This is a genomic window from Streptomyces flavusporus, assembly GCF_046267975.1.
GTDB classification, from domain to species: Bacteria; Actinomycetota; Actinomycetes; order Streptomycetales; family Streptomycetaceae; genus Streptomyces; species Streptomyces flavusporus.
In genome coordinates this window covers 9,546,410-9,658,685 of sequence record NZ_CP176503.1, presented here as the reverse complement: position 1 = coordinate 9,658,685, position 112,276 = coordinate 9,546,410, and the positions used below count along the sequence as shown (strand labels likewise).

100 protein-coding genes and 13 pseudogenes (2 of these 113 cut by a window edge) are annotated in these 112,276 nt (G+C 69.7%); 50 read left to right on the top strand and 63 right to left on the bottom strand.

Annotated features, from left to right (window positions below; translation table 11 throughout):
• The 3 genes and pseudogenes from ACKTSN_RS45580 to ACKTSN_RS45570 form a co-directional block, all read right to left on the bottom strand.
• Positions 1–150: the start of an IS607 family transposase gene (locus ACKTSN_RS45580; RefSeq protein ID WP_409474437.1), read on the bottom strand. 369 nt of this gene lie to the left of the window's left edge; only the first 150 of its 519 coding nucleotides appear in the window; its start codon is at positions 148–150; the stop codon falls past the left edge of the window.
• Between the two features lie 131 nt (positions 151–281).
• Positions 282–2,174 (bottom strand): Na+/H+ antiporter NhaA, encoded by a 1,893-nt coding sequence (nhaA, locus tag ACKTSN_RS45575; protein ID WP_409474436.1) that lies wholly within the window; start codon positions 2,172–2,174, stop codon positions 282–284.
• A gap of 113 nt (positions 2,175–2,287) precedes the next feature.
• A pseudogene (locus ACKTSN_RS45570) lies at positions 2,288–2,814 on the bottom strand (NADPH-dependent FMN reductase); the annotation flags it as partial.
• 36 nt (positions 2,815–2,850) lie between these two features.
• Between ACKTSN_RS45570 and ACKTSN_RS45565 the strand changes: the two are divergent.
• Positions 2,851–3,123, top strand: a pseudogene (locus ACKTSN_RS45565) (helix-turn-helix domain-containing protein); the annotation flags it as partial.
• Between the two features lie 679 nt (positions 3,124–3,802).
• On the opposite strand, the gene ACKTSN_RS45560 reads toward ACKTSN_RS45565, so the two are convergent.
• From ACKTSN_RS45560 to ACKTSN_RS45550, 3 genes are all read right to left on the bottom strand, one after another.
• Positions 3,803–4,210 (bottom strand): hypothetical protein, encoded by a 408-nt coding sequence (locus ACKTSN_RS45560; protein ID WP_409474435.1) that lies wholly within the window; start codon positions 4,208–4,210, stop codon positions 3,803–3,805.
• 273 nt (positions 4,211–4,483) lie between these two features.
• Positions 4,484–4,954: a MarR family winged helix-turn-helix transcriptional regulator gene (locus ACKTSN_RS45555; protein ID WP_409475088.1), complete on the bottom strand. Its 471-nt coding sequence runs from the start codon at positions 4,952–4,954 to the stop codon at positions 4,484–4,486.
• Between the two features lie 591 nt (positions 4,955–5,545).
• The gene (locus ACKTSN_RS45550; RefSeq protein ID WP_409474434.1) at positions 5,546–6,079 is read right to left on the bottom strand and encodes a MarR family winged helix-turn-helix transcriptional regulator; all 534 of its coding nucleotides are present in this window, start codon (positions 6,077–6,079) and stop codon (positions 5,546–5,548) included.
• 336 nt (positions 6,080–6,415) lie between these two features.
• Here ACKTSN_RS45550 and ACKTSN_RS45545 point away from each other — a divergent pair, with 336 nt between their 5' ends.
• The 3 genes from ACKTSN_RS45545 (at position 6,416) to ACKTSN_RS45535 (ending at position 8,805) form a co-directional block, all read left to right on the top strand.
• Positions 6,416–6,985 carry a hypothetical protein gene (locus ACKTSN_RS45545; protein WP_409474433.1) on the top strand — a complete coding sequence of 190 codons (570 nt, stop codon included), beginning with the start codon at positions 6,416–6,418 and terminating at the stop codon, positions 6,983–6,985.
• Positions 6,986–7,118: 133 nt separating this feature from the next.
• Positions 7,119–7,535, top strand: coding sequence for an SsgA family sporulation/cell division regulator (locus ACKTSN_RS45540; RefSeq protein WP_409474432.1), 417 nt, complete (start codon positions 7,119–7,121; stop codon positions 7,533–7,535).
• A gap of 349 nt (positions 7,536–7,884) precedes the next feature.
• Entirely contained in the window at positions 7,885–8,805 is a 921-nt protein-coding gene (locus ACKTSN_RS45535; RefSeq protein ID WP_409474431.1) for an NADP-dependent oxidoreductase, read from the top strand.
• A gap of 43 nt (positions 8,806–8,848) precedes the next feature.
• Here ACKTSN_RS45535 and ACKTSN_RS45530 read toward each other — a convergent pair whose 3' ends face one another.
• The 9 genes from ACKTSN_RS45530 to ACKTSN_RS45490 all read right to left on the bottom strand — a co-directional run bounded on the left by ACKTSN_RS45530 (position 8,849) and on the right by ACKTSN_RS45490 (position 15,924).
• Positions 8,849–9,325, bottom strand: coding sequence for a tetratricopeptide repeat protein (locus tag ACKTSN_RS45530; protein ID WP_409474430.1), 477 nt, complete (start codon positions 9,323–9,325; stop codon positions 8,849–8,851).
• Positions 9,326–9,349: 24 nt separating this feature from the next.
• Positions 9,350–10,456, bottom strand: coding sequence for an LLM class flavin-dependent oxidoreductase (locus tag ACKTSN_RS45525; RefSeq protein WP_409474429.1), 1,107 nt, complete (start codon positions 10,454–10,456; stop codon positions 9,350–9,352).
• Between the two features lie 117 nt (positions 10,457–10,573).
• Entirely contained in the window at positions 10,574–11,038 is a 465-nt protein-coding gene (locus ACKTSN_RS45520) for a MarR family winged helix-turn-helix transcriptional regulator (RefSeq protein WP_409474428.1), read from the bottom strand.
• Positions 11,039–11,127: 89 nt separating this feature from the next.
• Positions 11,128–12,117, bottom strand: coding sequence for a pirin family protein (locus tag ACKTSN_RS45515; protein ID WP_409474427.1), 990 nt, complete (start codon positions 12,115–12,117; stop codon positions 11,128–11,130).
• A gap of 158 nt (positions 12,118–12,275) precedes the next feature.
• Positions 12,276–13,271 (bottom strand): 3,4-dihydroxyphenylacetate 2,3-dioxygenase, encoded by a 996-nt coding sequence (gene hpaD / locus ACKTSN_RS45510; RefSeq protein ID WP_409474426.1) that lies wholly within the window; start codon positions 13,269–13,271, stop codon positions 12,276–12,278.
• The gene (gene hpaE / locus ACKTSN_RS45505; RefSeq protein WP_409474425.1) at positions 13,268–14,752 is read right to left on the bottom strand and encodes a 5-carboxymethyl-2-hydroxymuconate semialdehyde dehydrogenase; all 1,485 of its coding nucleotides are present in this window, start codon (positions 14,750–14,752) and stop codon (positions 13,268–13,270) included. The genes hpaD and hpaE overlap by 4 nt, the downstream gene beginning before the upstream one ends.
• The gene (locus ACKTSN_RS45500; protein ID WP_409474424.1) at positions 14,749–15,105 is read right to left on the bottom strand and encodes a dihydrodipicolinate synthase family protein; all 357 of its coding nucleotides are present in this window, start codon (positions 15,103–15,105) and stop codon (positions 14,749–14,751) included. The genes hpaE and ACKTSN_RS45500 overlap by 4 nt, the downstream gene beginning before the upstream one ends.
• A gap of 133 nt (positions 15,106–15,238) precedes the next feature.
• Positions 15,239–15,427, bottom strand: a complete 189-nt coding sequence (locus ACKTSN_RS45495; protein WP_409474423.1) for a dihydrodipicolinate synthase family protein — start codon at positions 15,425–15,427, stop codon at positions 15,239–15,241.
• On the bottom strand, positions 15,424–15,924 hold the full coding sequence (locus ACKTSN_RS45490) for a hypothetical protein (protein WP_409474422.1): 501 nt from the start codon (positions 15,922–15,924) through the stop codon (positions 15,424–15,426). Before ACKTSN_RS45490 ends, ACKTSN_RS45495 begins: the two co-directional genes overlap by 4 nt.
• A 5-nt stretch (positions 15,925–15,929) precedes the next feature.
• Between ACKTSN_RS45490 and ACKTSN_RS45485 the strand changes: the two genes are divergently transcribed.
• The 4 genes and pseudogenes from ACKTSN_RS45485 to ACKTSN_RS45470 all read left to right on the top strand — a co-directional run.
• The gene (locus ACKTSN_RS45485) at positions 15,930–16,211 is read left to right on the top strand and encodes an MFS transporter (protein WP_409474421.1); all 282 of its coding nucleotides are present in this window, start codon (positions 15,930–15,932) and stop codon (positions 16,209–16,211) included.
• On the top strand, positions 16,208–16,372 hold the full coding sequence (locus ACKTSN_RS45480) for a hypothetical protein (protein WP_409474420.1): 165 nt from the start codon (positions 16,208–16,210) through the stop codon (positions 16,370–16,372). Before ACKTSN_RS45485 ends, ACKTSN_RS45480 begins: the two co-directional genes overlap by 4 nt.
• 90 nt (positions 16,373–16,462) lie before the next feature.
• Positions 16,463–17,491 (top strand): MBL fold metallo-hydrolase, encoded by a 1,029-nt coding sequence (locus ACKTSN_RS45475; protein WP_409474419.1) that lies wholly within the window; start codon positions 16,463–16,465, stop codon positions 17,489–17,491.
• 226 nt (positions 17,492–17,717) lie between these two features.
• Positions 17,718–18,191, top strand: a pseudogene (locus ACKTSN_RS45470) (class I SAM-dependent methyltransferase); the annotation flags it as partial.
• 169 nt (positions 18,192–18,360) lie between these two features.
• Here ACKTSN_RS45470 and ACKTSN_RS45465 read toward each other — a convergent pair.
• The 4 genes and pseudogenes from ACKTSN_RS45465 to ACKTSN_RS45450 form a co-directional block, all read right to left on the bottom strand.
• Entirely contained in the window at positions 18,361–18,903 is a 543-nt protein-coding gene (locus tag ACKTSN_RS45465; protein WP_409474418.1) for a GNAT family N-acetyltransferase, read from the bottom strand.
• A 206-nt stretch (positions 18,904–19,109) separates the two neighbouring features.
• Positions 19,110–19,781: a 4-hydroxyphenylacetate 3-hydroxylase C-terminal domain-containing protein gene (locus ACKTSN_RS45460; protein WP_409475087.1), complete on the bottom strand. Its 672-nt coding sequence runs from the start codon at positions 19,779–19,781 to the stop codon at positions 19,110–19,112.
• Positions 19,782–19,934: pseudogene (locus ACKTSN_RS45455) on the bottom strand (hypothetical protein); the annotation flags it as partial.
• A 53-nt stretch (positions 19,935–19,987) separates the two neighbouring features.
• Positions 19,988–20,209: pseudogene (locus tag ACKTSN_RS45450) on the bottom strand (flavin reductase family protein); the annotation flags it as partial.
• Between the two features lie 237 nt (positions 20,210–20,446).
• On the opposite strand from ACKTSN_RS45450, the gene ACKTSN_RS45445 reads away from it, so the two are divergent.
• The 3 genes and pseudogenes from ACKTSN_RS45445 to ACKTSN_RS45435 all read left to right on the top strand — a co-directional run bounded on the left by ACKTSN_RS45445 (position 20,447) and on the right by ACKTSN_RS45435 (position 21,542).
• Positions 20,447–20,719, top strand: coding sequence for a hypothetical protein (locus ACKTSN_RS45445; protein WP_409474417.1), 273 nt, complete (start codon positions 20,447–20,449; stop codon positions 20,717–20,719).
• The gene (locus ACKTSN_RS45440; RefSeq protein WP_409474416.1) at positions 20,638–20,985 is read left to right on the top strand and encodes a MarR family winged helix-turn-helix transcriptional regulator; all 348 of its coding nucleotides are present in this window, start codon (positions 20,638–20,640) and stop codon (positions 20,983–20,985) included. Before ACKTSN_RS45445 ends, ACKTSN_RS45440 begins: the two co-directional genes overlap by 82 nt.
• A 186-nt stretch (positions 20,986–21,171) precedes the next feature.
• Positions 21,172–21,542: pseudogene (locus ACKTSN_RS45435) on the top strand (DoxX family protein).
• A gap of 52 nt (positions 21,543–21,594) precedes the next feature.
• Here ACKTSN_RS45435 and ACKTSN_RS45430 read toward each other — a convergent pair.
• The 3 genes from ACKTSN_RS45430 to ACKTSN_RS45420 form a co-directional block, all read right to left on the bottom strand.
• On the bottom strand, positions 21,595–22,062 hold the full coding sequence (locus tag ACKTSN_RS45430) for a MarR family winged helix-turn-helix transcriptional regulator (protein ID WP_385513873.1): 468 nt from the start codon (positions 22,060–22,062) through the stop codon (positions 21,595–21,597).
• A 219-nt stretch (positions 22,063–22,281) separates the two neighbouring features.
• Positions 22,282–23,232 (bottom strand): NmrA/HSCARG family protein, encoded by a 951-nt coding sequence (locus ACKTSN_RS45425; protein WP_409474415.1) that lies wholly within the window; start codon positions 23,230–23,232, stop codon positions 22,282–22,284.
• Positions 23,233–23,321: 89 nt separating this feature from the next.
• Positions 23,322–23,885, bottom strand: a complete 564-nt coding sequence (locus ACKTSN_RS45420) for a MarR family winged helix-turn-helix transcriptional regulator (protein WP_409474414.1) — start codon at positions 23,883–23,885, stop codon at positions 23,322–23,324.
• 106 nt (positions 23,886–23,991) lie between these two features.
• On the opposite strand from ACKTSN_RS45420, the gene ACKTSN_RS45415 reads away from it, so the two are divergent.
• From ACKTSN_RS45415 to ACKTSN_RS45385, 7 genes are all read left to right on the top strand, one after another.
• Complete coding sequence (locus ACKTSN_RS45415; RefSeq protein WP_409474413.1) at positions 23,992–25,041, top strand: LLM class flavin-dependent oxidoreductase; 1,050 nt, start codon at positions 23,992–23,994, stop codon at positions 25,039–25,041.
• Positions 25,034–26,065, top strand: coding sequence for an LLM class flavin-dependent oxidoreductase (locus ACKTSN_RS45410; protein WP_409474412.1), 1,032 nt, complete (start codon positions 25,034–25,036; stop codon positions 26,063–26,065). The genes ACKTSN_RS45415 and ACKTSN_RS45410 overlap by 8 nt, the downstream gene beginning before the upstream one ends.
• A gap of 4 nt (positions 26,066–26,069) precedes the next feature.
• Positions 26,070–26,840, top strand: coding sequence for an NADPH-dependent F420 reductase (locus ACKTSN_RS45405; protein ID WP_409474411.1), 771 nt, complete (start codon positions 26,070–26,072; stop codon positions 26,838–26,840).
• A 96-nt stretch (positions 26,841–26,936) separates the two neighbouring features.
• A complete protein-coding gene (locus ACKTSN_RS45400) occupies positions 26,937–27,314 on the top strand; it encodes a DoxX family protein (RefSeq protein ID WP_409474410.1) in 378 nt (125 codons plus the stop codon).
• A 203-nt stretch (positions 27,315–27,517) separates the two neighbouring features.
• On the top strand, positions 27,518–27,676 hold the full coding sequence (locus ACKTSN_RS45395) for a hypothetical protein (protein WP_409474409.1): 159 nt from the start codon (positions 27,518–27,520) through the stop codon (positions 27,674–27,676).
• On the top strand, positions 27,673–28,401 hold the full coding sequence (locus tag ACKTSN_RS45390; protein WP_409474408.1) for a CE1759 family FMN reductase: 729 nt from the start codon (positions 27,673–27,675) through the stop codon (positions 28,399–28,401). The genes ACKTSN_RS45395 and ACKTSN_RS45390 overlap by 4 nt, the downstream gene beginning before the upstream one ends.
• A 61-nt stretch (positions 28,402–28,462) precedes the next feature.
• Complete coding sequence (locus ACKTSN_RS45385; protein ID WP_409474407.1) at positions 28,463–29,578, top strand: flavin-containing monooxygenase; 1,116 nt, start codon at positions 28,463–28,465, stop codon at positions 29,576–29,578.
• Positions 29,579–29,614: 36 nt separating this feature from the next.
• Here ACKTSN_RS45385 and ACKTSN_RS45380 read toward each other — a convergent pair.
• Positions 29,615–30,151 (bottom strand): annotated as a pseudogene (locus ACKTSN_RS45380) (isocitrate/isopropylmalate family dehydrogenase); the annotation flags it as partial.
• Between ACKTSN_RS45380 and ACKTSN_RS45375 the strand changes: the two are divergent.
• On the top strand, positions 30,092–30,289 hold the full coding sequence (locus tag ACKTSN_RS45375; RefSeq protein WP_409475139.1) for a hypothetical protein: 198 nt from the start codon (positions 30,092–30,094) through the stop codon (positions 30,287–30,289). The pseudogene ACKTSN_RS45380 and the gene ACKTSN_RS45375 overlap by 60 nt on opposite strands.
• 22 nt (positions 30,290–30,311) lie before the next feature.
• Here the strand turns inward: ACKTSN_RS45375 and ACKTSN_RS45370 are convergent, their stop codons facing one another.
• Entirely contained in the window at positions 30,312–31,166 is an 855-nt protein-coding gene (locus ACKTSN_RS45370; protein ID WP_409474406.1) for an LLM class flavin-dependent oxidoreductase, read from the bottom strand.
• Between the two features lie 774 nt (positions 31,167–31,940).
• On the opposite strand from ACKTSN_RS45370, the gene ACKTSN_RS45365 reads away from it, so the two are divergent.
• Positions 31,941–34,385 (top strand): SpoIIE family protein phosphatase, encoded by a 2,445-nt coding sequence (locus tag ACKTSN_RS45365; protein WP_409474405.1) that lies wholly within the window; start codon positions 31,941–31,943, stop codon positions 34,383–34,385.
• Positions 34,386–34,541: 156 nt separating this feature from the next.
• On the opposite strand, the gene ACKTSN_RS45360 is transcribed toward ACKTSN_RS45365, so the two are convergent.
• Positions 34,542–35,615: an alkene reductase gene (locus ACKTSN_RS45360; protein WP_409474404.1), complete on the bottom strand. Its 1,074-nt coding sequence runs from the start codon at positions 35,613–35,615 to the stop codon at positions 34,542–34,544.
• 245 nt (positions 35,616–35,860) lie between these two features.
• On the opposite strand from ACKTSN_RS45360, the gene ACKTSN_RS45355 reads away from it, so the two are divergent.
• Positions 35,861–36,394 (top strand): MarR family winged helix-turn-helix transcriptional regulator, encoded by a 534-nt coding sequence (locus ACKTSN_RS45355; RefSeq protein ID WP_409474403.1) that lies wholly within the window; start codon positions 35,861–35,863, stop codon positions 36,392–36,394.
• Between the two features lie 117 nt (positions 36,395–36,511).
• Positions 36,512–37,513: a helix-turn-helix domain-containing protein gene (locus ACKTSN_RS45350; protein WP_409474402.1), complete on the top strand. Its 1,002-nt coding sequence runs from the start codon at positions 36,512–36,514 to the stop codon at positions 37,511–37,513.
• A 73-nt stretch (positions 37,514–37,586) separates the two neighbouring features.
• On the opposite strand, the gene ACKTSN_RS45345 is transcribed toward ACKTSN_RS45350, so the two are convergent.
• Complete coding sequence (locus ACKTSN_RS45345) at positions 37,587–41,357, bottom strand: S8 family serine peptidase (RefSeq protein WP_409474401.1); 3,771 nt, start codon at positions 41,355–41,357, stop codon at positions 37,587–37,589.
• A gap of 271 nt (positions 41,358–41,628) precedes the next feature.
• The gene (locus tag ACKTSN_RS45340) at positions 41,629–42,366 is read right to left on the bottom strand and encodes a flavodoxin family protein (protein WP_409474400.1); all 738 of its coding nucleotides are present in this window, start codon (positions 42,364–42,366) and stop codon (positions 41,629–41,631) included.
• Between the two features lie 321 nt (positions 42,367–42,687).
• Between ACKTSN_RS45340 and ACKTSN_RS45335 the strand changes: the two genes are divergently transcribed.
• Positions 42,688–44,022 carry a PP2C family protein-serine/threonine phosphatase gene (locus ACKTSN_RS45335; protein ID WP_409475086.1) on the top strand — a complete coding sequence of 445 codons (1,335 nt, stop codon included), beginning with the start codon at positions 42,688–42,690 and terminating at the stop codon, positions 44,020–44,022.
• Between the two features lie 92 nt (positions 44,023–44,114).
• Positions 44,115–45,143 (top strand): MASE1 domain-containing protein, encoded by a 1,029-nt coding sequence (locus ACKTSN_RS45330; protein WP_409474399.1) that lies wholly within the window; start codon positions 44,115–44,117, stop codon positions 45,141–45,143.
• Positions 45,144–45,163: 20 nt separating this feature from the next.
• Here the strand turns inward: ACKTSN_RS45330 and ACKTSN_RS45325 are convergent, their stop codons facing one another.
• The gene (locus tag ACKTSN_RS45325) at positions 45,164–46,246 is read right to left on the bottom strand and encodes a sugar ABC transporter substrate-binding protein (protein ID WP_409474398.1); all 1,083 of its coding nucleotides are present in this window, start codon (positions 46,244–46,246) and stop codon (positions 45,164–45,166) included.
• A complete protein-coding gene (locus tag ACKTSN_RS45320) occupies positions 46,243–48,675 on the bottom strand; it encodes a SpoIIE family protein phosphatase (protein WP_409474397.1) in 2,433 nt (810 codons plus the stop codon). The genes ACKTSN_RS45325 and ACKTSN_RS45320 overlap by 4 nt, the downstream gene beginning before the upstream one ends.
• 663 nt (positions 48,676–49,338) lie before the next feature.
• On the opposite strand from ACKTSN_RS45320, the gene ACKTSN_RS45315 reads away from it, so the two are divergent.
• The 3 genes from ACKTSN_RS45315 to ACKTSN_RS45305 are packed head-to-tail and all read left to right on the top strand — an operon-like array spanning position 49,339 to position 52,518.
• Positions 49,339–50,421 (top strand): substrate-binding domain-containing protein, encoded by a 1,083-nt coding sequence (locus ACKTSN_RS45315; protein WP_409474396.1) that lies wholly within the window; start codon positions 49,339–49,341, stop codon positions 50,419–50,421.
• 37 nt (positions 50,422–50,458) lie between these two features.
• Positions 50,459–51,241 (top strand): ATP-binding cassette domain-containing protein, encoded by a 783-nt coding sequence (locus ACKTSN_RS45310; protein ID WP_409474395.1) that lies wholly within the window; start codon positions 50,459–50,461, stop codon positions 51,239–51,241.
• A gap of 14 nt (positions 51,242–51,255) precedes the next feature.
• Positions 51,256–52,518, top strand: coding sequence for a sugar ABC transporter permease (locus ACKTSN_RS45305; protein WP_409474394.1), 1,263 nt, complete (start codon positions 51,256–51,258; stop codon positions 52,516–52,518).
• Between the two features lie 356 nt (positions 52,519–52,874).
• Here ACKTSN_RS45305 and ACKTSN_RS45300 read toward each other — a convergent pair whose 3' ends face one another.
• From ACKTSN_RS45300 to ACKTSN_RS45275, 6 genes are all read right to left on the bottom strand, one after another.
• Positions 52,875–53,525, bottom strand: a complete 651-nt coding sequence (locus ACKTSN_RS45300; RefSeq protein ID WP_409474393.1) for a DUF4360 domain-containing protein — start codon at positions 53,523–53,525, stop codon at positions 52,875–52,877.
• A gap of 277 nt (positions 53,526–53,802) precedes the next feature.
• Positions 53,803–55,059: a vanadium-dependent haloperoxidase gene (locus tag ACKTSN_RS45295; protein ID WP_409474392.1), complete on the bottom strand. Its 1,257-nt coding sequence runs from the start codon at positions 55,057–55,059 to the stop codon at positions 53,803–53,805.
• Positions 55,056–56,393, bottom strand: coding sequence for an LLM class flavin-dependent oxidoreductase (locus ACKTSN_RS45290; RefSeq protein WP_409474391.1), 1,338 nt, complete (start codon positions 56,391–56,393; stop codon positions 55,056–55,058). The genes ACKTSN_RS45295 and ACKTSN_RS45290 overlap by 4 nt, the downstream gene beginning before the upstream one ends.
• The gene (locus ACKTSN_RS45285) at positions 56,390–57,148 is read right to left on the bottom strand and encodes an ABC transporter ATP-binding protein (protein WP_409474390.1); all 759 of its coding nucleotides are present in this window, start codon (positions 57,146–57,148) and stop codon (positions 56,390–56,392) included. The genes ACKTSN_RS45290 and ACKTSN_RS45285 overlap by 4 nt, the downstream gene beginning before the upstream one ends.
• Complete coding sequence (locus ACKTSN_RS45280) at positions 57,124–57,981, bottom strand: ABC transporter permease (RefSeq protein WP_409474389.1); 858 nt, start codon at positions 57,979–57,981, stop codon at positions 57,124–57,126. The genes ACKTSN_RS45285 and ACKTSN_RS45280 overlap by 25 nt, the downstream gene beginning before the upstream one ends.
• Positions 57,978–59,054 (bottom strand): ABC transporter substrate-binding protein, encoded by a 1,077-nt coding sequence (locus tag ACKTSN_RS45275; RefSeq protein ID WP_409474388.1) that lies wholly within the window; start codon positions 59,052–59,054, stop codon positions 57,978–57,980. Before ACKTSN_RS45275 ends, ACKTSN_RS45280 begins: the two co-directional genes overlap by 4 nt.
• A gap of 448 nt (positions 59,055–59,502) precedes the next feature.
• On the opposite strand from ACKTSN_RS45275, the gene ACKTSN_RS45270 reads away from it, so the two are divergent.
• Entirely contained in the window at positions 59,503–59,907 is a 405-nt protein-coding gene (locus tag ACKTSN_RS45270) for a hypothetical protein (protein WP_409475085.1), read from the top strand.
• Between the two features lie 135 nt (positions 59,908–60,042).
• Positions 60,043–60,753, top strand: coding sequence for a class I SAM-dependent methyltransferase (locus tag ACKTSN_RS45265; protein ID WP_409474387.1), 711 nt, complete (start codon positions 60,043–60,045; stop codon positions 60,751–60,753).
• A 49-nt stretch (positions 60,754–60,802) separates the two neighbouring features.
• Here ACKTSN_RS45265 and ACKTSN_RS45260 read toward each other — a convergent pair whose 3' ends face one another.
• From ACKTSN_RS45260 to wecB, 4 genes are read right to left on the bottom strand one after another with little or no spacing between them, the layout of a single operon-like run.
• The gene (locus tag ACKTSN_RS45260; RefSeq protein ID WP_409474386.1) at positions 60,803–62,986 is read right to left on the bottom strand and encodes a glycosyltransferase; all 2,184 of its coding nucleotides are present in this window, start codon (positions 62,984–62,986) and stop codon (positions 60,803–60,805) included.
• Positions 62,983–64,785 (bottom strand): hypothetical protein, encoded by a 1,803-nt coding sequence (locus ACKTSN_RS45255; RefSeq protein ID WP_409474385.1) that lies wholly within the window; start codon positions 64,783–64,785, stop codon positions 62,983–62,985. The genes ACKTSN_RS45260 and ACKTSN_RS45255 overlap by 4 nt, the downstream gene beginning before the upstream one ends.
• The gene (locus ACKTSN_RS45250; RefSeq protein ID WP_409474384.1) at positions 64,785–65,414 is read right to left on the bottom strand and encodes a class I SAM-dependent methyltransferase; all 630 of its coding nucleotides are present in this window, start codon (positions 65,412–65,414) and stop codon (positions 64,785–64,787) included. Before ACKTSN_RS45250 ends, ACKTSN_RS45255 begins: the two co-directional genes overlap by 1 nt.
• Positions 65,407–66,495: a non-hydrolyzing UDP-N-acetylglucosamine 2-epimerase gene (wecB, locus tag ACKTSN_RS45245; protein ID WP_409474383.1), complete on the bottom strand. Its 1,089-nt coding sequence runs from the start codon at positions 66,493–66,495 to the stop codon at positions 65,407–65,409. Before wecB ends, ACKTSN_RS45250 begins: the two co-directional genes overlap by 8 nt.
• Before the next feature lie 38 nt (positions 66,496–66,533).
• On the opposite strand from wecB, the gene ACKTSN_RS45240 reads away from it, so the two are divergent.
• The 3 genes from ACKTSN_RS45240 to ACKTSN_RS45230 all read left to right on the top strand — a co-directional run bounded on the left by ACKTSN_RS45240 (position 66,534) and on the right by ACKTSN_RS45230 (position 70,584).
• Complete coding sequence (locus ACKTSN_RS45240; RefSeq protein WP_409474382.1) at positions 66,534–67,985, top strand: glycosyltransferase; 1,452 nt, start codon at positions 66,534–66,536, stop codon at positions 67,983–67,985.
• A 63-nt stretch (positions 67,986–68,048) separates the two neighbouring features.
• Positions 68,049–69,377: a nucleotide sugar dehydrogenase gene (locus ACKTSN_RS45235; protein ID WP_409474381.1), complete on the top strand. Its 1,329-nt coding sequence runs from the start codon at positions 68,049–68,051 to the stop codon at positions 69,375–69,377.
• Between the two features lie 40 nt (positions 69,378–69,417).
• Entirely contained in the window at positions 69,418–70,584 is a 1,167-nt protein-coding gene (locus ACKTSN_RS45230; RefSeq protein WP_409474380.1) for a glycosyltransferase family 4 protein, read from the top strand.
• Positions 70,585–70,591: 7 nt separating this feature from the next.
• Here the strand turns inward: ACKTSN_RS45230 and ACKTSN_RS45225 are convergent, their stop codons facing one another.
• The 9 genes from ACKTSN_RS45225 to ACKTSN_RS45185 form a co-directional block, all read right to left on the bottom strand.
• Positions 70,592–70,966 (bottom strand): transglycosylase family protein, encoded by a 375-nt coding sequence (locus tag ACKTSN_RS45225; protein WP_409474379.1) that lies wholly within the window; start codon positions 70,964–70,966, stop codon positions 70,592–70,594.
• A 607-nt stretch (positions 70,967–71,573) separates the two neighbouring features.
• Positions 71,574–72,356: an SDR family oxidoreductase gene (locus ACKTSN_RS45220; RefSeq protein WP_409474378.1), complete on the bottom strand. Its 783-nt coding sequence runs from the start codon at positions 72,354–72,356 to the stop codon at positions 71,574–71,576.
• A 1-nt stretch (position 72,357) separates the two neighbouring features.
• A complete protein-coding gene (locus ACKTSN_RS45215) occupies positions 72,358–73,587 on the bottom strand; it encodes an acyl-CoA dehydrogenase family protein (RefSeq protein ID WP_409474377.1) in 1,230 nt (409 codons plus the stop codon).
• Positions 73,574–74,386 carry an enoyl-CoA hydratase-related protein gene (locus ACKTSN_RS45210; protein ID WP_409474376.1) on the bottom strand — a complete coding sequence of 271 codons (813 nt, stop codon included), beginning with the start codon at positions 74,384–74,386 and terminating at the stop codon, positions 73,574–73,576. The genes ACKTSN_RS45215 and ACKTSN_RS45210 overlap by 14 nt, the downstream gene beginning before the upstream one ends.
• Positions 74,383–75,201 (bottom strand): SDR family oxidoreductase, encoded by an 819-nt coding sequence (locus ACKTSN_RS45205; RefSeq protein WP_409474375.1) that lies wholly within the window; start codon positions 75,199–75,201, stop codon positions 74,383–74,385. Before ACKTSN_RS45205 ends, ACKTSN_RS45210 begins: the two co-directional genes overlap by 4 nt.
• Before the next feature lie 196 nt (positions 75,202–75,397).
• Entirely contained in the window at positions 75,398–76,084 is a 687-nt protein-coding gene (locus ACKTSN_RS45200) for a TetR/AcrR family transcriptional regulator (protein ID WP_409474374.1), read from the bottom strand.
• Between the two features lie 79 nt (positions 76,085–76,163).
• Positions 76,164–76,529: an AMP-binding protein gene (locus tag ACKTSN_RS45195; RefSeq protein WP_409474373.1), complete on the bottom strand. Its 366-nt coding sequence runs from the start codon at positions 76,527–76,529 to the stop codon at positions 76,164–76,166.
• Between the two features lie 79 nt (positions 76,530–76,608).
• Positions 76,609–77,247: an HAD family hydrolase gene (locus ACKTSN_RS45190; protein WP_409474372.1), complete on the bottom strand. Its 639-nt coding sequence runs from the start codon at positions 77,245–77,247 to the stop codon at positions 76,609–76,611.
• Position 77,248: 1 nt separating this feature from the next.
• Positions 77,249–78,502 carry an acetyl-CoA C-acyltransferase gene (locus ACKTSN_RS45185; protein ID WP_409474371.1) on the bottom strand — a complete coding sequence of 418 codons (1,254 nt, stop codon included), beginning with the start codon at positions 78,500–78,502 and terminating at the stop codon, positions 77,249–77,251.
• 47 nt (positions 78,503–78,549) lie between these two features.
• On the opposite strand from ACKTSN_RS45185, the gene ACKTSN_RS45180 reads away from it, so the two are divergent.
• The 5 genes and pseudogenes from ACKTSN_RS45180 to ACKTSN_RS45160 all read left to right on the top strand — a co-directional run.
• Positions 78,550–79,440 (top strand): alpha/beta fold hydrolase, encoded by an 891-nt coding sequence (locus ACKTSN_RS45180; protein ID WP_409474370.1) that lies wholly within the window; start codon positions 78,550–78,552, stop codon positions 79,438–79,440.
• Positions 79,441–79,444: 4 nt separating this feature from the next.
• Positions 79,445–80,266 carry an SCO6745 family protein gene (locus tag ACKTSN_RS45175; protein ID WP_409474369.1) on the top strand — a complete coding sequence of 274 codons (822 nt, stop codon included), beginning with the start codon at positions 79,445–79,447 and terminating at the stop codon, positions 80,264–80,266.
• Between the two features lie 408 nt (positions 80,267–80,674).
• Positions 80,675–81,589, top strand: a complete 915-nt coding sequence (locus ACKTSN_RS45170) for a hypothetical protein (RefSeq protein ID WP_409474368.1) — start codon at positions 80,675–80,677, stop codon at positions 81,587–81,589.
• Positions 81,586–82,122, top strand: a complete 537-nt coding sequence (locus ACKTSN_RS45165; RefSeq protein WP_409474367.1) for a WD40 repeat domain-containing protein — start codon at positions 81,586–81,588, stop codon at positions 82,120–82,122. The genes ACKTSN_RS45170 and ACKTSN_RS45165 overlap by 4 nt, the downstream gene beginning before the upstream one ends.
• A gap of 649 nt (positions 82,123–82,771) precedes the next feature.
• Positions 82,772–83,266 (top strand): annotated as a pseudogene (locus ACKTSN_RS45160) (SulP family inorganic anion transporter); the annotation flags it as partial.
• Here ACKTSN_RS45160 and ACKTSN_RS45155 read toward each other — a convergent pair.
• A pseudogene (locus ACKTSN_RS45155) lies at positions 83,266–83,802 on the bottom strand (transposase); the annotation flags it as partial. The pseudogenes ACKTSN_RS45160 and ACKTSN_RS45155 sit on opposite strands and share 1 nt — an antisense overlap.
• A 367-nt stretch (positions 83,803–84,169) precedes the next feature.
• Between ACKTSN_RS45155 and ACKTSN_RS45150 the strand changes: the two are divergent.
• From ACKTSN_RS45150 to ACKTSN_RS45140, 3 genes and pseudogenes are all read left to right on the top strand, one after another.
• Entirely contained in the window at positions 84,170–84,616 is a 447-nt protein-coding gene (locus ACKTSN_RS45150; protein ID WP_409474366.1) for a DUF5994 family protein, read from the top strand.
• Between the two features lie 385 nt (positions 84,617–85,001).
• Positions 85,002–85,348 (top strand): annotated as a pseudogene (locus ACKTSN_RS45145) (hypothetical protein).
• Between the two features lie 39 nt (positions 85,349–85,387).
• Positions 85,388–85,605: pseudogene (locus ACKTSN_RS45140) on the top strand (DUF5994 family protein); the annotation flags it as partial.
• A 112-nt stretch (positions 85,606–85,717) separates the two neighbouring features.
• On the opposite strand, the pseudogene ACKTSN_RS45135 reads toward ACKTSN_RS45140, so the two are convergent.
• Positions 85,718–87,298: pseudogene (locus ACKTSN_RS45135) on the bottom strand (IS200/IS605 family accessory protein TnpB-related protein); the annotation flags it as partial.
• Positions 87,299–87,571: 273 nt separating this feature from the next.
• Between ACKTSN_RS45135 and ACKTSN_RS45130 the strand changes: the two are divergent.
• The 3 genes from ACKTSN_RS45130 (at position 87,572) to ACKTSN_RS45120 (ending at position 90,426) form a co-directional block, all read left to right on the top strand.
• Complete coding sequence (locus tag ACKTSN_RS45130) at positions 87,572–87,871, top strand: hypothetical protein (RefSeq protein ID WP_409474365.1); 300 nt, start codon at positions 87,572–87,574, stop codon at positions 87,869–87,871.
• 140 nt (positions 87,872–88,011) lie between these two features.
• The gene (locus ACKTSN_RS45125; RefSeq protein WP_409474364.1) at positions 88,012–88,998 is read left to right on the top strand and encodes a sigma-70 family RNA polymerase sigma factor; all 987 of its coding nucleotides are present in this window, start codon (positions 88,012–88,014) and stop codon (positions 88,996–88,998) included.
• 27 nt (positions 88,999–89,025) lie between these two features.
• Positions 89,026–90,426 (top strand): erythromycin esterase family protein, encoded by a 1,401-nt coding sequence (locus ACKTSN_RS45120; protein WP_409474363.1) that lies wholly within the window; start codon positions 89,026–89,028, stop codon positions 90,424–90,426.
• Here ACKTSN_RS45120 and ACKTSN_RS45115 read toward each other — a convergent pair.
• From ACKTSN_RS45115 to ACKTSN_RS45105, 3 genes are all read right to left on the bottom strand, one after another.
• Positions 90,347–91,018 (bottom strand): hypothetical protein, encoded by a 672-nt coding sequence (locus ACKTSN_RS45115; protein ID WP_409474362.1) that lies wholly within the window; start codon positions 91,016–91,018, stop codon positions 90,347–90,349. The two genes, ACKTSN_RS45120 and ACKTSN_RS45115, sit on opposite strands and share 80 nt — an antisense overlap.
• A gap of 120 nt (positions 91,019–91,138) precedes the next feature.
• Positions 91,139–92,653, bottom strand: a complete 1,515-nt coding sequence (gene glpK, locus ACKTSN_RS45110; RefSeq protein WP_409474361.1) for a glycerol kinase GlpK — start codon at positions 92,651–92,653, stop codon at positions 91,139–91,141.
• Positions 92,654–92,691: 38 nt separating this feature from the next.
• On the bottom strand, positions 92,692–93,459 hold the full coding sequence (locus ACKTSN_RS45105) for an IclR family transcriptional regulator (protein WP_409474360.1): 768 nt from the start codon (positions 93,457–93,459) through the stop codon (positions 92,692–92,694).
• 199 nt (positions 93,460–93,658) lie between these two features.
• Here ACKTSN_RS45105 and ACKTSN_RS45100 point away from each other — a divergent pair, with 199 nt between their 5' ends.
• A complete protein-coding gene (locus ACKTSN_RS45100; RefSeq protein WP_409474359.1) occupies positions 93,659–94,084 on the top strand; it encodes an ATP-binding protein in 426 nt (141 codons plus the stop codon).
• Here the strand turns inward: ACKTSN_RS45100 and ACKTSN_RS45095 are convergent.
• From ACKTSN_RS45095 to ACKTSN_RS45085, 3 genes are all read right to left on the bottom strand, one after another.
• Positions 94,053–95,303, bottom strand: a complete 1,251-nt coding sequence (locus tag ACKTSN_RS45095; protein WP_409474358.1) for a PP2C family protein-serine/threonine phosphatase — start codon at positions 95,301–95,303, stop codon at positions 94,053–94,055. The genes ACKTSN_RS45100 and ACKTSN_RS45095 overlap by 32 nt on opposite strands.
• A 109-nt stretch (positions 95,304–95,412) precedes the next feature.
• Positions 95,413–96,171 carry an IclR family transcriptional regulator gene (locus ACKTSN_RS45090; RefSeq protein WP_409474357.1) on the bottom strand — a complete coding sequence of 253 codons (759 nt, stop codon included), beginning with the start codon at positions 96,169–96,171 and terminating at the stop codon, positions 95,413–95,415.
• 81 nt (positions 96,172–96,252) lie between these two features.
• A complete protein-coding gene (locus ACKTSN_RS45085; protein WP_409474356.1) occupies positions 96,253–96,924 on the bottom strand; it encodes a dienelactone hydrolase family protein in 672 nt (223 codons plus the stop codon).
• 166 nt (positions 96,925–97,090) lie between these two features.
• On the opposite strand from ACKTSN_RS45085, the gene ACKTSN_RS45080 reads away from it, so the two are divergent.
• The 5 genes from ACKTSN_RS45080 (at position 97,091) to ACKTSN_RS45060 (ending at position 100,682) form a co-directional block, all read left to right on the top strand.
• Positions 97,091–98,200 (top strand): CapA family protein, encoded by a 1,110-nt coding sequence (locus tag ACKTSN_RS45080; RefSeq protein WP_409474355.1) that lies wholly within the window; start codon positions 97,091–97,093, stop codon positions 98,198–98,200.
• Positions 98,197–98,814 (top strand): hypothetical protein, encoded by a 618-nt coding sequence (locus tag ACKTSN_RS45075; protein ID WP_409474354.1) that lies wholly within the window; start codon positions 98,197–98,199, stop codon positions 98,812–98,814. Before ACKTSN_RS45080 ends, ACKTSN_RS45075 begins: the two co-directional genes overlap by 4 nt.
• Before the next feature lie 49 nt (positions 98,815–98,863).
• Positions 98,864–99,316, top strand: a complete 453-nt coding sequence (locus ACKTSN_RS45070; RefSeq protein WP_409474353.1) for a YbhB/YbcL family Raf kinase inhibitor-like protein — start codon at positions 98,864–98,866, stop codon at positions 99,314–99,316.
• Positions 99,317–99,372: 56 nt separating this feature from the next.
• A complete protein-coding gene (locus tag ACKTSN_RS45065; protein ID WP_409474352.1) occupies positions 99,373–99,702 on the top strand; it encodes an antibiotic biosynthesis monooxygenase family protein in 330 nt (109 codons plus the stop codon).
• A gap of 134 nt (positions 99,703–99,836) precedes the next feature.
• Positions 99,837–100,682, top strand: a complete 846-nt coding sequence (locus ACKTSN_RS45060; RefSeq protein WP_409474351.1) for a GNAT family N-acetyltransferase — start codon at positions 99,837–99,839, stop codon at positions 100,680–100,682.
• Positions 100,683–100,741: 59 nt separating this feature from the next.
• Here ACKTSN_RS45060 and ACKTSN_RS45055 read toward each other — a convergent pair whose 3' ends face one another.
• Both ACKTSN_RS45055 and ACKTSN_RS45050 read right to left on the bottom strand, forming a co-directional pair.
• Entirely contained in the window at positions 100,742–101,491 is a 750-nt protein-coding gene (locus tag ACKTSN_RS45055; protein ID WP_409474350.1) for a class E sortase, read from the bottom strand.
• 139 nt (positions 101,492–101,630) lie between these two features.
• Positions 101,631–104,093: a SpoIIE family protein phosphatase gene (locus ACKTSN_RS45050; protein WP_409474349.1), complete on the bottom strand. Its 2,463-nt coding sequence runs from the start codon at positions 104,091–104,093 to the stop codon at positions 101,631–101,633.
• Between the two features lie 208 nt (positions 104,094–104,301).
• On the opposite strand from ACKTSN_RS45050, the gene ACKTSN_RS45045 reads away from it, so the two are divergent.
• Entirely contained in the window at positions 104,302–106,368 is a 2,067-nt protein-coding gene (locus tag ACKTSN_RS45045) for a SpoIIE family protein phosphatase (protein WP_409474348.1), read from the top strand.
• Here the strand turns inward: ACKTSN_RS45045 and ACKTSN_RS45040 are convergent.
• The 5 genes and pseudogenes from ACKTSN_RS45040 to ACKTSN_RS45020 all read right to left on the bottom strand — a co-directional run.
• Positions 106,365–107,033 carry a class I SAM-dependent methyltransferase gene (locus tag ACKTSN_RS45040; protein WP_409474347.1) on the bottom strand — a complete coding sequence of 223 codons (669 nt, stop codon included), beginning with the start codon at positions 107,031–107,033 and terminating at the stop codon, positions 106,365–106,367. The two genes, ACKTSN_RS45045 and ACKTSN_RS45040, sit on opposite strands and share 4 nt — an antisense overlap.
• A gap of 47 nt (positions 107,034–107,080) precedes the next feature.
• A complete protein-coding gene (locus tag ACKTSN_RS45035; RefSeq protein WP_409474346.1) occupies positions 107,081–110,455 on the bottom strand; it encodes a pyruvate carboxylase in 3,375 nt (1,124 codons plus the stop codon).
• 151 nt (positions 110,456–110,606) lie between these two features.
• Positions 110,607–110,981: a hypothetical protein gene (locus tag ACKTSN_RS45030; protein WP_409474345.1), complete on the bottom strand. Its 375-nt coding sequence runs from the start codon at positions 110,979–110,981 to the stop codon at positions 110,607–110,609.
• A gap of 95 nt (positions 110,982–111,076) precedes the next feature.
• A pseudogene (locus ACKTSN_RS45025) lies at positions 111,077–111,867 on the bottom strand (SAM-dependent methyltransferase).
• A 37-nt stretch (positions 111,868–111,904) separates the two neighbouring features.
• Positions 111,905–112,276: the 3' portion of a hypothetical protein gene (locus tag ACKTSN_RS45020; RefSeq protein ID WP_409474344.1), read on the bottom strand. 324 nt of this gene lie beyond the right edge of the window; only the last 372 of its 696 coding nucleotides appear in the window; its start codon lies beyond the right edge, outside the window; it ends in the stop codon at positions 111,905–111,907.

Sequence of the window (112,276 nt, the reverse complement as noted above, 5' to 3'; positions counted from 1 at the left end):
CACCTGCCGGTCGAGATCCGGCTTCTGGTCAGCGGACGACACCCGGCAGTACGCGACCACCTGGCCCTCCGCCGCAGCAGGCGCGTCGTCAACGAGCCAGGTACCGGACGGAGCCTGGCGGACAGGGACCGGCATCGTGCCGTTCCTCACCCACCGCCAGGCCGTCTGGTAGCTGACGCGCCCACTCGGAAAGCTTCACAGTCCGAACATAAATGACTACAGAAGGCTACGAATGACTATGCTCCACGGAACAGATGAAACCCCCCTGGTCCCCAGGCAGATCACCGCGTCCTCTCTGCGACAACGACAGCGTGTGCACGTGCCGCCCGTACGGCCGCGGACAGGCCGGCGATGTCGTAGGCGCCGTGGTGCCTGCGTCCGTTGATGAAGAAGGTGGGAGTTCCCGCGACGCTGCTGAGTTCCGCCGATTCCGCGTCCTCAGCGACCCGCGACGCACCCGCGCGGGACCGTATGTCCCGCTCGAAGCGCACGATGTCCAGTCCGCTGTCGGCCGCGTATCCTCGCAGGTCGTCGAACCGGAGCGCGCCCTGGTGGCTGATCAGCAGGTCGTGCATGTCCCAGAACCGGCCTTGCAGATCGGCCGCTTCGGCGGCCTCGGCGGCGAGCTGGGCGTGTACGTGGACATCGGTGAGCGGCAGGTGCCGCCACACGTAGCGGACGTCCCCGAAGTCGCCGAGCAGCTCGCGAATGACCGGTTCCGCCTGCCCGCAGTGGGGACACTCGTAGTCGCCGTACTCCACCAGAGTCACCGGGGCGTGGCGAGGCCCTCGCATGTGGTCCCGGTCGGGGTCCACGGGCACGGCGAGATCGACGATCGTGTCCGCCTTTCCCACCAGCGCCCGTAGTTGCGTCCCTCGTGGCAGCGAGCCGATGGCGCCCGTGACGAGCCTGCTGAGTACGAAGGAACAGAGCACGGCACTCAGAATGCCGATCTTGGCGTCGTCCAGCCGGGTGCCGTCGAAGGCGAGGGTCGCGATGAGCAGGGAGACCGTGAACCCGACTCCGGCCAGGGTTCCGCCCGCGACCAGGGCTCCCCAGCCGACCGGAAGCCGGATCCTTCCCCGGCCCAGCAGAGTCGTCAGTCCTGCCGCGCCCACGATGCCGATCGGTTTGCCCAGGACGTATCCGAGCAGGATGCCGAGAGTGACGGGTGAGGTGAAGGCCCGCGCGAGCTGGTCGCCGCTGATCGGGATGCCGGCGTTGGCCAGGGCGAAGAGCGGTACGACGACGTAGCTCGTCCAGGGGTGGAACATGCGTTGCAGCCGGTCGTTCGGCGAGATGGCCGAGGCGATGCCCTCACGTACCAATCGCTCCAGTTCGGGGGTGGGCTGCTCGCGGAAGAGCCGGAACAGTCCGGTCGCGTGTTCCAGGTCGGAGCGCGACGCGGGGTAGGCGTACGTCAGCAGCCCCATGGCGAGTCCGATGACCACCGGGTCCACACCGGATTCGAGCAGCGCGCCCCACGCGACGAGCGCCAGCAGCGCGTACACGATGCCTCGGCGCAGTCGGAACCGCCGGAGCGCCAGGATCACGGCGAAGACGCCGACCGCGAGCAGAAGCGGTGGCACAACGATGCGATCGCTGTAGGCGACGGCGATCACGCCCAGGGCCAGGAAGTCGTCGACCACCGTGAGGGTGAGGATGAAGATCCGCAGTCCCTGCGGCATACGGCGTCCGACCACGGCCAGCATCCCCAGGGCGAAGGCCGTGTCGGTGGACATGGCGGCGCCCCAGCCCTGCATCGTGCCGTGGTCCGCGTTGATCGCGAGGTAGAGGGCGATCGGTACGAGCATGCCGCTGACTCCCGCCGCCACCGGCAGCGCGAGCCGCTTGCGGTCGCGCAGTTCGCCCATGTCGAACTCGCGGCGCGCCTCCAGACCGACGACGAAGAAGAACAGCGCCATCAGCCCGCTGTTCACCCATTCCCGCAGTTCGAGGGAGATCCCGTACGCGCCGAGCTCCACGGACAGATGGGTCTGCCAGAACGACTCGTACCCCGCAGGCGCCACATTGGCCCAGACCAGCGCGGCACATGCTGCCGCCACCAGCACGGCGGCGCTTCCCGTCTCGGTCCGCAGGAAGTCGCGCAGTGGTGAGGGCGAGCCACTGCTGCACGCGGACTGCCCCCGGTAGTCGTCGGCGGGCAAGGACATACTCGGACGCTCATTCGACGAGGGATACGGAGGCTCGTGGGACTGGGACGAACACAAGCCTCCCTCATCCACGGTGTCACATCCGGGAGGCGACTACTCCATCGTCGCCGCGCTCACGCCGGGTAGGGAGCGGCGTTGCGGGCCGAGCGGAGCGCGGCCGCCCACCAGTGCAACTGGTCGAGCATCGTCTTGGCGTAGCCGGGGACCTCAGGGTCGAGGGGGCGGCCGTCCCGCGAGGCCGTGAAGTAGTTCGGGAAGGCGAGATGATCGCGAATGGTCACCGCGTGCAACTCGGTCAGCACGTTCTCCAGGTGCAGCACCGCGTGCCGGCCGCCTGCTGCACCGCCGTAGCTGACGAAGGCGACGGGCTTGGCGGTCCACTGGGTGAAGTGCCAGTCGATGGCCGCCTTCAACGACGCGGGATAGCTGTGGTTGTACTCCGGCGTGACCACGATGAACGCATCAGCGCCCTCGAGCGCCGACGTCAGTGCCGCCATCCCGGCCGGACGGGGTAACCGTCGCCTGCGTACTTCGGCGATGCCGCAGGCAGCGCCAACGGGATGTCGATCTCGGCCAGATCGACGACGTCCACATCGAAACCACCGTGCATGCGGGCCTGTTCGGCGACCCACGAGGCCACGGCGCTCGGATCTCGCCGCGCGGGCCGGCATCAGCATCGGTCGAGAACTCCGAGTGGTTCACCTCGGAACTCGCCCCCGTCGCCGGCCCCGACTTCACGAGCCGCCTGAACCGTCACGAGGTTCCGCGACGTAGAGCTCTCCGCCTCAACCACCCCTCCGGCTGCGAACCCCAACTGCTCCGCGAGACGCTCGAACTCTCCTCGGACGCCCAACAGCTGGTCGTCTTCCTCCCCGCAGACGACAGGACGGCCCAGGCAGTCGACCAACTCCGCGGTCGGCCCCAAGGCCGTCTCCGGGCCATCTCGTAACACGCTCTGGGGAGGCCGGACAGGTCGTTGTTCGGCGCGGCGCACCTCGAGTCCGGTCAACCGGAAGAGCCGGCCGAGGCGGCCCGTCGCCGATGGGGGGCGGCATCCGTCTGTGTATCGCTCGGTCACCCACATGACCGATGGATGCCGCCCCACGGCGGGACGCGAGTTGCCTCCCCAGGCGCCTCACGTCCGCTGGTTCGCCGCCAGTGCCGTCCCTTGCCCGGCGGCGTCCTGCAACCTGGCCGCTCATGCTCAGGTCGCAGGCGTTTGCGGGTGCAGCGACTCCCGGCCCAGAGGGCTCACAGGAGCCGCCGCCCAGAACCTGGGCCGCAGGTCAGTGCCCGCCACGGCCGGCCGTGACCCGAACGGGCCAGTCATTGTCTCGTCAGTACTGCACTGGCCTCGGTGCGGCGATGGCGGCCTGACCCGGGCAGGTCCAGGGCGGGGCCATGCTCGACTGCGGGCTGTCCACGGTGTCGGCCGGAACCAAGTCCGCTGGTCGGCCAGAGGCGCCGAAACACAGTGATGAGCGGGGCGGTTTGCTGCATGGTGCTCTCCGGGTGGGGCGTTGGCACGGAGTGCCGGATGGTGCGGTCACGAGGGTGAAGCGTCTGAGCCGATGTGAGTCCGGCGCGATCGAGCCTCGGGCCCAGTCGGATGGGCCCGGCCGGCTCGCTCAGATGCCGGAACGGCTCGAGGCGGCGTAGCTGTACCAGAGCTGGTCGAAGTACCAGCGGTCGAAGCCGTATGCGCGCTCGCGCGCCGGGGTGAGGACGATCCACCGTCCGTCCACCCGCTGGTAGACGTGGCGGCCGTCGTAGCGCAGTTGGCGTCCGTCGTCACTGGAGCGCCAGTACAGGTAATCCCGGTGATCCCGCTCGCTGCGCCAGTCAGGACGCCCGTCCGTGCGCGGCCGATCGCGGTCACTGTGGTCGGTCGCGACGCGGGCGACGGCGCCGGTGTGGCTGTGCCGGTCGGCGGGGAGGGTGGATGCCGCGGCGGGGTTCCCGACGGCTATGAGTGCGCTGCCGGCGACCGCGAGAGTGGCGGCTGCGGTCGCGAGTCGGTGCGTGAACTGCTTCATGGTGGTGCCTCCTTGCGTGGCCCGCTGATCGAACGGACGCGAATAGTTCGACGCGATGCGCCGTGCGACGGTGGCCGCTGTACGACTGATCACCGTCATGCGTTGACACTAGCAAATCATTGAAGGTCGTCAACGATTGTGGAGGTGTGACCGTCGACTCATTCGCATGATGGGAGTGGGGTGGGTGCGCCAAGCACAAACACCCCAGGAACCGCACTGGTTCCTGGGGTGTGTGATCGGCGCCGACCCTGCCGTCTCGTGGCGGCCGGTGGATCAGCGCTCGGTGCAGGCGATGTCGCCCTTGGAGGTCCTGACCCGGCTCAGCAGGTCCCGCAGTGTTGCGAGCTCCTCGGCGGTGAGATCCGCGAACAGCTCCCGCTCCACCTTCTCAATGGCTTCCTGGGCCTTGGCCAGGACGCGGCCGCCTTCCTCGGTGATCGCGACGATGTGACGGCGCCGGTCGGCCGGGTCGCGACGGCGTTCGACGAACTGCGTGGACTCCAGGTCGTTGAGGATGCCGCACAGAACACTCGGGTCCACCTCAAGAGCCCCTGCGACGCCCTGCTGGCTCATGTTGCCCGACCTGCCGAGCAGGATCAGCGTCGCACCTTGGCGCAGCGTCAGTCCGCACAGCGCAAAAGCGTGCTCCATCCGGCTGCTGACGATGGCGCCGTGCCGGGCCAGCAAGAAGCCGAGCCGGTCGAGGGGGTCGGTTTCCAGGGTGTCGGCCAGTTCCGCGTTCATGATCACACAACCATCGTATCAAAGCGGCAACGGTCACACACAGTGAAGGATTTAAGAGTCTCAATGATTGGGCGCCATCGATGGAATCCAGTGGTCGACCTTCCGTACGACCTCGGCGGAGAGTCCGTCGTTGCCGCTGAAGTGGTGCGACAGCAGTTCGTTCGCCACTCCGCGGAACGGGCGATCTCCTCGATGGTGACTTCGGCAAGGGGCTGGGGAGGGGACATGCTGGAGTCGGTGGGGCTGTCGGTCGCCGAGACGGATGTGTACCGCGCGCTTGTCGTCGCCGTCACGGCGTCGGCGGGCGAGGTGTCCACGGCGACGGGACTCGACGCCCGGACCGCCGAGCGGTGGCTTGGACGGACCCGGGCAGCACGCGATGCCCCGTGGGCCAGTCGGCCGATTTGGCCGTCGGCCCGCTCCTGGCCCCGGAGCCGGGACGGCGTTGTGCGCACCGCTGGTGAGCACCGAACCCCATCCGGAAACGGATGCTCCTTGGCGGTCTCCCCCGGGGACAGACCGCCAATGCACCCTGGTTTCGCAGGGTCCCATCTTGATTGGCTCAGGCGGACAGAGGGGCCTGGCAGCTGCTCACTTGGCCCTGCGCGGAATTTCCGTGGGGCAGGGGATGTCCGGGTCGAGGCGGCGCAGGATCCGATGGCCGATGCCCGTCAGATGACGGAGCTGCGGAGCGGTGAGGGCGTCGATGACGAGTTGCCGTACCACTTCGACATGACCGGGAGCGGTGGCCACCGTCTTGGCCCAGCCGGCCTCAGTGAGGATGGCGTTGGTGGAACGTCCGTCCTCGGGGCAGGGTTCGCGGCGCACCCAACCGCGCCGTTCAAGCCGTTTGACCACATGGGACAGCCGAGACAGGGAGGCGTTGGTGAGGACGGCGAGGTCACTCATCCGCCGCGTGCGATCGGGCGCTTCGGAGAGCCCGGCGAGGACGAGGTACTCGAAGAAGGTGATGTCGGCGTCGCGCTGCAATTGCGTGTCCAGGGCTGCCGGCAGTTTGACCACTACGGCAGCAAGCGACAGCCAGGCGTCCTGTTCCTCGCTCGTCAGCCAGCGGGGTTGCTGAGGACTCGCCTCCGTCCGATGGAGCCTCGTGTCGTTGTCCATGCAGTTCATACTAGCCGAGATAGTTGATACATCAAGTGACAGGACCCACATCGGGCCCCATTCGCTTGACCCTCCACGGAAGCGTACCTAGGTTCCTAGTTGAGGCATCAAGTATTGACGAGCTCGTCGAGATGCTCTCGCCGTGACCCCCGATCACATTTGCCAACCGGAGGGCTGTCCGGTACGTTCTCACGACAACGGACAGCTGTCCGCTTAGGCCTCACATTACCGGCCGGACGCGGGAGCACACCAGTGTCACGAGCACCGGGGTCAATCCACGCCCATTAAACGGAGCCTTCCATTCCAGGGCTCCGGAACAGACCAAGGAGAATGATCATGAGTCACGCCCTCAGGCAGCGGGCCGCCACCACGGCCGTCACGCTCTCCGTCGCGGTGGGCACCCTCCTCGCAGCGGGCGGCACCGCCTCGGCGTCGTCGGGCCAGGGCGCTGAGCGCACGGCGGTTACCGTCTCCCAGTCCTCGAGTTCGTCTCACTCCTCGAGCAGTTCGCACTCGTCGAGCACCTCCCACTCCTCGAGCAGTTCGCACTACGGCGACCGCCGCGATGACAACCGCAGTGACCGCAACCGCCACGACCGCAACAACCACCGTTACGACCGCAACGACCACAAGCTGTACGACCGGTACGACCGCGACCGCCACAACCGCTACGCCGGTTGGAAGGACCGCCACGACTACGACCGCAACGACTACAACCGCTACGACCGCCGGGACAGCCGCTGGGACGGCCACCGCACGTGGCACCGCAGCGGCAAGAACTGGTACTGCAGTGAGCAGGGCCAGCGCTACCGCTACGACGGTCACCGCTTCTACAAGTGGAACCACGGGACATGGGTCATCGTGATCGGCGATGCCCACGACTTCGACCGCCGCATCTTCCGCTGACCATCGGGGGCCCGGGCCGGGCGTGCTGCGCACCGACCCGGCCCGGGCCCCGTTCCCCCGACCGTTGGCTGCACTGCTGCCGTGGCGCAGTGGTGCAGCCGGCGCCCCAGGCTCCCGAGGAGCAAAGTGAGCCATGGCCGACTACGTAGATCAGATGCTGTACATGGGGCTCGCGCTCGCGCCTGACGAGCGGATCGCGGTGCCAACCCGCCTGTCGTACGAAGCGCACGACCCGTTTGCCGTGCACATCGTCTTCCACCCCGGCACCGACCGCTCAGTCATATGGATCTTGGCCCGCGACCTTCTGGTCGAGGGTCTCTTCCGGCCGAGCGGGCAAGGGGACGTACGCGTCCGGCCGAAGGGATCCGGGTCCGACGCCGAACTGCACCTTGCCCTGTCCTCCCCCCATGGGGCCGCACGGCTGACCGCTCCACTCCCCGAGGTGGCGCAGTGGCTCGAGCGCACATTCTGCGTGGTACCGGCCGGCCATGAAGCCGACGGCTTGGACTGGGACGCCGAACTGTCGCGACTCCTGCCCGGCACGGCCTGAGGGCACTGAGCTTCAGACGAGTGCGCCCCCAACAGCCCCGCGCTCGGCCGTACTTCCATTCCGCTGAGGCACTCATGAACATCCTTCAACGTCGGCGAACTGCACGCCTCCGGGCCTACGCCCAGCTCAAACGACGACATCCGGAACTGTTCACCCACCCGTTGGCCCCCGCCCATCTGGATCCTGCGCACCACGCTGAACGCCTGGGACGACGAGACCTGCCACCGGGCGGTCCGACTGTCGAGCTGGGCCTCGACTGGGCGCTCCCAGTTGTTGATGCATCAACTTGTTGTTAGCCTCGTCGGGGCACACCCTTTTCACCATTCCCGACGAAGATGGAGTCCGGCAGATGTCCCTCGCAGTGCAGTTCTCGGAGTACAGCACCAGCGACGCGCTGCGTGTCGTGGACGTACCACCGCCGACTCCGGGACCGGGGCAGGTACGGCTGGCCGTCCGCGCGGCCGGTGTCAACCCCGTCGACTGGAAGATCCTCCAGGGCTGGATGCGCGAGCAGTTTCCTCTCGAGCTGCCCGCGGGCCTCGGTTCCGACGTGGCCGGCGTGGTGGTCGCGGTCGGGGAAGGGGTGACCGAGTTCGGCGTCGGCGACGAGGTGCTCGGGATGTCGCTCACTCCGTCCTACGCCCAATTCACCCTTGCCGACACCAGCGCGCTGGTCGCCAAGCCTGCCCGGGTGCCGTGGCACGTGGCCGGCGGTATCCCCAGCGCGGGCGGCACCGCCTGGGCTGCCCTCGACCGGCTCAAGGTGAGCGAGGGCGAGACGGTGCTGGTCCATGCCGCCGCCGGGGGCGTGGGCACCTTCGCGGTGCAGTTGGCCGTGGCCCGCGGCGCGCGGGTGATCGGCACTGCCGGCGAGCGCAACCACGGTCAACTGCGCGACTTCGGCGCCGTACCGGTCACCTACGGCGAAGGGCTGGTCGAACGCGTGCGGGCCGTCGCCCCGAACGGCGTCGACGCGGTGATCGATGCCTCCGGCCGCGGCGAGATCCCGGACTCGATCGAGCTCGCCGGAGGCCCTGACCGGGTCCTGACCCTCGTCGCTTTCGACGCCGCCGGGACGGGGATCCAGATTCACACGGGCGGCGCGGGTGGGAACGGCAGGCTGGCCCTCCGCGAGATCCTGGACCTCATGGAGGAGGGACGCCTGCACGTTCCGATCTCGCGCACCTATGGCCTCACGGAGGCAGCCGACGCGCTCGACGCGAGCCGTGCCGGCCACGTGCGCGGCAAGATCGTAATCCTTCCCCAATAGGGCGCGAGAGAGCAGATCACGAGCCGTGGGAGGCGGGCATCGGTCAACCGGCGCCCGCCTCCCACGCATTCACTGCCTGCGCCGCCCAGTCGTCGTCGGCCGGGAGGTCGCCCTTGAAGGCGGCGGCCATACGCAGCCAGGGTGCCGCCTCGTCGTGGCGGCCCTGGCGTTCCAGGGCGCGGCCCAGCAACAGGTGGGCGTAGTGCTTCACCGGATCGCGCTCGATCACTTTGCGCAACTGTTCCTCTGCGCGCCGCAGTTGTGCGGAGTGGTAATAGGCGCGAGCCAGCAGGAGCCGGGGTCCGGTCTGCTCAGGGACCTCCTCGACGACGACGGCGAGCAGCTTGGCGGCCCCGATGTAGTCCTTGGCCTCGAAGAGCAGTTGAGCCCTCTCCCAGCGCTCGAGAGTGGTCTCCTCGTGCGGCACCCCGACGCCGTTGTCGAACAGGTGCAGGGCGCTTGCCCAACGGTCGGGTGCGACTCCGTCGTTCGCCGGGTAGTCGTTGAAGTTGTCGGTCATCGGTTCTCACCCTTTCGTGCGGTCTCAGGCCACCGGATCGGCGGACTGCACACGCTCGGCGTCGCGGGCGGCGAGCAGCGAGTCGTGGGTAGGGGCGTCGGGGACGTCGGCCGGCCGGTTCTTGGCGAACTCCTTGCGCAGCACCGGCACGACCTCCTCGCCGAGCATGTCGATCTGCTCGAGTACGGCCTTCTGCGGCACTCCCCCGCCGTCCACGATGAACAGCTGGCGCTGGTAGTCGCCGAAGTGCTCGCGGAAGGTGAGCGTCTTCTCGATGACCTGCTCGGGGGCGCCGACGGTCAGCGGGGTCTGCTCCATGTACTCCTCCATGGAAACCCCGCCGCCCATCTGCGGTGAGTGATCGAAGAACGGGCGGAACTCGCGGATGGCGTCCTGGGAGTTGTGGCGCATGTAGACATGGCCGCCCAGACCGACGATGGCCTGCTCGGGACTGCCGTGGCCGTAGTGCGCGTACCGTTCCCGGTACAGGTCGATCATCCGCTGGGTGTGTTCCTTGGGCCAGAAGATGTTGTTGTGGAAGAAGCCGTCGCCGTAGTACGCGGCCTGCTCGGCGATCTCCGGGGAGCGGATGGAGCCGTGCCAGACGAACGGCGGTACGTCGTCCAGCGGGCGGGGTGTGGAGGTGAAGCCCTGCAGCGGGGTGCGGAAGCGCCCCTCCCAGTCGACGATGTCCTCGCGCCACAGCCGGTGCAGCAGGGCGTAGTTCTCGATGGCGAGGTTGATGCCCTGCCGGATGTCCTTGCCGAACCACGGATAGACCGGGCCGGTGTTGCCGCGGCCCATCATCAGGTCGACCCGTCCGTCGGCCAGGTACTGGAGCATCGCGTAGTCCTCGGCGATCTTCACCGGGTCGTTGGTGGTGATCAGCGTGGTGGCCGTGGACAGGATGATCCGCTCGGTGCGCGCCGCGATCCAGCCCAGCATCGTGGTCGGCGACGACGGCACGAACGGCCGGTTGTGGTGCTCGCCGGTCGTGAAGACGTCGAGCCCGACTTCCTCGGCCTTCTGCGCGATGGCGACCATCGCCTTGATCCGCTCGTGCTCCGTCGGCGTACGGCCCGTGGTCGGGTCGGTGGCGACGTCACCGACGGTGAAGATGCCGAACTGCATCGTGCTCAGACCTTTCCATATTGTTGATGTATCAACTATAGCGGTGCAACACGCCCGGCGCACTTCTATTCCGGCCGCGCGTCAGCCGCTCCGGGCCGTGGGAAGTGGGCCCGACGATCAGGACTGCTTCTCCATATGCTCGACAATGCGGTCCGCCGGACAGGCGAGCGTGCCGAGCTCCCCCGGAGTCAGGGGGTCGATGAACAGGCGGCGAACGGCGTTCGCGTGACGGGGTGCGGCCTCCGCGATCACTTCCCGCCCCGCCTCGGTGATGACCACGAACGCGCCGCGCCCATCCTCAGGGCACTCCTCCCGGACCACGAGCCCGCGTTTTGCCATCCGGGAGATCTGGTGCGACATCCTGCTCTTCTCCCACTCCAGGCTCCTGGCCAGCTCCACATGGCGCATACGGCCATCAGGCACGCCCGTGAGCTTGACGAGCACCGCGTAGTCGGCGCCGGACAGACAGGACTCCGACTGCAAGCAGCGGGCCAACCGCGCGCCAAGCCTCTCGTACATCCGAATGACGCTGCGCCAGGCGTCCTGCTCCACCGGGGTGAGCCACTGCGGTTGCTCGTCCATACGAACGAGTCCAGGAGATTGTTGACTTATCACCTACCCCTCAGTGCAGGTCGAGTTCAGCCGCCAACCACCGCAGGATGTCGAGCGTCTCAGCGACGCGGGGGGTTCCTGCGCGGCGTGATGGTGGCGTTCGGCAGGGCAGGTGCAGGAAGACGGCCCCCCGGATACCCCTCGACGACTCCGAAGCGATCGGAGGAGGCCTCCCAGTCCTCTCGGGCCCGGACGATGTCGTCATGACTGCGGCCGACGAAGTTCCACCACATGACGATCTCCTCTTCGAACGGGGTGCCGCCGAGCAGGATCGTCCGCGCCGGACCGTCCGACTCGTTCACCAGCGTCAGAGCGTCGATGCCTGGGTGGACATAGCCCAGCTCCGCGGGGTGCAGCAGGGTGTCGGCCACGCGAACTTCCCCGCTGTCCACGAGAAGGCCGTGTTCGAAGGCGGTGTCCACGGCGAGGGTGATCGTCGCATGCGGGGCGAGGATGACCTCGGCACCGAGCAGAGGGGTGAAGGTCTGCACCGGTGAGGTGTCGCCGGCGAGCGAGCCCAGGAAGGCCCTGATCTCGGCCCCGTCGATCCGCAGGGGTTCGGGGACGTAGTACTGGAAGGCGCGGTCGACGTTCCGATGCTCCCCAGGCAGTGCCACCCACAACTGAACGCCGTGGATGACGGTGGTGCGCGGGGTGGAGACCTCCGCGTGAGCGATGCCGTACCCGCCTGTCATGAGGTTCATCTCGCCGGGCCGGACGAGGGCTTGGGTCCCGAGGCTGTCGCGGTGCTCGATCTCCCCGCTGAACAGCCAGCTCACCGTCTGCAGGCCGGTGTGCGGATGCGGGGCGACGTCCATGCCGCTCGTCGTGGCGACGTCGTCGGGACCGTAGTGATCGGCGAAGCACCAGGCTCCGATCAGGGTCCGGGCACGCTGCGGCAGCGTACGCCGCACCGTCATCGCGCGCGGGCCACCCAGAGGCACCTCTCGCGCAGGCAGCACGTCGACTCGCGGCACCTCGGCCGGCCGCCTGTCATCGACCAGCGCTCCACATCTCACCACTGCAGGCTCGGCTTCCACGTTGCTCACTGAGACGACCTCCCACACCCTCTAGTTGTCGCATCAACTATGACGCCATGAGCGTAGTGCGAAGGCCACAGCCGGTACAGGACGGGCAGGGAGCCGGGAGCAGCGGAGGCGGGTGCCGGTCATCTCCGGCGCCCGCCTCGCACAGGTGTCAGTAGGTGTCAGCCGAGGCCGTCCGCCCCCGCTCGGACGGCGCTTTCGTCGAGCAGGGCGTCCGACACGGGTTGCGGGTTTCCGTCGAGGTCGAGAACCGGGGCGGCCTCCTTGTACCAGGACTCGATGACGGCGTTGCCCCAGAAGTCGCGGCGCCGGTCGTCGTGGACGTTCCAGCGGTACGTCTCGTGGTCGGGGTCGCCCGTGTAGTAGTCGGAGGTGTAGATCTCCACACGGTGGCCGTCGGGGTCGCGAAGGTACAGGTAGAAGGCGTTGGAGACGCCGTGCCTGCCCGGGCCGCGCTCGATGTGGTGCTCCTTGCGGAGCGAGCCGAACAGGTCGGCGCGGCGCAGGACTTGGTGCGACTCGTGGGTGGCGATGCCGAGGTGGTGCAGGCGGGGTCCGGCCCCGCCGGTGAAGGCGACGTCGTGGACGGCCTGCTTGCGGTACATCCAGGCCGCGTACAGCTCGTGTTCGTCGCCCTCGATCGTCTCCGAGCAGCCGAAGCCGAGGGACTTGTAGTGGGCGTAAGCGGCGGGGATGTCGGGGGTGCAGATGTTGAAGTGATCCAGGCGGGCGATCTCTGCGCCGTGACGCAGGTCGTAGCGCTGGATGAGGCGTTCGGCGCGCTCGATGTCGTGGAAGAGCTCCACAGGGAAGCCGAGCGGGTCTATGACGCGGACGGCCTCGCCGACACCAGGGGTGCCCTCGCCCTTCTTCAGCCGCTTGACCGGGCGGCCGAGTTCGGTGAAGAACTTCTCCGCCTTGTCGACGTCCTCCGGCGTGCGCACCCGGTAGGCGAGGTGGTCGAGGCCGGCCGGCTCTCCCCTCCTCAACACCAAGGAGTGGTGGGTGAGTTCGTCGGTGCCGCGCAGGCAGAGGGTGCCGGAGTCCTCGTACTGGATGTGGAAGCCGAGCATGTCGACCCAGAACCGGCGGGCGGCACCGAGGCCGGTGACGGCGAGCTGGGCGTAGGCGGACCGGATCACATCAGGCGCGTTCATGAGGTGGCTCCGAAGCGGGGGGTGTGGACGTCACCGAGGGCGACGTGGACGATCTTCGATTCGGTGTAGAAGTCGATGGAGTGGGCGCCGCCCTCGCGGCCGACGCCGGAGGCCTTGACCTCGCCGAAGGGGGTGCGCAGGGCCCGGACGTTGTGGGAGTTGATCCAGACCATGCCGGACTCGACGGCGTGGGCGATGCGGTGGCCGCGCTTGAGGTTCGAGGTCCAGATGTAGGCGGCCAGGCCGTACTGGGTGGCGTTGGCCAGCTCGATCGCCTCGGCCTCGTCGTCGAAGGGCGCGACAGCGACGACCGGTCCGAAGATCTCCTCCTGGAAGATGCGGGCGTCGCGTTCGACGTCGGCGAAGACGGTGGGCTGCAGATAGTTGCCCTCGGTCAGGTGGGCGGGACGGATGCCGCCGGCCATGAGGCGGGCTTCCTTCGTGCCGATCTCCACGTAGTTGAGCACGCGTTCGTAGTACTCGGGATGCACGAGCGCGCCCACCTCGGTGGCCGGGTCGGACGGCAGCCCGACGCGGACGTTCGCGGCCCGCTCGGCCAGGCGACGGGTGAACTCCTCGTACACCGGCCGCTCCACCAGCACCCGCGAACCGGCCGTGCAGCGCTCGCCGTTGAGGGAGAACACCCCGAAGACGACCGAGTCCAGGGCGGCTTCCAGGTCGGCATCCGTGAAGACGACCGCCGGGGACTTGCCGCCCAGCTCCATCGAGATGGTCTTCAGGTGCTGGGCGGAGGAACGGATGATGTGGCGGCCGGTGTCGGTGGAGCCGGTGAAGGAGATCAGCGGCACGTCCGGGTGCTCCACCAGGGCCTGACCGGCCTCCTCACCGATGCCGTGCACGATGTTCACCACACCCGCCGGGACACCGGCCTCCGCGAAGATCTCCGGCCACAATGACGCGGACAACGGGGTCCACTCGGCCGGCTTCAGGATCAGCGTGCAGCCGGAGGCCAGGGCAGGGGCCAGCTTCCGGCTCTCCAGCATGAACGGGGTGTTCCATGGCGTGATCAGTCCGGCAATCCCGACGGGGGTGCGGACGACGTAGCTGAACTGGTCGTCGCCCCGCCGGAACGCCTCCTCGCCGAGGGCGACGATCACGTCCGCGAAGTAGCGGAAGTTCTCCGCCGCCCGGCGCGCCTGCCCATTCGCCTGAGTGATGGGCAGGCCGGTGTCGTACGTCTCGAAGGCGGCGAGCCGCTCGTGACGGGCCTCGACCGCGTCCGCGATCCGGTACAGCACGTTGGCCCGTGCCCGGTTGGAGATCCCCGACCAGGCCGGGAAGGCGGCCCGGGCGGCGGCCACCGCCCGCTCGACATCGGCCGCCGAACCGCGCGCGGCCTGTGCGTACACGGTGTTGGACACGGGATCGGCGACGTCGAACGTGCGGCCGTCGGCCGCGTCCACGAGTTCGCCACCGATCCAGTGGGGGATGGCCGAGGGCAGGTTCTCAGGGGTCGTCACTTGTCGGCTCCGATCTGTGCGGTGAGGTCGCCGCCCTCGGCGAGCAGTGCGCGGATCTTCGTCAGACCCGCCTCGGTGGGCGTGGTCAGCGGCGGGCGGACGTACGGGGAGGAGATGCGGCCCTGCTGCGCCAGCACCCACTTGGCGGGCACCGGGTTGGTCTCGACGAACAGCAGGTCCACCAGCGGGTGCAGCCGGTAGTGCAGGTCCCGGGCCGCGTCGAACTCGTCCGCCTCCCACAGCTCGTACATCCGCGCCACCGCGGTCGGGGCCAGGTTGGCGACGGCGGAGACGAAGCCGGCGCCGCCGAGTGCCAGCAGGGGCAGGCACAGCAGCTCGATGCCCGACCACACCAGCAGCGAGCGTCCGCAGGCGTGCGGCAGCGGTGATTTCGAGGGTCTCGTCGAGCTTGTGCGAGCCCGTGCCGGGCAGGAACGGCACCCGGTCGTCGATCACCTGCGCCGCCGTGTTCATCGCCGCGATCCGCTAGGCGGCGCTCTGCGAGCTCGGCTCACCGGTGGACCCGCCCAGCGAGATCCCGTGCGATCCGGATTCCAGCCGGAAGCGGATCAGCCCGGCAAGGCTGTCGTGGTCGACGGCTCCTTCGGCGGTGAAGGGCGTCACGACGGGGGCTATGGATCCGCGGATTGCGGACGGGTCGCTGCGGAACTTCACTGTGTTTCTCCCTTGCACCAGTTCTCATAGACGTCCCGCCAGGCCGGGCCCAGCGGATACAGGCCGTCGACGCTCTCGCCCACGGCGACCTGCTCGGCGATGAACCGTTCCTGCCGCTCCTGCTCCCGGCAGTCGGCGATCAAATCGGCGGCCAGGTCGGGCGGCACGACGACCACGCCGTCCGCGTCGCCGACGATCAGGTCGCCGGGCTGGACGAGGGCGCCGCCGCAGGCGATCGGCACGCCGGTGTCCCAGGGGATGTGGCGGCGGCCGAGGACGGAGGGGTGGCTGCCTGCCGCGTAGACCGGCAGGTCCAGCTCGGTGATGGTGGCGCTGTCGCGGACCGCGCCGTCGGTGACGACCCCGGCCGCGCCCCGCTTCATCGCCCGCAGCGCGAGGGTGTCGCCGAGCGTGCCGGCACTCGCGTCGCGCCGGGCGTCCATGACGAGGACGTGGCCCGGGCGCAGCTCCTCGATCGCCCGCTTCTGGGCGTTCAAGCACCATGGCGGGCGGCCGCCTGTCCGACCGGATCGGCCGCCTGCGCGTCTACCAGATCGGCTTCGTCATCCAGCTCGCCTGGATGTTCCCGTTCTTCGCCCTGCTCAAGACGGCGAACCCCGGCCTCGTCGTCCTGGCGCTCATCCTCTACAGCATCGGCCTCGGACTCACCTACGGGCCGCAGGCCGCGCTGTTCTCGGAGATGTACCCCACGGCCGTCCGGTACAGCGGCGCGGCGCTGTCCTACGCCATCGGAGCGGTCCTCGGCGGTGCCTTCGCCCCATGATCGCCGAGGTCCTCGAGTCCAGCACCGGCACCGTCTACTCCGTCGGCGTCTACCTCGCCGGGGTCACGGTGGTCGGCCTCGCGGTCACCTTCTTCGTCAAGGAACGCCGAGACGTCCCCCTCAGCGAAGCGGAGGCCGAGCAGCAGGCCGTGACCGCCTGACGCACTCCGATCCGCCCCATCAGAGGCCCCATCCCCATCAGGAGCCCCACCCCCACAAAGAGCCGCACCCCCCACCAAGGAGCCGCACGTATGGAAGAGCCGAAAGCCGATCCACCCCGTCCCTCGCACTCCCCACGCCACAGATCCCTCACGCGCCGGCGTTTCTGGCAGCTCGGCGCCGCCACCGCGGTCGCCGCCGCCGACGCGGGGTCGCTGTGGCAGGCCGGGGCCGCGTCCGCGGCCGCACAGGACTACTTCGACAAAGCCGCCGAACTGGCCGGCAACGACCCGGTTCTCACGAGCCTCGTCGACGCGCTCAGCTCCGGCTACGCCCCACCGCACCCCACCGCTCCCGCGCCGCAGAAGATCTTCGACAACGTGGCGGTGCTGAGCGCCGGTTGGGTGTCCGCCACGGCGATCCTCACCTCGAGTGGGATCATCCTCATCGACGCCCTGACCAACCCGACCGAGGCCCGCAGGTACATCGTCTCGGGCCTGTGCACCCTTGGAGCCGACCCGGCAACGATCAAGTACGTCGTCGTCACCCACGGCCACGGCGACCACTTCGGCGGCGCCCAGTACCTCGCCGACCAGTACGGTGCCCGCGTCATGATGGCACCGGCCGACTGGAACGCCCTCGCCGCCAGCAGGCCGCCCAACGCGCCGACCCGCGACCTGAACATCACCGACGGTCAGAGCCTGGCCCTGGGCGACACCACGGTGAAGCTCCACTACACGCCGGGCCACACCGCCGGCTCCGTCTCACCGATCTTCCCCGCCCGTTGGCAGGGCGGCGCACACACCGCGATGCTGTGGGGCGGGACCGCCCCGCCCACGGCCACCGCGAGCAAGGAGACCTACCTCAACTCCATCCTCACCTTCGCCTCCAAGATGAGTCAGGCCGGGGTCGACGTCGAACTGAGCAACCACGCGTTCTGCGACTACGGTCTGGAACGCATGACGGAACTGCGCGCCGATCCCGGGATCTCTGACAACCCCTTCGTCCTGGGCACCGCCAAGACCAAGGTCTTCATGCAGGTCATGGAGAACATGCTGCGCGGCCGTATCGCCCTGGACCAGGAGTCGACCGCCACCACGCAGGCGGCAGGCTGCTGCTGACAGCCACGGCTCTCCTCGGGCCGGCCCCCGCACGGCCCACACGCGAGGCGGAACCTGATCATCAGGTGCGGGGTGACGTGACGACAGATACCGTCCCGAGGTATCAAGTTGATATATCGGGACGGTATTTGCGGCCGCCCGGCTGACGCGGGAGAAGCGATGAGGGCGATCGACTACGACACGCAGCAGCACCAGGACTACGCGCGCGGCCGCGCGCTCACCCGAGGAGATCCCGGTGTCGCCCGACAGCGCCGACTACGCCCTCATGGGCTGGTCCTGGCACCACGTCCAGGACAAGCCCCGGGCAGCCCGGGAGCTGGCCAGGGTACTCAGGCCCGGCGGGCGGCTGCTCCCGCGCACGAATTTCAGCGACCACCATCCCCGGCCGTGGTGGCTGGAGTACTTCCCCCGCGGTTACGAGGCGGACGCCTCGATATTCCAGCCGCTGCACGAAGTCATCGCGACGTTCACCTTGGTCGGCTGGCGCGTTGCCGGCTTCGACACGGTCACCGAACCGTCCTCGGGCACCCGCGGCGCCATGCTCGAACGGCTGCGCCTGCGCACCCTCTCGTTCTTCGCGCAGCTCAGCCCAGACGAACTCGAGGTCGGCTTCCGCCGACTGGAACTGGCTGTCACCGCAGATCCCGACGCACCAGCACCTGTATTTGCCGAGCCGCTGCTCACGCTCGAACTGCGCTGATGCGGCTCTTCGTCAGAACCCTCATCTGCTGCCGCCGCTGCACCAGCTGAGACGACGTCCAAAGCCAGGAAGTGCTCGGCTGTGCGCTCGTAGCGCCGGTGGCGTCCTGGCCCTCGGCCGTCCATGTCGGCTCCGCGACCCGACCCGCCCTGGACCGTCGGGCGGCAGCCTAGCCCTTCGAGTCCGGCTTCCAGTCCTGGACAAGGAGTCCGAGCAGCACCTCGTCCAGGAACTCGCCCATCACCCAGGCCGAGGAGCGCAGCACGCCCTCGCGGACGAAGCCGTTGCGCTCGGCCGAGCGCAGCATCGCGGCGTTGTCCGACAACGTCTCGATCTGCAGCCGCTGCAGGCCGCGCACGACGAAACCGTAATGGCACAGCACCGCGACCACGTCGGTGCCGTAGCCCTTGCCGCGCGAGGACGGCAGCAGCCCCAGCCCGATGTGCGCGGACCGGTTGTGATTGTCGATGCCCCACAGCGTCGCGGTGCCGACCAGCGTGCCGCCGTCCAGCTCCACCACGGAGAACGGGACGTGCCCCTGCTCCTTGTCGTCCACCACGAGCCGCGGATCCTTCGAGCCGGGCGTGATCGGCCGCCACGGCCCGCTTTCGGCCCGCGAGGAGTTGACCACGTCGTCGTAGAGCTCGGCCCGCAGGATCGGGATGTCGTCCTCGTGCCGGGCCCTGAGCCCGACCTTGTTGCCCTTCAGCATACGAGCTTCCTATCCGACCGGGCTGACCGGCGGCAAACCAATTCCTGCGCGCCCACCCATGACGAAGCCGGTCTCGCCGTCGACGACGAGACCGGCTCGAGGACGTACGCCGGCCGGGCGGGGGATCCTGCCTGCCCCTCGCCCGGCCGGCGTGATTCAGATGGACTGTGATGATCTTCGACGGGGGTTCCCCGACGGATCCGTGATCAGGAACGGTCCAGGAACGCCTGCACCCTGGCCTTGTACGGCTCGCGGTCGTACGACTTCACGTACGCCCCCGCCATCCGCACCGGGTCGCCGGAGAAGTAGTACTCGTACAGCGCCTGGCGGCTGGAGAACGCCGAGATGCAGGTGTCCCAGACCAGCCGGAAGAGCTGCACGCGCTCGGGGCCGGACAGGGTCGCGGACTGCAGGTACGCCTCGATGTCGGCGGCGGCCGGGCCGTTGATGTCGAGTTCGGTCGGGGTGGCCATCAGGCCGGAAGCGCCGAGCTTGCGCAGGATCTGCGGGAAGCGCTGGTAGAGCTTCGGGTAGAGGTTGCGGGCGGCGTTCAGCGGGGCGAAGGCCGGGGTGAGGACCCCGTACTCGTTGACCTCGGCGTCCGCCTCGGCGGCGCGCAGGAAGGCGCGCAGCATCTCCAGCGTGGCGATGATCTCGGCGATGTCCTCCTGGACGTGCTGGAACTGCTCGATGCCGATGGCCTCCGTCAGCAGCGACACCAGGCCGAGGGTGTACTCGGTCTTGGCGGTCGTGCGGGTGACGACCTGGTGGGTCGTGTGCACCACGGACGAGGTCCGGGAGTAGAAGCCGTTGCAGAGCTCGGCGTCGCCGAGCACGAAACAGCGCTCGTACGGCACATGCACATCGTCGAAGACCACGACGCAGTCCGACTCCTCGAAACGGGAGGCGAGGGGGTGGTCGTGCCGGGGGGCGGTCGTAGTCCAGCGGTTCGCGGCCGATGTAGCGCAGGCCCTGGGTGTCGTTGGGGATGGCGAAGGCGAAGGAGTACGGCTTGTCCTCGGGGGTGCCACGCAGCACGGTCGAGGGGAAGACGAGCATCTCGTCGGCGAACGGCGCCCTGTACGCCCGCGAACTGCCGTGCCAGCGGCTCCTGTTCGGCGCCGAGGGTGTTGACGCAGAAGGGGCGGTCGAGGAGCTGGTCGTGGCAGCGGGCCCGGCGGGCGACGCTGATCAGCACCAGTGGGGGGTCGGCCGAGACGGACGTGAACGAGTTCATCGTGGCGCCGCGCGGGCCGTCGTCACCGTCGTACGTCACCACGGTGACGCCGGTGGCGAACCGCGCCATGCAGGCACGCAGGGCGCCCGGACTGGGCGGGGCGAGGGCTTCGGGCATGAGGGGCTCCGTGGGATCGCTGCTCGGCAGCTCGACATGTGGAACAAAGCAGTCGATATCCGAACCAAAGTATGTAATCAAAACTTTGATTAATCGGGAGGGCCGTACCCCTGGCGCGACCGCTTGGGAAGACTCCGGACAGAAAATCCCGGTGCCGGGCCCGCGGGCGACCCGGCCTACACTCCCGGTGTGACCCAGGAACAGCCCGACGCCGAGCATCTGCACTTCTGGTCGTTCATCGACCACGCCGTCGAGCGGGCCGGCCGGGAACTGCCCGGCGTCGATCCACTCGCGATGCGCATGGTGCTCACGCTGCACCGGGCCGCCAACATGCTCGTGTACGACCTGGAGTCCACCGTGCACCGGCCGCGCGGCTGGTCGTGGCCCGGTTCCGGGTGCTGTTCGCGATCTGGCTGTCGGGGCCGGTCGAGGCGAAGAAGGTCGCGGAGCTGTCCGGCATGAGCCGCGCGGCAGTGTCGGCTCTGGTGAACACGCTCGAGCGGGACGGCCTGGTCAGCAAGGAGCGCGCGCCGTACGACGGACGCGCGGTCCAGCTGCGCCTCACCGACGCCGGTCGGGAGGCGATCACCTCCGCCTTCCGGGCGCACAACGAGCGCGAACAGGAGTGGGCGGGCTCGCTCAGCGAGGACGAGCTGCACACCCTCATCGACCCGCTCGGGAAACTGACCGCGCATTCCACGCACTTCGACGCCCGACACCGGGCGTGACAGGTGCGGGAGGCGTTCCGGCGCTCTTCCGCAGCCCAGAGGCTCGAAGAACGTCGCAGACGCCCCTTGTCAGCGCCGCCGCCAACTTTGTTGACGCATCAAACACGCTTCCCTAGAGTCCTGGTTGACGAAACAACTACTGGCCCACGACACCCGCCCGGCGGGCCGCAGGGAAGGACCCACCCGATGTACATCACCGCCGCCGTTCTCAGCGTGCTGCTCGCCCTCGCGGCGTTGGCCGCGGGTGCACCCAAAGCGCTGCTCAAGGGCGACGTCTCCGCGGGGCTCCAGTCGCACATGGGCCTGAGTGCGGGCCTGGTGCGCTTCATCGGGCTGGCCGAGGTCGCCGCGGCTGGGGGCCTGGTGGGGGGCTCTTCTGGCAGCCCCTGGGTACAGCGGCCGCCATCGGCTTCGGCATCACGATGATCGGCGCCGTGGGCTTCCACATCAAGGCCGGCGACTACGCCGATCCCGCCACCCGCGGGAACTCCATGGCCCCCATCGTCTTCTTGCTGGTTTCCGCGGCCACCGCGCCGACTCTCGCCCTGGCCATGTGAGCCGGCCTCGGGATCGAAGCCGGCCGCCCTCGCGGCGGCCGGACAAGCCGACTCAGGACTGGTCTTCTTCCAGCTTCGCGACCACGCGCTCGGAAATCTGGGCCAGCGTCCGCAGCTCCGCCGGAGTGACATGGTCGAGGAACAGCGAACGCACGGCCTCCACATGGAGCGGAGCGGCCGCTTCGATCGCCGCACGCCCCGCCGGCGTTATCACCACGAAGGCGCCGCGGCCGTCCTCGGGACACTCCTCGCGCACCACCAGCCCCCGTCCGGCCATCCGCGCGATGTGATGGGACATCCGGCTCTTCTCCCACTCCAGCGCCCGGGCCAGGTCCTGATAACGCTGCCGTCCCTCCGGCACATCCGTCAGATTGACCAACACCCCAAAGTCGGCAGCCGAAAGATTCGACTCCGTCTGCAACAAGCGTGACAACCGGCCCACGAGCTTCTCATGCAACCGGACAAAGCTCCGCCACGCGTGCTGCTCCTCCGACGTCAACCACCGCACCGTCTCTTCCATGCAGAAAGTGTAATCGTCGTTGATAGGTCACCAACCTTATGCCCCCGATGCCGCCCGGCTCGCCTGAGGGGCAGCCACGACCCCGGAGGCGCGGCGCGACCTGTCCTGCCCTGACTGTCCCGGGCCGCGCCTCCGGACCTATACGTGGGACAGGCACCGCCGCCCGGCACGCCAAAAGACCCGGGTCAGCGATCCGGGCCTTGACGCGCTCGCGCTTCCTCAGCTCACCTCGATCCTCGAAGCGTTCTCGGCCAGCCAGGCGTCGAAGTTCTTGAGCGCCGGGTTGATCTCCCGCAGGCGGTTCAGATCGCGGGCGCCGGTGAACTCCTGGTCGAAGTCGCCGTAGTACTGGAACATGTTGGCGATCTCCTCGGCCGCCGGTACGTCGAGGGCGCGGAAGACGTCGTAGGGCACCGACTGGAAGCGCACCGGCTCGCCGAGCACGGCCCCCAGCTTCTCCGCGTACTGCGCACCGGTCAGGTGGTCGCCGGCCAGGCCGATGGTGCTGCCGATGAACTGCTCGCCGCCCTTGAGGATGGCGTGAGCCGTCCGGCCGATGTCCGCCACGTCCACCCCGGAGAGGAGCTTGCCGTCCTCCAGCGGCATCGTCAGCGTCAGCACGCCGTCCTCGGCGCGCTTGGGAGCGAAGGCCTGCACGAAACCCTGGAAGAAGAAGGTGGTGTTCAGGAAGGTCGTCGGCACCCCGGCCTGCCTGAACAGTTCGTTGCCCTCACCCTTGGCGTCGAAGTGCGGCACGTTGTACTTGTCCTGCAGGACGGGCATCCGGCTGTCGTCCAGAGGCAGTAGTTCGCGGGTGTCTTCCAGTGCCGACCAGACCACGTGGCGCAGGCCCGCGGTCTCGGCGGCCCGGACCAGGGCATTGATTTCCTCCGTTTCCTTGGCCGCCGAGCCGTGCGCCCAGAAGTTGGTGACGAAGAAGGCGCCGTAGGCACCCTCCAACGCCTTGTGCACGGTCGGCTCGTCGTCGTAGTCCGCCCGTACGACCTCGGCCCCGAGGGCGGCGAGTTCCTTGGCGGCGGGCGAGGTGGGATTCCGGGTGAGCGCGCGTACCGCAAAGCCCGAATCCGGATCGGCGAGGATCGCCCGTGCGGCGCCGCCGCCCTGTGCGCCCGTTGCTCCAGCGACCGCGATGATCTGCTTGTTGCTCATGGCAGCTACCCCCGGTTCAAGGTGGTTGACTTGTCAACTTAATCATACAGCGAGCCGGTTGATGCATCAACCTCAACGGTGTGATCGAGTCATGATCGCCTCCGGGGGAACCGGTGCGCGGCGCTCGCAGGAGGGAGAGCTCGTTCAGGAGGCTCCGACTGCTGCGGATCTGACGGCGGGCACCTGTCGCGCAACGCCTCGAGACGGATTCGAAGCGTCGCTGCGAGCTGGTCGGCCGCGGCGAGCTGGGCCGGCGTGAGGGGACTGATGAACAGCTCACGGACGACACGCAGATGGGGCAGGGATGCGCGCCGGAACGCTTCGGCGCCCTCCGGTGCCAGGACCACTTCGGCGCCTCGACTGTCGGTGGCACATTCTTCGCGCCGAATGAGCCCGCGCCGTTCCATGCGACCGAGGTGGTGCGAGAGGCGGCTGCGCTGCCAGCCGATGCCGGCGGCCAGTTCGGAGGAGCGCAGCCGGCGCCCGTCCGCTTCTTGCAGTGCCAGGAGCACGGCGTAGTCGCCCGGCGACAGAGTGGACTCGCTCTGTAGGCGTGACGTGAGCTCCGAGCGGAGTGCCTCGGTCGTTTCGATGAAGTCGCGCCAGATCCGCAGTTCCTCGGTGGTGGGCAGTGCTTTGCGTCGCTCGTTCATCACTTCATCCTCCTGAGTTGACACGTCAATTAGATTAGGACAATCATTGACGCGTCAACCACCCCGGCGGCCATTCAGCCACCGGGTATCGGGACAGGAGAAGCCCATGACGGCCACAGACTTCGAACTGGGCCTCAACTCGTTCGGAGAGGTCGCGACCGATCACGGCCGCACACTGAGCGATGCCGAGACCGTTCGGCTGCTCGTCGAGGAGGCGAAGCTCGCCGAAGCCGTGGGGCTCGACGTGTTCAGCGTCGGCGAGCACTACCGCGAGGGCCACAACGACAGCGCCACGCCCGTGCTGCTCGCCGCGATCGCCACCGCCACGGAACGTATCGGGCTCGGCACCTCGGTGACCGTACTGAGCACCAACGATCCGGTGCGGCTGTACCACGAGTTCTCCACTCTGGACGCCGTGTCGAACGGCCGCGCCCAGCTCGTGCTGGGCCGGGCATCGGCCACCGAATCGTTCCCCCTGTTCGGCTACGACCTCGCGGACTACGAGGAGCTGTTCGAGGAGAAACTCGACCTGTTCATGCGCCTTCAGCGCGAGGAGGCGGTGACCTGGTCGGGGAAGGTCCGGGCTCCGCTCGTCGAGCAGCGGCTGCGTCCCCGGATGCGATCCGGTGGCATCCCCACGTGGATCGGTGTCGGCGGCAGTCCGAACTCCGCGGTCCGCGCCGCCCGCTACGGCCTGCCGCTCATGATGGCCATCATCGGCGGCCGCCCCCAGCGCTTCGCCGGCCTCGTCGACCTCTACCACCGGTCACTCGACCAGCTCGGGCACCCCAGGCAACCGGTCGGTCAGCACTCGCTGGGTCTCATCGCGGACACCGACGAGGAGGCCGCCGAGACCTGGTGGCAGTACTGGCAGCCGGTCGTGACCCGACTCGCGGAGGAACGAGGGTTCTACAAGCCGACCCGCGAACGCTACGCGGCGGAGATCGAGACGGGCGCCCTCTTCGTCGGCTCCCCCGAGACCGTCGCCCGCAAGATCGCCACCATGGCCCGCGACCTGCATCTCAACCGTTTCGACCTCAAATACGACGTCCTGAACCTGCCCCGCGAAGCCCGTGCCCGCACGATCGAGCTACTGGGCCGCGAAGTCGCCCCGCGGGTGCGGGAACTGCTTGCGAAGGAGCCCACTCATGTCTGATCTCGTCTTCGGTCTGGACACGTTCGGCGATGTGCCGGAAGACGACTCCGGTAACCCGGTGTCCGACGCACGGGCCATCCGGCAGGTCGTCGACGAGGCCGTTCTCGCGGAGGAGGTCGGTGTCGACGTCCTCGCCCTCGGTGAACACCACCGTCCGGAGTTCGCGATCTCGACTCCGGAGACCGTCCTCGCCGGCATCGCCACGCGCACCAACCGTATCCGTCTCGCTTCCGGCGTGACCGTGCTGAGCTCCGACGATCCCGTCCGCGTCTTCCAGCGGTTCTCGACCGTGGACGCACTGTCGAACGGCCGGGCCGAGGTGATCCTCGGGCGCGGCTCCTTCACCGAGTCGTTCCCGCTCTTCGGATACGACCTGAGCGACTACGACGTGCTGTTCGAGGAGAAGATCGAGCTCTTCGCCAAGCTGCTGGAGGAGAAGCCGGTCACCTGGAGCGGCACCAAGCGGGCTCCGCTGGAGAACGCCGACGTCTTCCCCAAGACCGAGTTCGGGCACCTGACCACGTGGGTCGGTGTCGGCGGTTCGCCCCAGTCGGTCATCCGCACCGCGCACTACGGCTTCCCGCTCATGATCGCCATCATCGGCGGCAGCCCCGAACGCTTCGCGCCCTACATCGACCTCTACGAGCGTGCCACCGACAAGTTCGGCACGACCGCTCATCCGGTCGGGATGCACTCGCCGGGCTTCATCGCCGACACGGACGCGGAGGCCCGGGAGCTGCACTGGCCGCACTACAAGGTCATCCGGGACCGCATCGGCGCGCTGCGAGGCTGGCCGCCGGTCCGCAAGGAGGAGTACGAGAGCGAGATCGAGCACGGCTCCCTGTACATCGGCTCACCCGAGACGGTCGCCCGCAAGATGGCGCGCGCCATCAAGGCGCTCGGCATGGGCCGGTTCGACCTCATCTACACCACGGGGGCGCAGCCGGTCAGCGCACGGCTGCGCGCCGTCGAGCTGTACGGCACGAAGGTCGTCCCGATGGTCCGCGACATCCTCGCAGGCTGACGCCATGAACGGAGAAGACATGGACACCGCGGACGTGCGCACGGTCGGCATCCTGGGCGCGGGGAAGGCCGGCACTGTGCTGGCGCGACTGGCCCTGGCGGCCGGCTACCGCGTCCTCATCGCCGGATCGGGCGATCCCGCCGAGATCGCCCTCACCGTCGAGGTCCTCACCCCCGGCGCGGTCCCGGTCACCGCGGCGGAGGCCGCGGCGAAGGCAGACATCGCCGTCCTGGCCCTCCCCCTCGGCAAGTACCGCACCATTCCGGCAGATGCGCTGGAAGGCAAGCTCGTCATCGACGCGATGAACTACTGGTGGGAGGTCGACGGCATCCGCGAGGACCTCACCGACCCCCGCACCTCGTCGAGCGAGATCGTGCAGCAATTCCTGCACGGAGGGCGCGTGGTCAAGGCGTTCAACCACATGGGCTACCACGACCTCGAGGACGAGGCCCGGCCCACCGGAATACGTGGCCGCAAGGCGATCGCGCTCGCCGGTGACGATCCCGACGACCTCATCACCGTCGCGCACCTCGTCGACGCCTTCGGCTTCGACCCCGTCATCGCGGGCCCCCTCGCCGCAGGGGTACGGCTCGAACCGGGCACCGAGCCGTTCGGCGCCAACGTCGAGGCCGAGGAACTGCGCGCGATGCTCGACCGCTTTCCGGAATCGGAGCGCGGGCGGATTGTCGCCGACGCGCGGGCCGCTGCTTCGGCATCGACCACTGACGGGCCTGACCGCTCACTTCGAGGGCACACGATCCCGACCCATAGTTGATGCGTCATCGACCTTGCACTAATTTAAGTGACACATCAAGCAATTCGCTGTGGGGCCGCCAGGGCGGTCCGCACAACCCGATCACAAGAGGTATCTGTGAACGTCGCCCTGTGGGCTGTCGCGACCCTGCTCGCTCTGGTGTTTCTCGGCGCCGGCGCCGCCAAGCTCGCCCAGCCGAAGGAGAAGCTCCTCGCCTCACCGTCCATGGGCTGGGCCGAGAACTTCTCGCCGAGCATGATCAAGACGATCGGCCTCCTTGAGATCCTCGGCGCGCTCGGGTTGATTCTGCCCGCGGCGGTGGACATCACCCCGGACCTGGTTCCGCTGGCCGCGTCCGGCCTGGCACTGACCATGTTCGGCGCCGGCATCACGCACATGCGGCGTGGGGAGGCCCAGTCGGTCGTCGTGAACGTAGTCCTCCTTGCCCTTTCCGTCTTCGTGGCCTGGGGCCGGTTCGGGCCGCACTCTTTCTGACGGCAACCGGCCTACGCCCTGGCTCCCGTCGTCCAGTCCGGGGCACCTCGGCGTCATCCCCGCCCAACACCTCCCTCACACTTCCTGAACGTCCGTTCAGGAGAGCACAACCCACCACACTGTTAAGGGAATTTCCTGTCGGGCACCTCGCCGTACCAGGACAGCAACCCGGCCGTCCAAGCCAGCTTCCCGACGGCGTTCTGATGACCGGCATCACCCGCCTGGCGAACGAGGCATCGGAGGCGATGTTCCGGGCCCAGGCGACCCTCGCGCGCGACCGCGCGCCGGTCGCCGCAGCCCCGGCCGCCACCGCCCATCACTTGAAAGCACCCTCGAGGATTCCCACAAGGGACACCGCATGAGCGACCCCACCCCCGCCTCGACTCCGGTGACGATCGCCGTCATCAACGCCGGCGTCAGCGACCCGTCCTCGACCCGGCTGCTCGCCGACCGCATCGCCCAGAAGACAGTCGACACCCTCCGGGCGTCAGGCACGACGGCGACCGTGCGCTCGATCGATCTCGGTCCTCTCGCCACGGACATTGCGCAGGGCATCGTCTCCGGCATGCCCAACCCGAAGGTGCAGTCGGCCATGGAGCTGCTCGCCCGAGCCGACGCGGTCATCGCTGCCACCCCGGTCTACAAGGCAGGGATCAGCGGCCTGTTCAAGTCGTTCGCCGACCTGGTCGACAACGACCTGCTCATCGCCAGACCCGTCGTCCTCGCGGCGACGGGCGGAAGCGCACGACACGCCATGGTCGTCGACGAGCAGCTCCGGCCGTTGTTCGCGTTCCTCCGGGCGATCCCGATGCCGACCTCCCTGTATGCCGCACCCGAGGACTGGGGATCGACCGACCTCGGCAAGCGCATCGCCCGAGCCGCCCAGGAGCTCTCCGTCATGCTGCGCAGCGGAGCCGGCCGGCAGATCGCCGACAGCAACTGGGACGGCTACCAGCACCAGTTCGGCGGCAACGCCACACGCGCGCAACGGTTCCTGGACGACGTCGACTTCACCACCGACCTCATGCGACTCGCCACCGGCGGAAGCGCACTCCCTCAAGGTGGTGACCAGGCCGATGCACGCTGACGCAACCGCTCCGGCACGGGGACAAACGGAACCCGAGCGAGGAGCAGGTGGGCGCGCGACGGTGGTGGTCATAGGCGGCGGGCAGTCGGGGCTCTCGGCCGGCTACCACCTCAAGCGGCGCGGCTTCACCAGCGCCGTGACAGACCCTGACGGTGACCGGACCTTCGTGGTGCTCGACGCCGAACCGGCGGCCGGCGGGGCGTGGAGGCACCGCTGGGAGTCGCTGCGGATGAACACCGTGAACGGCATCTTCGACCTGCCCGACTTTCCGCAACCGCCCGTCGACCCCGACGAGCCCAGTCGCCTGGCGGTGCCGCGTTACTTCGCCACCTTCGAACAGGCGACCGATCTGCCGATCCTGCGGCCGGTGACCGTCACCGCTGTACGGCGCGTGGACGCCCGGCCCGACGGAGAGCTGGCGGTGGACTCCAGCGCAGGGACATGGACCGCCCGGGCGGTCATCAACGCGACCGGCACCTGGACCAACCCCGTCCGTCCCCACTACCCGGGGCAGGAGGCTTTCACCGGCATCCAGGTACACACCCACGACTACGTCTCGGCCGACCAGTTTGCCGGCCTGCGGGTCGCCATCGTCGGCGGCGGTATCTCGGCACTCCAGCAACTGGAGGAGATCTCACGGGTGGCCACCACGTTCTGGTACACACGTCGCGAACCCGTCTTCCGTGAGGGGGGGTTCGAACCCGAGGTCGAAGGCCGACAGATCATCGCCAAGGTCGCCGCCGACGTCGAAGCGGGCCGGCCCACCGGCAGCGTGGTCTCCTACACCGACTTGGCCTGGACTCCGTACGCGCTGGCGGCGATGGAGCGCGGGGCCCTCGAGCGACGTCCCATGTTCACCGCCATCGAACCCGGCGGCGTCTGTGAGGCGGACGGTTCCTTCACGCCTGTCGACGCGATCCTGTGGGCCACGGGTTTCAAGGCCGCCCTGGCGCACCTGGAGCCTCTGGGGCTGCGTAACGAACTCGGCGGGATCACGATGCGCGGCACCCAGGTGGCCGGCGAACCACGCGTGCACCTGGTCGGCTTCGGACCGTCCCAGTCCACCGTCGGCTCCAACCGCGCCGGCCGTCAGGCGGTCAACAACCTGCTGCGGCAGTGGAAGGCCACTTCCGCGGCGCCCGCATACGCCGGGGATGGTGCCGCTGCCGGTGAGTGAGGCTTGACGATCGGTGGCTTCCCCTCCTCCGGGGCGTCAGAGCAGTGCGAGCAGCTTCTCGGTGAACTCGTCGGTCGTCGCCGTACCGCCCAGATCGCGGGTGCGGACGTCCGGCTTGGTCAGCACGGCGGCGATGGCGTCGTTGACGTCCTGGGCAGCCTCGGGGTGGCCGAGGTGCTCGAGCATCAGGGCCGCCGAGCCGATCGCGCCGAGCGGGTTGGCGATGCCTTGGCCCGCGATGTCGGGGGCGGAGCCGTGCACCGGCTCGAACATCGACGGGTACGTGCGCTCGGGGTTGAGGCTGGCGGAGGGGGCGATGCCGATCGAGCCGGCCACGGCGGCCGCGAGGTCGCTGAGGATGTCGCCGAAGAGGTTGGAGGCGACGACCACGTCGAAGCGGGCGGGGTCGAGGACGAACTTGGCGGCCAGCGCGTCGATGCGCTCCTGATCCCAGGCGACGTCGGGGTGCCCGGCGGCCCGTTCCGCGACCCGTTCGTCCCAGAACGGCATGGTGTGGATGATGCCGTTGGACTTGGTGGCGGAGGTCGGCTTCCCGCGGCGGCGGGCGAGAAGCTGGCCGTCTCCCTGGCCGCCTACTGGTGGGCCCAGCGCAGCGGCTTCCGCACCGAACAGCTGGACCGGGCGCTGGCGGAGGACTACCCGTCGGTCGCCGCGCCTACCTATCAGGCCGGCGCACGGCCGAAGGGCTGAGCCCACGCACCAGTGGGACGACTCAGCCGAACACCACATCCGCGAAACGGTCGATCTGGTCGGGATCCGAGGCCCAGCAGTACAGGATCACTTCGTCCGCCCCGATGCCGGCGAAAGCGGCGACGGCGTCCCGGATCGTCTTCTCCGTGGTGAGCATTCCGGCGGCCTGCTGGTCCGCGAGGCCGACGCCGGTGTAGTAGCGCCGGATGTCGGCTTGCGCCTCGGCGATCACCGAGGCGTCCCCCAGGGCGGCGTTGGCCTGGGCGACCAGCCGGGGGCGGCCGGAGCGCCCGTGCTTGTCCCAGGCCTTCTCCACGTCGCGGAACAACGCGTCCATGCCCGCGGCGGGCACGCCGGCCCCGAGGAAACCGTCACCCCAGCGCCCGACGCGATCGATCATGGCCGGCACGAAGCCGCCGAACAGCACTTCAGGCCCGCCAGGGCTGACGGGCGGCGGCCCGACCGGCCCGATCCCCTCGCCATACGGCTGGCCGGCCCAGGTCCGCCGCAGCAGCTCCATCTGCTCATTGAGCCGGCTCCCACGCCGCCGCATGCCGACCCCCGCTGCCAGGAAGTCGTCCTCACGCACTCCGACGCCGATGCCGAGAGTGAACCGCCCACCCGAGAGACGGTCGAGCGTGGCGGTCTGCTTGGCGAGGATCGCGGTGTTGTAGTTCGGGACGAGCAGGACTTCGCTCTGGACGCGGATCCGGTTCGTGACGGCGGCGACGGCGGACAGGGTGAGCAGGGTGTCGGGATTGTCGTAGACGAGCCGGTCGGCAAGAGCGAGCGTGCTGAAGGGGCTCGCGTCTGCGCGCCGGGCCCAGGTCATCAGGTCGGCTTTGTGATCGATCGGAAGGCCGAGGCCTGTCTTCATGGGGACCACTCCTATGTGTGATGGGGGAGGGGGGTGACAACTGCCTGGCAGGCGGTTCCCGCCGACCGAGGTCCGCGGCATCGTCCCGCGCCGCTAGCGCACCGAGTTGGTGCTGCCGCGGCGCACGATCTGTTGCTATCGCTGTGAGGACCGCGCGGGACTGCTGCGGGCGTACGCCCCGACGGTTCAAGCCGACGCCAATTCGATGTTGACGAATCAACTATTCGATGAGATGGGGGGCAGTGGTGGCCGAACTGGCCGTCGGGGCGACCGCCAGGCCCGTCACGGCGACGGCCGTGAGTCTCACGGCCAGGGTTGCGGTGCGTGCAGTACGACGGTGGGCACGCATGGGTCCTCCTACCGGCACACGAAGATGATTCATCAACTAGTAATGGACATTACCCTTACCGGAGGCAACACGTCCGCAAGACGTGACTTTCAGACGACTTCGACGCGCCCGACCCTCGCAGCTCACAGCCGCCTCGGTGATGCTCGGCGTGGGCATCGAGGCCCCGACCATGCACGGCTTCCGCGTCTCCTTCCTGATCGCAACCGCGCCATGGCCGTCGTCCTGCTCCTGGCCCTCTTCCTGCCCCGGTAGCGCCCCGCATCCCGACCGCCCTCTCAGTGAACGGCTCGGACCATGCGCACTGGGGCAAAGGCGCAGGTGAGGTGGCCGAGCACCTACCCGCTCCGCTCGCCTTGCCATCCGGTGGCCCCCGGACCATCGTGGATGGTGCCTGCACCCGCGGCAGGAGAGTTCAGGAAGGCACCATGGACGGATTCCGCAAGCTGGTCGACCGGCGCGCTTGCCGGCTGACCAGCGTTGATGCAGACATGGCCGCGACCGTCGCCGTGACGGACCGGGACGGTCGGGTGACCTGCTGGAGCAGCCAGGCGGAGGAACTGCTCGGATACACCGCGGCTGAGATCATCGGCAGGCCGGTGACCGATCTGCTTGCGGCCGACGACACGGTCCTGCACCGCGACGGCCACCCGCTGGATGTCCAAGTGCACCTGCGTCCACTGCTGGACGCCAAGGGGGAGACAGGGTTCCTGCTGACGGCACAGCGCCGGGCGAACAGCGCAGAGCAGCCCGCGGGTGACGCACTGGTGCAGTGCGCATTCGACCAACTCCCCATCCCCTTCGCACTGTACGACCGCGAGGCCCGGCTGCAGCAGATCAACCAGGCAATGACCAGGACCGGCGGATACCACGGGAAGGAGGTCCACGGGAAGTTGCTCAGCGAGTTCCTCCACCCGGAAGCGTACGAGGACGTCGAGCGGCGGATCTTCCGGGTGCTCGAGAGCGGGAAGCCGGAGTCCTTCGAGCCCTTCGTCCGAGCGCCGGGCGAGCCGAGGGCGCACGCCTGGGCCATAGACGTCTTCCCGCTCAGGGACGCGGCCGGCCGGACGCAGGGGGCGGGCCTGGCGGCGTCCGACTACTCCCAGCAGTACGACTCCCGGGAACGGCTCGCGCTGCTGAGCGAGGCCCGCACCCGGATCGGCACCAGCCTGGAGGTGGCCGGCACCGCCCAGGAGCTCGCCGAGGTCGCCGTGCCCCGCTTCGCCGACGTCGTCGCGGTCGACCTGCTCGAGCCCGTCTCCCGAGGTGACCTGCCCGCGCCCGTCCTCACCGGCCCGGTCCTGCTGCGCAGGGCGGCGCTCCGGACTGCGTCCCCGATCGCCTGGGACCGCCCCGCTCCGGGTGAGTTCAGCAGCCATCCGGCCTCCTCCCCCATCGCCCGGTGCCTGAGCACCGGCCGGGCGGTACTGCACCGCCTCGCGGATCCCGAGGTCGTCCGCTGGTTCACCGAGGATCCGGTCCAGGGGGCGCAGGCCCGCGCGTGCGGGGCGCACTCACTGATCGCGGTGCCCATCCGCGCCCGCGGCGCCATCCTCGGCACGGCCCTGTTCGTCAGGTACGCCACGACCCGTGACCGCTTCGGCCCCGACTGTCTCGCCGTCACGGAGGACCTGGTCGCCCGGGCCGCGATCTGCCTGGACAACGCCCGCCGGTTCACCCACGAGCGCGACATCGCGCTGGCGCTGCAGCGCGCCTTGCTCCCCCACGGCCTGACAGCACACCAGGCAGCCGAGACGGCCGCCCGCTACCTGCCCGCCGGCGGCGGCGCCCAGGCCGGCGGCGACTGGTTCGACGTGATCGACCTACCCGGAGCGCGCATCGGCCTGGTGGTCGGCGACGTCGTCGGCCACGGCATCAACGCCTCGGCCACCATGGGCAGGCTCCGCACCGCGGTCCGAACCCTCGCCGACATCGACCTGCCCCCCGACGAACTCCTCACCCACCTCGACGACATCGTCAGCCACGCCGACGACGAGCAGGGGGCGGATGCCACCGCTGAGATCCCCGGCGATGTCGGCGCCCGTTGCCTGTATGCCGTCTACGACCCGCTCTCCGGCACCTGCACCCTGGCCCGCGCCGGCCACCCCGCCCCGATGCTGGTCCACCCGGACGGCACCAGCACCGTCGTCGACCTGCCCCTCGGCCCTCCGCTGGGCCTGGGCAGCCTGCCCTTCGAGGCGAGCGAGATCACCCTGCCCGAAGGCAGCCTGCTGGCCCTGTTCACCGACGGCCTCGTCACCAGCCGGGACCACGACATCGACGAACGACTGTCCGCCCTGCGTCATACCCTCGCCCAGCCCACCGCCTCGCTCGACACGCTGTGCGACACCGTCCTGGACACACTGCACCCCGAACCGCACACCGACGACATCGCCCTGCTCCTGGCCCGCACCCGCATCCTCGAGGACGAGCATGTCGCCTCCTGGGACGTCCCCCTCGACCCCGCGGCCGTCGCCGACGCACGCCGACGCGCGGGCGACCAACTGGCCGCCTGGGGGTTGGAAGAGGCCGCGTTCATCACGGAACTGGTCGTCAGCGAACTGGTCACCAACGCCATCCGGTACGCCAGCGGCCCGATCCGCCTGACCCTGATCAAGAACGAGACACTGATCTGCGAGGTCTCCGACGGCAGCAGCACCAGCCCCCACCTGCGCCGCGCCCGCGTCTACGATGAGGGCGGCCGCGGCCTGTACATGGTCGCCGAACTCACCCAACGCTGGGGTACCCGCTACATCCGCGAGGGCAAGACCATCTGGGCAGAGCAACTCATCCCCACACCAGAGGAGCGTGTACCGGTAACGGGCGGCACATCGGCTACTGCCGTGCGCTCATCCGGGTTGCCGCCGACCTGAGCGTTCCAGAAAGGGAGTTGGGCTGATGCACGCGATTCGTCGAGGTGCCCTCCTTTTTTCGTGCTCTTCGAGGACGAGCCCGTGAACTGTTCGAACAACTAATGACGCCGCAGTGTGCCCGGCCAGCCACACTCGTACAGGGCTGACGTCCGCAGATCAGTCGTGGGTCGGATAGTCGGTGTAGCCGCGCTGGTCACCGCCGTAGAAGGTGGTGGGGTCCGGGGTGCTGAACGGGCCACCGGCGGCGAGCCGCTTGGGCAGGTCGGGGTTGGCCAGGAACAGGCTGCCGTAGGCGATCAGGTCGGCGATGCCGTCCTCGATCAGCTGCAGCTCCTCCGGGCCCGTGGGGCGCGGGGCGGTGGCGGGGTTGAGGATGTAGGTGGCCGGCCACTGCTTGCGCAGACGGACAGTCAGGTCGCGAACCCCGGGGACCTCCATCTGGTGCAGGTAGGCCAGACCCAACGGGGCGAGAGCGTCCACCAGCGCAGCGTAGGTCTCTTCCCGGTCCGCCGGGTCGGACTCGTCGATGTCCTGCAGGGGGGCTCCGGGAGAGAGGCGGAAGCCGACCTTGTCCGGGCCGATGGCCTCGGCGACGGCCTTGGCGGCCTCCACGGCGAACCGGATGCGAGCCTGCGGCGAACCGCCCCAACCGTCGGTGCGCTGGTTGGAGTTCGGGGCGAGGAACTGGTGGATTAGGTAGCCGTTGGCGCCGTGCAGCTCCACACCGTCGAAGCCGGCCTCGATCGCGTTGCGCGCGGCGGAGACGAAGTCGGCGATCGTCTCGAAGATCCCGGCCTCGGTGAGCTCCTTCGGCGTCACGAAGTCCTTCGGACCCTCGTGCGTGTAAACCTGGCCCTTGGCCGCGACCGCGGACGGGCCGACCGGCGTGAGGCCCATCAGACTCGGGTGGCCCACCCGGCCGGTGTGCATCAGCTGCAGGTAGATCACACCGCCCTCGGCGTGCACGGCGTCGGTCACCTTGCGCCAGGCCTCGACCTGCTCGGCGGAGTGGACACCCGGCGTGTCCGGGTAGCCCTGGCCGACCACCGACGGCTGGACGCCCTCCGTGACGATCAGACCGGCACTCGCCCGCTGCGCGTAGTAGGTGGCCATCAGATCGGTCGCGCACTGCCCATCCCCGTACGCACGGCTGCGGGTCATCGGAGCCATCACGATGCGGTTGGCCAGGCGCTTGCCGTTGAGGTCGTAGGGCTGGAAGGCCGTCGACATGATCACGTCCTTGTCTCAGAGCGGGCCACCCTTTCCGGCAGCCCATGACGGATGAGCGCTGATCGCGCCGTTTACTGTCCGAACAAGTAAATCGCATGAATCGATCCCGTCGCACCAGTGATCCACGTCACCTCACCCCTCCTGCGCCTTGCCAACACGGGCCGCACCCCCACAGCCCTCGGGTTCACAGCGGAGCGGTAAGCTTTCCTTGCTCAACCAACTTCAGACCGCGCAGCGAGGAAGACATGAGCCAGCCGGAAAGCACGGGCACCAGTCGGTCCACCGCAGCCGAGACCACGGCGTCGGCGGACGCACCCACGCCGCTGCCGTGTTCCGTCGCCGCCCGCACCGTCAGTCACGCGATCTTCCGCGTGGGGCGCCTGCACCGCATGCTCGCCGGACAGCTGCTGCGCCGCGTCGGCCTCCATGTCGGCCAGGAACTGGTCATGCTGCAGCTGTGGGACCGTGGCCCCCAGCGCCAGACCGACCTCGTCCGCCTGGTCGGTTCGGACGCCGCCACGATGACCCGCACGATTCAACGCCTGGAGAACGCGGGCTTCGTCCGCCGCCGCCCCTCCCCCGGCGACAAGCGGGTCACCATCGTCGAACCCACGGCCGCCAGCAACGCCCTGCGGCATGAGGTGGAGCGCGTATGGCTCGATCTCGAGGCCAGCGTCGTCGACGGACTGTCCCCCGACGAACAGGCCGAAGCCCTCGAGGTCCTGGCCCGGATCGAAGACAACCTCGCGCGGGCCACGGCCACGGCGCAGCACGCCTGAGGGACCGCACCGCGCAGCCAGTGGTCGATCTCCGGCACGGCTTCGGCGTAGAGTCCCTCGTTGCCTTTGAAGTGGTGCGCGAGCAGTCCGTGCCGACAAGGGGCTGGGGAGGGAAACATGCTGGAGGCAGTGGGGCTGTCGGTCGCCGAGACGGATGTGTACCGCGCGCTCGTCGTCGCCGTCACGGCGTCGGCGGGCGAGGTGTCCACGGCGACGGGACTCGACGCCCGGACCGCCGAGCGGTTGCTCGGCGCACTGGAGGAGAAGGGGCTGGCCCGCAGGGTGGAGGGGACCTCGGGACGGTTCGCCGCCAACCCGCCCGACGTGACCCTGCTGCCGCAGCTCGAACGCCGCGCCGACGAGCTCGGCAAGGCCCGCGCGGCCGTGTCCGAACTGATGGAGACCTACCGGCGCAACGCCTGGATCCGCGACGCGGGTGAGGTGGTCGAGTTCGTCACCGGGGCCGGGGCGTTGCGCCAGCGGCTGAGGCAGGTTCAGGACAGCGCACGCGAAGAGCTGCTGTGGTTCTGCAGGGCGCAGTACGTCGCCATGCCGTCCGGCACGAACCAGGCCGAGTTCGACGCCCTGGCGCGCGGCGTAAGCTACCGGGTCCTGTACGAGCAGGCCTACTTCGACGACACCGGCGGAATGGAGAACATCGTCAGGGCGGTGCGGGCCGGGGAGGCCGCGCGTACGGTGCCGACATTGCCACTGCGGATGGCGATCGCCGACCGGTGCGTGGCGATCTGCCCGTTGGCACCGGCCGGGCCGGCGGGTGACCCGCGTGAGGTGACGGCGGTCGTCGTGCGGGGCAGCAGTCTGCTGGAAGCACTTGTCGCGCTGTTCGAGCGGTACTGGGACATCGGGGCTCCGCTGCGGGTGACTCCGGAAGGCCGGATCGGCGCTCACGTGCTGGAATCCGATGCCGACTCGCTGACGATCGACGACCAGCGCCTGCTGTCCCTGATGGTCGCGGGCATCACGGACGAGTCGATCGCCGGGCAGATGGGCATCAGCAGACGCACCGTCCAGCGCCGCATCCAGCACCTGATGACCATCGCCGGTGTCGCGAGCCGGATGCAGCTCGGCTGGCAGGCCGCGCGCCGCAACTGGGTCTGAGCCGGGAAGAGTTCGGAGAACAGCGGTGCGGCCGACGATCTTCGCCGGCCGCACCGCCGCTGACGTTGGCGCTTCAGCCCTGCTGCAGGTAGGCCCGTGTCACGGTCTGCCGCACACTGTTGCCGGCGGCGTCCCGGGCGGTGACCCGCAGCGTCACGTACGCGTCGCCGCGCACGCCGGACGGCCGTGTGACGGTCGCCTCGTAGGCGCCTGCCCCTCTGTCACGCAGCGAGGCACGGCTCCAGGTACGACCGTCGTCGTACGACGCCTCGACCCGCATCACCACGCCCTTCGGTGCGGCCAGCCCGTCCTGGGCGCGGACCGCAAGCCGAACGGCATGCGTACGGCCGGACTTGACCTCGTTGCGCTCGTCCACCGGAACGTCGTAGTCGAGCTGGAGCAGCGGGAGCAGCTTCGCCTCGCCGCCGGCCGCGGACCGGAACGACCAGGACGTCTCGGTCTCGGTGCCGTACGCCCACTCCTGCGACGTCCGGCTGGTCGACAGGTCCAGCCGGTAGTCGGCCGCCCCGGCGGGCACCTCGAAGTCCGTCCAGGCGCTGCCCGCCTCGGCGATCTTCTTGCCGTCGCGGAAAAGGACCGCCTTCGCCGTGTCGCCCTGCTGGGAGGCGCCGGCGCCCGTGCCGACGCCGCCACCGTCGCCCGAATTCTCGAGCTTGCGTGACCAGTGTCCGGACGTCGAGTCGGTGAACTCCGGTATGCGCAGGGCGAGGACGTTGCCGTCGCGGACGGAGGCGAGGCCGGAGCCGCGCGGGATCGACGGACGCACGACCGATTCGTTCCAGGTCTCCCGCAGCTGCTCACCGGCACGGTAGGTGCGCGGGGCGCTGCGCATCCCGACCGTCAGTTCGCGGTCCTGGCTGATGGTCTCGTGGTGCACCCTGTGCTCCCAGGCGGTGTCCCCCGCCGAGACGTACTCGGTGCGCTCGAAGCCCGTCGGGACGAACCGGGAGTACTGGAGCCAGGCGAAATCCTGGTACGGACGGCGGGCGAACCGCTGCTCGGACGCCCACGGCGTACCGCCGTTGTCGGCGTACGTGGTGCGGATGACGGCGCTGTTGTCCTCCGTGACGGTGTGCACCACCTTGTTGGGGATGCGCTGCGAGGAGACCTGCATGACGTCGTACAGGTAAGGGCTGCGGGCCGTGCCCGTGAAGTGCACGTGTGTCCTGCGGTCCTCGATACGGGCCAGCAACTTGGCGCCCGCGTCGGCGCCGATCCTGACGGTGGGCAGCGCCCAGCGGTCGCCGTCGGGCTCCCAACGGGTCCACGGCTGGTTGCTGAAGTGGACGAGGGCCACGGCCGCGACCCCGGCCTCGGCGGCCTTCATCAGCATGTCCGGCTCGTTGATGTTGTCGCGGTTGGTCACCACGGCGAGCTTGCCGCGGGCGCGGTCGAAGCGCGGCGCGGAGGCATCCCCCGCGTCGACGGCGGTCAGGCGCCGGCCCCGGTCGTCGAAGAGCGGGGACTGCGACATGTAGTAGGCCTGAAGGTCGATGCCGGACCCGGGTACCTCCGCCCGGAGCAGCGGTGCGACGAGCTGCCAGCGGGAGGCGAACTCGAAGGTTCCGTCGGTGACTTCGGCGGTGGGGCTGACGTAGATCCGTCGGGCGCTGTCGAAGTACATGACGCCCTGCGTCAGACCGACACCGTCGATCTCACGGTGCATCTGGTAGTGCACGATGCCGCGCTGTTCCGCCGGCCGCGGGGTGCGGATCTCCACCTTGGTGGTCTTGCGCTCGTCCAGCGTGACCGCCATGTCCTTGGTCACCTTCACCTCGGGAAGGATCACATGGCGCAGCTCCGAGCCGTCCGATGCGATGGAGGGAAGATCGAGCTGGTAGGTGCCTTCCTCGAGCTCGGCGATGCCCCGGTCCTCGTCGGTGTACCGGACGAACCCGTCGGTCCCCCAGATGTTGGGCAGCGCGCCGGAGCGGTTGCCCTTGCGGTCGTAGGTGGTGACCGTCAGGCGGTGGACGGGGCCCTTGACCAGCAGGCTCAGTGTGGTGTGGACCTTTACCTTGCCGTCGGCGGAAGTGGCGGTCGCATAGCCGTAGTAGGCGCCCCGCTGGAGGCGGGAGGGGTCGACCGTCACGGGCACTTCGACGGTCTGGCCCGCCGCGACCCGCAGCGAATCCGTGCCGGGGCGCACCGCGCCCTCGGCGGCCTCGCGACCCCCGGTGGTGGCCAGCCGGACGTCGAGGCCGAGCGTGAGGTCCTCGCCGGAGTGGTTGGTGTAGCGGATCTTCGTCGAGCGGGGGCTGCCGTTACCGGTCTCGTACGTGCCGAGGGCGACGGTGCCGGTCGCAGTCAGCGGTCCCACTACGACGGCGGCCACGTCGACCCTGCCACCACCCTGTTCGGTGACCTTCTGGCCGGGGATCGTACGGGAGGTGCTCACCAGCGCGTCCTTCAGCCGCTCCGGGCCCCAGTCCGGGTGCCGCTGGGCGAGCAGGGCCGCGACGCCCGCGACATGCGGGGCGGCCATCGACGTACCGGACGCCGCGACGTACTGCGCGTCAACCGGGTGACCCATCGTCGTGCCGGCCGCACGTGCCGCCACGATCCCGACTCCGGGCGCGGTCACATCGGGCTTGACGGCCTTGTCCCCGGCGCGCGGGCCCCGGCTGGAGAACGAGGCGAGGACATCGGCTCGGTCGACCGCGCCGACGGTGAGGGCCGCGTCCGCGGCGCCGGGCGAGCCGACGGTGCTCTGCCCCTGCTCACCGGCGTTGCCCGCCGCCACCACGAAGAGCGCGCCGGTGCTCTCGGTCAGCGCGTTGAGGGCCAGGCTCATCGGGTCCTGGCCGTCGCTGGCGCCCTCCGAGCCGAGGCTCATGTTGACCACCTCGGCGCCCTGGGCAGCCGCCCACTCCATACCGGCGACGACCTGGGACTCGGTGCCGTAGCCGTCGTCGCCGAGAACCTTGCCGATCAGCAGGTCGGCGTCCGGTGCCACGCCCTTGCGGATGCCGCCGGACGCGGCGCCGCTGCCGGCGACGATCGAGGCCACGTGGGTGCCGTGACCGAAGGCGTCGTTGGTGCCGGAGCTGCCGGAGAAGTCCTCGGCCTTGGCGATACGGCCGACCAGGTCGGGATGGGACGCGTCGGCGCCGGTGTCCAGGACCGCGACCTTGACGGACTCGCCCCGCAGCCCGGCCTCCCATGCGGCGGGGGTCCCGATCTGGGCGGTGCTCCTGTCCAAGGAGGGACGGACGCGGCTGTCCAGCCACACCTTGGGCGTGCCCTGGGCACGGGCGTCGTCCCGCGAACCCCCGGAAGCCAGGTGCTTCCAGAATGTGCCGAGGTCGTTCTCGGCGACCCGGAGCGACATCGCCCCGATGCTGTCGAGCCGGTGCGCGGGTGCGCCGTCGTCGGCGAGGCGGGTGAGCCGGCTCATGGTGCCGTCCGCCACGTCCTTGCCCTGCTCCACGATCAGCGGCAGCGCGTCGGTGTGCGCTTCGTCGTACTGCTGGGAGACGAGCGCGGTCACATCGAACAGTTCGCGGTCCAGCCGTCCGGTGGCGACCAGGTCCGAGGCGTCCGACGGAATGACCGACAGATGCCCGTCCTGCTCGATGGTGCGGAACAGCACTCCCCGTCGCCCGGTGCCGGGCTCGACGGAGGCTGTGCTCCTGCCCGCGGCATCCGTGGTGACCGTGACCCGGTCACCGGTGATCAGCCGCACGGTCGCGGTCTTCCCCATGGCGGCGGCTCCGGACGGCGCCGCATCCGCGGCGCCGGTCCGTGCCGATACCGGTGGCACGGCGCCGGCGCTCAGCACGAGCCCCAAGGCCGTCGCCACCAGTAGGCGGGTTCTTTTCATTCGGTCCAAGCCCTTCCACTCAGCGCGAAAAGGTGTTCACGCGCTGGACAGAATCCGGTCAGGAAGGGAGACCTGTCACTCAATTCGCGTGGCAGGGATGGGCCTTGTCCCAATGACGACACAGGCGCAGGACATCACGGCAACGGCGGCCGGGAGTTGCGCGGACGCAGCAACGCGTTGCCGTTGCTTCACGCAGCTGCAAACACGGCTGGGGAGCCTGGAGCTCGAACCCCGGTGAACCCATGGGGTAACCGCACTGGCCGGGGTTCGCCTACCGGTGCTCGGGGTTTTCGTAGTCGCGGCGGCAGCCGGCGTCCCAGGCGGTGCGCTGGTTGCCGTAGGCGGGGATGCCACCCAGATCCTTCAGCGCCCGGGCCAGGTGCAGAAGATTCCAGGTCATGAAGGTGGTGTTGCGATTGGTGAAGTCGTTCTGCGGGCCGCCCGATCCGGGGTCGAGATAGGAGGGGCCGGGCCCGGCCTCGCCGATCCATCCGGCGTCCGCCTGGGGAGGGATCGTGTAGCCCAGGTGCTGCATGCTGTAGAGGACGTTCATGGCGCAGTGCTTGACGCCGTCCTCGTTCCCGGTGATCAGGCAGCCGCCGACACGTCCGTAATACGCGTACTGGCCCCTGTCGTTGAGCAGGCTGGAACAGGCATAGAGGCGTTCGATCACCTTCTTCATCACCGAGCTGTTGTCACCGAGCCAGATGGGGCCGGCCAGCACGAGGATGTCGGCCGCCATGACCTGCTCGTACAGCTGCGGCCATGCGTCTGTCTGCCAGCCGTGCTCCGTCATGTCGGGCCAGACGCCGGTGGCGATGTCGTGATCGACGGCCCGCAGGACGTCGACCCGCACGCCCTGTGCGTCCATGATGGCGGTGCTGCGGTCGATCAGTCCCTGGGTGTTGCTCGGCTCCGGTGACCGCTTGAGGGTGCAGTTGATCACCAGCGCGCGCAGGTCGTCGTAGCGGGCCGGCGCTGTGTCGGCAGCGGGTGACGAAGCGGTCACACGGTCCTCCCGTGAAGCACCGACCACCGTGCCGTTCACAGTGGCGCATTGTCGTCCATCTTGTGGCCGGGCCCCGGCTGCCACCACAGCAGTGCCGCCGAACGAACAGGTCGAGGACGTTCGGTGCACCATGGAAGAGGGGTCCACGCTCGGCTACGTCGTTTGCCGTCTCGATTGATCAGGATCGTGTCAGGAGGACGGAATGTACCGCTCGAGTGAGGGGCTGTACGAGCGGATCCGTCCTGCCCGGCGGGCGTGCCCGGCCGTGTCGGTGCGGACGTCGACTCGGCTGTACCGAGCGAGCCGGACCAGGCGCTCGTGATGGCAGGCGAGAAGGGAGGGAAAGAATCGAGGTTGCCGCACCTCCCCGACCTGCATGTGCGTCTGCGTACCGAGCTGGGACGGATCGACGACGAACTGCGCTCCCTGCTCGACGCCATGGACCGACTGCAGGGCCTGCTGGATGCCGTGGTGGCCATCAGCCGGGAGGTGGAGCTGCCTGCGGTGCTGCAACGTATCGTGACCACCGCCATGGACCTGGTCGGCGCCCGTTACGGGGCGCTGGGCGTACTGGACGAGTCCGGAGAGCGCGTGGAGCAGTTCATCACTGCCGGCCTGTCCGAGCAGGAACGCGCTGATCTGGCCGGGACCGACTTTCCTCGCGGTCTGGGTGTTCTCGGGCACCTGATCCGCCACCCCGAGCCGCTGCGCGTCGACGGCATCTCGGCTCATCCGTCCTCCGTCGGGTTCCCGCCCGGCCACCCGCACTTGCGCACCTTGCTCGGCGTCGCCATCAGTGTTCGCGGCGAGATCTACGGTGACCTCTACCTGTCCGAGCGGCTCGACGAACAGCCCTTCGACGTCCACGACGAGAACGTCGTCGTTGCCCTGGCCAGCGCCGCCGCCATCGCGATCGAAAATGTCCGCCTGTTCGAACGGGTTCGGCACGGAGCCGAGCAGTTCCAGCGGCTTCTGTTGCCGACGCTGCCCGACCTGCGGCCTTTCACCGCCGCCGCCGTCTATCGGCCCGCTGCCGAGCCCAGTCGACTCGGCGGGGACTGGTACGACGCCGTCCCGCTGCCCGAGAACGTTGTGGCCGTCGTCATCGGTGACGTGGTCGGCCACGATCTGCACGCCGCGGCCGCCATGGCCTCCACCCGTAACATGCTGCGCGCCCTGCTGTTCGACCGGGGCAATCCGCCGGGCGCGATCCTTGCCCAGCTCGACCGCACCCTGCAGGCCATCACGCACAATCCCGTCACGACCACCACCCTGGCGCGCATCGAACCGGAGGCTCCGGGTTGGCGACTCCACTGGAGCACCGCGGGGCACGTCCCACCGCTGCTGATCACCCCTGAACGCGGAGCGGAATATCTCTTTGCCGAGCCCGGGCTGCCGCTCGGGGTCGACCCCGAGCAGCCCCGCCCCGACCACTCGCACTTCCTGCCCCAGGACGCCACCGTGGTCTTCTTCACCGACGGGCTGATCGAGCATCCTGACCACCCCATCGACGAGAGTCTGAACGAGCTCGCCGAGCTCGCCACCGGGTATGCCGCCCTGCCCCTGCAGGAGTTCGTTCAAGCACTGGCCGATCACCATCCCAGCGACGGTCACGACGACATGGCCGTGCTCGCCCTGCGCACCCCGCAGACCTGAGCCCCGAGTCTGCCGACGCCGTAGCGGTGCCGTGGAGGAGCCGGGGGATCCGACGGATGATGGAGTTCGGTGACTGATGCGGAGGTCGCCCCATGACTGTCGCGCGGCATGAACGGCTCCGGCGCGGTGGCGTGACTGCTCTGGAGATCTGCGCCGTTGCCGGTTTGTATTACGGCTCGGCCAAACTGGGACTGTTCCAGCAGCTGGTGCGCGGCCAGGTCACCCCGCTGTGGCCACCGACCGGGGTCGCCCTGGCGGCCCTGCTCCTCCGCGGCCCACGGATCTGGCCCGGGATCGCACTCGGCGCGTTCCTGGTCAACGTCTCGCTCGGGCCGTCGATCCCGGCCGTGCTCGCGATCGTGGCGGGCAATACCCTCGCACCCGTCGCCTCGTACATGCTGCTCCGCCGTACGGGATTCCGGAGCGAAATGGACCGTTTGCGGGATGCGCTGGCACTGATCTTTCTCGGTGCGTTCACCGGGATGCTCATCAGCGCCACGGCAGGCAGCGGGACCCTGGTCCTTGCCGGTGTGCTGAGCGCCGACGAGTTCTGGCCGACGTGGTCGGTCTGGTGGACCGGCGACGCGATGGGTGTCCTGGTGGTCGCGCCGGTCCTGCTTGTCCTCCGCTCGGCACACTGGCCGAGGAATGTGCGGCCGTCCCGTTGGGTGGAGGGACTGCTGCTTCTGGCAGCCGTTGTCTGCGTCGGCTTCCTCGAGATCCACAGCACGCCGCTGCTGTTCCTCGGCTTCCCGGTGCTGATCTGGGCGGCCTTCCGCTTCCAACTGGCCGGGGCCGCGCCCTGCGCACTGGCCGTGTCGACCTTTGCGATCATCGCCGCTGCCCATGGGTCAGGCCCGTTCGCCGGTCATGACCTGCTCACCAACATGATCACTCTGCAGGCGTTCAACGGTTCCGCCTCGCTGACCGCGCTGCTGCTCGGGGCCGCGGTCAGCGAGCGCAACCAGACCCACAAGGAGATCGAGCGGGCCTGCGCACAGCTCGCCGACATGGTGACGGAGATCGCCGCCGGCCGCCGCCGCCCGACGCTCCGCGACGGCGAGGGCGAGGGCGAGGGCGAGAAGGAAAAGAAGGGCGGACGAACCCCACGACCGGCGTGATCAGTCGACACGGGGTCTTCCTACGGGGCGAGCCCGGCCCGCTCGCAGGCGGACCGGAGTTCCCGCGTGCAGATCTGGTCGATGGTGTACACGCCGTCCTTGACGAGTGTCTGCTTGATGTTGTCGACCGTCACGGCGCGCGGAGTGAGCAGGACGGACGGGATGTGCTTCTTGGTGGGGCTGTCCGTCGTCGTTGTGGCGACTTCCTGGAGTTCCTCACCGCGCCCCAGGGCGACGGCCATGGCGGCGGCTGCGGCGGCTTGCGCCCTGAAGGATTTGTACACCGTCATGTACTGCTCGCCCTTGACGATGCGTCGCACGGCGTCGAGGTCGGCGTCCTGACCGGTGACGGGCGGAAGGTCCCTGACACCGGCCTTCTTGAGAGCGGAGATGACGCCTGCGGCTATCGTGTCGTTGGCCGCCAGGACGCCGCCGATCCGGTCCGGGCCCAGAGCAGCGATGGCCGCGTCCATGTTGGCGTGAGCGTTGTCCGTGCTCCAGCCCACCGTGTCGTACGACCTGCCGATCTTGACCGTGCCCTTGAGTACGGACAGCGCGCCCCTCCTGTACCACGCCGCATTGGGGCTGGTCGGATCGCCGTTCATCATGACGACGTTCCCGCCGTCCGCCCTGTCGCCCATGGCCGTCAGGAGCGCCTCACCCTGGAGCCTGCCGACCTGCCCACCGTCGAAACTGACATAGCCCGAGATCGGGCCCTCGGCGAGCCGGTCATAGGCGATGACCTGTACGCCCGCCTCGTGCGCCTCCTGGATCGACGAGCGCAGCGCTCTGGTGTCGGTGGCATCGAGGATCATGACCCTGACGCCCTTGGTGATCATGGACATCATCTGTTGCCGCTGCCTTGCAGCGTCGTTCTCGGCGTTGGCGTACTCCATGGTGCAGCGGGGACACAGCTGCTTCAGCCGCTGCTCGATCAGCGGCTTGTCCGAGTGCTCCCAGCGGGGCACCGCTCGGCTCGGGAGCAGCAGACCGACGCGGAAACTGTCCGTGCCCGCGTCGTCGTCTCCTGCGCAGGCGGCCAGGGACATCGTCATGAGTCCCGCGACGAGTGCCGCGACGGCGCGCCGCACACGGGTACTCATGGCAGACCTCCTCGTTCCGTCGGGAGGTCCGAGTCCGAGGGAGCCGGCTCACTCCGGGGCACAGCGATCTCGCTCCACACCTGCTTGCCGCCGGCCACCGGCACCGAACCGAAGGACTCCGACATCGCCTCGACCAGGAGCAGGCCTCGGCCGCCGGTCGATTCCCAGTCCACGATCACCGGCTTGGCGGGCGCACGCGGCGAGGCATCGTTGACGCTGACGCGCAGCCGGTCCCCGCGGAGTATCAGGTCGACGTGGACCGGACCGCCGGTGTGCACCAGGGCGTTGGTGACCAGTTCGGACACGACCAGCAGCACCGCATCGGCTTCTTCTTCGACCTTCCACCGACGCAGCGTGCGCGCGGTGAAACGGCGGGCGTGCATCACCGCGTCGGGCAGCCGCCACACCGCCCAGCCGGCCCGTATCGGCCGGGTCTTCATGCCGTCGTAGCGCAGCAGCAACAGCGCCACGTCGTCCTCACGACGGCCGATGTCGCCGAGCAGTTCGTCGGCCATCCTCCCCGGATCCGCCGGATCAGCGGCACCGAGCGCGGTGCGCGTCCGCTGCAGACCCTCGTCCAGGGGCAGGTCAGCGGCCTCGACCAGGCCGTCGGTGACCAGGGCGAGTACCGTGCCGGGGGCCAGTGCGCATGCGGTCATGGGGTACTCCGCCTCCGCGATGATGCCCAGCGGGGGCCCGCCCTCGACGTGCACCTCCTCGGTACGGCCGTCGGGATGGCGTACCAGCGGTGGGAGGTGCCCGGCCCGGACGAACAGGACGTTGCCTTCCTCCATGTCCAGTTCGGCATAGCAGCAGGTGGCGAACAGGTCGGTCTCCATACCGACGAGCAGGCGGTTGGCATGTGAGACGACCACGTCGGGCGGGTGGCCCTCCACCGCGTAGGCCCGGACCGCGGTACGCATCTGACCCATGATCGTCGCGGCTCCGGCGCTGTGTCCTTGCACGTCACCGATGACCAGCGCCACGCGTTCCTCGGAGAGGTCGATGACGTCGTACCAGTCACCGCCCACCTGCAGCCCCCGCCTGGCGGGCAGATAGCGGGCCACGGCCGTCCCCCCGGGCAGCACGGGGAGGCGCCGGGGCAGCAGACTGCGCTGCAGCATCGTCGCGAGTTCCTGCTCGGCGTCGTGCTCGTGCGCACGCTTGAGGGCCTGACCGACCAGCGCCGCGGTGGCGGTCAGCAGGGACCGCTCCTCGGGAACGAACTCGTGCGGCCGGTCCCAGCCGACCAGGCACACGCCTGCGACCCGGCCCTTGGCAGGGAGCGGCAGGACGGCCAGACCTCCGGTGCCGATCCCTGCGAGTCCGGGTTCGAAGGCCGTCCCGGCGGGCCACAGATCCACACGTCCGTCCCGCAGGGCCAACTGAAGTGTGGGCAACGCGCTGACCGGTGCGTCGGGCCACTCCGAACGCCACTGGGGACGCCATATCTCCGGCCAGGCGGCGGGCTGCGGCGGGTCGAGCAAGGTGACCATGAGCCGGTCGTCCTGCAAGTCGGCGAGCGCCACCCGGTCGGCGCCCAGCGGCTCACGCAGCGCGGTGACCATCACCCGGCTGACGTCACGAACGGTTGCCGCATCGTCGAGTGCGGCAGTCAGCCACTGGATCCTGGACACGTCGTCGTCGCCCCGCCGCTGGACCGAGGTCGCCGTCACCACGCCCAGCACCTGCTCCGGCCGGTCGTCCGCGCTCGCCACCACCCGGCTGCTCAGGCTGAGCCAGCGGATTTCACCAGTGGAGCAGCGGACACGGAACTCCAGCTCCCGCCGGACCGACGGCTGGGTGGACGGCTCCAGTACCGACATCAGCGCGTGCATGTCCTCCGGGAAGGCATGCGCGAGCAGGGTCTCCGCCTTGCCGTCGAAGTCGTCCGGCGCGATGCCGACCAGCTCCAGCAGGGTCTCATCCGCCTCGATCAGGCCCGTGTCCGGCACCAGGACGAAGGAGCCGACACGCAGACTCCGCAGGGCGGGAGCGAGCAGCGACGACGGCGTGGTGCGGTCGGTCCCGGCCTGGAGCACGCCGACGACGGCGTCAGCGTAGCGCTCCAGGAATCGCCGTTGCTCGGCGTCGAAGCCGCCCGGGGAACTCCCCAGGACGACGAGGCAGCCCAGCCGCGTACTTCCCGTCCGGAGCGGCAGCGCGCCGAGCGACGCCTCCGCCGGCGACGGTGCCGGCCCGCCTGCGAAGTAGGAGGCGAGTTCGGCGGAGTTCAGCCACAGAGGCCGGTCGGCGCGGAAGGCGTGCGCCGCAGGTGAGTCACCGGACAGGGGCAAGGACTCCGGCAGCCGGTAACGGGAAGGGGCGCATCCGGCCGTCTCCACCAACCGAAGCTCTTCGCTCCCGATACCGGGCACATAGACCGCTGCCAGCTCCGCCGCGGCGAACGTCAGGGCCTGATCGCTCATGGCGGCCGCCGGCTCCGGAGGCGGAGAACCTGTGCCTGCGGCGCCGGTCCCGGATGCCCGCAGCTCCGTGGCGCCGGCCCGGGCAGGGCCGTCATGAGGCATGTCCGCCACCTACCTCCCGTCCATGCCGCAGATGCCGACAAGCTCGGGGCAGTCACGTTCCAGAATCGCATATGCGGACCAACCGGACAGATTCCCTTGACTGCCATCGTGGCAGGCCTGGCCGCCCAGGTCACCGGTCCCAGCGCGGGTGCCCTGCGTCGAGCAGCAATGGCCGTTTCCCCTGCGTTCGCAGATCACCGCAGCCGGTGTCACACTGACGACGTGGCCGTCTCGCCACTTCCACGTGGTGCTTTCACGTACGCGTGGCATGACGAGGAGGCCGGATGTCGTCATGCTCGAAGAGGTAGCCGCCGGTGCCGGGCTGGTCGGGCCGAGGCCCCACCCCGCCGGGGTGGGCGATGTCGCTCTGCGACCGCCCGAGCCGTTCCCTGCCGAGGTGGCGATCCGACTCAGCGAGGCCTGTCCGATCGGGCCCTCCACCGTGCGGCCCGACCGAGTCGCGGACGAACCTCGGCGCCGCGATGCACACGCGTCGATGCCCCACGCGCGCGGCATATGCCGGTGGGGCGCGGCACCGGAAACCCGTAGGAGGTCTCTCACATGAAGGCCTGGACACGGGACGCGGCCATCGCCCTGACCGCCGTCTCGGCGGCCCTTTCTCTTGCGGCATGCGGGCCGGGCGCCGGGGACGGAGACGCGAACGCGCCGACGATCGGTGTGCTGCTGCCGGACGCCGTCACGGCCCGCTGGGAGACACAGGACAGGCCCTTGATAGAGAAGAAGATCAAGGAGCTGTGCGGCAACTGCGCGGTCGAGTACGCCAACGCCAAGAACGATGTGGCCACTCAGCAGCAACAGGTGGACGCCATGATCACCGAGGGCGTGGACGCGATGTTGCTCGTTGCTGTCGATGCCACCTCGCTGGGCTCGGCGGTCAAGAAGGCTGACGACGCGGACATCGCGGTGATTGCCTACGACCGCCTTGCGGAGGGCCCGATCTCGGGTTACGTCACCTTCGACGGTGAGGAGGTCGGCAGGCTCCAGGGCAGGGCACTGCTGACAGCCATGGGCGACAGGGCTGACAGCGGCCAGATCGTCATGATGAACGGCGATTCCAGCGACCCCAACGCGATCTCGTTCAAGCAGGGCGCGCTGTCCGTGCTCGACGAGAGGGTGAAGATCGGCAAAGCGTATGACACACACCAGTGGAGGACGGAGGCGGCGAACATGAACATGTCCGGCGCCATCTCCGCCCTCGGCGCCGAGAACATCGACGGGGTCTATGCCGCCAACGACAGCCTCGCCGCCGGCAGCATCTCCGCCCTCAAAAGCAACAAGGTCAACCCGCTGCCCCCCGTCACCGGGCAGGACGCCGAGCTCGCAGCGCTGCGGCGCATCGTGAGCGGGGATCAGTACATGACCGTGTACAAGCCCTTCGGCCCCGAGGCTTCCGCCGGTGCCGCCATGGCCGTGGCCGCGGCCCGCGGTGAAAGCCTCGACCGGGTTGCCGAGGACACGGTGAGGACGAGCAGTGGGGAGGCGGTTCCGGCAGTCATGCTGACCCCGGTGTCCGTGACCGTCACCAACATCAAGGACACCGTGGTGAAGGACGGCGTGTACACCGTCCAGCAGATCTGCACCCCCCAACTCACGTCCGCCTGCAACAGGGCCGGGTTGACCTGACGCGCCGGTTCCGACCTGGCCCGGGCTCCGGAAGGAGATGGTTTCCGTGCCGGCTCCCCCCTTGCTGGCACTGCACGGGGTGTGCAAGCGCTTCGGTGTCGTCGAGGTCCTCACGGACATCGAGCTGGAGATTCACGCCGGCCAGGTCGTCGCTCTCCTCGGCGACAACGGGGCCGGTAAGTCCACCCTGGTCAAAGTGATCTCCGGCGTCGCCCCGGCGGACAAGGGCGTGATCAAGTGGGAGGGCGGGACGGTCCACATCAGGCGCCCCCATGACGCCCGGGACCTCGGCATCGCCACCGTCTACCAGGACCTGGCGCTGTGCGGGAACCTCGACGTCGTCGGCAATGTGTTCCTCGGACGGGAGATCCGCAGGTTCGGATTCCTCGACGAGATGGAGATGGAGCGCCGCACCAGGCGTCTGCTGGAACGCCTGACCAGGAACGTCCCCGATCTGCACGCCCCCGTCGTCTCACTGTCCAGCGGCCAACGGCAGACGGTCGCCATCGCTCGCTCGCTCCTCAGCGGCCCACGCGTCCTCCTCCTGGACGAACCGACGGCCGCTCTGGGATTCGAGCAGACCACCGAGGTGCTGGACCTCGTCGACCAACTGCGTGACAGCGGCGTGGGAGTACTGCTCATCAGCCACAACATGGGCGATGTCAAAGCTCTCGCCGACCGGGCCGCCGTACTGCGGCTCGGTCGCAACAACGGCTTCTTCGACGTGAACACCGCGTCCCAGGAACAGATCATCTCCTCCATCACCGGTGCCACCGAAAACGTGCCCCGCCAGCCGGCCACCCGGGACGCGGTGTGGTGAAAGGACTGCGCAACATGGCGGACAACACGCGGACCGCCCCCGCCGCACCCACCCCCGAGGCCCGTCCTCCGCACCCCGGGCGGGCCGCCGCCCGTGCCGTGGAGGGCTGGGTGGCCGTGCTCCGGCGCAAGCTGAGCGCCGGTGAACTGGGCTCGCTCCCCGTCGTCCTGGTTCTTGCCGCAGTCTGGATCGTCTTCCAGTCCCTCAACCAGAACTTCCTCTCGCCCCGGAACCTGTCCAATCTCAGCGTGGACATCGTGGGTACGGGTCTGATCGCGGTCGGCATCGTCTTCGTACTGCTGCTCGGTCAGCTCGACCTGTCGGTCGGCTCGATCAGCGGCCTCGCGGCGGCTGTCTTCGCCGTTCTGAACGTGAACAACGGCGTACCTGAATGGCTCGCCCTCATCCTCGCGGTGCTCGCAGGTACCGCGGCTGGCACCGTCCAGGGCTTCTCCTTCGCCAGGACCCGGGTGCCGGCCTTCGTCGTCACACTCGCGGGGCTGCTCACCTGGAACGGCCTCATGCTCTACATCCTCGGGACCAGCGGCACCGTCAACCTCGACGAGAACGGGCTCGTCGCCAAGCTGACCAGCTATTACTTCGCCAACGACGCCGCCGCCTACGCGGTGGCGGCGGTCGGCGCGGGCCTCGTCTTCCTCGTGTCCTACCAGGACATGCGCCGCCGCAAGGCCGTCGGCATGCCGCACCGTTCGCTCCGGGGAATCGCGGTGCGCACGGGAGTGGTGGCCGTGATCGCGTTCGCCGCCGCGTATCTGCTCAACCAGTTCCAGGGTCTGCCGCTCGCCCTGCTGGTCTTCCTCGTGGTGGTGGCCGGCCTCGACATCATTCTCCGCCACACGCACTACGGGCGGCAGGTCTACGCCCTCGGCGGCGGCGTCGAGGCGGCCCGTCGCGCCAGCCTCAGGGTGACGCGGGTACAGACGGCAGTGCTCGCGGTCTCGGGCACCATGGCCGCGATCGGCGGCCTGTTCCTGGCCTCCCGTATCACCTCGGTGAGCCAGAGCTCAGGCTCGAGCGTCCTGCTGCTCAATGCCATCGCAGCGGCCGTCATCGGGGGCACCAGCCTGTTCGGAGGACGCGGCACGACCTGGTCCGCGGTGCTCGGCATGCTGGTCATCCAGTCGATCGCCTCCGGCATGGCGATCACGGATATCCACACTGCCGTGCAGTTCATGATCACGGGCGGGGTGCTCTTCGCCGCGGTGGTCTTCGACGCCCTGTCACGACGCTCGCAGGAAGCGCATGGGCGGGCTTGATCCGTCCGGTTCCCGGCACACGTTTCGCGCATCAGGGTTGTGGCCGCTCCCCCTTGTGGCCCCTCCCCCGACACCGAAGCGACCCCAGCCCTTGCACGGATGCAGGGGGCCGGGGCCGTCGGTCGAGCGTTGGGCAGGCCTTGCACCTGCATCTTCCCGCGGGGAGCGGGACGTCTTGCCTTGGACCACCAACGCATGGCCCGCCGCTCGAAGTTCTGCGGCGCGTCCGAGATCCACGCTAGTGCGAGCGTGCCCGGGGCGCGCGGTGATGCCGCCGATCGGGTGAGGCAGGCACTCGGGGGGTCCTGGGATCGAGCCCCGGTGGGCGGCGCTTGCCGCCCACCGGGGATGCGGCGTCAGGAGTCGGGGCACTCCTTCCATGCCAAGTGGTAGACGGTGCTGATGTCCCCGTCGGTCGAGTCCATCGTCATGAAGCTGCTCCTGGCGGGGTCGGATGTGCCGGCGCCGACCCGCAGCTCGGTGTTGATGTTGAAGTTGCGCTGGACACCGCACGGCGCCCAGACCAGCTGGGCCCAGTCGGTGGTGTCGGTGGCCTGCCAGTTGTCGCTGTAGGGGCCACTGAAGGGGTGGTTCTTGAAGACCGTGTTCGAGGAGCCCTGGAAGTAGTACGAGGCCCGCTGAACGCCACTGGCGCCGGGCTGGAGCGAGGCGAAGCCCCGGTAATCGGCGCTGGCGATGGCGTACGTGAAGCCCTGCGGCACATGGACGACCAGGTTGAGCTGGCAGTTCTTGCGGAACGCCGTGGGGTCGGCATTGCCGCCGACCTGAGCGAGGTATTCGCTGTAGGTCACCGTGAAGGCCGTGTTGTCCGCGGAGACGGCGACGGCGGCGGTGCCCTGCGGGCAGCCGGAGCCATTCACCGTGGCGATCTTGATGACGATCCGGTCCGGGGGCGGGTCGACGAACCCGGACGACGGGTCCTGTGCGGGTACCGCGGTGGCGAGCAGAGCGGCGAGCGCACTGCTCAGAAGCAGCCCAGCAGCCATGGTTCTCCTTTCTGGTGCTTCCGTGCGGGGGGGTGGCGACCATGCGGTACTCCAGGCATGCACATGCCAACCTTCAGGCCGACCCAAGGAGAAACTGTGGACAACCTGTGAATGCCGGGAGCGCTCGCGGCGTACGCATCCAGGCATCGGGAGGCCAGAGCGATGTCCGGCCATTCCGCACGCACGCCGCGTCGGCACTGATGACCACGGCCGAACGGTGGGGCACCGAGACGAACTGGCAGCCGCCCCGGTAGCCCGCCGTCCGGGCAGATGCCGCTCAGACCCGCCCGCGGGTGAAGAGCTCCTCCGCGTGTGCCAGCACGAACCGGGCCACTTGCCTGCCCAGCTCGATGCCCGCCTCGTCGGCCGATCTGGTGTGGATGCCGGAGAGGATGCGCGCCTCGACGTTCTCGTCCGCGAGTTGCCTCCACGTGGTGTACGTCCTGGTCACGCCTGGCGCGATGGGGCTGGTCAGGTCGAAGGGGGCGGTGCGTGCCCCGAAGAGTGCCGACAGTACTGCCTCCGCGGCCCCTGCGTAGGTGGTGTGGCCGCTCGGGTAGTCGGGGTGGGCCGGCGTGGTGTGCAGCGGCGTCCAGTTCGGGTCGGGGTCGATCGCTCCGGTGCGGATCGCGGTGACCGGACGCCATCGTTCGTGGGCGTACTTGCTGTCGGAGGTCGCCACCTGCGTGTCGACCAGGGCGACATGGAACAAGGCGATCTGCCGTGCCTGCTCGGCCGTTCCGTGCGGGGAGCGGGACAGTGCCACGCGCAGCGGCTCGGTGTAGAGGGTGAGGGACGAGCCGAGCCAGAAGTCGGCCGTCTCCGTCTGGTGCGCGCTGCGCGCCGTGCTGTCCGCGGCGCCGTAGGCGCGTACCTCGGCGAGGTCGGCGGCGTAACGGCGGGAATCCAGTGCCGGCGGCGGGTCGAGCCTGAACTGACTCGGGTCCCTGAGGAGGAAGGGCTTGGCAAGACGGTTGCCGTACTGCGTCGCGGCCGCGTACGCCGGTGGTGTCGGCTGCCACAGGCCGGGCGCAGGGGCCGGCACCGGGTAGGGGGCGTTGACCGAGGTGGGGTCGAGGCCGTCGCCCTGCCGGGAGTCGAGGACGAGCTGGGCCTCGCGTCGTCCGGCCGCGATGCCGAGGTCTCGGGCCTCGCCGTCGGGCAGCGAGGCGAGGGTCTGCCGCAGCGTCGTGTCGAGGTGCTCGGTGCGGCTCGGGGCCAGGGTGACCAGCGTGTGATGGACGGCCGCAGCGAGCGCTGCTTCCTGGTATGCGGCACGGTCGACGCCTCTGGGCACGCTGCGGGTGGCGCGGGCCGCCGCGAGCCAGGCGATGGCCCAGGTGCGGCTGTTGGTGACTTGCGTGGGTGCTCCGGCCGCCGCGATGGTCTCGGCCGTGACGTCGTACCAGGTCAGGGCCGTGGAGGTGCGGTCGGCCGCAGCGGCCTGCGGGGCGGTGGCGAAGGCGGTGAGTACGGCGGACGCGCCGAGGGCGACGATGGTGCGGCGGGTGGGGAGGGATCCGGGCGGGGTCACGCGTACTCCTTGGTTGAGGTGGGGACGGCGGTGGGACGCGGCAGTCCGTAGTGCTCGCGCAGGGTGGTGCCGTCGTACGTGGTGCGGAACAGGCCGCGCGCCTGCAGGATCGGCACCACCTGGTCGGCGAAGAGGTCGAAGCCGCCGGGCAGCCAGGGCGGCATGATGTTGAAGCCGTCGGCGGCTCCCTGCTCGAACCACTCCTGGATCTGGTCGGCGACCTGTTCCGGTGTGCCGGTGACGACGCGGTGGCCGCGGGCCCCGGCGAGGCGGTGCAGGAGCTGGCGGACGGTGGGCTGTTCGCGGTCGATGATGTCGAGGACGAGCTGGAAGCGGCTGCCGTTGCCGCGCTCCCCGCCGGTCTCTATGAGCCGGCGGTCTACGGGGCCGTCGAGCTCGTCGGCGCTGAGCCTCAGGCCCAGCAGCCGGTGGAGCAGCTGGAGGGAGTACTCGGGCTGGGTGAGATCGTTGAACTCCTCGTGCAGCGCGCGTGCTTCCGCCTCCGTGGACCCGATGAAGGGGCTGATGCCGGGCAGGACGAGAACCTGGTCCGGGTTCCGGCCGAGGGCCGTGGCCCGCGCCTTGAGGTCGGCGTAGAACTCCTGGCCGCTGCGCAGGGTCTGGTGGGCGGTGAACACGGCCTCGGCGTGGGCCGCGGCGAAGGAACGGCCGTCCTGGGACGATCCCGCCTGGACGTAGACCGGGCGGCCCTGCGGGGAGCGGGGCAGGTTGAGCGGTCCGCGCACCTTCAGGTGGCGGCCCGTGTGGTTGATCTCGTGGATACGGTCGGTGTCGGCGAACAACCCGCTCTTCTGGTCGACGACGAGGGCCTCGTCCTCCCAGCTGTCCCACAGCTGGGTGACGACCTCGACGAACTCCCGTGCCCGGTCGTACCGTTCCGCGTGCACCGGGTGCGCGTCGAGGCCGAAGTTGCCGGCGGCCTGCGGCGCACCGGTGGTGACGATGTTCCATCCGGCGCGTCCCCGGCTGAGGTGATCCAGCGACGCGAAGAGCCGGGCCAGGTTGTACGGCTCGGTGTACGTGGTCGAGGCGGTGGCGATCAGCCCTATGCGCTCGGTGGCCGCGGCGATCGCGGACAGCCAGGTGAACGGCTCCAGCCGGAAGCGGCTGGCGTAGCGCACGTTGTCGGCCAGGGACGGGCCGTCGGCGAAGAAGACGGCGTCGAGCGTGGCCTGTTCCGCCCGGCGGGCGAGGTCCTGGTAGAAGCCGATGTCCAGGATTCGGCTGGGGTCGGTGCCGTGGTAGCGCCAGGCGGCCTCATGGTGGCCGCCCGGGTAGACGAACAGGTTCAGATGCAGCTTCCGGGCGCTCATGCCGCGCTGTCCTCCTCCGTGGGGTCCACTCCGAGTTGAACGAGCAGCCGGCCGCGCAGTGCCGCGTACTCGGTGCTGCCGTGGCGGCGTGGCGCCGACAGCTCCACAGGAACGTCGGCCGCGATCCGGCCACGGTCGAGCACGACGACCCGGTCGGCCAGGGCGATGGCCTCGTCGACGTCGTGCGTGACCAGGAGCACGGCGGGCCGGTGCCGCTCACACAGGCGCTTGAGCAGTGCGTGCATCCTGATCCGGGTGAGCGCGTCCAGCGCGCCGAACGGTTCGTCGGCGAGGAGCAGTTGCGGCTCGCGTACGAGGGAGCGGGCGAGGGAGACACGCTGCTGCTCGCCACCGGACAGCTCCACCGGCCAGGCCTGCTCGCGGCCGGCGAGGCCGACTTCGGCAAGGGCGGCCCTGCCGCGCTCCTCGGCGAGCGGGCCGTTCAGGCCGAGGACGACGTTGTCGAGCAGCCGTTTCCAGGGCAGCAGCCGTGCGTCCTGGAAGACGACGGAGACATGCTCGGGGGTGGTGAGGTCGCCGCTGCCCGCCACGTCGTGGTCGAGCCGGGCCAGCGCGCGCAGCAGCGTGCTCTTGCCGGATCCGCTGCGCCCGAGCAGGGCCACGAACTCTCCGGGGGCGATGGCCAGGTCCAGTCCGTCCAGCACCCTGCGCTGCCCGAAGGAACGCACCAGGTTCTCGATCCGGACCGTCGGGCGGCCGTCGGTGGCATTCAGCCCGCCAGGGTGCGTCGCCATGACAGGGCCCTCCTCTCCACGAGCCGTACGAGGGCGTCGGAGACGAGGCCGAGCAGACCGTAGACGACGAGTCCGACGATGATGATGTCGGTCTGTCCGTAGGTCCGCGCGAGCTCCATCATGTAGCCGATGCCGCTGGTGGCGTTGACCTGTTCGACGACCACCAGCGCGAGCCAGGCGGCGGTCACCGCGAACCGCATGCCGAGCAGGAAGCCGGGGAGGGCCCCGGGCAGGACGACATGGCGGACGAAGCCTGGCCTGCTGAGCCGTACCGTCTCGGCGAGTTCGGCGTAGCGGTTGTCGATGGTGCGCAGTCCGTTGTGCGTGTGGATGTAGATCGGGACGAAGACGCCGAGCGCGATCGTGATCACCTTCATCGTCTCGCCGATGCCGAACCAGAGGATGAGCAGCGGGATCAACGCCAGTGACGGGATGGCCCGCTTGATCTGCACGGGGCCGTCGATCACCGCCTCGCCGAGTCGGCTGAGACCGGACACGAGCGCGAGGACGAGCCCGGCGAGCACGCCGAAGAGCAGTCCGAGCAGGGCGCGTTGGGCGGAGGTGGCGAGATGGGACTGGAGCCGTCCGTCGGCGATGAGGTCGCCGGTGGTCTGCGCAATGACCCACGGTGCCGGCAGACTGCGGGCGTCGATGAGGCCGAAGCCGGAACCCGCCGCCCAGAGCGCGAGCAGCAGCAGCGGGCCGATCGCCCAGCCGTAGGGTACGGGCCGGCCGGGGCCGAGCCGTTTGCGGCCGGTACGGCGAGTCCGGACAGCGGCCGCCGGGGTGTGCACGGCCGGCGCCGCCTGCTGGTCGAAGGCCGTACTGCTCATGACGGCGTCCCCTCTCCGGCAATGGCCTCGGCGGCCACCGGCTCGTAGCGGCGGTCGAACAGGAGGTCCGCGGTGAAGGGCTCCCGGTTCTGCTCCTTGGCGAGCAGGTCGATGGTCTGCTGCTGACGGCGGATGGCGGCGGTCCAGTCCGCGGGAATGTCCGGGTGACCGGCCCGCGCGACGAGATACTCACCGTCCTCGCGGCTCAGCCCCTGGTCCTTCACGTAGTAGCCCGCGACCCATTCCTTCGGGTGCTGGTCGATCCAGATCTGCGCTCGCGCCCAGAAGATGATGAGCTCCCTGATCGCGGCCGACTTCTGTGCGTCGCTGACGGATTCGGTGAGCGCCCACAGATGGGCGGGATCGTCACGCAGCCCATGCCTGATCGTCGTGCCGCCGTCTTTTCCGTACTTCGTCAGATAGCGCTTGATATTGACGTCCCCGAGAGGGGCGGCATCCACTTGCCGGTTTCCGAGCGCCGTGGGATAGACGTCGCCGGTGCTGGCGATTTCCACCAGTTCCACGTCCTCTTGAGTGAGACCGGCCTCGGCCAGGATGCGCAGGACCAGGGCGCCCTGGGCCTGTCCCGGGCTGTAGGCGATCTTCTTTCCGCGCAGGTCGGCGAGGGGGGTGATGTCGGCACCCGGCGCGATACCCAGCTCGTATATCGGGTTCTTGATGGGGTCCTTGCGGAATTTCGCTGCCACGAGCTTGGTGTCGAGTCCCGTCCAGTGGGCGTTGATCGACGGGATCTCCGCGGCCGAGCAGATGTCGAGCGCGTCGGCCCGAAAGGCCTCGGAGCACTGGGGGCCGCCGCTGATATTGGCCCACTTCACCTTGAAGGGCAGCTTGTCGATCTGTCCGGACAGCTCCAGGGCGACCTTGAGGTCGGGCGCGCCGACCGTGAGGGTGGTGCCGGGAGAAACCGTCCCCGGGATCTTCTCGGCGGAGACGTCCTTGCTGCCGACCGTGGACTGCGCGCTGTCCACGCATGAGGTGAGCACGAAAGGGAGGGCCAAAGCGGCCACGATGGTCAGGCGCCGGAATCCGGGCATGCGTATGCGAGGGGTCATGATGGCCTTCACAAAGATAGGAGAAACCGCTCTGGAAAACGGGTTACGACACCGGAGACGGTGCAAGCGAAACCGAAACGGAAGCGGGCGGGACGGGCAGTCGGGTGCAGGTCAGCGACACACCGCGGTGGCGACGCGCATCAGATCGATGGCTCGCCTCTTTCGGAACTGCCTGGACTTCCGCATGCCGACGAAGCTAGCTGTACGTCAAAAACCGGTCAAGGAGCGGGCATTGGTTTCGCTGCCACTGCAATGACAGCTTCGTCGGTGCGCCATGTATGCGTAACAAATCAGCGTGGCGAGTGCCGGCCGAGCCCTGTCACCGGCGATCGATCAGTAACGTACGGGCGCCGACCGGCGGCCTGTGCAAGGGTGCTTCGGGCGTTGACACCCTTGGCATACGGAGGACTTCGTGCAGCTGCTTCCCCGCTCCCTGTCCGGCTGGACCATGGCCGTGTTCGGGGTTCTCGCCGCCGCCCTGGGCACGGTGGGGCTGATCTCCCCGGACACCCTGCTCACCCTCATGGGCCTTACACCCGTAGCGGGCTCTGGACGCGCGGAGGCAGACCACACCCTGGTCTTTCTCACCGCCTCCTCCATGGCGGCGCTCAACATGGGCGTGTACTACGTACTGGCCTCGCTCTCCGACTGGAAGGCATTCTTCCGCTGGACTGTCCCCTTCCGCCTGCTCACCTGCACAGTCTTCACACTCGCTGTGATCAGCGGCCGAGCGCCGACCGCCTTCCTGGGCGTGGGCTTGTGGGAGGGCCTCGGTGCCGTCGCGACGGGTGCGGCCCTCCGCTACGAAAGGCAACGCATCCCTGCCGAGGTCGACGACCCGGCCGCCGCCTGACGCCGGGTGATCCGCCGCAGACCAGCTGCTTGCCGGCCGGCGGCAGCATGGCCGTCACGCCTTATGGGTGGCGACTGCCGCGAACCGCCGACCGGATCCTGGTCCGTGGGTGCGGCACGTCCCTAGCCTCGGGGCATGGCGACCCTGTGGGACCTCATGCACGACTGCATCCCCGACGACCACGCCCGCCAGGTCACTTCGCGCTACTACCTCGACGAGGTCATGAGCGCGCCGGGCGCGCCGGACCAGGTGGTCGACCTGGGGTGCGGGCGGGGCACTTCCGCGGCGCTCTTCAAGAGGCACGATCCGAAGGTGCGGTGGGTGGGAGTCGACATCCGCGACTCTCCAGAAGCCCTGCAGCGCCGGCCCGGCGGCGACCCGCTGGTCCACTTCGACGGCATCCACCTGCCCTTCGGCTCGGACAGCGTGCCGCTGATCTACTCGCACCAGGCCTTCGAGCACGTCTCGCACCCGCGGGACCTGCTGGCGGAGGTCGGCCGGGTGCTGCGGCCGGGCGGGCTGTTCATCGGCAGCACGTCCCAGTTCGAGCCGTACCACTCCTTCAGCCTGTGGAACTACACGCCGTACGGATTCCGAGTGCTGGTCGAGGAGGCCGGGCTCGCCCTGGAGGAGATCCGGCCCTCCCTGGACGGGGTGACGCTGATCATGCGTTCCTACCACGGCGAGCGGAAGGCGGAGTACGGGCGGTACTGGAACGAGGAGTCCCCGCTCAACGCCGAGATCGACAGCTGGGCGGTACACACGAGGCGGCGGACGGCCCTGGTGAACCTGCGCAAGCTCACTTTCTGCGGCCAGTTCGCGTTTCGGGTCACCAAACCCCAGTGAGACCGGCCCGGCTCCGCGGTTGCACACGGGCACGCTCCCGCGGCTGCCGTCAGCGGGACACCAGCAGTTCCGTCCAGTCCCGGGCGACCCGCTCCAGTGAGAACTCCTCCCGCACCTGTGTACGGGCCAGCTCCCCGGCGTCCCGCCAGCCGCCCTCCCCCAGGCCGGCCAGCGCGTTCGCCATCGCCTCCGGGTCCTCGTGGATCCACCGCCGGTCGTAGATCTCGTCCGCCCCCGGCCACGGCAACAGAGCGGGTACGGCGGCGGAGGCCATGCCCTCGGCCGGGGCGAGGTGGAAGCTCTCGTCGTCGCTGGTGGACAACACATTCCCGACGCGTCTCAGCCAGCTCGCCACGTCCGCCCCGAACTCGTCGAAGACCACCGCCCCGTCGAGCAGCGGCGAGGTCTGTATACGGCGCAGTACAGCGTCGTAGTGGGCGCGTTCCTCGGGCTTGTTCCAGATCCACCAGTACTCCCAGGGCGGCTTGGACTTGACCGAGAGGTGCCAGCGGCGGTCGTGGGCGCGCAGCGCCTCGAGGACGTCGAGGCCGAGGTCGAGGCGTTTACGGCGGGGCGCGATGCCGATCATGCCGAGTCGGAAGCGGGCGCCGGGCACCTTGGGGCGGTCGAGCTGGTCGGTGTCCACCCAGTTCGGGATGACCGTGACCTTCGACTCCGGCCAGCCCGTGTGCTCCAGGGCGCGGCGGGCGTAGTACGAGCTGACGCAGATCACCGTGTCGACCGCGTCGATGTCGATCTGCCGCGGCCAGGCGGCGTCCAGTTCGAAGCGGTGCAGCCGAACGATGAGCCGGCTGCCCTGCCGCTTGTGGCGGCTGTACCAGACGGCGGCCGGACCGCACCACTCGACGACCACCACGTCGGCCCACTCGGCGAGTTCCCGGCTCGCGGCCGAGTCGTGGCGGGCGAGCGCCGGCCAGGCGTCGATGCGTACGTCGAGGCCGGGCAACGCGCGGAAGTGGTCGAGGAGCCGGGTGAGGAACTTCAGGTCGTGGCCCGCGACGCCGACCCGCAGCGGCCGCGGCCGGGCGGCGACGGCGGGCGGCGACGCAGGGAAGGCCTTCTCGAGCTGGGTGCGCCAGCGGTCCGCCGCGGCCTGGAGCGTGTACCGCGCGGCCACGTCCCGGCATCGATCGGCGGCAAGACGCCTGACCTCCGACTCGCGCACGGCACGCGCGATCGCCTCGACGGCGTCGTCGAGTCCCGCGCGCCCGGGCACGTACAGCGGATAGTCGGCCCCGAGCAGCGCCTCGTGGGCGGGCGTGCGGTTGAGGACGACGGGCAGTCCGAGTGCGCCGAACTCCAGGATCTTGGTGGACAGTTCGAGGCTCGCGTCGAGGACGGGCTGGCGCCAGCCGAGGCCGAGGTCGCAGTCGGCGGCGATGCGCATGGCCTCCTCGCGCGGCTGCCCTCCGTGGTGCTCGACGCCCGGCGTGCCGTCCAGCGCGCGGGCCATGGCGGCCCGGAAGTCCGGGTGGGAGCGGTCGTCGTGGATCTTGTCCCCGACGGTGTGCAGTTCCGCCCGGACGCCCCGTTCGGCGAGCAGGGACGGCAGCTGTGTCATGGGCAGGGTGTTCCACAGGGGTGCGAACTTGCCGGTGTAGACGAGCCGGAAGGGGTCGTGCGGTCGCTCGTGCTCCGGCACCGGGAAGCCGGGCTCGGGCACCGCGGGCGGGCTGAGCACGCACTTGCCGCAGGCCTCGGGCACCCAGGTCTCCAGGAGGCAGCGCAACTCCTCGGTCTGGCAGAGCAGTCTCTGGGAGGCGTCGGCGATAGGGGCGAGCTCCGCGCGGGCCTCCTCGGTCATCTCGGCGGCCGACTGCGGAATGTCGGTCAGATAGGCCCAGATCCGTCCCTCGAAACGGCCGTCCGCGACCACCCGCGCGACCAGTCTGCGACCGCGCAGCACCAGCAGGTCACAGGGCTCGCCCTCGTCGAGACCGGCGAGCACCTGCGACGCCTGCACGGGGGACAGCGGCCGGTCGGCCTGCCCCGGCAGCAGCCGTTCCTCACACGGACGGACCACCGTGACCCCGGGCAGCCCGGCCAGCGGGTCGATCAACCGCTCGGTGCGCACGGGCGCCTTGAGGACGAGCCTCGTCTCGCAGCCCGCCCGCGACAGTGCCTGCACCGTCGACTGGGCCCAGACCGCGGAGCCGTCGATGAGATTGAGGTCGACGTCGCCGTAGACGATCGCGTTCAGCGTCCGGCTCATGACGGCTCCTTCCCGCACCAGGCGAACAAACGGTGCCCCTGCCGCGCCCACAGCTCGGGCGGCACACCGGACGTCAGCAGCGACCGGCGCACCAGCAGGGGGCGCAGTTCGGGTACGAAGATGTAGTCGTCGGCGGCGAGTGTGCTGCCCACGGCGTCGGCGCCGGAGTACTCCTGGGCGCACATCAGGTCGAGCAGCAGGGTGTCGGGGCGGTCCTCGGCCAGGTCCGTCCAGTCGGCCACCCACGGAGCGAGGGGCTCGCCGGTGCGTACGGTCACGCCGGCGGCGGTGAGTTCGTCGAGTCCGGTGGGATCGGGTACGACGACCTCGGCCGGCCGGTGCACCTGGCCGAGCACCTGGGCGACGAGTCGGGCGACGTCGGCCCTGTCCTGTGGTGCGGCCAGCACGCAGATGCGGCGTTCGTCCAGCGGATCGGGGGCGCCGATCCGTCGTGCCAGCTCCGACAGGCGCGCTCGGGTGCTGTCCGCCCGGAACACCCCGCGCAGTCGCTGTCGGCCGACCGCCGCCGGGTCCAGGCTCGCGAGCCGCACCCCGGTGTCGGTGTCGAGGACTGCGTCCCAGGCGAGCCGCGCGAGCCCGGGCGCCGCCGATGCCGGGCCGTCCCGCCACAGCACGCAGGAGCGGCCCGCCGCCCGGGTCTCGGTGAGCAGTTCGGCCAGCTTGCGGTCCAGGTCGGGGGCGAGTCCGGTGCCCGTGAGCGACCAGGGCCCGTCGCCCGTGCAGGCGCTGAGCTGGACGACCAGGGCGTCCGGGTCGGTGCGCTGCACGATCAGCCGCCCGTCGTGCGGGAGCACCCGGTTGACCACGGCGTCCGCCGCGAAGTCCGCCGCCGTGGAGTCGGTGAGCACCCCCGCGATCACCAACCGGTCGCGGGGTGTGGAGGCGAACGCGCGGTGGGCGAGGTGGAGCCTCCCGTCCGGTGCCGGCTCGCGCGCGGCCGCCTCCGGCGCGGTGTGCGGGGTCGCGGGACGTGTCCGGGCCCGCCCCCGCCACAGCCCGTACAACTCCCGTGGCAGCCGTGCCGCTCCGCGCCGGGGCGACCGTGCCGCCGACACCAGCGCCCTGCCCACCCGCAGCGAGGTCGAGCCCTCGAGCATGGCCACGCGTGCCTCGAGCACACCGATGCGCTCCCGGGCGCCGCGCAGCGCGGCCGCCAGTTGCTCCTTCTCCTGTCCGGCGGCGGCGAGGCGCTCGGCGAGCCCCTCCTGGTGGGCGGGACCCTGGGCGCCTTCCGCCTCCTCGAGGGTGCGTTCCAGGTCCAGCACCCGGGCCCGCAGCGATCGTGAGACCAGGTCGGCGAGGACGTACTCGTCGGCGATCCGCAGCGCGGTGGCGAAGCCCTCCGACGGAACGGGTCGGCCGAACCAGTCGTGCGGCGGCAGAAGTTCGTCGGTGCGGGCGAACACGGCGCCCGCGTGCAGGTGCACGTAGTCCAGCGGTGCGGCGCGCAGCACCTGGCAGTGGTGGGCCACCAGGGTGTCGAGGAGCCGGTGGTAGGGCAGTTCGGGCTCTCGGTGGCCGAAGACGATCAGGCCGCGGCCGCCGGGCCGCATGCGTTGCAGTACGGCGAGACAGTCGGCCTCGGTGCCGTGCAGCTCGGGATCGGGGCCGTAGGACAGAAGGACCAACTCGCCTTCGCCCACGTCCTGTTCGCCATGGTGCAGGGCGACGCCGTCGGGGAGGTGGAGATAGGGCTCGAGGTTGAGTCCGCCGTCGGTGGCGTCCACGACGGTGGTGACGCCGTCGAGGTGGGGGTGGAGCAGATCGGTCAGGCGCATCAGCGGGTCCTCGTGAAGACGTGGAAGCCGACCTCGTTCTCGCGGAAGCCGTACGGGGTGAACAGGGTGTGTCGCAGGCCGAGGCGTTGGAGCTCGTCGGCGTATTCGGCGGTCGGGCGGTGCAGGATGTAGTCCCCGCGGGGTCTGCGGGTCCGGGTGTCCTCGTCGGTGAGGATCAGCCGTCCGGTGATCCGGACCAGGGAGGCGAGGTTGCGCAGGCCGGCCGCCCAGTCCCGGTCGTCGAGGACGTGGAAGAGGACGTCGATGCACAGCACGACGTCGTACGGCCAGGGGCTGCGCCACTCGTCCAGGGCGGCGACGGCGTAGCGCGGACCGCCGCCCTCGGCGCGGGCGTGTGCGACGGCCTCCTCGCTGGCGTCGAAGGCGTCGACGCGGTGGCCGCACCGGGCCAGGGCGCGGGCGAAGTGTCCCTTGCCGCAGCCCGCGTCGAGCACGAACAGCGGGGCCGACTCGTCGGCCAGGTCGCCGATCAGGGGGAGCAGGGTGCCGAGCCGCAGCGCGTAGAAGATCTCGTTGCCCGCGCGGTCCAGGCCGATGTGCCCGCCGGATGCGAGATCGTCGTGCTCGCGGTGGCGGGTGTCCCAGTAGGTGTGCGTGCGTTCAGACATGGTGGTCCAGCCAGCGGGTGACGACGGCGGCGATCCGGGCACCCGCCCGTCCGTCCCAGAGCGGGGGGCCCTCTTCGGGTGCCGGCTGCCCGCCGTCCAGCACCTTGCGCAGGGCGGGCACCAGCTCGCGGTGTCCGACGAGCCGGTTGGTGCCGTGGGTGACGGTGACCGGGCGCTCCGTCGTGGTGCGCAGGGTCAGGCACGGCACGCCCAGGACGGTGGTCTCCTCCTGTACGCCGCCCGAGTCGGTGATCACGGCGGTGGCTCCGCGCACGAGACTCATGAACTCGACGTAACCGAGCGGTTCGAGGATGTGAACGCCCGGTGCGCCGTCGAGGCCCGCGGCGCCGAGTGCCGCCCGGCCGCGCGGGTGCAGTGGCACGGCGAGGTCGACGAGCCGGGCCGCCTCGGTCAGGGCGCGGGCGGCTGCCTTGGCTGCCTCGGGGTCGTCGACGTTGGCGGGGCGGTGCAGCGTGACCACACCGTAGGGCTCGGGCAGCCCGTGCGCGGCACGGGCGGCGGCCGGGTCGAAGTGGTCCAGGTGGGTGAGCAGGGTGTCGATCATGGGGTTGCCGACGAGATGGACGCGACCGGCGTCGGTGCCCTCCCGGGCGAGATGGCCGACCGCCTCGGGGCTGGTGACGAACAGCAGCTCGGCCAGCTGGTCGACCAGCCGCCGGTTGATCTCTTCCGGCATGGTCATGTCGAAACTGCGCAGGCCGGCCTCGACGTGGGCGACGGGCATTCCCAGCTTGGCGGCGACGAGGGCGGCGGCGAGAGTGGAGTTGACGTCTCCGTACACGATCACGAGGGCGGGATCCCGCGCGGACAGCTCACCCTCCAGGGCGATGAGCAGGTCGGCCGTCTGCCGGGCGTGGCTGCCGGAACCGACGCCGAGATCGGTGTCCGGCTCGGGCAGACCGAGTTGCCGGAAGAAGATGTCCGACATCCGTTCGTCGTAGTGCTGACCGGTGTGCACGAGGACCTGGTCGCAGCCCGCCGTGCGCAGCGCGGCGACGACCGGCGCGGCCTTGACGAAGTTCGGTCGGGTGCCGACGACGTGGAGTACGCGGGCGTTCATGTCGTACGTTCTCCGCTCTTTCCGCCTACCGTGGCGGCATGTCGTGCTATATCCCCCGTGCGCTCAGTCTGGCCGCATCCGTGGCGTGGGGCGAACTGCGCCACGACCCCGTCCGGGCAGCGCTGCTCGGGGTACGGCTGCTGCCGCCGCCCGTGCGGCGCCGGGTACGGCCGCTCGAACGGCGACTCGCCGGCCGCGCCCGGACGGCCGGGCCGACCGCTGCTCCATCCGGGGGACGGGTGCCCGCCCCGCCCGCCGCCTGCACGGTCCGGCCCGTGCCGGGGCGGGTGCTTCATCTGGTCACCAATGGGTTGCCGTTCAAGCACGCCGGCTACACCGTGCGCACCCAGAAGATCGCCGAGGCGCAGCGGGCGGCCGGACTCGATCCGCACGTGGTGACACGGATCGGGTTCCCGGTGGCGCAGGGGGTGCTGGACGCGCGCCCGCTGCAGACGGTGGGCGGCGTGCCGCAGCACCGGCTGCTGCCGACCTGGCTGCCGTACGGGCAGGCCGCGGTGCTGGCCCGCAACGCCGAGCTGGCGGGCCGGCTGGTGGAGCGGCTCAGGCCCGCCGTGCTGCACGCGGCCACCGACCACGGCAACGGGCGGGTGGCGCTTGCCCTGCGCGAGGCCTACGGGCTGCCGGTGGTCTACGAGGTGCGCGGGTTCCTGGAGGACACCTGGCTGACGCAGGCCCCGGGGCGGACCTGCGACGACCCGACGTACCGGGCCCGGCGCGACCTGGAGACGCACTGCATGCGCGAGGCGGACGTGGTGCTGACGCTGGGCGCAGCGATGAAGGCGGAGATCGTGGCGCGCGGGGTGCCCGAGGAGCGGGTCCTGATCGTGCCGAACGCGGTGGACGAGGAGTTCCTGGCCCCGCTGCCGGACGGGGCGCCGCTACGGGCCCGACTCGGTATCGCGCCGGACGACCTCGTCGTCGGCACGGTCAGCAGTCTTACTCCACACGAGGGAATCGGCACATTGCTCCATGCGGGTGTCGAGCTGAGGCGTCGCGGGGTGCCGCTGCGGCTGCTGATCGTGGGTGACGGGCCGGAGCGCGCGGCGCTGCAGCGGCTGGCCGGCCGGCTCGGTCTTGCCGACGGGACGGCCCTGTTCACCGGTCGGGTGCCGCATGCCCGAGTGCGGGATTTCCATGCGGTGTTGGACGTGTTCGCGGTGCCGCGCACCGATGAGCGCGTCTGTCGGCTGGTGACCCCGCTCAAGCCGGTCGAGGCGATGGCGAGCGGTCTGCCGGTGGCCGCCAGTGATCTCCCGGCACTCAGAGAGCTTGTCAAGCCGGGAGCGACCGGACGGCTCATCTCAGGTGGATCCCCCCAGACCTGGGCAGAGGCAATCGAATTCATCCTTTACAGTGAAAAACGTCCCGAATGGGGTGCGGCCGCACGCGAGATCGTCGCGCGCGACCGCACCTGGACGCGGGTCGCCTCGACGACCCGCGAGGCTTACCGCGCCCTCGGCTGCCTCTGAGGCGCGAGCCCGGACCGACCACAACCTCAGATCCGTGTCCACCACGGGGCCAGGAGAATCCCTATGCAGGTCGACCAGACCGAACCGCTCGGGGACAAGAGCGAACAGCTCGGGGAAGTTCCACAGTCCGGCACCGTCGAACTCGCGGTGATCGGACTCGGCTACGTCGGGCTGCCGCTCGCGCGGGAGGCGGCGACGGTCGGCCTGAGAGTCGTGGGGCTCGACCGGGACCCCCGCGTGGTGGCGGGGCTCAACGCCGGACGCTCCCACATCGACGACGTGTCCGACGACGACGTCCGCCGGATGCTGGCGGACGGCTTCACCGCGTCCACCGACGACGGCTGTCTCACCCGCGCCCAGACCGTGGTGATCTGCGTGCCGACCCCGCTCAACGGGGACGGCGGGCCCGATCTCAGCGCCGTCACGGCCGCCGTCCACGCGGTGGCGGGCCGGCTGCGGCCCGGACAGCTCGTCGTACTGGAGTCCACCACCTATCCGGGCACCACCGAAGAAGTCGTACGACCGCTGCTGGAAGGGGAGTCCGGGCTGCGGGCCGGAGAGGACTTCGCCCTCGCCTTCTCACCGGAGCGCATCGACCCCGGCAACACCGGGCACGGGCTGCGCGACACACCCAAGGTGGTCGGCGGCTGCACCCCGTCGTGCGCGGCGCGCGCGGCCGCCTTCTACGGCAAGCTCGTCGACACGGTCGTCCAGGCGAAGGGCACCCGCGAGGCCGAGATGGCCAAGCTGCTGGAGAACACCTACCGGCACGTGAACATCGCCCTCGTCAACGAACTCGCCGTCATCAGCCATGAGCTGGGCGTCGACCTGTGGGACGCGATCCGCTGCGCGAGCACCAAGCCGTTCGGCTTCCAGGCGTTCCGGCCGGGCGCCGGAGTCGGCGGGCACTGCATTCCCATCGACCCGAACTACCTGTCGTACAAGGTGCGTTCCTCGCTCGGCTACGAGTTCCGGTTCGTCGAACTGGCCCAGGAGATCAACCGGCGGATGCCGGAGTACGTCGTACGCCGCGCCCAGGACCTCCTCAACGCCGCCGGCCGGCCCCTGCACGGCTCCCGCGTGCTGCTGCTCGGGGTCACCTACAAGCCCGACGTCGCCGACCAGCGGGAGACCCCGGCCGTGCCGGTGGCCCGGCTGTTGCGGCAGCGGGAGGCCGAGGTCTCGTTCCACGACCCCCATGTCCGCGAGTGGAGCGTCGACGACGTGCCCGTCCCCCGCGTCGACGACCTGATGGCCGCCCTGCGCGACCACGACCTGACGATCCTGCTCCAGGACCACTCCTCCTACGACCTGCCCGCCCTCTCCGACGCGGCCCGCCTGCTGTTCGACACCCGGGGACGGATATTCCGGCCCGGCGTCGAAGTGCTGTAGCGGGCCCTGTTCGAGCGCGGAGCCGAAAGGTGCTGCTCTGATGCGGATACTCGTGGTCACCGTCGTCCACCATCCCGAGGATGCGCGGATACTGCACCGGGAGATCGCCGCCCTGACGGAGCGCGGCCACCGGGTCGTGTACGCCGCGCCGTTCACCGCCCGCGGGGTGGAACCACGCCCGGACGTCGAGGGCGTGGACCTCCCCCGAGCCGCCGGACGCGACCGCCGGGCGGCGCTGCGCGCGGCGCGTGCCCTGCTGGCCGAGCGCGGACCGGAGGCGGACGTGGTGCTGCTGCACGACCCGGAGCTGCTGCTCGCCCTGCCCGGCACACTGCGCCGGTGGCGGCGCCGCGGCCGGGCCCCGGTGACCGTGTGGGACGTGCACGAGGACACAGCGGCGGCACTGGCGATGAAGCGCTGGGTGCCGGCTGCTCTGCGGCCGCCGCTGAAGGTGGCGGTACGGGCGGCGGAGCGTCTGGCGGAGCGGCACGTGCGGCTGCTGCTCGCCGAGGACGCCTACCGGGCGCGTTTCCGCCGACCGCATCCCGTCGTGCCGAACCTCGCGACCGTACCGCCCGAGCCGCCCGAGCCGCCCGGCACGGACCGGGTCGTCTATCTGGGGCATCTGTCCCGGGCGCGCGGCGCGCTCGACCTCATCGAGACGGCCAGGCTGCTCGGGCCGGACGTGCGGGTCGAGGTGATGGGGGCGGCCGACCAGGACGTGCGGGGCGCGCTCACCGAGGCCAACCGCGACGGCGTCCTGCGCTGGCACGGCTACCTGCCCAACGACCGTGCCCTCGCTCTGCTCTCCGGCGCCCTGGCCGGCCTGTCCCTCCTGCACGACGAGCCCAACTACCGTCACTCACGGCCCACCAAGGTCGTCGAGTACATGGCCCACGGCGTCCCCGTCGTGACCACACCGATTCCCCTGGCGGCCGGCCTGGTGCTGCGGCACCGCTGCGGCCTCCTCGTCCCGTACGAGAACCCGGCGGCGACCGCGGACGCGGTACGGCGGCTGCGCGCGGACACGCAGCTGCGCCTGGGCACCGCCGAACGCGGCCGCGCAGCGGCGCTGGCCGAGCTCGACTGGGCCGAGCGGGCAGCCGAGTTCACGGGCCGGCTGGAGACATGGGCGAAGGAGGCGACCGCCGACCGGGATACACGCCCGCGTACGGCCGCCGCGGGGGACGCGGCTCGTTCCGCCTGACGCGACGTCACCCGGCTGAAGCACAGGTCCACGCCGACATTCCCTGCAGGGCGGCCAGGCGTTTCGCCACGATGATCTGCTCTCTGCGAGTGGCCAGATCGGCACGCGGAGCGTACTTCAGACCGCCGGCCGCGACCCAGCTGGACTGCCTGAACTGCAGGCCGCCGTAATGGCCGTTTCCGGTGTTCGCCTTCCAGTTGCCCCCGGACTCACACTCGGCGATGGCGTCCCAGTTGGTCCCGGACCGAACGGACGGCACGGCCTCCGCTCTGGCTGTGATGCCCAGTAACACGGCAGTCGTCACGACGACGAGCGCCGTACCCGCCCTGGGGCGGCGCGAGCTGCGAGCGTTGATCAATTCAGCGTTCTGCGATGAGATCATATGCAGACTGTCGCACCCGTGACGGAGAGCGGTGACGTGCGACACGGGCTCGTACGCCAAACGGCTTCGCGCGGGCTGTGAGCGCGCAGCTGCCAGGGCGAGCCGGGCGTGCTCCTTGTGCCGTGAGCCGGTCGGATTGATGACGACGGGCAACAGCACGGACCAGTACGTTCCGGCGCCGGAAACGGAATTTCGCCAGGGCGTATCCGGCCATGGCGGAGACCAGGGTGGATGCCACCGCGCCGACGCCCGAATACAACAGGGAGTTGGCCACCCACCACCAGAACTGTCCCCCCGGCGTAGGTGCTCAGGTCACTGCGGCTAGGTCAGATTCGACTGGCCGAGCCCGATCCGCTCGAAGGCCAAGGGCCCGGCGAAGTCGACGCCGAGGGTCTCGACCCAGCGGCTCACCGCCCCGGCGTCGATCCCGACGACGTCCGCGCTAGTGCCGCGGCAGGCAACGTTTGCCCGTCAAGGAGCGGCGTCCGGTGCGTGCTCTCGGCGTGCCGGCCGGAAGTCCTCGTACTGGACGTACTTGGGCTTTCGGCCGGTGCGGCGAGAGGGCGTGCCGGGCGTCGCGACGGGGCGAACGTTGCCTGCCGCGGCACTAGACACCGATGCCTGCTCCTTGCCTGAACGGGAGCGCGTCACCAAGCAGCTGCCCGCCGTCGATCACCATCGTCTCGCCGGTGATCCAATTCGCGGCATCCGAGACCAGGAAGGCAACCGCCGAGGCGATGTCAGCAGGCTCCCCGATGCGCCCGAGCGCTGTCGAGGCGGACACGGCCTGTTCGGGCTCCTTCCACAGGGCCTCGGCCAGCTTCGTGCGCACCACACCCGGTGCCACCGCGTTGACGCGCACCTTCGGTGAGAGTTCCAGGGCCAGTTGCTTCGTGAGATGGATGAGTGCGGCCTTCGACGCGTTGTACAACCCGATGTTCGCCTCGAAGGCCATGCCGCCGACCGACGCGGTGTTGACGACCGCCCCGCCGTGCTCGCCCATCCAGGCCCGCGTGGCCAGGCCCGTCCACAGGACGGGAGCCCACAGGTTCACGTCGAAGGTCTTGGCGAACCGCCTGTGATCCTGGTCGATGACCGGCCCGAAGGCCGGGTTGGTCCCCGCGTTGTTGACGAGGATGTCCAGGCTTCCGAAGCGCTCGAGCGTCAGATCCACACAGCGCCGGGCCGCCTCTTCGTCGACCGCGTGCGCACCGACCCCCAGCGCTGAGCCGCTCACCCTGGCCGCGGCGGCGTCCGCCGCCTCCTGGGACCGGGACGTGAGGACGACGTTTCCTCCCTCGGCAGCGATGGCCTGGGCGATCGCCAGCCCGATACCGCGCGAGGCGCCGGTGACCACGGCGGTGCGACCGGTGAGATCGAGTCCTGCCATCTCAGCCCACCGCTGCCGTGGCGGCGTCGCGGTACTGCCGCAGTTCCTGTTTGGCGATGGCCCGCTTGTGGACCTCGTCGGGACCGTCCGCAAGCCGCAGCGTCCGCAGCTGCGCGTACATCATCGCCAGCGGGAAGTCCTCGGTCACTCCTGCTCCCCCGTGCACCTGGATCGCGCGGTCGACGATCTTCAACGCGATGTTCGGGGCGGCCACCTTGATGGCCGCGATCTCGGTGCGCGCTTCCTTGTTCCCGACCGTGTCCATCAGATACGCGGCCTTGAGCGTGAGCAGGCGGATCATCTCGATGTCGATACGCGCTTCCGCGATCCAGTCCTGGACATTGGACCGTTCGGCAACCGGGCTACCGAAGGTCGCACGTGACTGCGCGCGTCGGCACATCAGCTCCAGCGCCCGCTCGGCAGCGCCGATCGCCCGCATGCAGTGGTGGATACGGCCGGGCCCGAGCCGGGCCTGGCTGATCGCGAAACCCTCCCCTTCGCCCTTGAGTACGTCCTTGGCCGGCACCCGCACATTCTCGAAGGTGATCTCCGCGTGGCCCTCGCGATCCGCGTACCCGAACACCGGGAGGTTCCGGATCACGGTGACCCCGGGGGCGTCGATGGGGACGACCATCATCGACTGCTGGCGATGCGGGGCCGCCGTGGGGTCGGTCTTGCCCATCACGATGAGCACCCTGCAGTTCTTGTGCATTGCGTTCGAGGCGAACCACTTGCGGCCGTTGAGGACGTACTCGTCGCCGTCGCGCTCCATGCGCAGCTCGATGTTGGTGGCGTCGGAACTGGCGACACGCGGCTCGGTCATCGCGAAGGCCGAGGCCATCGTCCCGTCGAGCAGGGGCTTGAGGTACTTCTCCTTGTGCTCGTCGGTGCCGAAGAGGGTGAGCACTTCCATGTTGCCGGTGTCGGGAGCGTTGCAATTGCACGCCTCGGAGGCGATGTGACTGCGCCCCATGATCTCCGCCAGCGGCGCGTACTCGAGGTTCGTCAGCCCCGGGCCCCACTCGGGGTGCGGGTGGAAGAGGTTCCACAGCCCGCGCTTTCGCGCCTCCGCCTTGAGCTCCTCGATGATCGGGGGCTGGAAGTGCGGGTCACCCGACGCGCGCATCTGCTCGTCGTACACCGCCTCAGCGGGGTAGATGTGCGAATCCATGAACTCGAGCAGATCCGCCTGATACTTCTTGGCGCGGTCCGACATCTCAAACAGGGACATCTGAACTCCTGACGGGTAGAGAAGGAAAACTTGGTGGCCGCTTGTCGAGGTGACTGGTCACGCGCTCGACGAAATCGGCCCCGCGGAAGACCTGGAGCATGAGGCCTTCCGCCCGGGTCACGGAATCGGCGTAGGTGCCGTCCGCGTCGGCCTGCAGTTGGCTCTTGATGGTGGCCATGGATGCCGGGGAGCAGCGCGTCGCCAGATCGGCGGCGTACGCGACAGCGGCATCGACCACACTGCCGGTGGGGACCAGGTGGTCGAGAAGACCGATACGCAGTGCCTCTTCGGCGTCCACCATGCGACTCGACAGCAACAAGTCCGTTGCCCGGCTGTCCCCCACCAGCCGGGGCAACAGCCAGGAGATCCCGTACTCGGCGATCAGCCCGCGCTGCGCGAATGCCGTGGTGAACCGCGCCGAGGGCGAGCCGAAGCGAATGTCGCAGTAGAGCGCCTCCACCATGCCCAGGCCCGCGGCCACTCCGTTGACCGCACCGATCAGCGGTTTGCGCAGGGTCAGCGGTACATCGCGCGGCCGGCGCCGCGCCCTGTCCGCCTCGGAGACCTCGCCGAGCGCCTGCAGCCGCTGGAGGTCGGCGCCGGCGCAGAATCCGCGTCCCGCGCCGGTGACCACGACGGCGCGTACGTCCGGATCGTCCTCGGCGGCGTCGAGCAGCGTGAAGTAGCGGTCTTCGAGTTCGTCGGTCCAGGCGTTCAGCTTGGCGGGCCGGTTGAACGTGAGCACCAGCACGGGCCCTCGGTGTTCGGCGAGGACCAGCTCGCCCGGCGTGCCGGTCATGCCTGCGCCAGCAGAGAGCTCTGGTAGCGGCGCATCTCGCTCAGCCACCGGTCGTAGTCCGAGCCCTTCTGCCGGTACATGTCCAGAACTTCTTCATGCGGCAGGATCAGGAAGCGCTCGTCCTCGATCGCGGCGAGGACGGCGTCGGCGACCTCGACCGGTTCGAGGACGTCACCCGCGGACGTGACGGCCTGGGTGGCCGCTCTCCCCAGGGCGTCCCCGGAGTCCTTCCCGGAATACAGCAACCTGGTGTTCACCCCCATCGGGCACAGACAGCTGACATGGACTCCGCGATCGCCATAGGTGACACTCAGCCATTCGGAGAAGGCGACGGCCGCGTGCTTGGTGACGGCGTACGTGGCGGAGCCGATCTGGGTGAGCAACCCGGCCGCAGAGGCGGTGCTGACGAAGTAGCCCTCACCGCGCTCGAGCCACCGCGGCACCAGCAGCGTCGCCGCACGGATGTGGGCTCGCAGGTTCACGTCGATCGAGAGGTCCCAGTCCTGCTCGCCCGCGTCGAGGCCGGGTGCCCCGGCGATACCCGCGTTCGCGAAGTAGAGGTCGACCGGGCCGAACACGCGCTCCGCCAGGTCGATCAGCTCCTGGATCTGAGCGGTGTCCGAAGCGTCCGCGCCGGCGCTGACGGTGCTTCCCGGATGATCGGCGTTGACTGTCGTGGACACCGCCCGCGCGGTGTCCACGTCGAGATCCGCGACGACGACCCGGGCACCCTCGCGAGCGAGCCGTGCGACCAGCGCGCCGCCGATGCCGCCACCGCCACCGGTGACGATGGCGACTCTTTGTGCAACGTTCACAGCGAACCCTCTCCGTGGCGGGGTGTGCGGTGCCGGGCACGGCCCTCGCGATGCTGCGGCCGTGGTCTCCGCCACCTGTATAGTTGAATCTGACGTCAGGTTCAACCATTGGGCATGCGTCACCACACGGAGAAGGCGCAAGCGATCGCCACATCCGCAGAGAAAGGGTTGAGAGGGGAGAAGGGAGAAGGCCGGATCAGCGGTGGCCGGGGAACCGCAGGGCGTTCGCCCAGAGCCGGGTGACGGTGGACACGAGTTCCTCGAAGTCCACTGGCGCACCTTCGTCTTGCCCTTCGCCGAGCACGAAGGCGTTGTAGGCCATGACGCTGACCATGCCCGAGAGCGCACGGGAGGCCATCATCGGATCGACCTCACGGTCTGCGACGCCCCGCGCCTGCAGGTCGGCGATGCCGCGGGCGTTGCGGCGGATGAACGCATCCGAGCGCCGGTTTCGGAACTCTCGGAACTCCGGCTCCACTTGCGCGACCTGCTCAAGCAGTCCCATCAGCTTCGCGTTCCGCTTGTATGCCTCGAGATACGCGCGATTACTCGCCTCGAGTACCGCATAGGGATCGTCAGTGCCCTGCACCCGGCCCATGCCGGGGTGCAGCATGTCCTCCTGCGCCTCCAGAAGGACGGCGGCAAGCACCTCTTCCTTGTTGGCGAAGTAGGTGTAGAAGGATCCCGCCGCACATCGGGCCTCTTTGGTGATGTCGGCCAGGCGGGTGTCGAGGTAGCCGTCCCGCTCGAACACCTTCCGCGCGGCCTTCACCAAAGCGGCGCGCGTCCGCGCTCCGCGCTTCGTCGTCGGCGGCTCGCGAAGTGGCGAGAGGGGCGCCATCGGCGGTGCCTGCTCGCTGTCCTCGGGCGCAGTGGTGTCCATCCGGGAAGTTTACTTGAATCTGACGCCAGACTCGTAAGTGCGCACGGTGCACGGGCTCGTGCGGCTGTGGCGCACCCCGTTACCAGCGCTGAAGCCGACTCTTCGCCCCGGCGTACTCACCGGCGAGGCGTTCGACGACCGCTGCCGCGGGAAGTACCGCACCGACCGCACCGACGCCCTGACCGGCGCCCCGTATGTCCCGCCATGCCTCAGCCCCTTTGATGTCCTGGTTCCCGAGGTAGGCCACCACGAATTCGGGCACCGACGGCGCCGCCAGCAGTACCCGGTCCCCGGGCGACACGCCCGCGGCGGTCAAGGCGCCCGCATAGCGAACGCTCGCGTCGCGCAGCTGCCGGTAGGTCCACTGATCCGCGCCGCCGCGCAGCGCGATGTTGTCGGGAGTTGCAGCCGCGTGGCGGCGGACCGGGTCGAGAACACTGGCCATGAGCGGTGCCTTCCGTGGATGTGAGCAGGCGATGCGGTGCGGATCCCACATGACCGGTCTGCTGCGACCGGTCGATCGGTCAGACGGTGATCCTGAAGTGTTCGGCGAGTTGGCGGCGGGTGTCGGCGGCGCTGGTGTGCAGCACTCCCCCGATTCCGATCCGCGCCGCTCCGTCGAGGTTCTGCTGCAGATCGTCGATCATGACTGCCTCCTCGGGGGCGACGCCGAGGCGTTCACATGCGATCGCGTATATCCGCCGGGAAGGCTTGCGGATCCCGACCTCGGCGGAGATGACGACGGCGTCGGCCACAGCGGCGAGGTCGACGCCGTCGTAGGTTCCGGTTCCGAACGAGTTGGATACCAGCGCAATGGGATACCCGGCGGCGCGGAGATCATCGAGCAGGGTGAGCACGTCCTGGTCGATCGACATTCCCGCTTGCATCCGGGCCGTGAGCCCCTCCGCCCGTACGTCGGCGCCATGGGCGCGGAGACGCTCGGCGAACCCTCGCTCGAAGGCTGCGGCGTCGATACGGCCGGACTCGTGGTCGGCCAGGAGGGTGCGTGATGGCTGGTCCCGGCTGAGGAGATCCAGCGGCAGACGCGGGTCGCCGCCGAGCGAGGCGCCGAAGTCGGTGAAAGCCTGCAACACACTGGAGGTGATGACCCCACCGAAGTCCACGAGGACCGCGGTTCGCGCCTTTTCCGTCCCGCTCGACACCTCAGGCAACCTCGAACAGCCCGGCTGCGCCCATTCCGCCGCCGACACACATCGAGATCACCACATACCGGACGCCGCGACGCCTTCCCTCGATCAAGGCGTGCCCCACCAGACGGGCACCGGTCATTCCGTACGGATGGCCGACCGAGATTCCGCCGCCATTGACGTTGAACCGCTCCGGGTCGATGTTCAATTCGTCGCGGCAGTACAGCGCCTGGGAAGCGAACGCCTCGTTGAGTTCCCACAGACCGATGTCGTCGATGGTGAGGTCGTGCTGCTTCAGCAGCTTCGGAATGGCGAACACCGGACCGATCCCCATCTCGTCCGGCCCGCAACCGGCAACGGCCATACCCCGGTAAACGCCCAGCGGCTCCAGTCCGCGGCGCTCGGCTTCCTTCGACTCCATCAACACCGACGCCGAAGCCCCGTCCGACAACTGCGAGGAGTTGCCCGCCGTCACGCTGGAATGCGCGGTCACCTGACCGTCCGGCAGCACCGGCGCCAGCCCGGCCAGGCCCTCGAGTGTGGTCGACGCGCGGTTGCCCTCGTCCCGGGTCAGGGTCACAGCCTCGTCACGCACCTCCCCGGACTGCTTGTCCAGGACCTTCTTGACACTGGCGAGCGCGACGATCTCCTGGTCGAACCGCCCGGCCTCCTGCGCCGCCGCGGTGCGCTGCTGTGACACCAACGCGAACTCGTCCTGGCGTTCCCGGCTCACGCCGTAGCGTTCGGCGACGATCTCAGCCGTCTGCAGCATCGGCATGTAGATACTCGGCTTGTGCTCGACCAGCCAGGGATCGGCCATGCGGTGGGTGTTCATGTGGTCGTTCTGCACCAAGGAGATCGACTCGACCCCGCCGCCGACAGCGACCTGCATGCCGTCACCGACGATCTGCTTGGCGGCCGTCGCAATCGCCATCAGGCCCGACGAGCACTGCCGGTCGATCGTCATCCCGGACACGGTGTCCGGGAGTCCGGCGCGGAGGGCAGCCTGGCGGGCGACGTTGCCACCGGAGGATCCCTGCTGCATGGCGCAGCCGAAGATCACATCCTCGACCTCGCCGCCCTCGAGCCCGGCGCGCTGCACCGCGTGCGAGAGGGCATGGGCGGCGAGTTCCTGCGCCTGGGTGTCGTTGAACGCGCCGCGGTACGCCTTCCCGATCGGCGTCCTTGCCGTCGAAACGATGACTGCTTCTCTCATGCTCGTCTCACCTCCCGACCGGTTATAGTTGAACTCGGCGTCAAGTTCAATCATGGCGGCGGCGGTAAGCTGACCGACCAGTCGGCATGAAGGGCCGAATCATGACCGAGTTGAGCATCTCCACTGCTGCGGGCGTGTTCGACGCGATCGCGGCGGGTCCGCCCGAGGGCCGCCCGGTGCTGCTGCTGCACGGCTTCCCGCAGACGGGCCTCGTGTGGCAACGGCAGATCGCGGCGTTGGCCGCGCACGGCTACCGGGTGGTGGCACCCGACCAGCGTGGATACTCCCCCGGGGTCCGCCCCGAGCATCCCGAGGACTACCGCATCAGCGTCCTGGTCGAGGATGTCGTCGCGATCACAGAGGAGTTGGGCTGGGCGTCGTTCGACCTGGTCGGCCATGACTGGGGTGGCGCGGTGGCGTGGTGGACCGCCGATGCCCACCCCGGCCGCGTACGCACACTGACGGTTGTCTCGACCCCGCACCCCGGCGCTCTGGCCACCACCCTGCGCACCGACCCGGACCAGCGCGAACGATCGCACTACATGATCGACTGGCGCGAAACACCCGCAACCGAAGAGCGCATGCTCGCAGGCGACGCCAAGGCGCTACGCGCCGCTTACGCCGGAAAGATCCCGCAGGACAGTGTCGAGGCCTACGTGCGGCACCTGTCCCAGCCGGGCGCTCTCACCGCGGCGCTGAACTGGTACAGGGCCGGCCGCCCCGACGGCGCGATCGGCGTCATCGATGTGCCCACGCTGTACGTCTGGAGCACGGAGGACAGCGCGTTCGGCCCGGCGGCCGCGCAGGAGACCGGGCAGTGGGTCAACGGGCCGTACCGGTTCGAGACCCTCCAGGGCGTCAGCCACTGGGTCCCCGAGGAAGCGCCCGAGACGCTGAGTCGCCTGCTGCTCGAACATCTGCGAGCGCACGGCGAGTACGGGACCACCGGAACCACAGCAAATACCCCGTCTGTCGACTCTCAGAAGAGGTGACCCCATGAAGGCAGCCCGAGCAGCCTGGCGCCGGCTCGAACCCGTACACGCCATGATCTACTTCGTCCCCGAGGGAAGGCGACGGTACGCGGACCTCGGACTCAGCGGACGCGCCGGCTACTTCGCCTCCCGGAGCGCCGCCTTCGGCCGGGCATCTGCCGATCTGGTCATCTCGACCTTCTACAACTTCAACCCCGCTTTCGTACGGAAGGCGGTCGACGGGGCCTGGGACGCGGTGACGCCGCAGCAGGTGCTGGACGCGCGGCACGCCGCCGCGGGCGAGGCCCTACGGCGGGCCGGGATCCACGAACTCCCCGCTCTGGACGAGGTCCTGGCCCTGACGCGCAGGGCCGCCGAGGCTGCCTGCGAACACGCGCAGGGCCGCCCGTTGTTCGCCGCCCATGCCGCGCTGCCCTGGCCGGAGGAACCGGTACTGCAGCTGTGGCACGCCCAGACGCTGCTCCGGGAGTTCCGTGGAGACGGCCATGTCGCGTGCTTGCTGAGCGAGGGGGTCGGGGGCTTGGAGGCCCTGGTTCTGCATGCCGCCACCGGCGAGGTTCCCGCCGACTTCCTCAAGGGAAGTCGCGCGTGGCCCGAGGAGGAGTGGGCCGCCGCCGCGGAGCGCCTGCGCACGCGAGGCCTTCTCGACGGCGACTCCCTCAGCCCGGAAGGCATACGCCTGCGCCAGCACATCGAGGACCGCACCGACCGCCTGGCCCTTACCGCCTACGCCGCGCTGGGTGATGCGGACTGCGAACGCCTCGCAGAACTGGCGAGCCCGTTCGGCCGCACGGTCGTCGATGCCGGCCTCCTCAAGATCGGCTGACCGAGCCCTTCACAGCCCATCCGTTTCGTGCTCGACCTGCTCGAACTGGCTCACCCACGTCGACGCCGCCACGCGGGTCCTGGCCCCACACCGGCCATCCGGCCCCCGGGGGCCCCGGCGCGTCGCCATAGTGCACGCCAGAAGAGACCGCAGATCAGAGATCCCTTTCCGTAGGCTCCAGAATCGCCATGCACTCCACATGGCGCGTCATCGAGACAGCGTACGCCCGAGCTATTCATGGTAAACGTGCAGGTCAAGGGCGGTTTCCGTGCCCAATGCGACGTCGCCGAAGCTCCTCGTGCGTCAAACGAGGCACGCTCGAAGGCGTACGTCAAGGTCCCGCCCGCACTCCGAAGGAGACCTGGCCTGGCACCTCATCTCAGGTCTCCCGTCGGCGATCGCCCTGATGTGACAGGTTCCGATACGGAAGGTGCAGCCCTGGCCGCGATCGTCGTCGCCCGCATGGCCGGCACCGGTGAACAGGAGGGCGACAAGCCTCGGTTCTCTGCCTTCCTCGTGGACCTCGATAGCCCCGGCTGCCGCGTCGAGGACGGGGCGACCCGCCTGTCCAGCGAACACATCGAGAGCGACATCGTCCTGGACGACTGCTACGTCCCCGCCGCCAACCTCCTCGGCGAGGAGGGCAAGGGCTTGCGCATCGCACTCGGCCTCCTGCACTGTCCCACCGTGCTCGCCGCCACCCCCCGCGCCCTCCAACTGACGCTGGACCGCACCCGCAAGGCCACCGGCGGCCAGCCCCTGCTCATGCTCCAGGCCATCCAGCACAAGGTCGCCGACATGGCCACCAACTTCTACACCGCGCGCTCCATCGACGAACTGGACCACACCACGCGTCGGAGACATGGAAGAGGAACGGACGACCTCCTCGGCGTCGGCAGCAGCCGCGTACCGCCCGGGAGCTTCGCCTCCACGTGCGACTGTCGTTCAGCAGGGCCTGGAGATCACCGCGATCAAGGATCCGCTGTTCACGCGGCGACCTCTCCAGCGTCTCACCGACCGTCCTCGAAGCCGTCGTCCATACGCGCCGGCTCGACCACGCGACCGCGACCGCGCCAACCTGCTCCACCTTGGCCAGGGACGCTGTCGGCTCCGACGTCCTCACCCGCCCCCTGCGATGTACCGGCAAGGCAGTGGACGCCGCACCGGAGCCTGCAGTGGACGCCCGACGCGCTCACCGACGGCACGCCTGCGTCCCCAACGACCGCACCCACCTCCTGGCCGCCGACCGTCTCGCCCGAGCCTTCCACCCCAACGTCCGCACCGCGGAACCGGCTTCAAACGCCTCCACCACGCGGTCGTTGACGAACTCACCTCGCCTACGAAGGACTCGAGATGGCTGCCGAGCCCGGGCCTCACCCTCACCACCTGCGCCGCCTAACCCGTCTCCCCCTTCACCGAAGCGCTGCGCCTCCCCGCCGCCTGGGCAACTCGGAGAACCCCTCACCGGCCACACCACGTCCGTCTGGGCGGTAACCGCCTTTCGCGCGTCTGACGGACGCGCTCTGCTCGCCACTGCCGGCCTGAGCCGGACCGTACACGTATGGGACACGGTCACCCGGCAGTCGGTCCGCGTCCTCGACGGGCACACCGACAGCATCTGGGCGGTGACGGCCTTCACGGCGCCCGACGGTCGCCCCCTGCTGGCGACGGCCGGCCACGACCGCACCGTACGCATCTGGGACCCGGAAACCGGCGACCAACTCGGAGAACCCCTCACCGGCCATACCCAACCAGTGCTCTCGGTGACCGCCTTCACCGCACCCGACGGCCGCCCCCTCCTCGCCACCGTCGGCCACGACCGCACGGTACGCATCTGGGACCCACAGACCGCGTAGCACGGCAGGACCGATGCTCCGTCGCTGATGTTCCGGGGAACGGGCTCCGAGTCGGCCGCAGCCTCGAACGAGCACAAGCAACGACGACGTCGCCACCCGCATGTGGCTCGCGGCTGCCGCAAATTGCTGTCGGTTGTCTCGCGCTACAGTTCCCACTCCTTGCGCGGTTCTCGTACCAGCCGCGTTCCAGCATGTCGGCGGCCGCCTGCGTGATCTGATCCCGCCGCTAACCACGGCGATGAGATCGAGGAGCAAATCCACTCGCGCGGCCTGGCCGGGGCGTGCAAGCACGTCGTGCACCGCCTCGGCGATACGGCCGTCCCATTTCCCCAGGCCATGCCACCTGATAGCGCCGCACCTTGGCTACTACGGCCATTTCTTTGCGGAATGCTGTTCGTCCGGTCGCAGACGGCGATGGGCACCTGCGAGGGGCGGGCGGGCCTGCAGCACGGGATCATAAAGCGGTGCGGACATGACGACTCCCCCAGGCACTGTCCTGTCTGTTCCTCCTTGTCAGGGTGAGCAGTTGCCGCCCCGTCAAGAAAGAAGAAGGGCGGGAAGGTCCCCAGCGTGGGATACCCCTATCGGCCCCAGTACCTGGTCGAGGTGTGGAAGCCGTCCGAGCCCTCGTTGATCGTGTCCGTCCTGGCTGTCCGGCCCGAAGGTGCTGCGCACCGAGGTGCTGGCCGGTCTCGTGGTCGCCCTGGCGCTGATCCCCGAGGCGATCTCGTTCTCGATCATCGCCGGGGTCGACCCGGCGGTAGGCCTGTTCGCCTCGTTCACCATGGCGGTGACCATCGCGATCGTCGGCGGCCGACCGGCCATGATCTCCGCGGCCACCGGTGCCGTCGCCCTGGTCATCGCCCCGCTCAACCGCGAGCACGGCTTCGGCTACCTCGTCGCGGCGGTCATCCTGGCCGGCGTCTTCCAGATCGCCCTCGGCGCGCTCGGGGTGGCGAAGCTGATGCGGTTCGTGCCGCGCTCGGTGATGGTCGGCTTCGTCAACTCCCTCGCCGTCCTCATCTTCATGGCCCAGGTGCCGGAGATGACGGACGTGCCCTGGCCGGTCTACCCACTGCTCGCGGCCGGGCTGGCGTTGATGGTGTTCTTCCCCAAGGTCACCACGGTGGTCCCGGCGCCGCTGGGGCGGCTTTGCCATTCGGCCATGCCCTCGAGGACCTTGTCGGTGATGGTGGAGATGGTCTGACGGGAGACCTCGGCGCCATAGACCTTCGCCAGGTGAGCCTGGACTTCACCGGTGGTCAGGCCCCTCGCGGCCAGCGAGATCACCATTTCGTCGACGCCGGTCAGGCGCTTCTGCCGCTTCTTGACGATCTTCGGTTCGAAGGAGCCGTCCCGGTCGCGGGGCACGGATGTCTCCACCGGCCCCACATCGGTCAGCACGGTCTTGGAGCGTTTGCCGTTGCGGGAGGTGCCACCGTCTTTGCCCGCCGGATCGTGCTTGTCACAGCCGAGGTGATCGGTGATCTCGCCCTCGAGAGCGGACTCCAGCAGCCGCTTGGTCAGCTGCTGCAGCAGCCCGCCCTCACCGGTCAGCTGCAGGCCCTCGGCCTGGTCCCTGTTCACCAGCTCGTCGATCAGCTGGTCATCCACGGCCTTCGCCGACACAGTCGCCGCCGACTCGCCGGCCTCGTGCTCGGCCACGTTCTCACTGGTCATCGATGCATCTTCCATGATCGGGAGTTACACCGAACGATTAGTCCCCACCGTGGACACCACGCACGCGGCAGAACCGGCGCGGTCCTGGCTGGAGACCAGCCGCTCCTCGGGCAAGAACGGCCGCCGGAAGTGAGGCGATCTCCGGGAGCGGTCCGTTCGGCCTCTTCGGGGAGTACCGTGAACTCATCGGGAGCACTTCGCACACCGGCCCCGATACCGGTGTCGTTCCTGGTGAGCGACGACACCGGGCAACTGCCCACGCGCAGGGGTCCGGAGACGGGTTCGCACGATGTCCGCGACCACTGACCATCTCCCACTGCGCGCTGTGCCCTTCAGGGTCCCGACCGCGCGGCTCGCTCTCAAACCCGTGAGTTCCTCCCCAGGGCGAGCCGAGCTGGACGGCGCTTGGTGGCCCCACTCACGTGACCTGAGCCACGAACTCCCCGCGCTGGCCGACGTACTGGACCCACTGTGGGGACGGATCACCCGGATCGCCGTCAACCCCCGCTACTGGCCGATCATCCCGCCCAGGATCTTCATCAACGGCCATGTGATGAAGGTCGGTTGGTTCACCTCGGAGCTCGATCCGCACAAGATCCTGCTGCTGTCCTACACGGCGGGCCGCTGGGACCTCCTGGTGATTCCACCGGAGACCAGTGTCCCCTCGGCTGCCCGGCTGATGGCCGCCGCGAGCGCGAACACCGGCCCGCAGCTGACCGCGTCCGCTCTCATGGCGGCAGAACAGGCCAACGACGCCTCCTCGTCGTACGAGGCCGACACCGGACGGCCCGGCCGACTGGTGGCGGGAATGTGACCATCTGCGTCACCGCCCCGGCCGTAACGAGGCGGCCCGGATCCCGTGGCCACCGCGTTGACACCGACCGTCGCCGGACGTTGACTTGGCAGCACGGTGCAGGGCCATGCCACTCCGGAACACACGCAAAGCATTCCGCCTACCGACTCGCCCGGCCCCGGCGGGAACCCACCTACCAGACGACAGCGAGGCCGGCCATGACCGTTTCACGGGCCATCAGGAACCAGGCGCAGACGATGAGGGGCAGAATCACGGAGGAGCTCGGCCGGGTCACCCGCAACAGGCGACTGCAGCGCCGGAGCAGGATCGACCAGGCCTCCGGAAGCCTGAAACAGGCCGCGGAGAAGGCCAAGGGTGCCTTCAGGCAGAACGGAAGCGGCCCCCGATGATGTACGACCAGACACGCGCCCGGCAGTCCGCGGGCCAGACCCCGGGCCCCCCGAACGCCGCAGCCCGGGCCCGGAGCCGCTGCTCTCGTCGGACGAACAGGACAAGGTCGTCCAGCGCATCCGGCATGCCCTCAACACCTTCGCCGACACCCCGCTCGAAGCGCTGGAAGAGGCCGAGAGCGCCTATGACGAAGCCACCGCACAGCTCGTGAACGCCCTCGCGGAACGGCGGCGTGTCCTGCGCTCCGGATGGCAGGACCGGGACCCCGAGACGCAGTCCGACGAACTCCGGCTCGCGCTGAGGCAGTACCGGGAGATCACCCAGCGACTGCTCCGTCTCTAGGCGGCCACAGGTCCGCGTTGCGGCGGAGCGCGGAGTAGCGTGGACCGTACCGAGGGCATTTCGCACACCGGCTTCCACGCCGGGTCGTTCTCGGCGAGAGATGAAACCCGGGCCGCTGCAGAGCGGCCCGGAGACGGGTCCGCATCATGTCGGCGACCTTGCACCCAACCCTGCCGCACCCCGAGCCCGTCGCAGCCCCGGCCGCGCGTCTCGCCCTGAAGACCGACGGCACCTCCCGTGGACTCCTGGACGGTACCTGATGGCCCTGCTCCCGGGATCTGCTGAGCGAACTGCCCGCGCTGACCGACGTGTTGGACCGTTCCTAAAGACTGAGCGGGAGTGAGTCCTGTTGTCAGAACCCATGCTCAGCCGCGTGCCCCGAACGGTGTTGGGCACACTGGTCCCCCGCTTTCGCTCCGCGTCCGGCGCCGTCGGATCGCGTCCGTGGTCCGGGAATGCGGGGGCGGGATTCCTCACGCCCCTGGGTGCCCGGTCCGGCCTGGGCGGTCCGATGCCCATGACGATCGCTCCGGTCGTCGTGGGGCGGTGCCGTCCGGCGCCGGATCGGGTGCCCGAGGGCGCGCCTTCCGATCGCCACCGAGGCGGCATCATGCCGCGTGGTGGCGCGCTGGTTGCTGGTGAGGGGCTTCTGCCAGTGCTGGGCGCCCCACTTGGACGTGTATGCCGGGTCAACGGCCACGATGGTGATGCCGAGTTCGGCCGCCATCGACACCAACCGGGAGCGCAGCCTGGACACCGGCATGCCGGAGATGAGCGTGCGGAACCGCTTGCGCCGTCCGTGCTTCTCCCTGGTCTTGTCCGCCTGGAAGTCCAGGTCCTCGATGGCGATCGAGAGGCCGTGCCGGGCGACCCAGTGCAGGAGGCGGATCAGGGCGTGCCGTACTTGGGCGTCGCGGTGGGTGGCCGGTCCGTCGAGGTCGTAGCAGAACCGGCGCGGGTCGCCGACCGGGTTGCCGTGCTGGTCCAGGCGCCAGGCGGCGAGGTGATCGGCGTTGGTGTCGACGCCGACCAGGCCGCCGGTGCGGGCCTGGGCGAGGGGTACGGTCCGGACCGGCGGGATCGTCCACGAGGCGGTGAGGTACCAGCGGCCGCGGCCGGTATCGAGGTGGATGCGGTAGGCCACGGCTCGGTTCGCCGACACCCGGTCGGCCCATTCCTCGCCCCGGTGGCGGAAGGCGACGGTGCCGGCCAGGACGTACCGGCCGTGCCCTCGGTTGGCCAGGTGGGCGAGCGGCGCCGGGAGCCTGATGCTCACCTCCCCGTCCGGCGTGATGCGGATCGTCTCGTTCCCGAACCGTTTCCCGCTCTCGCCGTCGGCCTGGCAGAACCAGCGCGCGGCCTCCCACCGCTCACGCCATGCGTCCTCGGTGAGCTGGGCTGCTCCAGGTGGTGCCGGGGGCCCAGCAGGCGCTTGCCGCCACGTGCCACGCGGACGTGTCCGGCCTCGCGGTCGGCCCGCGCGGCGGCCAGCCGGTCCTCCAGAAGGTGCAGGCGGCGGGTCTTGGCGAACCACTCCTGCCGGGTGCGGTAGCCACCCGGTGCCCGCTTCGTCCCCTTCTCGCCGACCGGCAGCGACAGCCGGTGCGCGATGGTGCGCACACCGGCCTCCAGGCCCTGGATGTGGGCGAGCTGCGCACGCCGCGACAGCGCCCACTGGTCATGCGTGGCCCTGGTGATACTGCCCGCCCACCGCGCCGAGGACTGCTCGGTCAGAGCGCGTTTGCGCCGGGCCCACGTGTCCGTGGAGTGCTCCAGCCCATCGGCACAGCGCCGCTTCAGGCCGCGGGAAGCCAGCGACCCGAGATGCGCGCCGACCAGCCGCAGCACCTCCTCGTCCCCAGCGGTGAGGCCCTTGAGCCGGGTACGGATCGCGACACCGGACGGGCCGAGGACGACGAACGGCGCCGACAGCTCACGCGGCACATCCACCCCCGTCCCCCCTCCACACGCCCCGGACACGCCTGTCACCCGCACTCAACGACCGCACGCGCGCAAAGGTCACGCATTCGATCCGGGAACCCCCGTTCCCCCGCGGGAACCGCGCACGCCGCAGCCCGGGCACGCACTCACACGCGCCAGAACGCGCTCATACGTACTCAACCAACAACAGCTCACAACCCCTGGCTGGCCCTGCGCACCGGCTCGGCGCCGTACTGGGCGGTCTTCGGCACCGAGATGCTCCGGGCGGGCCTCGAAGCGTACTTGGACGCCACCGATCGCTACGACGAGATCCGGGGCCTGCTGTTCAACCACGGCACCGAGTCCATCGGGCTGGCCGGCGCCGAGGACTGGCAGCGCACTGCGGCCCGCGCCCGCAAGATCGGGGTCCTGACCGGCACAGATGCCTCCGTATATCCCCGCGACTTCGCCAGCCTGGTCCGCTCGCACCGGGAGCTGAGCAAGATCCGCACGCTCTGTCCGCTGCCGCTGCCCCTCGATGCCGAGGACGCTGCTGCGGCCCTCAACGCCCATGACGAGATCATCTGGCACCCGACGAACTGAGCCCACCCTGCGCATCACGCCCCTGGCGGTACGACGAGTGGTACTGCGTGACGAGGACCGGGCGGGGTAGGCGGAGATCAGGCGGACTCATGAGTGGGCAGGAGCCGAACGGCGATTGCGGTGCTCCGCCTTGGAGGCTGATGACCATGCCGCCCGAGACGCACGCTGGTACCACCAGCCGCCAGGCGCGACCAGGCGAACCCCATGAGGAGCCAGACCTGGTACGCCAGTACTTGACCCAGATCGGATCCATTCCCTTGCTGACCGCTGCTGAGGAGGTCGATCTGGCCAAGCGGATCGAGGCCGGCGTGTACGCCGATGAGCTGCTGCGGGAGGCAGAAGCCGACCGGCGCGAACTCGCCCCGCAGTGGCGCCGGGACCTGGAGGCGGTGGCCCGTGACGGACAGCGTGCCAAGGACCACATGATCCGCGCCAACCTCCGGCTCGTCGTGGCGATGGCCAAACGGCATGCGCGCCGTGGGCTGCCCTTCCTGGACACCATCCAGGAAGGGAACATGGGGTTGATCCGGGCGGTGGAGAAATTCGACTACACCAAGGGCTACAAGTTCTCGACGTACGCCACCTGGTGGATCCGGCAGGCCATCGAACGCGGACTGGCCCAGCATGCACGCACCGTTCGGCTGCCCGTGCACGTAGTGGAGAACCTGTCCAAACTCGGCCGCGTCGAACGCCGGATGCTGGGGAGGCTGGGGCGTGAGCCGACGGTGGAGGAAGTCGCTGCGGAGACCGGATTCTCGGTCGAGAGAGTCGCGGAACTGCGCCGTGTGGGGCGTGAGGCGATCAGCCTCGACACCCCTGTGGGGGAAAGCGGCGAGACCGTGGTCGGCGACCTGATCGAGGACACCGAGGTGTTGCAGGCCCCCGACGTCGTGGAGTATCGCGTGCTCGCAGAACAACTGCGAGCGATCATCAGAACGCTCCCGCCGAGAGATGCCATGATCCTCACCCTGCGGTACGGCCTGCACGACGGTCGACCACAATCGCTCACCCAGATCGGCGAGCACCTGGGACTGACCCGCGAGAGGGTACGCCAACTCGAGAAGCAGGCGCTGGCAGAGCTACGTGCTCCCGAATGCCACGAGCCCCTCCTCGAATGGGCGGGATAGGACAAGCGCGCGGAAGGGGAACAAGCCGTGTCCGACACCGACCAGGTTCGCATCCGGGACGAGGCCCTGCCCCTGTCCGATGCGGCGTCGCTGGACCCGTTGCTGGAACGCATCGGCGATGCCCGCTATGTGCTGCTGGGCGAGGCCTCCCACGGAACGGCCGACTATTACCAGGTACGTGATGTGCTGACCCGTCGGCTCATCGAGGAGAAGGGCTTCTCCTTCGTGGCCGTCGAGGGCGACTGGCCCGACTGCCAGGCCGTGCACTGCTCGGTGGTCGCGGCGCCGGGCTCGCCCGAAGATCCCGGAGACGTGCTGGCGGATTTCCAGCGCTGGCCGGCATGGTTGTGGGGCAACACGGACGTGGCCGCCTTCGCCCGGTGGCTGCGCCGGCACAATGAGGACCGGCCGTCGGAGCGGCGCGTCGGCTTCTTCGGACTGGACGTCTACAGCATGTGGGAGTCGCTGCACGCGGTGCTCGACCACCTGCGCGAGCACGACCCCGACCGGGTGGACCATGCCCTGGAGGCGTACCGCCGCTTCGAGCCGTATGCCGAGGACCCGCAGTCCTACGCGGTGGCCACCCGCATCCTGCCCGAGGGCTGCGAGGCGCAGGTCGTGTCCCTGCTCACCGAGCTGCGGCAGCGGGCCGCGCAGACGGCGGTGACGGACGGCTCCCTCGCCGAGTTCGCCGCGCGGCAGAACGCGGAGGTGCTGGCCGGCGCCGAGCGCTACTACCGGGCCATGCTCAGCAGCGGCCCCGAGTCGTGGAACATCCGCGACCACCACATGGCCGACACCCTGGACCGTCTGATGGAGCGCTACGGTTCCGACGCCAAGGCCGTGGTGTGGGAGCACAACACCCACATCGGGGACGCCCGCGCCACGGACATGGCCGACAGGGGCCTGGTCAACGTCGGCCAGTTGGTGCGTGAACGCCATATGGGCGACGGCGTGGTGCTGGTCGGCTTCGGTTCACACTCCGGCACCGTGATCGCCGCGGACGAGTGGGGAGACGTGCCGAGGATCATGGATGTTCCGCCCGCGCACGCCGGCAGCCTGGAGGACCTGCTGCACCAGGCGCTGCCCGGACAGCGGGCGCTGTTCGTCTTCCCCCACGTGCAGTTGCAGAGGCCGCCCGTCACCGGTCGGCGCGAGTGGTTCCACCAGGAGCGCGGCCACCGGGCCATCGGCGTCGTCTACCAGGCGCAGTACGAACCCGTGGGCAATTACGTACCCACCGTCCTGGCGCAGCGCTACGACGCCTTCTGCCACCTCGACCGCACCGACGCCCTGACCCCACTGCGCTCCGGCGAGCCGGCCCCGCGTCGGCCGGCGACGCCCGCCGTCAGCTCTGCCGGCCGGCCAGTTCGCGCACCTTCTGGTAGCCGCCCTCGTCGTGACGGATCCGCACCAGTGCGTCGATGAGCCGTACGAACTGCCGGTCGTCGTCCACGAGCGAGCGCAGGGAGTCCGCGTCATCGCCCAGGGCGAGCCGGTCGGCTGCGTCGAGCGCCTTCTTGTCGGCGAACGGGCCCAGCTCCTGCCACAGCAGCTGGGCTTCCCGGAAGAAGGCATCCACCACGTCGTCGTCCACGTTCGCGAAGTGCCGGAGCAGTTCCCGTTCCCGCTGCGGGTCGTTCTTCGCGTCGTCGCGCAGTTCGCGGAGGTCGCCTCCGTGGTCTTCCTGCAGGTGCAGTGCCGCATCGGTCATCGCCGTGCTGATGCGCCTGCGGTCACCCTCGGGGTATCCGGCGTCGGCGAGGACCTCGGCGATCTTCGCGGGCCCGGTCTCCCGTACCTTTCCCGCGGTCGACCAGCGGCGATCACGCAGGGCCATGAACGTGCGTACGGCTGTCTCGGGGGTCACTCCCGCGTCGGTCAGTGCTGCCAGCTGCAGCAGCTGGAACAGTGCGTGCGGCCAGTCCCTGAGGTGGATCTCTGCCTCTTCAGCGAGGCTGTATCGCCCGTACTGGTCCAGCAGCGCCTCCACCAGGTCCTTCTTCTGCGGCTGAGCCATGTCTTCGTCCTCACCGGGACCACTGAGCAGGTCACGAACTGCCGGTTCACGGCTTCCTTCTGCCGCGCGGGTACCCGTACAGATCCGCACGCACACAGAATCCGAGGACCGCCTTCACTCTCAAGTGCGCCTCGGCGGTTTGATCCACCCCAGCGACCGCTCCACGGCTCGTTGCCAGTTGTCGTACTCCGACTCCCGGCGTTCAGGGTCCATGTCCGGCAGCCATTGGGCGGCCCGGTGCCAGTTGCGGCGCAGGACTTCCAGATCCGGCCAGAAGCCTGCGGCGAGTCCGGCGGCGTAGGCGGCGCCGAGGGAGACGGTCTCGGCGACCATGGGCCGTACCACCGGCACGTCGAGTACGTCGGCGACGAACTGCATGAGCAGGTTGTCCGAGGTCATCCCGCCGTCCACCTTGAGCTGTTTCAGGGCGACGGAGGAGTCGGCGTTCATGGCGTCGACGACCTCACGTGTCTGCCAGCCGGTGGCCTCCAGGACGGCTCGGGCCAGATGCCCCTTGGCGATGTACGAGGTGAGGCCGACGATGACCCCGCGTGCGTCGCTGCGCCAGCGGGGTGCGAACAGACCCGAGAACGCGGGGACGATGTAGCAGCCGCCGTTGTCCTCGACGGTCCGCGCGAGGGTCTCGATCTCGGGGGCGCTGCTGATCAGTCCCAGCCGGTCACGGAACCACTGGACCAGCGAGCCGGTGACGGCTATCGAACCTTCCAAGGCGTAGACGGGGGGCTGGTCCCCGATCTTGTACGCAACGGTCGTGAGGAGCCCGTGCCGGGACCGTACGACGTCGGTACCGGTGTTGAGCAGCAGGAAGCTGCCCGTTCCGTACGTGCACTTCGCCTCGCCCGGGGAGAAGCAGGTCTGGCCGAACAGGGCGGCCTGCTGGTCACCGAGGGCGGCAGTGATACGGATCCCTGGAAGGACGGTGCGGGCATCGCCGTAGCTCTCGGCGGAAGGCCGGATCCCGGGCAGCATGGGGCGGGGAACCCCGAAGAACGCCAGAAGCTCCTCGTCCCAGGTGAGGGTGCGGATGTTCATCAGCATGGTGCGGCTGGCGTTGGTGGCGTCGGTGATGTGCAGGCCGCCGTCCGCACCGCCGGTGAGGTTCCAGATCAGCCAGCTCTCCATCGTGCCGAACAGCACCTCGCCGTCCTTGGCGCGCTGCTCGAGCCCGTTGACATGGTCGAACAGCCAGCGGATGCGCAGCGCCGAGAAGTAGGTCGAGGGGGGCAGGCCGCACCGCTCGAGGAAGAACTCGTCTCCGGGCCGGTGTCTGAGGTCCTCGACCAGCGGCGCTGTGCGGGTGTCCTGCCAGACGATCGCCCTGCCCAGCGGGGCACCCGTGAGCCGGTCCCAGAGCACCGTCGTCTCGCGCTGGTTGGCGAGGCCGATGGCGACGACGTCTCCGGCGGCGACACCGGCCACGGACAAGGCCTCGGGTACGACGCGCTGCAGATTGCGCCAGATCTCGAGAGCGTCGTGCTCGACCCATCCGGGGCGGGGAAAGTGCTGCTGATGCTCCCGCTGGGCAACCGACACCAGCCGGCCGTGGTGGTCGAACAGAATGCATCGGGTGGAGTTGGTGCCCTGATCGATGGACATCACATACCGTTCGACCATGCTCGGGTCTCCCTTCCGATATATCGAGGGCGGTGGGACTACCAGCGGGCAGCGCCCAGGTCTCGGGAGATCGCCCGTGCGGCCTCGCGCAGCAGGGTGACCAGGCTGGACCGGGGCCGGCCCTGGCTGTCACAGATCCGCTCGACCGGGCCGGACAGTCCGATGGCGCCCACCACGAGACCGCCGTGCCCTCGGATCGGCGAGGCGACGCCGGCATCTCCCACGCTCAATTCCTGGACCTCGGCGGCCCATCCCAGTTCCCGGACCTCGGCGAGCGCCCGGGTGAGCTGCTCCGGGGCGACCAGGGTGTGCCGGGTGTAGGCCTCCAGCCCGGATTCCAGGGCCGATTCGAGGGGCTCGGTGCCGAAGGCCAGCAGTACCTTGCCGAGCGAGGAGGCGTGCAGCGGCAGCAGCGCGCCGACGTCCAGGGTCTGGAGTGTGTCGTCCGGCCGGAACACGTGGTGGACGATCAGGACCTTGCCCTCCAAGGGGGTGCCCAGACGGACCGCTTCACCGCTGCGGGCGGCGAGAGCATCGGCCCAGTTGATCGAGCGTGACCGCAGCTCGTTCACGTCGAGATAGCTGGTGCCGAGGTGCAGCAGGGCGGCCCCGAGCTGGTACTTTCCGGTCGCCTCGTCCTGCTCCACGAAGTCCACGTGCTGCAGTGTGCGCAGAATGCCGTGAGCGGTGCCCTTCGCCAGCCCGAGCGAGGCCGCCACCTCGCCGAGACCGAGTCGGCGGGGCCCACCGGCGAGCAGACGCAGGATCGCCGCCGCCCGTTCGATCGACTGAACCGGGCCGGCCATAAAGCGAGCCTAGTACTGCCAGGGAGCGTCCGCTTGTGCGTGCAGAGCGCCGGTTCACCGCCGGATGAGCGTCCGCGTTCGGTAATGCCGACCGGCATTCGTTGACCGGTCTCGTTTCGCTCTCTAGCGTGCAACGAGGCCCGGCTATGCGCGCTGAGGCCGCGGCGTCCGGCCGACAGCGCTCACCGGAGGAGAGCAGATGGCGGTACAGCTCAATACGACGCCTCAGGCGGCACTCGAACTGGTCTGTCCCCTGCCGCACGTCCCGGGGGCCGTCTCGATCGTGCGCCGACGCGTGCGGGAAGTCCTCGCCGACTGGAAGGTCTTCCCGGAGATCGTCGAGGATTCCCTCCTGGTGGTGTCGGAACTGCTCACCAACGCCATCGTCCACGCCCTGCCCCCGGCCATGCTGCGGCTGTCATGGGCCCGGGGCGACGGACTCGGCTCCCTGCGCATCGAAGTCACCGACGCGGGACCCGTGCCTGCGGCGGAGCAGTCGCGTGCGGGGATCGACCCGGACGAGCACGGCCGCGGCGAGGAAATCGTCCACGCGCTGGCGACTCGACACGGCATAAGCGTCCACTCCGGCGGGGTCACTCGGTGGGCCGATCTCGTCGCAGCGTGACGAACGGAGCCTGATCAGCGAAGGTGAGCGGGCCGCCGGGGCCCTCGGTGAAGACGGCGCGGGAGACACCCGGGTCGGTCGCCCCGTCGCCGATCTCGGAGAGGGCCGGTTTGCGCAGCAGGAGCAGCGCCGCGTCATCATGCAGCCGACCGCCCACGTGCGCGAGCAACTCGTCGTGGAGCGCGGTGAGGGTGCGCGCCGGTTCGTCGCACACATGTCGCGCAAGCCCTTCGGCGAGCGGATAGAACTCACGCCCGCAGTTGCGGGCCTCGGTGACCCCGTCGGTGTAGAGCAGCAGTTGATCCCCGTCAGCGAAGGGCAGCACCTGCAGGTTCGGGGACTCGCCCGAGAGGGCACGCAGCCCGAGCGGTGGCGTCGGACGGGTGGGCTCCAACGCCACGACGCTGCCCGACTCGCGTACCAGCAGCGGAGGCGCGTGTCCGCAGTTGACCACTTCCAGCTGCCCTGGCTGCGGGTATCCGGCGACCACGGCGGTGACGAAGTCGTCATGGGCGAGATTGCGCGCCAGGCTCCGCTCGATCCTGTCGACGACGGCGAGCAGATCGGGCTCGTCGTAGGCAGCCTCGCGGAAGACACCGAGCACGAGTGCAGCGGTCCCCACGGCCGGCAGCCCCTTGCCGCGCACATCGCCGACGATCAGCCTGACGCCGTACGGCGTGTTCACCAGCGCGTAGAGATCTCCTCCGATACGAGCCTCCGCCGCCGCGGCGCTGTAGCGGACGGCCACCCGGAACGGGCCGACAGTCTCCGGTACGGGTTTGAGCAGCGCGTGCTGAGCGGCCTCCGCGACCGAGCGAACGGCCGCAAGCACCCGCTCACGACGTCCGCGCAGCACGCTGGCCAGGCCACCCGCCAGGGTGACGATCACCACGGCGGACAGTACGGCCGCCAGTTCGGAGCCCGGAACACCCTCCCGGGCTCCGAGCGCGGCGCCCAGCGCCAGGGCGAGGAGACCGACGCAGAGGACGCCGCGCGGCCCGTTGGTGGTGGCGGCCAGCGCGGGCCCGGCCACCAGCAGCGGCAGCCAGATCATCCCTGCGCCGCAGAAGAGGGCGACCAGCACGGCCACCGAGACGATCAGCACGGGAAGTACGGGCATACCGGCGGCCAGCTGTGCGGCGTGCCGGTGGGCTGATGCTCGGTTCCTGAAGGGCCTCATCGGCCAGTGGCCGCCACCATGGTCCCGGGCATGACGCATGCTTCGTCCGCAATCCTCACCTGTGCGAGGGAGCGACAAGGGGTGCTCCCGACTTGTCCGACTTCATCCAGGAAACGGGGTCGGCTCGGGCGCCACAAGGCCACGATTTTCAGATAGTGAGCGAAAGGCTCCTGGTCACTCGACTCGCGGTCGGAAGCAGTCGCGCCCGGATCTCCTCAATTCGGGACAACCGGTCCACCGGCAGTGAGACACCGAGCGCGCCGAGCGTGTCCCCGCTGTAGACGGGCACGGCAACGCAGACGGTGCCGAGGGCGTACTCCTCCAGGTCCGTGACGGCCGGGGCCACGGGTGAGGAGTCGAGCCGGCGGAGCAGTTCCGCAGGGCTGGTGATCGTCCGTGGTGTGAGGTCGTTGAGGGTGTGCCGGGAGAGGTACTCCTTGCGCGACTCGTCGTCCAGTTCTCGCAGCACGGATTTGCCCAGCGCGGTGGCGTGTCCCGCGTCCTGGAAGCCCACCCAGAGGTCTACGCGGGGTGCCCGCGGGCCGTCGACGATCTCGGCGACCCGGATCTCCCCATCTTCGTAGAAGGTGAGGTAGGTGGCGGTCGCGAATTCGTCCCGCAGAGCGGCGAGCGTGGGACGGACGCGGCTGAGCAGCGTCTGGTCGCGGCCCGCGGTCTGCAGCGCCTGCAGCTTGTCGCCCAGGACGAACCCGCCGTCGTCCAGCTTCCGTATGTATCCGTCATGCGCCAGCGTCCGCAGCAGGTGATAGGCGGTGGCCAGGGGGAGGCCCGCCTCGCGTGCCAGTTGCTTCGCCGGCGCGCCGTTTTCGTGCGCGCTGGCCGCCTCCAGCAGGCGGAAGGCTCGTTGCACGGAGGTGATGAGCGTTGGGCCGTTGTGAGCACCCATGCGACCAGCGTGCGCCAGGCGCCAGGCGCAGAGCAAGCTCGGCACCGGCCGTCCCCCAAGCGTGGGGTCCGTACCCGCCGTTCAACGGCCCTTCGGGGCCTCTTGGGCGGAGCGCAGGCGCTCTGTGCACCACTCCCGCGCCGTATCGGCGACCTGCTCGAGGGCACCGGGCTCCTCGAACAGATGGGTGGCACCGGGCACCACGTGCAGGGTGTGCGGGGCGTGCAGCCGCTGGGCCGCCTCCTGGTTGAGCCGCAGCACCTGCTGGTCGTCACCGCCGACGATGAGCAGCACCGGCGCCTGTACGGCGTCCAGGGCGTCGCCGGCCAGGTCGGGCCGGCCGCCTCGTGACACCACGGTCACCACGCGGTGGGGTCGCTCGGCGGCGGCCACCAGGGCCGCGGCCGCACCCGTGCTGGCACCGAACAGGGCGACGGGAAGTTCCCTGACGTCCGGTTGCTGCTCCAGCCAGTCGATCGCGGCCACCAGTCGGCGTCCCAGGAGCGGGATGTCGAAACGGTGCTCCGCGGTCAGCGCGTCGTAGCGGTCCTCCCGCTCGGTGAGCAAGTCCATCAACAAGGTGGCCAGTCCGGCGGTGCGCAGCTCGGCGGCGACCATGCGGTTGCGCGGGCTGTGGCGGGAACTGCCGCTGCCGTGCGCGAACAGCACCACGCCGTGCGCCGGCGTCGGCACGGCCAGGTCACCCACCAGCGACGCACCGTCGGCGGGCACCGTGACCACCTGGGAGATCATTGACATCATCTTCTTCCTCAGGGCTGCCGGCCCCTTGGCCGATGCACCCTCGCTGTTCCGGACCGGGTACCCGTCCGGGCGGCACACCTTTCACCCGCTGCCCCGACTCGAGGCGGTCAGTGCGGTGTCGAACGACGCCCGCGGAGCGGCGACCTACGGTGGGTACATGGGCGGCAGCCTGGTGACGCTGTTCCTGTGCGGCGATGTGATGCTCGGTCGCGGCGTCGACCAGATCCTTGCCCACCCGGGCGACTCGGAGCTGCGGGAGGGCTACGTTGAGGACGCCCGCTCCTACGTGGCGCTGGCGGAGACGGTCAACGGCCCGATCCCCGCGCCGGTCCCCGCGTCCTGGCCTTGGGGCGAGGCACTGCGGGTGCTCGACGAAACCGCTCCGGACGTCCGGATCATCAACCTGGAGACGGCGATCACAAGCTGCTCCGGTTTCGCGCACGACAAGGCGGTCCACTACCGGATGCACCCGGCCAATCTGCCCGCCCTGGCGGTGGCCCGCCCCGATGTCTGCGTCCTGGCCAACAACCATGCCCTGGACTTCGGTCGCCCCGGCCTGACGGAGACCCTGGACGCGCTGGCCCGCGCGGGACTCCGCACGGCGGGCGCGGGCCGCGACGCCGCCGAGGCGTACGAACCCGCGGTGGTGCCCCTGGCCGGCGCCGGCCGGGTGCTGGTGTTCGCCCTCGGAGGGGCGTCGAGCGGCATCCCGTCCGACTGGGCGGCGACCGCGGACCTGCCCGGTGTCGCGTACGTGCCCGACTTCTCGCCGGCCACGGCCGACGCCGTGGTCCGGCGCGTACGACGGGCGAGGCGGACCGGCGACATCGCCGTCGCCTCCGTGCACTGGGGCTCCAACTGGGGCTACCACGTTCCCCGGAACCAGGTCCGCTTCGCGCGCGCCCTGGTGGACGGGGGCGTAGACATCGTCCACGGCCACTCCTCGCATCACCCGCGCCCCGTCGAGGTGTACCGGGACCGGTTGATCCTTTACGGCTGTGGCGACTTCATCGACGACTACGAAGGCATCTCCGGCTACGAGGAGTACCGCGACGACCTCCGCCTCGCCTACCTCGTGACGGTTGCGGCGGACACCGGACGGCTGGCCGGCCTGCGCATGGTCCCCCTGCGGGCCCGGCAGATGCGGCTGGAACCAGCGGCCGACCAGGACCGCGCGTGGCTGCGCGCAACGCTCGACCGGATCAGTGAGGGCGTGAACGTGGCGGTGCAGCCCGACGGCGCGCTCGTGGTGCGGACCGGCCGATGACCCGCCGGCTGCGGCTGACGTTGCTCGGTATCGGGGCGATGAACTCGCCGCGGTTCGCACCCGCCGGTCTGCTGCTGCGCTGCGCCGGACACCGCGTGGCCTTCGACGGCGGGCCGGGCGCCGAACCACCGCCCGGGCGGCTCGACGGTTGGCTGGTCACCGACGAGCAGTCGGAACTGCGGGCCGCGCTGCACCGGAGCGCAGCCGCTCGGGGCGTCCGGATGTGCTCCGGTGACCTGGAACTGGGCGACGTGTACGTGCGGCGCTGTCCGGTGGAGCACACCTCGCATCCCGCATACGGCTACCGGATCGAAGCGGGCGCAGTGATGGTGGTGTGGGCGCCGGAATTCTGGGAGTTCCCGGACTGGGCCGCGGGAGCGGTCCTGATGTTCGCCGAGGCCGCCGCGTGGGACCGGCCCATACGGTTCCGAGGCGGCGTCGGCGGCCACGCGCCCGTGCGAACCGTCGCCGAGCAGGCCGTACGGCACGGGGTGCGACGGCTGGTCTACGCTCATGTCGGGCGGCCCGCACTGCGGGCGATCGACGCCGGCGCGACACCACCGACCGGGGAGTGGGGCGTGGAGGGCCGCACCTATTCCGTGCGGGTCACGTGATCAGCTCCGGACATGCATGGCCGACCCCGGCCGGGGTTACCCGGGCCACATGGCTGACATCGACCTCAGAAGCAGCGCATTCACTGACCACAGCTTCATCGCGCGCCGCTACGCGTACGAGGGAGACAACGCCTCCCCTCCGCTGACCTGGAGCGGCGTGCCGGACGACGCGTCCGAGCTGGTCCTGCTGTGCGAAGACCCCGACGCGCCGTCGGGCACCTTCGTGCACTGGGCCGTCGTCGGCATCGATCCCCACAGCGACGGCGTCGACACCGGACAGCACCCGCCCGGCGGCACCGAACTCGTCAACGGCTACGGCGAGCATGGCTGGGGCGGACCGCATCCGCCGCCGGGAGACAACGCGCACCACTACGTCTTCCGGCTCTACGCCCTGGCAGAACCATGTGTTCTCCCCGACGCGCCCAGCGCCGACCAGGTGCACGAGACCGTCGAAAAACGGCAGCTCGCCAGCGGCACCCTCGTGGGGCTGTACCAGCGCTGAACGGCCCGAGCCGGCCGCTCCCCGTCTGTCACCCGGCGTGCGGCAGGATGAGGACCATGAGCGTAGTCAAGATCAACGTACTGACCGTTCCCGCCGAGCAGCGGGAAACACTGGAAAAGCGCTTCGCTGCCCGGGCCCACGCCGTGGAGAACTCCGACGGGTTCGAATGGTTCGAACTCCTCCGGCCGGTCGAAGGCACCGACAACTACCTCGTGTACACCCGGTGGCGCGACGAGGAGTCCTTCCAGGCCTGGATGGAGGGACCCATGAAGGCAGCCCACCAGGGCGCCGACGCGGACAGCGGCGAACGCCCCAAGCCCGCGGCAAGCCACTCCACCCTGTGGTCCTTCGACGTCGTGCAACAGGCAGCACCGAAGAACGCGTAGAACTCGCCGCTGCTGCGGCAGAGCTGACGTAGGCACTGCTGTGCAAGGGGCACCCCCGGCACAGCAGTGCCGCGGCTCTGTCTGCCGTAATTCTCGGATGCGGCACAGGGCCGCTGCGTGGTGGGATGCGCCGCATGAGCGTTGCTTCGCTGCGTGACCGTATCGAGCGGTACTACGCCACCGTGCCACTACTGTTCGCCGACGCCGAGGATTTTGGCCCCCTGCGGCTGTTCGTGCGCAAGGAACCAGGCACCCCGTACTACGGCGGTCCGAGCCACGCTCAACCCACCGCACAGGCCGCGACCGTCACCGCCGCTGACATCGCCCGGGTCCGCGCCCGGCAGCGCGAACTCGGCGTGCCGGAAGCCTTCGAGTGGCTCGCCGAGGCGGCACCGACACTGCGCGCCCGTATCGAGGCCGTCGGCCTCCCGGTGCAAGAGCGCCCGCTGATGGCCCTCGACCCGCACGCCCCGGTGCGCCCGCAGCCGCTGCCGGACGGCGTCACGATCCGCGAGCTGACAGCCGACGACCCGGCTCTGCCCGCAGCCCTCGCGCTCCCTCGCCTCGCCTTCGCCGCGGCGGGCACCACGGTGGGCTCGGCGGGCCGCGCGGAACTGGCGACGGTGGCCGAGAAGGTGACCGCGGACGGCACGGTGGCAACGACTCGCCCCGCCATCCGTGCCGGGCACAAGACGCTCATCGCCGCTCTCGCCCCGGACGGCACCCCGCTCGCCGTCGGCCACTACCATCCCGCTCACGGCACCACCGAGATCGGCGGCGTTGGCACCCTGCCCACCGCTCGCCGTCAAGGACTGGCGGCCGCCGTCACGGCAGCCCTGGCCATCCACGCCCGCGGCCACGGCGTGGGCACCGTCTTCCTCGCCTACGCCGAGGATGCCGTCGCCCGCATCTACGCCCGCCTGGGCTTCCGTCAGGCCGGGACCACGCTTCTGATCGCCAATCAGCCCGCACGGTCGTAGGCTCGCCGCGGGAAGCAGGAGAGCCTCCCCCTGCTCGGTCGGCCCCTTGTCGAACCTGGTCAACGACTGGGGCCGCTGCCCGCCGACCGCTCCACCGACGTGAGTACGCCGATCTTGTCTATGCGGTGCTCGGGATTGTTCTTGTCGTCCCGCCAGAAGTTGCCCGCCGCATTGTCCTCTGGGGTGGCGCACGTGGATATGGTGATCATGGCTTGAGTGGGCACTTCGCCGGGACTGCCAGGTACGGCGGCGCGCTGCTCGGCGAGTGAGCGCGCGGAGCGGAAGGACGTCCACCTGGTCTCGGTGATCTTGTACGTGAAAACGGTGCTGCCCAGCTCGACACGTACGGTGTCGCCCTGGCCGAGTGCGGGCAGGTCGCGCAGCGGGCCGCCGGCGCTCAGGCGGTGGGCGGTGACAAGGTAGTTGCCCGTTTCACCAGGTCCGACGCCGCCCTGGTCACCGTAGGGGCTGGCGGCAACGCCGCGGTCCTGGATGCGCGTCCCGGGCCAGTCGTCCGTGGTTCCTGCGTATGGAACGACCGCCAGGTCACTCACACCGATGGCAGGAATGCTCAGCGCGGCGGAGTCGGAACGCGGATCGGCGGCCGGCAGCGAACTGGACGAAGGAGAGGACGGGGCGGCCGCCGAGGAGCCGGTGTCGGGCGTCGCGGCCGGTGACGCGGACGTACGGGCCGGCCCAGGGTGGGGAACGGGCGGAGACGTGCCGAGCGTGTCGGCGCCGGCACTTGCTGTCACGAGGAGCAGTAGTCCGATGGTAAGAGCTGTGCTGACGGCGCGCGTGATGGCCATGGCACTCCCTACCGGAGACGCTGGATCCTGCCAACCACAAGGAGATCCCTCCTCCATGAAACCCCTCCCTGCCGGAATCTGCGAATGCGCGATCGTCAGGCCGACCAGGGCGAGCGTCCTGGTCGGTGGGAGGCCGCGCTCACGGAATCTCCTGTTCCGCCCAGATGATCTTTCCGTCGGCCGAGAAACGAGCACCCCAGCGATGGGCGAGCTGGGCCACCAGAAACAGGCCACGGCCGCCCTCGTCCATGCTGCGGGCGTGCCGCAGCCGTGGGGCGGTGCTGCTGGCGTCGGCGACCTCGCAGGTCAGGCGGGAGTCGCGGAGCAGTCGCAGGCGTATGGGCGGTGCGGCATAGCGAATCGCATTGGTGACCAGCTCACTGACGATGAGCTCCGTCGTCATGGCCAGCTCCCCCAGGCCCCAGGCTTCCACCCGGCGGGTCGCGCGGGCCCGGACGTCAGCGACGGCGGCCGGGTTCACCGGCACGTCCCACGAGGCGACCTGATCGGCACCCAGCGCATGCGTGCGCGCCAGCAGGAGGGCGACATCGTCGGGTTGGGAAACGGGCACGAGCTGCTGCACCGCGGATGAGCACAGCGTTCCGAGGTTAAGATCCGGCTGGGCGAGCACGGCGCCGAGCCGGGACATGCCCAGTTCCATGTCGCGGTCGACTCCCTCGACGAGACCGTCGGTGAAGAGACCGAGCAAACTGTTCTCGGCGAGCTCGATCTCGGTGGTCTCGAACGCCATCCCTCCCAGCCCCAGCGGAGGCCCTGCGGGCAGCTCCGGGAAGGAGACGTGCCCGTCGGGTGCGACCACGACAGGTGGCAGATGCCCGGCCCGGGCCATCGTGCAGCGCCTCGTGGCGGGATCGTAGACGGCGTACAGGCAGGTCGCTCCGAGGAAAGCGCTCGTGCTCTGGTTGTCCGCCTCGTCGCTGGTCCTCTCCTCACTGAGCCGGAGCACGAGGTCGTCCAGGTGAGCCAGCAGTTCGTCCGGGGGCATCTCCATATCGGCGAGGGTCTGCACTGCGGTGCGCAGTCGGCCCATGGCCGCCGCCGCGGTGATGCCGTGGCCGACCACGTCGCCGACGACGAGACCCACCCGGGCGCCGGACAGCGGGATCACATCGAACCAGTCGCCACCGACCCCACCTGTCGGGTCCGCCGGCAGATAGTAGAAGGCCACGTCCAGCGCTGTTCCGCCCGACAGGGCGTGCGGCAGCAGGCTGCGCTGAAGGGTGACCGCTGCCGTGTGCTCCCGGGTGTAGCGGCGGGCGTTGTCCACGCACAGCGCCGCCCGTGCCACCAGCTCACAGGCCAGCAGGACGTCGTCGGGCTGGAACGAGACGGGATTGAGCGACCGTACGAACGTGGTGAGGCCCAGGGCGGTGTTCCGCGCCCGCATCGGCACGGAGATCAGGGAGTGCAGCCCGAACTCGCGGATGCTTGCCGTCCTCGCGGGCTGTTCGGCAACCCATAGGGCGTCGGACGGGTCGAGGACCGGGATGAGGATCGGCTCGCCGCTGATCAGCAGATTCACGTCGTGCGGCGGGGGAAGGAAGTCGACTCGGTCCCCGATCCGCGCCACGGCCTCGGGACAGCCCTCTCGCACCGAACTCATGCCGGCGCGGCGCATCAACGGCTTCGCCGGTGCCGGTCCCGCATCGGTCAGCCACGCGCCGTGTCCCTCAGTGCTGAGGACCGGCTCCAGGAGATCGACGACGACGAAGTCCGCGAAGCGGGGCACCACGAAGTCGGCCAGCTCCTGAGCCGTCCGCATCACGTCAAGGGTCCTGCCGATGCTGGTCCCGGCTTCGTTGACCAGTGACAACAGCTGGCGGGCGTTCCAGCGCTCGGTGACGTCCAGGACCATGTAACAGACCCCGGTGACGGAGTTGTCGGCGTCCACCAGAGGGAAGAAGGACGTGGAGTAGGCGTGTTGGCGGTGAGGATCGGCCCAACTCCATCCCACGTACTCGTAGTCGGTCACCGGGACTCCGGTCGCCAGTACCTTGCGCATCAGTCCCTCGAGGGTGTCCGCCTGCAGCCCGGGCAGCAGCTCGCTCAGGCGACGCCCGAGTCGCTGCTCACGGGGCACACCGCCGAAGCGTTCCAGAGTGTCGTTCAGCCACACGTAGCGCAGCTGCGTGTCCATCACCGCCATGCCGACCGGCGAGCGGGTGAGGAATCCGTCGAGGACGGACTCGCCCATCGTCCATTGCGGCTTCTGCTCCCGTGCGGAGAGCAGAAAGCACTCGTCGCCGCCGATGCGGAAGGATGCCGAGACCCGCAGGTCGACCTCGATACGGCGGCCGTCGCGGTGTCGTACGGGGATGAGACCGCTCCACCCCATTCCGGTGCGGCACCGCTCGGCGACGCCGGTCACCCGTACCGGGTCCCCGGGCACCGCCAGCAGCCGCGCGGCGGAGCCGCCGACCACCTCGGGCGCCGGGTAGCCGAGGAGTTCTTCGGCGCCCCGGGTCCAGCCGACCACGATGCCGTCGGCGGACACCACCGCGGCCGCGTCGGTGGACGCGTCGAACAGCTCGCGCGGCCCTGGGGACGTGCGCACATCGGAACCTTTTCGCACAGAATCCATTGGTCCCATCCTCTTCATGACTATGGTCCTGCTTGTCCGCCTGATGTGCACGGTCCCGGAGGGTGGTAGCCGGACCGGCCCTCCGGATGTGCTGATCGCCGACGCGTGTGGGCCGGAGGCAGCAGGGAAGTCCGGGTATCAGAGCCAGATGCGCGGCGACGCCGACAGACGTACGCGCGTCCTGTCGGTCGGTGGAGGAGGATCAGGGATGAAAGCCGAATCCTTCCAGGCCCGCAGTGACGGGTACGGCCCCGAGCAGCCCCGGCCGACCGGCCTGCTGGATGTGCTGAGCGTGGCCGCGGTGGTCCTCGACGCCGACGGGCGCATCGTGTTCTGGACCCCGCAGGCCGAGGAACTCTTCGGCTACACGTCGGAAGAGGCTCTCGGCAAGTACGCGGCGCGACTGTTCGTCCACCCCGAGCATCTCCAGTCCGTGATGAAGTTGTTCGAAGAGGTGCTGAAGACGGGTCGGAGCTGGGCCGGCTCCTTCCCCATCCGGCACAAGGACGGCAGCACCCGCCTGACGGAGTTCCGCAACATGCGGCTGCTGGACGATGTCGGAGATGTCTACGCGCTGGGCATCGCGGCCGACCACAGCCTGCTCCAACGCGTCGAGACCGATCTGTCCCTGTGCGAGCGGCTGATCAACCAGTCTCCGATCGGTCTGGCCCTCATGGACCCGGACCTGCGGTATCTCCTGGTCAATCCGGCGCTGGAACGCATCGACGGCATCCCCGCCGAGGACCACGTCGGCCGTCACCTGAGGGAGACACTCCCCCTGCCCGACATCGACACCATCGAGTCCGCACTGCGTCAGGTGCTCACCACCGGCACCCCGCTGCTCGACCAGTACCACGTGGGCCGCCCCCGGAGCGATCCCGACCACGAGCACGCCTGGTCCCTGTCGTTCTACCGGCTGGAGGACCCCGGCGGGCGGGTGCTGGGCGCGGCGGCCTCGGTCGTCGATGTCACCGAACGGCACCGCGTGGCCGCCGAGGCCGACCGGGCCCGGCGACGCCTGGCCCTCATCGCCGACGCCTCCACGCGCGTCGGCACCACGCTGGAGGTGGAGGAGACCGCCCGCGAACTGGCCGACATCGCCAGCACCGCGCTCGCCGACGTGGTTGCCGTGGAGATCCTCGACTCCGCCCTGGCCTGCCGCCGCAGGGCCAGGCCGGACAACGGCCCGGAGCTCTTCCGTGCCCTCGCCCTGAAATCGGCTCATCCCACCGTGGCGCTGGGCGCCGCCGACCCTCCCGGTGACCTCATCGCCTACGACGGTGACCGCCTGGTCACCTTGTGCGTCCACACCGGCCGGCCGGTCCTGGTGCGCCACGTCGGCGAACAGGATCTACCGCGCATCGCCCGCGACGCCGAGGCCACCACGCTCCTGGCCCGCGCCGGCGTCCATTCCTACCTCGCCGCGCCGTTGATCGCCCATGGCGAGGTGCTCGGCGCCCTCGACCTCAAGCGCACCCGCAATCCGCTGCCGTTCGACGAGGACGACGTCGTCCTGGCCTGTGAGCTGGCCAGCCGCGCCGCCGTCGCCATCGACAACGCCCGCTGGTTCCAGAGCGTGCGCAACACCGCCCTCACCCTCCAGCGCAGCCTGCTGCCCGACCACCCGCCGCACCACACCGGTCTGGAACTCGCCTCCCGCTACCAGCCCGCCCAGGCCACCAGCGAAGTGGGCGGCGACTGGTACGACGTCATCCCCCTGGAGGACGACAAGACCGCCCTGGTCGTCGGCGACGTCATGGGCAACGGCATCGACGCCGCCGCCACCATGGGCCGGCTGCGCACCGCCACCTGCGCCTACGCGGACCTCGACCTCGAACCCGGCGCCGTACTCCAGCACCTGGACAAAATCACCTGCGAGCTGGAGCACTACATCGTCACCTGCCTCTACGCCGTGTACGACCCCCACACGAGGCAGTGCCGCATCGCCAACGCGGGACACATGCCGCCCGCGCTGTCCCGCCCCGGCCAGGCCCCCTCGCTGCTGAAGTTGCCGTCCGGAGCCCCGCTCGGCGTCGGCGGCGTCCCGTTCGAGACCACCACGGCCGACCTCGGCCCCGGCGACCTGCTGGTCCTCTACACCGACGGCCTCGTCGAGACCCGGCACCACGCGATCGACGACCGACTGAACGTCCTCCTCGACTTCCTCGACGAACCCGACCGGCCCCTCGAGGAGATCTGCGACCTCCTGCTGTACGGCCTGCGCCACCCCGACGACCACGACGACGTCGCCCTTCTCGTCGCGCGGGCTCTTTAGGTACGGGGCAGAGTCTGGGTCACACGCCACAGGCGGCGGGGCAGATCGCCTTCCTCGAAGGAGTGGACCTCGTCGAGCGTCCAGCCGTGCGCGAGGGCGTCGACCAGTTCGCGGGGGAAGAAGTGCACGGCGAAACCGCCGTGCTCGTAGATGTCATCACCGTGCGCGATGCCGGCACTGTAATGCGCGTCGCCGGTGTGCCGCACGGTGTAGACGAAGACGCCGCCCGGCCGCAGGACGCGCCGGATCTCATCGACCAGAGCGTGGATCTCCTTGGTGGACAGAGCCATGCACAGCAGCATGTGCGCGAAGACCGCGTCCACGGAGGCGTCCGGCAGCGGCAGTGGATCGCGTACGTCGTGCTCCGCGGTGGTGATGCGCTCGGCCACCTGCTGGGCACGGGCGGCGTCCCGCAGCTGCTGCAGGCCGGTGGCGCTGAAGTCGGTGGCCCGGACGGTGAAGCCTTCGCGGACGAAGTACAGGGCGTCGCGGCCGTGCCCGGCACCGAGTTCCAGCACGTTCTGCGCCCCAGCCGCACGGAAGACCGAGGCGGCGTGGACGGCCGGTGCGGAGGGCTGCCCGCCGTACATCCCCGGGTGCGCGGCATAGGTGTCCTGCCAGTGCCGGCGCTGACCCTCGGCGAGGTCCTGCTCCTCCTCCATCATGGCATTCCCCTTCGCCTCACTGCGGCCGGCACCGCCCGACAGCCGCCTCACACGATCTCCACGAGGAGGTCGCCGCCCTCCACCTGCTGGATCCGGTTGATGGCCAGCCTGGCCACCCTGCCGGACTTCGTCGCGGTGATCGCGGCCTCCATCTTCATCGCCTCGATGGTCGCCACCGTGGCACCGGCCGCCACCTCGTCGCCCTCGGCGACCGCGAGCGTCACCACTCCGGCGAACGGCGCGGCCACATGGCCGGGGTTGGCACGGTCGGCCTTCTCGGTCGCCGGGATGTCGGCGGCCACCGCGGCATCGCGTACCTGGATCGGTCGCAACTGGCCGTTCAGGTTGGACATCACGGTGCGCATGCCGCGTTCGTCCGCTTCGCCCACGGCCTCCAGCTCTATCAGGAGGCGCACGCCGGGTTCGAGGTCGACGGCGTACTCCTTGCCGGGCCGCAGCCCGTAGAAGAAGTGCTTGCTGTCGAGCACGCTGGTGTCGCCGTACGTCTGACGGTGTGTCTCGTACTCGCGCGTCGGCCCGGGGAACAGCAGCCGGTTGAGTGTCGCCCGCCGGTCCTTCGCCAGCCCCGTACGGTCGTCCGCGGACAGGTCCTGCGCGGGCCTGGGGTCGGGGCGGCCCTCCAGCGCTCTGGTGCGGAACGGCTCCGGCCATCCGCCGGGCGGGTTGCCCAACTCGCCGCGCAGGAAGCCGATGACGGAGTCGGGGATGTCGAACCTGTTCGGTGCCGCCTCGAAGTCCTCCGGCGACACCCCGGCGCCCACCAGATGGAGCGCGAGGTCCCCGACCACCTTCGACGAGGGGGTGACCTTCACCAGCCGGCCCAGCATCCGGTCGGCGGCGGCGTACATCGCCTCGATCTCCTCGAAGCGGTCGCCGAGGCCCAGCGCGATCGCCTGGGTGCGCAGGTTGGAGAGCTGGCCACCGGGGATCTCGTGGTGGTAGACGCGCCCGGTCGGCGAGGCCAGGCCCGCCTCGAACGGTGCGTAGATCTTGCGGACGCTCTCCCAGTACGGTTCCAGGTCGCCGACGGCCTGCAGGTCCAGTCCGGTGGGCCGCTCGGAGTGGTCGGTCGCGGCCACCAGCGCCGACAGCGACGGCTGCGAGGTGGTGCCCGCCATGGACGCCACCGCGCCGTCCACCGCGTCCGCGCCCGCCTGGATCGCCGCGAGGTAGGTGGCGAGCTGGCCGCCCGCGGTGTCGTGGGTGTGGAGGTGAACCGGCAGGTCGAACTCCCGGCGCAGGGCCGACACGAGGGTCGCGGCGGCGGGGGCGCGCAGCAGGCCCGCCATGTCCTTGACGGCCAGGACGTGGGCGCCGGCGGCCACGATCTGCTCGGCCAGGCGGAGGTAGTAGTCCAGCGTGTACAGCCGCTCGGACGGGTCGGACAGGTCGGAGGTGTAGCACAGGGCGACCTCTGCGACGGCCGTTCCGGTCTCCCGGACCGCGTCGATGGCGGGCCGCATCTGCTCGACGTCGTTGAGGGCGTCGAAGATGCGGAAGATGTCGACGCCGGTGGTCGCGGCCTCCTGCACGAAGGCGTCGGTCACCTCGGTCGGGTACGGCGTGTAGCCGACGGTGTTGCGGCCGCGCAGCAGCATCTGCAGGCAGATGTTCGGCACGGCCTCGCGCAGTGCGGCCAGCCGCTCCCACGGGTCCTCGGCGAGGAAGCGCAACGCGACGTCGTAGGTGGCGCCGCCCCAGCACTCCAGGGACAGCAGCTGCGGCAGGGTGCGGGCCACCACCGGGGCCACGGCGAGCATGTCCTTGGTACGGACCCGGGTGGCCAGCAGCGACTGGTGGGCGTCGCGGAAGGTGGTGTCGGTGACGCCGATCGTCGGCGAGGTGCGCAGCCACCCGGCGAAACCTTCCGGACCGAGCTCGACGAGCCGCTGCCGCGTCCCTGCCGGAGGTTCGATCCCGGGCAGGGGCGGCAACTTGGTGGCCGGGTCGATCACCTCGGGCCGCTCGCCGTGGGGCTTGTTCACCGTGACGTCGGCGAGGTAGGTGAGCAGCTTCGTGCCGCGGTCGGCGGAGTGGCGTGCGGTGAGCAGGTGCGGCCGCTGCTCGATGAACGAGGTGGTGACCTGTCCGGCCCGGAAGTCCGGGTCGTCCAGCACGGCCTGCAGGAACGGGATGTTCGTGGCCACACCGCGGATGCGGAACTCGGCCACGGCACGCCGGGCACGCCCGATCGCCGCGTTGAAGTCCCGGGCCCGGCAGGTGAGTTTGACCAGCATGGAGTCGAAGTGCGCGCTGATCTCCGTACCGGCGTGGGTGGTGCCGCCGTCCAGCCGGATGCCCGCGCCGCCGGGCGAGCGGTAGGCGCTGATCCGGCCGGTGTCGGGGCGGAAGCCGTTGGCCGGGTCCTCGGTGGTGATACGGCACTGCAGTGCGGCACCCCGCAGGGTGACGGTCTCCTGCGCGAGGCCGAGGTCGGCCAGCGTCTCACCGGCGGCGATCCGCAGCTGTGCCTGCACGAGGTCGACGTCGGTGACCTCCTCGGTCACCGTGTGCTCGACCTGAATGCGCGGGTTCATCTCGATGAAGACGTGGTTCCCGTCGGGGTCGAGCAGGAACTCCACGGTGCCGGCGTTGCGGTAGCCGATCTGCCGGGCGAACGTCACGGCGTCGGCGCAGATCCGCTCGCGCAGCGCGGGGTCGAGGTTCGGCGCGGGCGCCAGCTCGATCACCTTCTGGTGGCGGCGCTGCACCGAGCAGTCGCGCTCGAACAGGTGGATGACGTTGCCGTCCCCGTCGGCGAGGATCTGTACCTCGATGTGGCGCGGATCGACGACGGCCTTCTCCAGGAAGACGGTCGGGTCGCCGAACGCGGACGCCGCCTCACGCGCCGCCGCCTCGATGGACTCGCGCAGCAGGGCGGGGTCCTCGACGCGCCGCATGCCGCGCCCGCCTCCCCCGGCGACCGCCTTGACGAACACCGGGAAGCCGATGCCCTCGGCGGCCCGGACCAGTTCGTCCACGTCGGTGGAGGGCGCCGAGGAGCCCAGCACCGGTACGCCGGCCTCGCGTGCGGCGGCCACCGCGCGTGCCTTGTTCCCGGTCAGTTCGAGGGTCGCCGCGGTCGGGCCGACGAAGGTGATGCCGGCCTCCTCGCAGGCCCGCGCCAGGTCCGGGTTCTCCGACAGGAACCCGTAGCCCGGGTACACGGCGTCCGCTCCCGCCTGGCGTGCCGCACGCACGATCTCCTCGACGGAGAGATAGGCCCGCACCGGATGCCCCGGCTCACCGATCTCGTACGCCTCGTCGGCCTTCAGCCGATGCAGCGAGTTGCGGTCCTCGTGCGGGAAGACGGCGACGGTTCTCGCACCCAGCTCATAGCCGGCACGGAACGCACGAATCGCGATCTCACCGCGATTCGCGACCAGCACCTTGCGGAACATGCGTGATCCCTTCAGCCTGCCGGTGACGCGCTCTATGGTGTCGGCGACGCCTCCGCCGCGCCATGTGAGCCGGGCCACTCCGCGTGCGGCGACGCCTTCGCTGCCGGCGTGCCGCTGCGCTCTCGGTCCGGCGTAGCGTGCGACGCGTCGGTCACCGGTGCTGTGAGGTGAGCCGTTCGACCTGGCCGGCGGCTGCTTCGGCTCGGCGTCCGGCCTGCCGGGACAGCGCGCTGATCAGAAAACGCTGCCGGCGGCTCAGCTCGCGCAGCTGCGCACCGTCCAGCTCCTGGTGTGCCCGGCGCAGCCCCTCCCCGAGCCGGAGCAGCGGCTCCACCTCGCCGGGCTGCTCACGGACCAGGAGATTGCTCGCCCACGCCGACAGGCTGGGGCGGCGCAGCCCGGCGATCTTCTCCGCCAGGGCGCGGTCGCCGGCCTTCCGGACTGCCGCCGCGCGGGCGTCGCGGGCGGCGACGAAGTCCTCCGGCCGCAGCCCGTACAGCTCGTCGGCGACAGCGTCCAGGTCCACCGGCTTCCTTCCACCCACACCGTGGTGACTGCTGTCGATTTTCCCACGATTCAGCGCTTGTGCGGCCTCCGCACGCTCCGGGCGTACCGGTCGCGCTACGGCTTGCGTGCCACGCCGCCGAAGTCGTCCACCTCGGCGGGCAGGTCGGCGCCCGTCGCACCGCGCCAGCGGGACACCGAGACCACGCCGGGCTCCAGCAGTTCGAGGCCCTCGAAGAACCGGGCGAGCTCCTGCGGGCTGCGGTTGATCCGGGGGTTGTCGCTCGCCTCGTTCCACTGCTCGATCATCTCCCGCATCTGCCGGGGATTGATCACCTCGGTGTCGTCGCACAGCACGAGGTGGCTCCCGGACGGCAGGGCGTCCATCAGACGGCCGACGAGACCGTAGACGGAGTCGTCCGTGACGTGGGCGGTGATCCCCAGCAGCATCAGGGCCACCGGCTGGGTGAAGTCGATTGTTCTGGCGGCGTGTTCCAGGATGACGTCGGGATTGCGCAGATCGGCGTCGATGTAGTGCGTGGCGCCTTCGCGCGTGCTGGTGAGCAGGCCTCCGCGTGGGCCAGCACGATCGGGTCGTGGTCCACGTAGACGATCCGCGTCTCGGGGGCGAGCCGCTGGGCGACCTCATGCGTGTTGTCGGCGGTCGGCAGGCCGGTGCCGACGTCCAGGAACTGTCGGATGCCGGCCTCACCGACGAGGTACTGGACGGCGCGCACCAGGAACGCCCGTTGCGCGCGGGCGATGTCGATGATGGCCGGGTTGGCCGCGCATATCTGGTCGCCGACCTGTCGGTCTGTCTCGTAGTAGTCCTTGCCGCCGAGCCAGTAGTTCCAGATGCGCGCCGAGTGGGGCACGCTGCTGTTGCTGGGCGAGGCGTCAAGTGGCATGGATACTCCCCGAGTTGAAGCTGCCATCCACCCCAACCTACCCACGGGAGGCGTCGGGCCGGAGGGGTACGGGTCGGGCGCGGACGACGAGGACGTCCAGGTGGAGCTCGTCCCTGCTGAGGTCCAGGCCCGCCCACATCGCCGCGGAGGCGAGCAGGTTGAACGGATGGTGCGGGGCGCACCGCACGTCGGACTCGGGGGCAGCGGAGGCCTGGAGGCGCTCGGCCAGGGCGCGGGCCGCCGCCTCCGCGTCGGCCGCGTGCGGTCCGGCGGCACTGGGCACGGGTTTGCCGGCGCCCGACACCAGCGCCTCGGCGAGGAGCAGCCGCGGCTCGTGCGCGGCCGCCCACCGGTCGGGCTGGGTGGTCACCGCCGTGCCGGGAGCGAGGAGTGCCAGCCTCGCCAGCAT

Coding starts and splice junctions, on each gene's coding strand:
- ACKTSN_RS45345 (WP_409474401.1), bottom strand. CDS start 41,357: ATGAAAAGAACCCGCCTACTGGTGGCGACGGCCTTGGGGCTCGTGCTG.
- ACKTSN_RS45080 (WP_409474355.1), top strand. CDS start 97,091: ATGGGCGGCAGCCTGGTGACGCTGTTCCTGTGCGGCGATGTGATGCTC.
- ACKTSN_RS45405 (WP_409474411.1), top strand. CDS start 26,070: ATGAACGGAGAAGACATGGACACCGCGGACGTGCGCACGGTCGGCATC.
- ACKTSN_RS45320 (WP_409474397.1), bottom strand. CDS start 48,675: ATGAGCGATCAGGCCCTGACGTTCGCCGCGGCGGAGCTGGCAGCGGTC.
- ACKTSN_RS45300 (WP_409474393.1), bottom strand. CDS start 53,525: ATGGCTGCTGGGCTGCTTCTGAGCAGTGCGCTCGCCGCTCTGCTCGCC.
- ACKTSN_RS45310 (WP_409474395.1), top strand. CDS start 50,459: ATGGTTTCCGTGCCGGCTCCCCCCTTGCTGGCACTGCACGGGGTGTGC.
- ACKTSN_RS45315 (WP_409474396.1), top strand. CDS start 49,339: ATGAAGGCCTGGACACGGGACGCGGCCATCGCCCTGACCGCCGTCTCG.
- ACKTSN_RS45335 (WP_409475086.1), top strand. CDS start 42,688: ATGGCAGGCGAGAAGGGAGGGAAAGAATCGAGGTTGCCGCACCTCCCC.
- ACKTSN_RS45535 (WP_409474431.1), top strand. CDS start 7,885: ATGTCCCTCGCAGTGCAGTTCTCGGAGTACAGCACCAGCGACGCGCTG.
- ACKTSN_RS45200 (WP_409474374.1), bottom strand. CDS start 76,084: ATGGACACCACTGCGCCCGAGGACAGCGAGCAGGCACCGCCGATGGCG.
- ACKTSN_RS45430 (WP_385513873.1), bottom strand. CDS start 22,062: ATGGAAGAGACGGTGCGGTGGTTGACGTCGGAGGAGCAGCACGCGTGG.
- ACKTSN_RS45125 (WP_409474364.1), top strand. CDS start 88,012: ATGACCATGCCGCCCGAGACGCACGCTGGTACCACCAGCCGCCAGGCG.
- ACKTSN_RS45415 (WP_409474413.1), top strand. CDS start 23,992: ATGACGGCCACAGACTTCGAACTGGGCCTCAACTCGTTCGGAGAGGTC.
- ACKTSN_RS45235 (WP_409474381.1), top strand. CDS start 68,049: ATGCAGGTCGACCAGACCGAACCGCTCGGGGACAAGAGCGAACAGCTC.
- ACKTSN_RS45365 (WP_409474405.1), top strand. CDS start 31,941: ATGGACGGATTCCGCAAGCTGGTCGACCGGCGCGCTTGCCGGCTGACC.
- ACKTSN_RS45225 (WP_409474379.1), bottom strand. CDS start 70,966: ATGATCTCATCGCAGAACGCTGAATTGATCAACGCTCGCAGCTCGCGC.
- ACKTSN_RS45050 (WP_409474349.1), bottom strand. CDS start 104,093: ATGGATTCTGTGCGAAAAGGTTCCGATGTGCGCACGTCCCCAGGGCCG.
- ACKTSN_RS45270 (WP_409475085.1), top strand. CDS start 59,503: ATGGCCGTGTTCGGGGTTCTCGCCGCCGCCCTGGGCACGGTGGGGCTG.
- ACKTSN_RS45525 (WP_409474429.1), bottom strand. CDS start 10,456: ATGCAGTTCGGCATCTTCACCGTCGGTGACGTCGCCACCGACCCGACC.
- ACKTSN_RS45540 (WP_409474432.1), top strand. CDS start 7,119: ATGGCCGACTACGTAGATCAGATGCTGTACATGGGGCTCGCGCTCGCG.
- ACKTSN_RS45360 (WP_409474404.1), bottom strand. CDS start 35,615: ATGTCGACGGCCTTCCAGCCCTACGACCTCAACGGCAAGCGCCTGGCC.
- ACKTSN_RS45285 (WP_409474390.1), bottom strand. CDS start 57,148: ATGGCGACGCACCCTGGCGGGCTGAATGCCACCGACGGCCGCCCGACG.
- ACKTSN_RS45105 (WP_409474360.1), bottom strand. CDS start 93,459: ATGGCCGGCCCGGTTCAGTCGATCGAACGGGCGGCGGCGATCCTGCGT.
- ACKTSN_RS45085 (WP_409474356.1), bottom strand. CDS start 96,924: ATGATCTCCCAGGTGGTCACGGTGCCCGCCGACGGTGCGTCGCTGGTG.
- ACKTSN_RS45065 (WP_409474352.1), top strand. CDS start 99,373: ATGAGCGTAGTCAAGATCAACGTACTGACCGTTCCCGCCGAGCAGCGG.
- ACKTSN_RS45220 (WP_409474378.1), bottom strand. CDS start 72,356: ATGGCAGGACTCGATCTCACCGGTCGCACCGCCGTGGTCACCGGCGCC.
- ACKTSN_RS45115 (WP_409474362.1), bottom strand. CDS start 91,018: ATGGCTCAGCCGCAGAAGAAGGACCTGGTGGAGGCGCTGCTGGACCAG.
- hpaD (WP_409474426.1), bottom strand. CDS start 13,271: ATGAACGCGCCTGATGTGATCCGGTCCGCCTACGCCCAGCTCGCCGTC.
- ACKTSN_RS45240 (WP_409474382.1), top strand. CDS start 66,534: ATGTCGTGCTATATCCCCCGTGCGCTCAGTCTGGCCGCATCCGTGGCG.
- ACKTSN_RS45355 (WP_409474403.1), top strand. CDS start 35,861: ATGAGCCAGCCGGAAAGCACGGGCACCAGTCGGTCCACCGCAGCCGAG.
- ACKTSN_RS45395 (WP_409474409.1), top strand. CDS start 27,518: ATGACCGGCATCACCCGCCTGGCGAACGAGGCATCGGAGGCGATGTTC.
- ACKTSN_RS45280 (WP_409474389.1), bottom strand. CDS start 57,981: ATGAGCAGTACGGCCTTCGACCAGCAGGCGGCGCCGGCCGTGCACACC.
- ACKTSN_RS45370 (WP_409474406.1), bottom strand. CDS start 31,166: ATGAAGACAGGCCTCGGCCTTCCGATCGATCACAAAGCCGACCTGATG.
- nhaA (WP_409474436.1), bottom strand. CDS start 2,174: ATGTCCTTGCCCGCCGACGACTACCGGGGGCAGTCCGCGTGCAGCAGT.
- ACKTSN_RS45230 (WP_409474380.1), top strand. CDS start 69,418: ATGCGGATACTCGTGGTCACCGTCGTCCACCATCCCGAGGATGCGCGG.
- ACKTSN_RS45195 (WP_409474373.1), bottom strand. CDS start 76,529: ATGGCCAGTGTTCTCGACCCGGTCCGCCGCCACGCGGCTGCAACTCCC.
- ACKTSN_RS45055 (WP_409474350.1), bottom strand. CDS start 101,491: ATGGCCATCACGCGCGCCGTCAGCACAGCTCTTACCATCGGACTACTG.
- ACKTSN_RS45100 (WP_409474359.1), top strand. CDS start 93,659: ATGGCGGTACAGCTCAATACGACGCCTCAGGCGGCACTCGAACTGGTC.
- ACKTSN_RS45465 (WP_409474418.1), bottom strand. CDS start 18,903: ATGCTGAAGGGCAACAAGGTCGGGCTCAGGGCCCGGCACGAGGACGAC.
- ACKTSN_RS45480 (WP_409474420.1), top strand. CDS start 16,208: ATGATCGCCGAGGTCCTCGAGTCCAGCACCGGCACCGTCTACTCCGTC.
- ACKTSN_RS45420 (WP_409474414.1), bottom strand. CDS start 23,885: ATGAACGAGCGACGCAAAGCACTGCCCACCACCGAGGAACTGCGGATC.
- ACKTSN_RS45475 (WP_409474419.1), top strand. CDS start 16,463: ATGGAAGAGCCGAAAGCCGATCCACCCCGTCCCTCGCACTCCCCACGC.
- ACKTSN_RS45210 (WP_409474376.1), bottom strand. CDS start 74,386: ATGACCGGCACGCCGGGCGAGCTGGTCCTCGCCGAACACCGAGGGCCC.
- ACKTSN_RS45260 (WP_409474386.1), bottom strand. CDS start 62,986: ATGAGCCGGACGCTGAACGCGATCGTCTACGGCGACGTCGACCTCAAT.
- ACKTSN_RS45560 (WP_409474435.1), bottom strand. CDS start 4,210: ATGAAGCAGTTCACGCACCGACTCGCGACCGCAGCCGCCACTCTCGCG.
- ACKTSN_RS45255 (WP_409474385.1), bottom strand. CDS start 64,785: ATGCGCCTGACCGATCTGCTCCACCCCCACCTCGACGGCGTCACCACC.
- ACKTSN_RS45035 (WP_409474346.1), bottom strand. CDS start 110,455: ATGTTCCGCAAGGTGCTGGTCGCGAATCGCGGTGAGATCGCGATTCGT.
- ACKTSN_RS45410 (WP_409474412.1), top strand. CDS start 25,034: ATGTCTGATCTCGTCTTCGGTCTGGACACGTTCGGCGATGTGCCGGAA.
- ACKTSN_RS45390 (WP_409474408.1), top strand. CDS start 27,673: ATGAGCGACCCCACCCCCGCCTCGACTCCGGTGACGATCGCCGTCATC.
- ACKTSN_RS45075 (WP_409474354.1), top strand. CDS start 98,197: ATGACCCGCCGGCTGCGGCTGACGTTGCTCGGTATCGGGGCGATGAAC.
- ACKTSN_RS45215 (WP_409474377.1), bottom strand. CDS start 73,587: ATGTCCCTGTTTGAGATGTCGGACCGCGCCAAGAAGTATCAGGCGGAT.
- ACKTSN_RS45265 (WP_409474387.1), top strand. CDS start 60,043: ATGGCGACCCTGTGGGACCTCATGCACGACTGCATCCCCGACGACCAC.
- glpK (WP_409474361.1), bottom strand. CDS start 92,653: ATGGTCGAACGGTATGTGATGTCCATCGATCAGGGCACCAACTCCACC.
- ACKTSN_RS45545 (WP_409474433.1), top strand. CDS start 6,416: ATGAGTCACGCCCTCAGGCAGCGGGCCGCCACCACGGCCGTCACGCTC.
- ACKTSN_RS45175 (WP_409474369.1), top strand. CDS start 79,445: ATGAAGGCAGCCCGAGCAGCCTGGCGCCGGCTCGAACCCGTACACGCC.
- wecB (WP_409474383.1), bottom strand. CDS start 66,495: ATGAACGCCCGCGTACTCCACGTCGTCGGCACCCGACCGAACTTCGTC.
- ACKTSN_RS45040 (WP_409474347.1), bottom strand. CDS start 107,033: ATGATGGAGGAGGAGCAGGACCTCGCCGAGGGTCAGCGCCGGCACTGG.
- ACKTSN_RS45290 (WP_409474391.1), bottom strand. CDS start 56,393: ATGAGCGCCCGGAAGCTGCATCTGAACCTGTTCGTCTACCCGGGCGGC.
- ACKTSN_RS45070 (WP_409474353.1), top strand. CDS start 98,864: ATGGCTGACATCGACCTCAGAAGCAGCGCATTCACTGACCACAGCTTC.
- ACKTSN_RS45550 (WP_409474434.1), bottom strand. CDS start 6,079: ATGGACAACGACACGAGGCTCCATCGGACGGAGGCGAGTCCTCAGCAA.
- ACKTSN_RS45275 (WP_409474388.1), bottom strand. CDS start 59,054: ATGACCCCTCGCATACGCATGCCCGGATTCCGGCGCCTGACCATCGTG.
- ACKTSN_RS45530 (WP_409474430.1), bottom strand. CDS start 9,325: ATGACCGACAACTTCAACGACTACCCGGCGAACGACGGAGTCGCACCC.
- ACKTSN_RS45045 (WP_409474348.1), top strand. CDS start 104,302: ATGAAAGCCGAATCCTTCCAGGCCCGCAGTGACGGGTACGGCCCCGAG.
- ACKTSN_RS45090 (WP_409474357.1), bottom strand. CDS start 96,171: ATGGGTGCTCACAACGGCCCAACGCTCATCACCTCCGTGCAACGAGCC.
- ACKTSN_RS45250 (WP_409474384.1), bottom strand. CDS start 65,414: ATGTCTGAACGCACGCACACCTACTGGGACACCCGCCACCGCGAGCAC.
- ACKTSN_RS45330 (WP_409474399.1), top strand. CDS start 44,115: ATGACTGTCGCGCGGCATGAACGGCTCCGGCGCGGTGGCGTGACTGCT.
- ACKTSN_RS45180 (WP_409474370.1), top strand. CDS start 78,550: ATGACCGAGTTGAGCATCTCCACTGCTGCGGGCGTGTTCGACGCGATC.
- ACKTSN_RS45520 (WP_409474428.1), bottom strand. CDS start 11,038: ATGGACGAGCAACCGCAGTGGCTCACCCCGGTGGAGCAGGACGCCTGG.
- ACKTSN_RS45425 (WP_409474415.1), bottom strand. CDS start 23,232: ATGAGCAACAAGCAGATCATCGCGGTCGCTGGAGCAACGGGCGCACAG.
- ACKTSN_RS45555 (WP_409475088.1), bottom strand. CDS start 4,954: ATGAACGCGGAACTGGCCGACACCCTGGAAACCGACCCCCTCGACCGG.
- ACKTSN_RS45485 (WP_409474421.1), top strand. CDS start 15,930: ATGGCGGGCGGCCGCCTGTCCGACCGGATCGGCCGCCTGCGCGTCTAC.
- ACKTSN_RS45060 (WP_409474351.1), top strand. CDS start 99,837: ATGAGCGTTGCTTCGCTGCGTGACCGTATCGAGCGGTACTACGCCACC.
- ACKTSN_RS45095 (WP_409474358.1), bottom strand. CDS start 95,303: ATGCGTCATGCCCGGGACCATGGTGGCGGCCACTGGCCGATGAGGCCC.
- ACKTSN_RS45325 (WP_409474398.1), bottom strand. CDS start 46,246: ATGAGTACCCGTGTGCGGCGCGCCGTCGCGGCACTCGTCGCGGGACTC.
- ACKTSN_RS45185 (WP_409474371.1), bottom strand. CDS start 78,502: ATGATTGAACTTGACGCCGAGTTCAACTATAACCGGTCGGGAGGTGAG.
- ACKTSN_RS45350 (WP_409474402.1), top strand. CDS start 36,512: ATGCTGGAGGCAGTGGGGCTGTCGGTCGCCGAGACGGATGTGTACCGC.
- ACKTSN_RS45305 (WP_409474394.1), top strand. CDS start 51,256: ATGGCGGACAACACGCGGACCGCCCCCGCCGCACCCACCCCCGAGGCC.